Origin of the sequence: Blautia sp. AF19-13LB, assembly GCF_003479105.1 — a bacterium.
GTDB classification, from domain to species: domain Bacteria; phylum Bacillota; class Clostridia; order Lachnospirales; family Lachnospiraceae; genus Fusicatenibacter; species Fusicatenibacter saccharivorans.
On the sequence record NZ_QUGO01000012.1, the window covers coordinates 1 to 111,214 of the forward strand.

Annotated in this window: 131 protein-coding genes, 2 tRNA genes and 4 pseudogenes; 17 read left to right on the top strand and 120 right to left on the bottom strand. The window is 49.7% G+C overall.

Annotated features, from left to right (window positions below; all coding sequences use genetic code 11):
• The 6 genes and pseudogenes from DWX32_RS12820 to DWX32_RS12845 all read right to left on the bottom strand — a co-directional run.
• A pseudogene (locus DWX32_RS12820) lies at positions 1-490 on the bottom strand (CHC2 zinc finger domain-containing protein); the annotation flags it as partial.
• A 65-nt stretch (positions 491-555) separates the two neighbouring features.
• Positions 556-2,136: a MobQ family relaxase gene (mobQ, locus tag DWX32_RS12825; protein WP_118660293.1), complete on the bottom strand. Its 1,581-nt coding sequence runs from the start codon at positions 2,134-2,136 to the stop codon at positions 556-558.
• A gap of 181 nt (positions 2,137-2,317) precedes the next feature.
• Positions 2,318-2,497: a hypothetical protein gene (locus DWX32_RS12830; RefSeq protein ID WP_036744758.1), complete on the bottom strand. Its 180-nt coding sequence runs from the start codon at positions 2,495-2,497 to the stop codon at positions 2,318-2,320.
• A gap of 307 nt (positions 2,498-2,804) precedes the next feature.
• On the bottom strand, positions 2,805-3,101 hold the full coding sequence (locus DWX32_RS12835) for a DUF3847 domain-containing protein (protein ID WP_002594808.1): 297 nt from the start codon (positions 3,099-3,101) through the stop codon (positions 2,805-2,807).
• Entirely contained in the window at positions 3,094-3,435 is a 342-nt protein-coding gene (locus DWX32_RS12840) for a DeoR family transcriptional regulator (protein WP_073929947.1), read from the bottom strand. Before DWX32_RS12840 ends, DWX32_RS12835 begins: the two co-directional genes overlap by 8 nt.
• Entirely contained in the window at positions 3,432-3,620 is a 189-nt protein-coding gene (locus DWX32_RS12845) for a hypothetical protein (protein ID WP_025544156.1), read from the bottom strand. The genes DWX32_RS12840 and DWX32_RS12845 overlap by 4 nt, the downstream gene beginning before the upstream one ends.
• A gap of 484 nt (positions 3,621-4,104) precedes the next feature.
• On the opposite strand from DWX32_RS12845, the gene DWX32_RS12855 reads away from it, so the two are divergent.
• Positions 4,105-4,911 carry a helix-turn-helix transcriptional regulator gene (locus DWX32_RS12855; protein ID WP_006573790.1) on the top strand — a complete coding sequence of 269 codons (807 nt, stop codon included), beginning with the start codon at positions 4,105-4,107 and terminating at the stop codon, positions 4,909-4,911.
• A gap of 97 nt (positions 4,912-5,008) precedes the next feature.
• Here the strand turns inward: DWX32_RS12855 and DWX32_RS12860 are convergent, their stop codons facing one another.
• The 30 genes and pseudogenes from DWX32_RS12860 to DWX32_RS13000 form a co-directional block, all read right to left on the bottom strand.
• Positions 5,009-5,443: a hypothetical protein gene (locus DWX32_RS12860; RefSeq protein ID WP_233509629.1), complete on the bottom strand. Its 435-nt coding sequence runs from the start codon at positions 5,441-5,443 to the stop codon at positions 5,009-5,011.
• A gap of 161 nt (positions 5,444-5,604) precedes the next feature.
• Positions 5,605-6,051, bottom strand: a pseudogene (locus DWX32_RS12865) (aminoglycoside phosphotransferase family protein); the annotation flags it as partial.
• 29 nt (positions 6,052-6,080) lie between these two features.
• Complete coding sequence (locus DWX32_RS12870) at positions 6,081-6,395, bottom strand: hypothetical protein (protein ID WP_118046867.1); 315 nt, start codon at positions 6,393-6,395, stop codon at positions 6,081-6,083.
• Positions 6,396-6,730: 335 nt separating this feature from the next.
• The gene (locus DWX32_RS12875) at positions 6,731-6,928 is read right to left on the bottom strand and encodes a hypothetical protein (protein ID WP_181980003.1); all 198 of its coding nucleotides are present in this window, start codon (positions 6,926-6,928) and stop codon (positions 6,731-6,733) included.
• 109 nt (positions 6,929-7,037) lie between these two features.
• A complete protein-coding gene (locus DWX32_RS19670) occupies positions 7,038-7,178 on the bottom strand; it encodes a hypothetical protein (RefSeq protein WP_158553888.1) in 141 nt (46 codons plus the stop codon).
• Between the two features lie 120 nt (positions 7,179-7,298).
• Complete coding sequence (locus tag DWX32_RS12880; RefSeq protein ID WP_118046870.1) at positions 7,299-7,679, bottom strand: hypothetical protein; 381 nt, start codon at positions 7,677-7,679, stop codon at positions 7,299-7,301.
• The gene (locus tag DWX32_RS12885) at positions 7,676-8,182 is read right to left on the bottom strand and encodes a hypothetical protein (protein WP_118046872.1); all 507 of its coding nucleotides are present in this window, start codon (positions 8,180-8,182) and stop codon (positions 7,676-7,678) included. Before DWX32_RS12885 ends, DWX32_RS12880 begins: the two co-directional genes overlap by 4 nt.
• The gene (locus DWX32_RS12890) at positions 8,179-8,892 is read right to left on the bottom strand and encodes a DUF2786 domain-containing protein (protein ID WP_118046874.1); all 714 of its coding nucleotides are present in this window, start codon (positions 8,890-8,892) and stop codon (positions 8,179-8,181) included. Before DWX32_RS12890 ends, DWX32_RS12885 begins: the two co-directional genes overlap by 4 nt.
• Positions 8,858-9,427: a hypothetical protein gene (locus DWX32_RS19895; protein ID WP_181980004.1), complete on the bottom strand. Its 570-nt coding sequence runs from the start codon at positions 9,425-9,427 to the stop codon at positions 8,858-8,860. The genes DWX32_RS12890 and DWX32_RS19895 overlap by 35 nt, the downstream gene beginning before the upstream one ends.
• A 3-nt stretch (positions 9,428-9,430) precedes the next feature.
• Positions 9,431-10,354 carry a hypothetical protein gene (locus DWX32_RS12900; protein ID WP_117685429.1) on the bottom strand — a complete coding sequence of 308 codons (924 nt, stop codon included), beginning with the start codon at positions 10,352-10,354 and terminating at the stop codon, positions 9,431-9,433.
• Between the two features lie 44 nt (positions 10,355-10,398).
• Positions 10,399-11,049, bottom strand: a complete 651-nt coding sequence (locus DWX32_RS19675; RefSeq protein WP_158579590.1) for a hypothetical protein — start codon at positions 11,047-11,049, stop codon at positions 10,399-10,401.
• A gap of 10 nt (positions 11,050-11,059) precedes the next feature.
• Positions 11,060-11,266 carry a hypothetical protein gene (locus DWX32_RS12910; protein ID WP_118046875.1) on the bottom strand — a complete coding sequence of 69 codons (207 nt, stop codon included), beginning with the start codon at positions 11,264-11,266 and terminating at the stop codon, positions 11,060-11,062.
• Positions 11,267-11,341: 75 nt separating this feature from the next.
• Positions 11,342-11,830 carry a hypothetical protein gene (locus DWX32_RS12915; protein WP_118046877.1) on the bottom strand — a complete coding sequence of 163 codons (489 nt, stop codon included), beginning with the start codon at positions 11,828-11,830 and terminating at the stop codon, positions 11,342-11,344.
• Between the two features lie 311 nt (positions 11,831-12,141).
• The gene (locus DWX32_RS12920; RefSeq protein ID WP_118046878.1) at positions 12,142-12,675 is read right to left on the bottom strand and encodes a hypothetical protein; all 534 of its coding nucleotides are present in this window, start codon (positions 12,673-12,675) and stop codon (positions 12,142-12,144) included.
• Positions 12,676-12,692: 17 nt separating this feature from the next.
• On the bottom strand, positions 12,693-14,210 hold the full coding sequence (locus DWX32_RS12925; RefSeq protein WP_118046880.1) for a phage tail tip lysozyme: 1,518 nt from the start codon (positions 14,208-14,210) through the stop codon (positions 12,693-12,695).
• 9 nt (positions 14,211-14,219) lie between these two features.
• Entirely contained in the window at positions 14,220-14,555 is a 336-nt protein-coding gene (locus DWX32_RS12930) for a hypothetical protein (RefSeq protein ID WP_118046882.1), read from the bottom strand.
• 12 nt (positions 14,556-14,567) lie between these two features.
• Positions 14,568-14,873, bottom strand: a complete 306-nt coding sequence (locus DWX32_RS12935) for a branched-chain amino acid ABC transporter permease (protein WP_118046883.1) — start codon at positions 14,871-14,873, stop codon at positions 14,568-14,570.
• A gap of 18 nt (positions 14,874-14,891) precedes the next feature.
• Positions 14,892-16,307, bottom strand: a complete 1,416-nt coding sequence (locus DWX32_RS12940) for a reverse transcriptase domain-containing protein (protein WP_243037588.1) — start codon at positions 16,305-16,307, stop codon at positions 14,892-14,894.
• Between the two features lie 258 nt (positions 16,308-16,565).
• On the bottom strand, positions 16,566-16,955 hold the full coding sequence (gene avd / locus DWX32_RS12945) for a diversity-generating retroelement protein Avd (protein WP_118046884.1): 390 nt from the start codon (positions 16,953-16,955) through the stop codon (positions 16,566-16,568).
• 78 nt (positions 16,956-17,033) lie between these two features.
• Complete coding sequence (locus DWX32_RS12950) at positions 17,034-18,104, bottom strand: SUMF1/EgtB/PvdO family nonheme iron enzyme (RefSeq protein ID WP_118660297.1); 1,071 nt, start codon at positions 18,102-18,104, stop codon at positions 17,034-17,036.
• Positions 18,105-18,119: 15 nt separating this feature from the next.
• Complete coding sequence (locus tag DWX32_RS12955; RefSeq protein WP_118046887.1) at positions 18,120-18,488, bottom strand: hypothetical protein; 369 nt, start codon at positions 18,486-18,488, stop codon at positions 18,120-18,122.
• Complete coding sequence (locus DWX32_RS12960; protein ID WP_118046889.1) at positions 18,485-19,021, bottom strand: hypothetical protein; 537 nt, start codon at positions 19,019-19,021, stop codon at positions 18,485-18,487. Before DWX32_RS12960 ends, DWX32_RS12955 begins: the two co-directional genes overlap by 4 nt.
• Before the next feature lie 15 nt (positions 19,022-19,036).
• On the bottom strand, positions 19,037-19,348 hold the full coding sequence (locus DWX32_RS12965; RefSeq protein WP_118046891.1) for a hypothetical protein: 312 nt from the start codon (positions 19,346-19,348) through the stop codon (positions 19,037-19,039).
• Between the two features lie 12 nt (positions 19,349-19,360).
• Entirely contained in the window at positions 19,361-20,170 is an 810-nt protein-coding gene (locus tag DWX32_RS12970; protein WP_118046892.1) for a putative phage tail protein, read from the bottom strand.
• Entirely contained in the window at positions 20,167-21,276 is a 1,110-nt protein-coding gene (locus DWX32_RS12975) for a baseplate J/gp47 family protein (RefSeq protein ID WP_118046894.1), read from the bottom strand. Before DWX32_RS12975 ends, DWX32_RS12970 begins: the two co-directional genes overlap by 4 nt.
• A gap of 1 nt (position 21,277) precedes the next feature.
• Positions 21,278-21,685, bottom strand: a complete 408-nt coding sequence (locus DWX32_RS12980) for a DUF2634 domain-containing protein (protein ID WP_118046895.1) — start codon at positions 21,683-21,685, stop codon at positions 21,278-21,280.
• Between the two features lies 1 nt (position 21,686).
• Positions 21,687-22,058 (bottom strand): DUF2577 domain-containing protein, encoded by a 372-nt coding sequence (locus DWX32_RS12985; protein ID WP_118046897.1) that lies wholly within the window; start codon positions 22,056-22,058, stop codon positions 21,687-21,689.
• 11 nt (positions 22,059-22,069) lie between these two features.
• Positions 22,070-23,293 carry an XkdQ/YqbQ family protein gene (locus tag DWX32_RS12990; protein ID WP_118046899.1) on the bottom strand — a complete coding sequence of 408 codons (1,224 nt, stop codon included), beginning with the start codon at positions 23,291-23,293 and terminating at the stop codon, positions 22,070-22,072.
• A gap of 12 nt (positions 23,294-23,305) precedes the next feature.
• The gene (locus DWX32_RS12995) at positions 23,306-23,965 is read right to left on the bottom strand and encodes a LysM peptidoglycan-binding domain-containing protein (protein ID WP_118046900.1); all 660 of its coding nucleotides are present in this window, start codon (positions 23,963-23,965) and stop codon (positions 23,306-23,308) included.
• Positions 23,955-28,361 (bottom strand): phage tail tape measure protein, encoded by a 4,407-nt coding sequence (locus DWX32_RS13000; RefSeq protein WP_118046902.1) that lies wholly within the window; start codon positions 28,359-28,361, stop codon positions 23,955-23,957. Before DWX32_RS13000 ends, DWX32_RS12995 begins: the two co-directional genes overlap by 11 nt.
• 132 nt (positions 28,362-28,493) lie before the next feature.
• On the opposite strand from DWX32_RS13000, the gene DWX32_RS20165 reads away from it, so the two are divergent.
• Both DWX32_RS20165 and DWX32_RS20170 read left to right on the top strand, forming a co-directional pair.
• Positions 28,494-29,069, top strand: coding sequence for a restriction endonuclease (locus tag DWX32_RS20165; RefSeq protein WP_243037589.1), 576 nt, complete (start codon positions 28,494-28,496; stop codon positions 29,067-29,069).
• Entirely contained in the window at positions 29,069-29,506 is a 438-nt protein-coding gene (locus tag DWX32_RS20170; protein WP_330421830.1) for a restriction endonuclease, read from the top strand. The genes DWX32_RS20165 and DWX32_RS20170 overlap by 1 nt, the downstream gene beginning before the upstream one ends.
• 162 nt (positions 29,507-29,668) lie before the next feature.
• On the opposite strand, the gene DWX32_RS13010 is transcribed toward DWX32_RS20170, so the two are convergent.
• The 46 genes and pseudogenes from DWX32_RS13010 to DWX32_RS13225 all read right to left on the bottom strand — a co-directional run bounded on the left by DWX32_RS13010 (position 29,669) and on the right by DWX32_RS13225 (position 60,674).
• A complete protein-coding gene (locus tag DWX32_RS13010; RefSeq protein ID WP_118046906.1) occupies positions 29,669-30,136 on the bottom strand; it encodes a phage tail assembly chaperone in 468 nt (155 codons plus the stop codon).
• Positions 30,137-30,221: 85 nt separating this feature from the next.
• Positions 30,222-30,650 carry a phage tail tube protein gene (locus DWX32_RS13015; protein ID WP_118046908.1) on the bottom strand — a complete coding sequence of 143 codons (429 nt, stop codon included), beginning with the start codon at positions 30,648-30,650 and terminating at the stop codon, positions 30,222-30,224.
• Positions 30,651-30,665: 15 nt separating this feature from the next.
• Positions 30,666-32,003: a phage tail sheath family protein gene (locus tag DWX32_RS13020; RefSeq protein ID WP_118046910.1), complete on the bottom strand. Its 1,338-nt coding sequence runs from the start codon at positions 32,001-32,003 to the stop codon at positions 30,666-30,668.
• On the bottom strand, positions 32,004-32,225 hold the full coding sequence (locus DWX32_RS13025; protein WP_118046912.1) for a hypothetical protein: 222 nt from the start codon (positions 32,223-32,225) through the stop codon (positions 32,004-32,006).
• 12 nt (positions 32,226-32,237) lie between these two features.
• Positions 32,238-32,798, bottom strand: a complete 561-nt coding sequence (locus tag DWX32_RS13030) for a hypothetical protein (protein ID WP_118046914.1) — start codon at positions 32,796-32,798, stop codon at positions 32,238-32,240.
• Positions 32,799-32,812: 14 nt separating this feature from the next.
• On the bottom strand, positions 32,813-33,328 hold the full coding sequence (locus DWX32_RS13035; protein WP_199671278.1) for an HK97 gp10 family phage protein: 516 nt from the start codon (positions 33,326-33,328) through the stop codon (positions 32,813-32,815).
• Positions 33,325-33,690: a DUF3599 family protein gene (locus DWX32_RS13040; protein ID WP_118046915.1), complete on the bottom strand. Its 366-nt coding sequence runs from the start codon at positions 33,688-33,690 to the stop codon at positions 33,325-33,327. The genes DWX32_RS13035 and DWX32_RS13040 overlap by 4 nt, the downstream gene beginning before the upstream one ends.
• A gap of 11 nt (positions 33,691-33,701) precedes the next feature.
• Positions 33,702-34,085: a DUF3199 family protein gene (locus tag DWX32_RS13045; protein WP_118046917.1), complete on the bottom strand. Its 384-nt coding sequence runs from the start codon at positions 34,083-34,085 to the stop codon at positions 33,702-33,704.
• 14 nt (positions 34,086-34,099) lie between these two features.
• Positions 34,100-34,495: a hypothetical protein gene (locus DWX32_RS13050; RefSeq protein WP_118046919.1), complete on the bottom strand. Its 396-nt coding sequence runs from the start codon at positions 34,493-34,495 to the stop codon at positions 34,100-34,102.
• A gap of 13 nt (positions 34,496-34,508) precedes the next feature.
• The gene (locus DWX32_RS19900) at positions 34,509-35,555 is read right to left on the bottom strand and encodes a carbohydrate-binding protein (protein ID WP_118046920.1); all 1,047 of its coding nucleotides are present in this window, start codon (positions 35,553-35,555) and stop codon (positions 34,509-34,511) included.
• 26 nt (positions 35,556-35,581) lie between these two features.
• Positions 35,582-36,979: an XkdF-like putative serine protease domain-containing protein gene (locus tag DWX32_RS13060; protein WP_118046922.1), complete on the bottom strand. Its 1,398-nt coding sequence runs from the start codon at positions 36,977-36,979 to the stop codon at positions 35,582-35,584.
• A gap of 170 nt (positions 36,980-37,149) precedes the next feature.
• Positions 37,150-38,118, bottom strand: coding sequence for a phage minor head protein (locus DWX32_RS13065; protein WP_118046923.1), 969 nt, complete (start codon positions 38,116-38,118; stop codon positions 37,150-37,152).
• 1 nt (position 38,119) lies between these two features.
• Entirely contained in the window at positions 38,120-39,700 is a 1,581-nt protein-coding gene (locus tag DWX32_RS13070) for a phage portal protein (RefSeq protein WP_118046925.1), read from the bottom strand.
• Entirely contained in the window at positions 39,693-41,099 is a 1,407-nt protein-coding gene (locus DWX32_RS13075) for a terminase B (protein WP_181980005.1), read from the bottom strand. Before DWX32_RS13075 ends, DWX32_RS13070 begins: the two co-directional genes overlap by 8 nt.
• A complete protein-coding gene (locus DWX32_RS13080) occupies positions 41,092-41,589 on the bottom strand; it encodes a hypothetical protein (RefSeq protein WP_118046927.1) in 498 nt (165 codons plus the stop codon). Before DWX32_RS13080 ends, DWX32_RS13075 begins: the two co-directional genes overlap by 8 nt.
• A gap of 25 nt (positions 41,590-41,614) precedes the next feature.
• Positions 41,615-42,634 (bottom strand): radical SAM protein, encoded by a 1,020-nt coding sequence (locus tag DWX32_RS13085; protein ID WP_118046929.1) that lies wholly within the window; start codon positions 42,632-42,634, stop codon positions 41,615-41,617.
• Position 42,635: 1 nt separating this feature from the next.
• Positions 42,636-43,205, bottom strand: a complete 570-nt coding sequence (locus DWX32_RS13090; protein ID WP_118046930.1) for a ParB N-terminal domain-containing protein — start codon at positions 43,203-43,205, stop codon at positions 42,636-42,638.
• Positions 43,205-43,795 carry a ParB N-terminal domain-containing protein gene (locus DWX32_RS13095; RefSeq protein WP_118046932.1) on the bottom strand — a complete coding sequence of 197 codons (591 nt, stop codon included), beginning with the start codon at positions 43,793-43,795 and terminating at the stop codon, positions 43,205-43,207. Before DWX32_RS13095 ends, DWX32_RS13090 begins: the two co-directional genes overlap by 1 nt.
• A 165-nt stretch (positions 43,796-43,960) precedes the next feature.
• On the bottom strand, positions 43,961-44,614 hold the full coding sequence (locus DWX32_RS13100) for an HTH domain-containing protein (protein WP_118046933.1): 654 nt from the start codon (positions 44,612-44,614) through the stop codon (positions 43,961-43,963).
• 51 nt (positions 44,615-44,665) lie between these two features.
• Complete coding sequence (locus DWX32_RS13105) at positions 44,666-45,172, bottom strand: Holliday junction resolvase RecU (protein WP_118046935.1); 507 nt, start codon at positions 45,170-45,172, stop codon at positions 44,666-44,668.
• Positions 45,172-45,468 carry a hypothetical protein gene (locus DWX32_RS13110; RefSeq protein ID WP_118046937.1) on the bottom strand — a complete coding sequence of 99 codons (297 nt, stop codon included), beginning with the start codon at positions 45,466-45,468 and terminating at the stop codon, positions 45,172-45,174. Before DWX32_RS13110 ends, DWX32_RS13105 begins: the two co-directional genes overlap by 1 nt.
• 5 nt (positions 45,469-45,473) lie before the next feature.
• Positions 45,474-45,707, bottom strand: coding sequence for a hypothetical protein (locus DWX32_RS13115; RefSeq protein WP_118046938.1), 234 nt, complete (start codon positions 45,705-45,707; stop codon positions 45,474-45,476).
• The gene (locus tag DWX32_RS13120) at positions 45,707-46,084 is read right to left on the bottom strand and encodes a beta barrel domain-containing protein (RefSeq protein WP_118046940.1); all 378 of its coding nucleotides are present in this window, start codon (positions 46,082-46,084) and stop codon (positions 45,707-45,709) included. The genes DWX32_RS13115 and DWX32_RS13120 overlap by 1 nt, the downstream gene beginning before the upstream one ends.
• Before the next feature lie 11 nt (positions 46,085-46,095).
• A complete protein-coding gene (locus tag DWX32_RS13125; protein ID WP_118046941.1) occupies positions 46,096-46,452 on the bottom strand; it encodes a hypothetical protein in 357 nt (118 codons plus the stop codon).
• 9 nt (positions 46,453-46,461) lie between these two features.
• Positions 46,462-46,785, bottom strand: a complete 324-nt coding sequence (locus tag DWX32_RS13130; protein WP_118046943.1) for a single-stranded DNA-binding protein — start codon at positions 46,783-46,785, stop codon at positions 46,462-46,464.
• Positions 46,782-46,964 carry a hypothetical protein gene (locus DWX32_RS13135; RefSeq protein WP_118046945.1) on the bottom strand — a complete coding sequence of 61 codons (183 nt, stop codon included), beginning with the start codon at positions 46,962-46,964 and terminating at the stop codon, positions 46,782-46,784. Before DWX32_RS13135 ends, DWX32_RS13130 begins: the two co-directional genes overlap by 4 nt.
• Entirely contained in the window at positions 46,964-47,425 is a 462-nt protein-coding gene (locus tag DWX32_RS13140) for a hypothetical protein (RefSeq protein ID WP_242988845.1), read from the bottom strand. Before DWX32_RS13140 ends, DWX32_RS13135 begins: the two co-directional genes overlap by 1 nt.
• Positions 47,426-47,436: 11 nt before the next feature.
• Complete coding sequence (locus tag DWX32_RS13145) at positions 47,437-47,661, bottom strand: hypothetical protein (protein WP_242988846.1); 225 nt, start codon at positions 47,659-47,661, stop codon at positions 47,437-47,439.
• Positions 47,662-47,736: 75 nt separating this feature from the next.
• Positions 47,737-47,877, bottom strand: coding sequence for a hypothetical protein (locus DWX32_RS19690; RefSeq protein ID WP_158579591.1), 141 nt, complete (start codon positions 47,875-47,877; stop codon positions 47,737-47,739).
• Positions 47,878-47,889: 12 nt separating this feature from the next.
• Positions 47,890-48,570: a hypothetical protein gene (locus tag DWX32_RS13150; protein ID WP_118046946.1), complete on the bottom strand. Its 681-nt coding sequence runs from the start codon at positions 48,568-48,570 to the stop codon at positions 47,890-47,892.
• A 13-nt stretch (positions 48,571-48,583) separates the two neighbouring features.
• Complete coding sequence (locus DWX32_RS20175; protein ID WP_243037590.1) at positions 48,584-49,132, bottom strand: hypothetical protein; 549 nt, start codon at positions 49,130-49,132, stop codon at positions 48,584-48,586.
• A gap of 90 nt (positions 49,133-49,222) precedes the next feature.
• Positions 49,223-49,537: pseudogene (locus DWX32_RS20895) on the bottom strand (type II toxin-antitoxin system PemK/MazF family toxin); the annotation flags it as partial.
• Positions 49,538-49,540: 3 nt separating this feature from the next.
• Positions 49,541-50,677 carry a hypothetical protein gene (locus DWX32_RS13160; RefSeq protein ID WP_118660299.1) on the bottom strand — a complete coding sequence of 379 codons (1,137 nt, stop codon included), beginning with the start codon at positions 50,675-50,677 and terminating at the stop codon, positions 49,541-49,543.
• A gap of 13 nt (positions 50,678-50,690) precedes the next feature.
• Positions 50,691-51,134, bottom strand: coding sequence for an XF1762 family protein (locus DWX32_RS13165; RefSeq protein ID WP_118046951.1), 444 nt, complete (start codon positions 51,132-51,134; stop codon positions 50,691-50,693).
• On the bottom strand, positions 51,127-51,495 hold the full coding sequence (locus DWX32_RS13170) for a hypothetical protein (protein WP_118046952.1): 369 nt from the start codon (positions 51,493-51,495) through the stop codon (positions 51,127-51,129). Before DWX32_RS13170 ends, DWX32_RS13165 begins: the two co-directional genes overlap by 8 nt.
• A 2-nt stretch (positions 51,496-51,497) precedes the next feature.
• A complete protein-coding gene (locus DWX32_RS13175; protein WP_117685449.1) occupies positions 51,498-51,689 on the bottom strand; it encodes a DUF6011 domain-containing protein in 192 nt (63 codons plus the stop codon).
• Between the two features lie 9 nt (positions 51,690-51,698).
• Complete coding sequence (locus DWX32_RS13180; protein ID WP_118046954.1) at positions 51,699-52,643, bottom strand: ATP-binding protein; 945 nt, start codon at positions 52,641-52,643, stop codon at positions 51,699-51,701.
• On the bottom strand, positions 52,555-53,397 hold the full coding sequence (locus DWX32_RS13185; protein WP_118046955.1) for a DUF4373 domain-containing protein: 843 nt from the start codon (positions 53,395-53,397) through the stop codon (positions 52,555-52,557). The genes DWX32_RS13180 and DWX32_RS13185 overlap by 89 nt, the downstream gene beginning before the upstream one ends.
• Before the next feature lie 58 nt (positions 53,398-53,455).
• Positions 53,456-57,319 carry an exonuclease subunit SbcD gene (gene sbcD, locus DWX32_RS13190; RefSeq protein WP_118046957.1) on the bottom strand — a complete coding sequence of 1,288 codons (3,864 nt, stop codon included), beginning with the start codon at positions 57,317-57,319 and terminating at the stop codon, positions 53,456-53,458.
• Positions 57,319-58,305 (bottom strand): hypothetical protein, encoded by a 987-nt coding sequence (locus DWX32_RS13195; RefSeq protein ID WP_117685453.1) that lies wholly within the window; start codon positions 58,303-58,305, stop codon positions 57,319-57,321. The genes sbcD and DWX32_RS13195 overlap by 1 nt, the downstream gene beginning before the upstream one ends.
• A 69-nt stretch (positions 58,306-58,374) precedes the next feature.
• Positions 58,375-58,653 carry a hypothetical protein gene (locus DWX32_RS13200; RefSeq protein WP_117685454.1) on the bottom strand — a complete coding sequence of 93 codons (279 nt, stop codon included), beginning with the start codon at positions 58,651-58,653 and terminating at the stop codon, positions 58,375-58,377.
• Positions 58,654-58,762: 109 nt separating this feature from the next.
• Positions 58,763-59,026: a hypothetical protein gene (locus DWX32_RS13205; protein ID WP_118046959.1), complete on the bottom strand. Its 264-nt coding sequence runs from the start codon at positions 59,024-59,026 to the stop codon at positions 58,763-58,765.
• A gap of 13 nt (positions 59,027-59,039) precedes the next feature.
• On the bottom strand, positions 59,040-59,609 hold the full coding sequence (locus DWX32_RS13210; protein ID WP_158579592.1) for a cell wall hydrolase: 570 nt from the start codon (positions 59,607-59,609) through the stop codon (positions 59,040-59,042).
• Complete coding sequence (locus tag DWX32_RS13215; protein ID WP_117685459.1) at positions 59,599-59,802, bottom strand: hypothetical protein; 204 nt, start codon at positions 59,800-59,802, stop codon at positions 59,599-59,601. The genes DWX32_RS13210 and DWX32_RS13215 overlap by 11 nt, the downstream gene beginning before the upstream one ends.
• A 17-nt stretch (positions 59,803-59,819) precedes the next feature.
• The gene (locus tag DWX32_RS13220; protein ID WP_117685461.1) at positions 59,820-60,314 is read right to left on the bottom strand and encodes a hypothetical protein; all 495 of its coding nucleotides are present in this window, start codon (positions 60,312-60,314) and stop codon (positions 59,820-59,822) included.
• A 129-nt stretch (positions 60,315-60,443) separates the two neighbouring features.
• Complete coding sequence (locus DWX32_RS13225; protein WP_158579593.1) at positions 60,444-60,674, bottom strand: helix-turn-helix transcriptional regulator; 231 nt, start codon at positions 60,672-60,674, stop codon at positions 60,444-60,446.
• Between the two features lie 172 nt (positions 60,675-60,846).
• On the opposite strand from DWX32_RS13225, the gene DWX32_RS13230 reads away from it, so the two are divergent.
• Positions 60,847-61,452 carry a helix-turn-helix domain-containing protein gene (locus tag DWX32_RS13230; protein ID WP_117685465.1) on the top strand — a complete coding sequence of 202 codons (606 nt, stop codon included), beginning with the start codon at positions 60,847-60,849 and terminating at the stop codon, positions 61,450-61,452.
• Between the two features lie 58 nt (positions 61,453-61,510).
• Entirely contained in the window at positions 61,511-63,094 is a 1,584-nt protein-coding gene (locus DWX32_RS13235) for a recombinase family protein (RefSeq protein ID WP_181980008.1), read from the top strand.
• 52 nt (positions 63,095-63,146) lie between these two features.
• On the opposite strand, the pseudogene aac(6')-Ie reads toward DWX32_RS13235, so the two are convergent.
• The 18 genes and pseudogenes from aac(6')-Ie to DWX32_RS13325 all read right to left on the bottom strand — a co-directional run.
• A pseudogene (gene aac(6')-Ie, locus DWX32_RS13240) lies at positions 63,147-64,148 on the bottom strand (aminoglycoside N-acetyltransferase AAC(6')-Ie); the annotation flags it as partial.
• Positions 64,149-64,541 (bottom strand): GNAT family N-acetyltransferase, encoded by a 393-nt coding sequence (locus DWX32_RS13245; RefSeq protein ID WP_000393259.1) that lies wholly within the window; start codon positions 64,539-64,541, stop codon positions 64,149-64,151.
• 63 nt (positions 64,542-64,604) lie between these two features.
• Entirely contained in the window at positions 64,605-64,937 is a 333-nt protein-coding gene (locus DWX32_RS13250) for a TnpV protein (RefSeq protein ID WP_243037595.1), read from the bottom strand.
• A gap of 4 nt (positions 64,938-64,941) precedes the next feature.
• Complete coding sequence (locus DWX32_RS13255) at positions 64,942-65,214, bottom strand: helix-turn-helix domain-containing protein (RefSeq protein WP_118660301.1); 273 nt, start codon at positions 65,212-65,214, stop codon at positions 64,942-64,944.
• A 155-nt stretch (positions 65,215-65,369) separates the two neighbouring features.
• A complete protein-coding gene (locus DWX32_RS13260) occupies positions 65,370-65,528 on the bottom strand; it encodes a Maff2 family mobile element protein (RefSeq protein ID WP_055156893.1) in 159 nt (52 codons plus the stop codon).
• A 245-nt stretch (positions 65,529-65,773) separates the two neighbouring features.
• The gene (locus DWX32_RS13265) at positions 65,774-67,618 is read right to left on the bottom strand and encodes a VirD4-like conjugal transfer protein, CD1115 family (protein WP_117552645.1); all 1,845 of its coding nucleotides are present in this window, start codon (positions 67,616-67,618) and stop codon (positions 65,774-65,776) included.
• The gene (locus DWX32_RS13270) at positions 67,615-68,085 is read right to left on the bottom strand and encodes a PcfB family protein (RefSeq protein ID WP_029731785.1); all 471 of its coding nucleotides are present in this window, start codon (positions 68,083-68,085) and stop codon (positions 67,615-67,617) included. The genes DWX32_RS13265 and DWX32_RS13270 overlap by 4 nt, the downstream gene beginning before the upstream one ends.
• A gap of 51 nt (positions 68,086-68,136) precedes the next feature.
• Positions 68,137-68,952, bottom strand: a complete 816-nt coding sequence (locus tag DWX32_RS13275; protein WP_117442480.1) for a hypothetical protein — start codon at positions 68,950-68,952, stop codon at positions 68,137-68,139.
• A gap of 17 nt (positions 68,953-68,969) precedes the next feature.
• The gene (locus DWX32_RS13280; protein ID WP_064786913.1) at positions 68,970-69,386 is read right to left on the bottom strand and encodes a DUF3846 domain-containing protein; all 417 of its coding nucleotides are present in this window, start codon (positions 69,384-69,386) and stop codon (positions 68,970-68,972) included.
• Positions 69,383-70,213: a hypothetical protein gene (locus DWX32_RS13285; protein ID WP_118427274.1), complete on the bottom strand. Its 831-nt coding sequence runs from the start codon at positions 70,211-70,213 to the stop codon at positions 69,383-69,385. Before DWX32_RS13285 ends, DWX32_RS13280 begins: the two co-directional genes overlap by 4 nt.
• An 18-nt stretch (positions 70,214-70,231) precedes the next feature.
• A complete protein-coding gene (locus DWX32_RS13290; RefSeq protein ID WP_223387514.1) occupies positions 70,232-72,160 on the bottom strand; it encodes an LPD1 domain-containing protein in 1,929 nt (642 codons plus the stop codon).
• A gap of 126 nt (positions 72,161-72,286) precedes the next feature.
• Positions 72,287-73,189 (bottom strand): hypothetical protein, encoded by a 903-nt coding sequence (locus DWX32_RS13295; protein WP_118427270.1) that lies wholly within the window; start codon positions 73,187-73,189, stop codon positions 72,287-72,289.
• A 31-nt stretch (positions 73,190-73,220) separates the two neighbouring features.
• On the bottom strand, positions 73,221-73,991 hold the full coding sequence (locus tag DWX32_RS13300; protein ID WP_117514319.1) for a DUF6674 family protein: 771 nt from the start codon (positions 73,989-73,991) through the stop codon (positions 73,221-73,223).
• Between the two features lie 3 nt (positions 73,992-73,994).
• Positions 73,995-74,276 carry a helix-turn-helix domain-containing protein gene (locus DWX32_RS13305; RefSeq protein ID WP_117514321.1) on the bottom strand — a complete coding sequence of 94 codons (282 nt, stop codon included), beginning with the start codon at positions 74,274-74,276 and terminating at the stop codon, positions 73,995-73,997.
• 32 nt (positions 74,277-74,308) lie between these two features.
• The gene (locus DWX32_RS13310; protein ID WP_117514323.1) at positions 74,309-74,533 is read right to left on the bottom strand and encodes a hypothetical protein; all 225 of its coding nucleotides are present in this window, start codon (positions 74,531-74,533) and stop codon (positions 74,309-74,311) included.
• 13 nt (positions 74,534-74,546) lie between these two features.
• Complete coding sequence (locus DWX32_RS13315) at positions 74,547-75,527, bottom strand: DUF3991 domain-containing protein (RefSeq protein WP_117514325.1); 981 nt, start codon at positions 75,525-75,527, stop codon at positions 74,547-74,549.
• Between the two features lie 77 nt (positions 75,528-75,604).
• Entirely contained in the window at positions 75,605-76,477 is an 873-nt protein-coding gene (locus DWX32_RS13320; RefSeq protein ID WP_117514327.1) for a DUF6017 domain-containing protein, read from the bottom strand.
• Positions 76,478-76,506: 29 nt separating this feature from the next.
• On the bottom strand, positions 76,507-77,028 hold the full coding sequence (locus DWX32_RS13325; RefSeq protein ID WP_117514329.1) for a DUF5720 family protein: 522 nt from the start codon (positions 77,026-77,028) through the stop codon (positions 76,507-76,509).
• Positions 77,029-77,306: 278 nt separating this feature from the next.
• Between DWX32_RS13325 and DWX32_RS13330 the strand changes: the two genes are divergently transcribed.
• From DWX32_RS13330 to DWX32_RS13365, 8 genes are all read left to right on the top strand, one after another.
• Positions 77,307-77,570, top strand: a complete 264-nt coding sequence (locus DWX32_RS13330) for a hypothetical protein (RefSeq protein WP_243037592.1) — start codon at positions 77,307-77,309, stop codon at positions 77,568-77,570.
• Positions 77,571-77,918: 348 nt separating this feature from the next.
• Complete coding sequence (gene purF / locus DWX32_RS13335; RefSeq protein WP_118640095.1) at positions 77,919-79,355, top strand: amidophosphoribosyltransferase; 1,437 nt, start codon at positions 77,919-77,921, stop codon at positions 79,353-79,355.
• A 118-nt stretch (positions 79,356-79,473) separates the two neighbouring features.
• The gene (locus tag DWX32_RS13340; RefSeq protein ID WP_118640094.1) at positions 79,474-81,174 is read left to right on the top strand and encodes a S8 family peptidase; all 1,701 of its coding nucleotides are present in this window, start codon (positions 79,474-79,476) and stop codon (positions 81,172-81,174) included.
• A gap of 146 nt (positions 81,175-81,320) precedes the next feature.
• On the top strand, positions 81,321-81,563 hold the full coding sequence (locus DWX32_RS13345) for a helix-turn-helix transcriptional regulator (RefSeq protein ID WP_022462361.1): 243 nt from the start codon (positions 81,321-81,323) through the stop codon (positions 81,561-81,563).
• A 92-nt stretch (positions 81,564-81,655) separates the two neighbouring features.
• A complete protein-coding gene (locus DWX32_RS13350; RefSeq protein ID WP_055228247.1) occupies positions 81,656-81,940 on the top strand; it encodes a hypothetical protein in 285 nt (94 codons plus the stop codon).
• A complete protein-coding gene (locus DWX32_RS19695; protein ID WP_158576382.1) occupies positions 81,900-82,262 on the top strand; it encodes a hypothetical protein in 363 nt (120 codons plus the stop codon). The genes DWX32_RS13350 and DWX32_RS19695 overlap by 41 nt, the downstream gene beginning before the upstream one ends.
• A 54-nt stretch (positions 82,263-82,316) precedes the next feature.
• Entirely contained in the window at positions 82,317-82,679 is a 363-nt protein-coding gene (locus DWX32_RS13360; protein ID WP_055217741.1) for a hypothetical protein, read from the top strand.
• The gene (locus DWX32_RS13365) at positions 82,676-82,975 is read left to right on the top strand and encodes a hypothetical protein (RefSeq protein WP_022461427.1); all 300 of its coding nucleotides are present in this window, start codon (positions 82,676-82,678) and stop codon (positions 82,973-82,975) included. Before DWX32_RS13360 ends, DWX32_RS13365 begins: the two co-directional genes overlap by 4 nt.
• 76 nt (positions 82,976-83,051) lie before the next feature.
• Here DWX32_RS13365 and pgsA read toward each other — a convergent pair whose 3' ends face one another.
• The 5 genes from pgsA to DWX32_RS13390 are packed head-to-tail and all read right to left on the bottom strand — an operon-like array spanning position 83,052 to position 86,091.
• The gene (gene pgsA, locus DWX32_RS13370) at positions 83,052-83,588 is read right to left on the bottom strand and encodes a CDP-diacylglycerol--glycerol-3-phosphate 3-phosphatidyltransferase (protein ID WP_055228244.1); all 537 of its coding nucleotides are present in this window, start codon (positions 83,586-83,588) and stop codon (positions 83,052-83,054) included.
• Positions 83,585-84,910 (bottom strand): 30S ribosomal protein S12 methylthiotransferase RimO, encoded by a 1,326-nt coding sequence (rimO, locus tag DWX32_RS13375; protein ID WP_055217739.1) that lies wholly within the window; start codon positions 84,908-84,910, stop codon positions 83,585-83,587. Before rimO ends, pgsA begins: the two co-directional genes overlap by 4 nt.
• Before the next feature lies 1 nt (position 84,911).
• On the bottom strand, positions 84,912-85,190 hold the full coding sequence (gene rpoZ, locus DWX32_RS13380) for a DNA-directed RNA polymerase subunit omega (protein WP_022461424.1): 279 nt from the start codon (positions 85,188-85,190) through the stop codon (positions 84,912-84,914).
• A 15-nt stretch (positions 85,191-85,205) separates the two neighbouring features.
• On the bottom strand, positions 85,206-85,820 hold the full coding sequence (gene gmk / locus DWX32_RS13385) for a guanylate kinase (RefSeq protein WP_022461423.1): 615 nt from the start codon (positions 85,818-85,820) through the stop codon (positions 85,206-85,208).
• On the bottom strand, positions 85,813-86,091 hold the full coding sequence (locus tag DWX32_RS13390; RefSeq protein ID WP_055218332.1) for a DUF370 domain-containing protein: 279 nt from the start codon (positions 86,089-86,091) through the stop codon (positions 85,813-85,815). Before DWX32_RS13390 ends, gmk begins: the two co-directional genes overlap by 8 nt.
• Positions 86,092-86,242: 151 nt before the next feature.
• Between DWX32_RS13390 and DWX32_RS13395 the strand changes: the two genes are divergently transcribed.
• Both DWX32_RS13395 and DWX32_RS13400 read left to right on the top strand, forming a co-directional pair.
• Positions 86,243-87,985 (top strand): Rqc2 family fibronectin-binding protein, encoded by a 1,743-nt coding sequence (locus tag DWX32_RS13395; protein ID WP_117761560.1) that lies wholly within the window; start codon positions 86,243-86,245, stop codon positions 87,983-87,985.
• Positions 87,986-88,200: 215 nt separating this feature from the next.
• Entirely contained in the window at positions 88,201-90,669 is a 2,469-nt protein-coding gene (locus DWX32_RS13400) for a cation-translocating P-type ATPase (RefSeq protein ID WP_118594498.1), read from the top strand.
• Between the two features lie 90 nt (positions 90,670-90,759).
• Here DWX32_RS13400 and DWX32_RS13405 read toward each other — a convergent pair whose 3' ends face one another.
• From DWX32_RS13405 to DWX32_RS13415, 3 genes are all read right to left on the bottom strand, one after another.
• Positions 90,760-91,323 (bottom strand): TIGR01440 family protein, encoded by a 564-nt coding sequence (locus DWX32_RS13405; RefSeq protein ID WP_117761562.1) that lies wholly within the window; start codon positions 91,321-91,323, stop codon positions 90,760-90,762.
• Positions 91,324-91,417: 94 nt separating this feature from the next.
• Positions 91,418-93,823 carry a leucine--tRNA ligase gene (gene leuS / locus DWX32_RS13410; RefSeq protein ID WP_022461418.1) on the bottom strand — a complete coding sequence of 802 codons (2,406 nt, stop codon included), beginning with the start codon at positions 93,821-93,823 and terminating at the stop codon, positions 91,418-91,420.
• A 233-nt stretch (positions 93,824-94,056) separates the two neighbouring features.
• Positions 94,057-96,147: an elongation factor G gene (locus tag DWX32_RS13415; RefSeq protein ID WP_022461417.1), complete on the bottom strand. Its 2,091-nt coding sequence runs from the start codon at positions 96,145-96,147 to the stop codon at positions 94,057-94,059.
• A 398-nt stretch (positions 96,148-96,545) separates the two neighbouring features.
• Here DWX32_RS13415 and DWX32_RS13420 point away from each other — a divergent pair, with 398 nt between their 5' ends.
• Positions 96,546-97,658, top strand: coding sequence for a prephenate dehydrogenase (locus DWX32_RS13420; RefSeq protein WP_055265977.1), 1,113 nt, complete (start codon positions 96,546-96,548; stop codon positions 97,656-97,658).
• A 34-nt stretch (positions 97,659-97,692) separates the two neighbouring features.
• The gene (gene aroA / locus DWX32_RS13425; protein ID WP_118594499.1) at positions 97,693-98,976 is read left to right on the top strand and encodes a 3-phosphoshikimate 1-carboxyvinyltransferase; all 1,284 of its coding nucleotides are present in this window, start codon (positions 97,693-97,695) and stop codon (positions 98,974-98,976) included.
• A gap of 60 nt (positions 98,977-99,036) precedes the next feature.
• Here aroA and DWX32_RS13430 read toward each other — a convergent pair whose 3' ends face one another.
• From DWX32_RS13430 to DWX32_RS13485, 12 genes are all read right to left on the bottom strand, one after another.
• Positions 99,037-99,948: a phosphatidylserine decarboxylase gene (locus DWX32_RS13430; RefSeq protein WP_243037593.1), complete on the bottom strand. Its 912-nt coding sequence runs from the start codon at positions 99,946-99,948 to the stop codon at positions 99,037-99,039.
• On the bottom strand, positions 99,945-100,580 hold the full coding sequence (locus DWX32_RS13435; RefSeq protein WP_022461413.1) for a CDP-alcohol phosphatidyltransferase family protein: 636 nt from the start codon (positions 100,578-100,580) through the stop codon (positions 99,945-99,947). The genes DWX32_RS13430 and DWX32_RS13435 overlap by 4 nt, the downstream gene beginning before the upstream one ends.
• Positions 100,564-101,625 (bottom strand): lysylphosphatidylglycerol synthase transmembrane domain-containing protein, encoded by a 1,062-nt coding sequence (locus DWX32_RS13440; RefSeq protein WP_118594500.1) that lies wholly within the window; start codon positions 101,623-101,625, stop codon positions 100,564-100,566. Before DWX32_RS13440 ends, DWX32_RS13435 begins: the two co-directional genes overlap by 17 nt.
• Positions 101,615-102,289, bottom strand: a complete 675-nt coding sequence (locus tag DWX32_RS13445; protein WP_022461411.1) for a phosphatase PAP2 family protein — start codon at positions 102,287-102,289, stop codon at positions 101,615-101,617. Before DWX32_RS13445 ends, DWX32_RS13440 begins: the two co-directional genes overlap by 11 nt.
• Positions 102,290-102,517: 228 nt before the next feature.
• Positions 102,518-103,543, bottom strand: coding sequence for a tRNA preQ1(34) S-adenosylmethionine ribosyltransferase-isomerase QueA (gene queA, locus DWX32_RS13450; protein ID WP_118594501.1), 1,026 nt, complete (start codon positions 103,541-103,543; stop codon positions 102,518-102,520).
• Positions 103,544-103,696: 153 nt separating this feature from the next.
• Positions 103,697-106,990, bottom strand: a complete 3,294-nt coding sequence (locus tag DWX32_RS13455; protein WP_118594502.1) for an AAA family ATPase — start codon at positions 106,988-106,990, stop codon at positions 103,697-103,699.
• Positions 106,987-108,120 (bottom strand): exonuclease SbcCD subunit D, encoded by a 1,134-nt coding sequence (locus DWX32_RS13460; RefSeq protein WP_118594503.1) that lies wholly within the window; start codon positions 108,118-108,120, stop codon positions 106,987-106,989. The genes DWX32_RS13455 and DWX32_RS13460 overlap by 4 nt, the downstream gene beginning before the upstream one ends.
• Positions 108,121-108,258: 138 nt before the next feature.
• Positions 108,259-108,332: transfer RNA gene (locus DWX32_RS13465), tRNA-Met, on the bottom strand.
• A 21-nt stretch (positions 108,333-108,353) separates the two neighbouring features.
• A tRNA-Val gene (locus tag DWX32_RS13470) sits at positions 108,354-108,426 on the bottom strand.
• Positions 108,427-108,628: 202 nt separating this feature from the next.
• Complete coding sequence (locus DWX32_RS13475) at positions 108,629-108,880, bottom strand: helix-turn-helix domain-containing protein (protein ID WP_158578725.1); 252 nt, start codon at positions 108,878-108,880, stop codon at positions 108,629-108,631.
• A gap of 242 nt (positions 108,881-109,122) precedes the next feature.
• Positions 109,123-109,950, bottom strand: coding sequence for a helix-turn-helix transcriptional regulator (locus DWX32_RS13480; RefSeq protein ID WP_118594505.1), 828 nt, complete (start codon positions 109,948-109,950; stop codon positions 109,123-109,125).
• Between the two features lie 312 nt (positions 109,951-110,262).
• Positions 110,263-111,213: an RNA ligase family protein gene (locus tag DWX32_RS13485; protein WP_118594506.1), complete on the bottom strand. Its 951-nt coding sequence runs from the start codon at positions 111,211-111,213 to the stop codon at positions 110,263-110,265.
• Position 111,214: the final 1 nt, after the last annotated feature.

The following is a 111,214-nucleotide window of genomic DNA, read 5'->3' on the forward strand; positions in this document are numbered from 1 at the left end:
AGCAGCACATCCAGCAGATATTCCACTTGGTCTTGCTTCTGTAAGGCTTCCACAAACCGGGGATGAAAGGCTTCCTCCGGGGAGTGCGGGGCATATTCCTTTCTCCATGCCCGGAGCAGGTGGAGATAGTCGGCAAGAATACGGAAGCAGCGTTTCTTTGCTTCCTGAAACTGTTCCTCCGGGGATTTCTGCCGGGGCTTGGGCTTTTTTGCCTTTCCCGGCGGCTTCCAGTCCTCATAGGAAAGCCCAAAGTCCTGTGCCAGTTGTACAGCGGCTTCTTTCCCAGCCCATACAGGGCGGCGGCAAAATCAATCACATCCCCATCCGCACCGCAGCCGAAGCAGTGGTAACGCCGATCCAGCTTCATGCTTGGGGTTTTATCGTTATGGAACGGGCAACAAGCCATCCCGTTCCGGCCTACACGGATTCCATAATGCTCCGCAGCCTGTCTTGTTGTGACGGACTGCTTCACAGCTTCAAATACATTCAAATCTATCCCTCCTTGAAAATAAGAAAAGCACCTGACATTCTCTGATTAAAAATGGCAAGTGCCTGTTAAAGTTCCATATCCTGTTGTCGGTGTTTCGCCTGTGCCGGGGCGGTTCTTTGTGCTTTTTTCTCGTCTGCCTTATCCTGTAAGACTTCCTTGATGGGCTGCTTCTTGGGCGGCTCTTTGCTTTCCTCTGTGCCGGGTGTGGCTTTCCGTACCCAGTAGCGGATGTCCCGCAGCTTCTTCAAATCCTCCTGTACCTCGGTCAGTGGTACTTTCAGCTCTGCGATTTCGCTGAGAAGCGTTTCCTGCTCCTCTTGCAGCTCCTTTTGGGTACTGTCCTTATCATCTGGGTGCTTGGCAAGGTAGGCAGCGGCTTTCGCATACCGGGCAACCTCCGGGTGTTCCTGTTTGAATTTCTCCTTTGTTTTCTTAAAAAATATCTTCTGGTACTTCTCATAGACAGGCTTACATTCCTTGCAGTCTGTCCGGCTGGCAAGAATCCCGTCAATCACTTTGCTGCGGGCTTCCTTTGGCTTCATCTGATTGCGGTAATCTGCGGCTGATTTCCCGGAAGATTCCAGAAATGCTTCTAAGTCCTCCACAGTGGAAAGCCCCTTTTGCCGGAGATAGGACAGGGATTCGCTGACTGCCTTTAAGTCCTGTGAAGTCCCCCGGTTTTGTCCAGCCCTTGTCCAGTCCTTCCGTTCTTCCTTGCGTATCTCCATATACTTCATCAGCAGATTGGGAAGAAGTGTCGCTTCCTCCGCCGCTTTTTGTGCAAGCAGCTCTTTCCGTTTTTCGCCCAGCTCGGTAATCCAGCCTTTGAGGTTTTGGATAAGCTGCCGGATGGACTTCATCAGACTGTTGGCGGCTCTGATTTCCCGGTTCAGGTTGCCGATATTCGTCTGGATACCACGCTTTTCCATCTGCCGGACAGCAGCCCCCTCATGGACAGTAGGGACAACATCAAGCCCCTGTCTGGCATAGGAACACAAGTCCACACGCTCCGGGCGGTTATTAGCTTCCAGATAGCGGTTCTGGATAACCTCCCATTCATGCCGCCAGATTTCACAATACTTCTGGTCGTTCCAGTCAACCGTATCCTCCTTGTGACTTTTCCACCTGCCGGACGGCAGCTTTATCCGTTCCCCGTTTTCATCAAGGTCATAAACCTTGCGGCTCTTGGGAAGCCATTTTCCATGTTCGTCCATTGCCCTCATAGTGAGCAGGACATGGGCGTGGGGGTTGTGTCCCGGCGGATGGGGGTCATGGATGGCAAAGTCAGCAATCATGCCTTTGGAAACAAACTGCTGTTCACAAAACTCCCTGACAAGGACAGCGTACTGGTCGGGCGGTATTTCTCTGGGGATGGTAAGCACCCACCGCCTTGCAAGCTGAGAGTTCCATTGCTTCTCCACCGCTTCGGCGGCGTTCCATAAGGTATTGCGGTCTGCATATTCCTGTGGGGCATTTGCCGGGAGCAGGATTTCATTGTGGACGATACCACGCTTTTCTGGGTAGTGCTTCACTTGCTGGTCGTATTCACAGAACAGCTTTTCGCCACTCTGGTAAGCAGCGGCGGCAACCGCAGACTGCCGCTGGCTGCGCTGAACAATCGTGATTTCGTTGTGTGGACAGGGCATTTCGTGTCCCTCCTTTCAGTAATTGGTGGATGGGGTGGCGTTTTACCACCTCATTTGGGGCAGAAAAAAAGCAGGAGACCTTTTCAGATTTCCTGCTCGGTGTGCCGCTGTGTGGGCGGCGGGTATTTAGTTATAAAAGTTCGGGGCAAGTTAACCCGATGTGAAGTTGACAAACTGAAATTTACTTATTCCGTCTAAAATACATTTCAAATAATAATCCAAGTCCGGAAACAATAGATAATATTATTCCTGCTGTGTACCAGTTTATCTCATTCGCTAAAAATCTGCTAAATTCCGAAGCTCCTAAAATCATGACTATGCCAATAATGAATAAAATAATCCATATTTTTCTTTTAGTCATTCTGAAACCCTCCTTTGATTTTTCTAAATTCATATTTGTTGTCATCTTCATTATACTTCACTGCCTATCAAAAAGATAGCATATTTTATGAAACTTGTCGGCTGGGAACAGCTTGCAACGCAAGATGTCCCCAGATGGCAAGTCCACAAAAGGGTAGCTGGCGGCAGCCAGCGCAGGGGAAGCGTAGCGTCCCCTGTTTGATTTGAAGCAGACCATGACTGCGGAAAATCACAGCCCTCCGGCGAGGAGCCTTCGGAGAACGCAATGCACCAACCTCTGGGTGGTGTATAATTGCGCCCTTAGTAAACTAAGGGGTTTCCGGCTTCTCCCGTTCCAGCAGTTTTTTCAATAGTTCCTGCGTGTCCTGCCTGTGAAAAATGAGTTTCAACAACAGCATGACATCATCATCTGTCAGGCGTTCCGGCTCTTGCAGAAAACTTTCCAGCATACCGCCACGGGTACAGAGCCGGTGCGTCCGTTCCTTTCGGGTAAGCTGCTTTAACTGGTGCTGCAATGCCTTTTCATCATTGATGGCTTTCCGCAGTTTCTTTTCGCTTTTCTCCAACTCCCGGTTGAGCTTTTCCAGCTTTGAGGTATCAGGCAAGGGCAGCGTCCTCCTTTCCCGGTATCAGCACATAAATTCTATTCGGTTCTCCCACGCCCTGACGCACCCGCATGATAAGTCCGGCGGTTTCCAGTTCATTCAGAGAACGCTTGACCGTCATGGGACTGCGGGACAGGACTGCGGCAATGGCTGTGACAGGGAAGCAGACAAACAGGATTCCGTTCTCGTCCTCCTGCCCTTTGGATAGCATAGCGTCCAGCATCCGGCAGTACATGACCTTTGCGGTGCTGCTGACTGGAAATCCTGTCAACGCTCTGGGAAAGGGCATACAGGGCGGCAATGATGTGTCTATCGTCATAAATTCAAAATTCATTCTGTGTGTTCCTCCTTTTTCTTTGCTCGTTTGGATAAATAACGGGGGCAGTCAACCACAACCGCCCGGAAGCTCTGCTTGCACCCATGCTGGCATTTCCGGCATAATTCGTTGTAAGTGACACGCCCCCGGTCATTGAGGTAAAAGGAAAGCTCATGCTTCCTCTTTTTGCTCATTCTCGGCATATTGCGCTTCCTCCCGTTTTAGTGTATGGTTTCGGGGCGATTTTCGGTAAAATTACAGCCATAGAGCCGCTTAAAATCTCCCGAAGTATCAGCGATAGGGTAGACTGTCCCCCTATCAGATTGTTGTGTTTCGGTATCATTTCGGTGTCAGTTCGCCAGTTCTCCCCGGTGTCGTTCCTCCCCAGAATCTCACAGAGGCGCATCGCTCCCTTTGGTACGCTCGTTTTGGTCAGGGTTCCTCCATATCCCTGCCAAAAGTCATGACGCTACATCGCCGGGGAAGCATATCCCACACAGGCTGGTCATTCGATTGGAATAATCCATCGATGAACTACCTGTATCATAGAACATTTTTGTGCCCTGTGCCGTATGTCCACAAAGTAGGAATTCGGGGTAAAAATCAGAAATTTCCACGATTGCGGAATTGATATGGTATAATCAATTCAACGGTTATAAATGTCGTTAGAAAGGGGGAACTGCTTCAATGAACGGAGCTACTACAATACAGGAACGGCTAAAAGATTTACGATTAAACAAAGGATTAAAACTGGAAGAACTGGCTGAGCAAACGGGTATTTCAAAATCGGCTCTTGGCAGTTATGAAAAAGACGACTATAAGGAAATCAATCATGGCAACCTTATCCTGCTGGCAGATTTTTATGGGGTGTCCCTCGATTATCTCTTTTGCCGGACAGAGAACCGGGCGGAGATCAACACGCCATTAAGGGAGCTGCATTTGAGTGATGAGATGGTAGCACTTCTGAAAAGCGGTCGGATTAACAACCGTCTGCTGTGCGAACTTGCCACCCATAAGGACTTTATCAAGTTTCTTGCGGACATTGAGATTTATGTGGATGGGATTGCCACCATGCAGATTCAAAACCTCAACGCCCTTGTCGATACCGTCCGGCATGAAATCATTGAACGGTATCGCCCCGGCGAAGATGACCCCCATTTGAAAGTGTTGCAAGCCGCCCATATCAGTGATGATGAATATTTCAGTCACATGGTACGGGATGACCTCAACCTGATTATCCGGGATATTCGGGAAGCCCATAAAAAGGACAGCGAGAGTGCACCTCAGACCACCGTTGCCGATGAACTGAAAGAAAATCTGGAAGCGGTTGAAAATTTCAAGGGCAGCCGTGATGAAAAGCTGGTTGTCCTTTACTGTAAGCAGCTTGGTATCAACTATAAAAATCTGTCAGATGAAGAATTTCGCTGGCTGATTCGGATTCTCAAAAAATCAAAGAAAATGGGAACGCCTATCAGCCAGAGGAAAAAACGATAAAGAAAAACCGCTGTTGCATGGTTTGTTGGCTTCCATGTAGCAGCGGTTTTTGCTGGGATTATTCAGTTGAATTTTTAGCACGACAAACTGGAATTTGTCAAAGAGGATTATTCCAATATTCCACAGTATTTCTATTTACATCATAAAAAGTAATATTACCCGCATTTATAGGCAAGACAATCGCAAAAGGTTTATTGCGGTCAATATCAACCACTTGAATTGTGTTGCCATCATCTATTTCAAGTTGTTGCACCTGCTGTTGATTCATAGAAATAAATGCTCGTTCATTATATCCCTCTACAGTAAACTCCACAATTCCTCTTTGAATCCCCGAAAGAGTTCCACCTCCACGGAAAAAATATCCGAAGGAAAGTCCTGGACGATTGACATAGACGGAAAAAGAATGGTCACTCAAATCCTGAGGGTAAGAAATATATGCAGCCATCGTGCTGGAAACGCTTCCATCGACCGTCCAATCATCCTTAATCTTCTGCGACGAACGAATATCTGCCTCCAGCTTAGATGAAGTCACGCCGATCTCATTGTTCGTATAAAGAAAACAAACAAATAAAATACAAGCAAGAACAACCCCTATCACAATTTTAAGAAATATTTTTTTCCTTTATTATTTTTCATTTTTTTAAACTATTTAATACTAATGTCTTTTATAATAGCTTTTCATATATTATATAATCAATCTTTATAAGTCCTTTTATAAATTTCTTTTCTACCATTTTCGATAAATTCCTGTTTAATATTTTTAATTCCATAAACAATAGTTTCAATAGGATAATATTCTTCAACTATATCTTGATATTCTTTTGCTTTCTCAATATCTATATTTCCATACATTCTTAATATATCTTCTCCAAAATTTGTTCCTATTTCTTCTTCACTATCTTCAAGTAAGTATATAAAATCACAATATTCATCTATAATTCCAGAATCTCCAAAATCAATTATTCCAGTTAATCTATTATTGCCATCTAACAATAGATGATTACAACTAAAATCATTATGGCATAAACACTTTTTACCCTCAAAAACTGTTGTTGCATTTAGTCTTTCCATAAAACTTTCTATATAATCTTTTTCTATATCAGTTAAATCATTATAAATAGTTTCACGCAACAATATATGTGATACTTCTAAGGTTATCACTAATAAGCCTAAAAAAATGCGGCCCGCCTCCTACTGTCCTGTGCAAAATGTCCAGCACAAAATCCTAATATTTCATAGGCGTATGAGATTTTTCCCGTCGCCATGTCAAGCGTGTTTCTCAGCTCCGGGTCTGAAATCTGCCGCAAGGCTTCCTTGAACGCCTTTTCGGCTTCCTCCACCTCCGGGACGTTGAAACGATTCTTGCAATACTCTCCAAACTGTGAGGTGGCAAGTGCACGGAGCTGTGTGGTTTCTCTCTCCCACTTTTCCTCTGCCGTAAGGTGATTGTGACGCTTTGCGGTGTTATTAAATCTACGAGCCATAGTGTAACCTCCCTTCCGAATTATCGCATAAATATTATTTACTTTACTTTCCTTTACTTTACTATACTTTACTTTGTGGTGTTTTCGTCGTCGAATGGTCGATTATGTAACTATTACACTTCCGAAATGCCGGAATAGTTCTGTTTTCTCCCCGGAAACTCTCGAATACAGGTGTTTCTTCCCTCTGTTACTCGTTAATTAAATTAACCGTTAAATGATTTATTTTTGGAAATTCCATGCCCGTTCCAAGTGTTTCCGAAAATATTCTGAACCATTCCGGCGGTATTCGGTCTTTTCCGTGTCGGAAATAATCTGCGGCTTTCTGCCTGCCTTTTTCACTCTGCCTTGTCCTCCCAGTGGGGTACTCCTGCCGTATCGAGGAACGCTCTCAGTGCCTCTCTGATAACTGCGGCTTTCTCATGGTTCTTCCCGCAGTAAATGAGTAATCTGTCGTGGGTCTCGTCGTCAAGACGGACTTTTACATTATGTGATAACACGGTCTTTTCCTTGAGTGGCCGCCCTGTTTTTGCCAAACTTCTGTACCTCCTATCTCTTGCCATTCCGCTGAATGCGTGATATAATATTTTAAGAGTGGGGAGCGGTGGCAAGCCCGCCCTCCCTTACTCGTGCCTTGCCGACTATTTAGTCGGCTTTTTTGTTGTCGTTCGGAAATTCGATACCAAGAATCTCCATCAAGTTTCTGTATGCTTCCAATTCCGTGCTACCTCTCTGCGCTTCCTTGATGAGGTATCTCTGCATTTCTTCCTTTGTCATTTCCTCCATGAAGTCCTCCTTTCCGACCCTTGCCTGTCTTACTCGTCTTGGTTTCCCTTGACTGTAATTATATTATACTCTTTTGGGTTCCGAAACCCAACCATTTCCGAGAATTTTTTTCAACTTTTTTCAGTCAAAAATCGTATTCATGTCAATGTGTTGTCTCCGCAGTACAAAGGCTCTGGCGACAAGCTCCACGGTATCTGCGTCCAGTTTCTCGATAATGTCCGACGGCTTGTATCCGTCGAAGAAACCGCCGTTGTAAAAGTTCCCGGCCAGCTCGACAATAAGCCTCTCGCCACTGGATAGGTTCATTTCAAGCATTTCCGAATAGTCCGCCCAGCCGTTGTGAATGTGTTCCTTTACCCGGTCATACAGGCCCGGAACCGCCGTGATAAGAAAGAGGCTCGCCCCGAAGTACGGGTTCGCTGTATCGTCGTCCCGGTGTGCGTCTGCCCGGTAGATTGCTGCCGCCCACTCCTCTGCGTGGGTGCCGTTTCTGAAAATCATACTTTGTCCTCCTCCCAAGATATCGGCATGAACATGGTCTCTCCTCTGAGTTGTTCCTTTACATAGACAAAAACGCCTTTCCCCATGTCTCCCAGCAGGCCGTAAACTTTCCAACCACACGCCTTACATTCATAAGGGTTCGGACTTTCTTTTCCGCAGGACGGGCAACGGAACTTCATTTCTCCGATAGCCTCTTTCAACTCAAGTATCGTTCCGAATACCTTCACTTTCCCTGCTTTGATTTCCGGCTGGTTACAGTCCTGATAGTAGTTCATGTACCAATAGTTTCTGTCGGTCTCCCAGCCGTCAAGAACATCCTCCCAGTTCAGCCCGGTAGCCTCCCCATAGGCTTTGGCTCTGTCGATAACCCACTTGAACTTATCGCAATACTTATGGGAGCACTTTCCTCCGCAGGCCACACACCCCTCCGGGTGCATGGTTCCGCCGTCCTTTACACAATCCTTGTCAACCGCTGCTTTCAGCTTGTCATATCCTGCGCTCATACCGTCGCCTCCTCTCCCAGTCTCTTTGTCGGGTCAAACTCCGTCCCCTCCTCAAAACCTCTGTAATACTCGCTGCCCTGTAAATGCTTCTGCGCCCGGCTCTGGAACTGCTCATGTCCCAAATACTGCGAAGCCTCCTCGACCTCTTTCGGCATAGCCAGAACCAATCCCCAGCCCTGCTCATTTTCTTCCTGCTGCTTTCTGAATGCCTCCGAAACTCCGGCGGTAAATCCATAGCCGTAACTGTTGCAGAGCCTCTTTACATAGTCGCTGTAATAGCAGGCGTTCTCTTTCTTGATGTTCTTAATCTCTGATAGGACGCAATCGACGGCGTATTTGAAAACTGCGACGCATATCTCTACGTCGTCCTCAAGGCCGATAAACCCGATACAGTTCGTCTGTTCTCCGTACCTGCGGTGTCTGTACCCTTTGCAGCAATAGTTCTCTCCGATAATCGCCGAGAGGCTTACTATCCACGGGTCTCTCCTCTTGCTGCAGGTGATGTCGGTTCTCACGTCCTTTACCTGCTGTTTCTCAACATCTTTCAGCTCCGCCTCCGTGAGCTTATGCTCCGCCATGAGCTGGCGGGCTTTCAGAAGTGCCGCCCGTGCCTCATGCTCATTCGGGCTTTCTGCCAACGCCAGCAGTTTTCTAATCTTCTCTTTGTAGTCCTTATCAATTTGTCCTTGCCTCCTTAATGCGCCTCTCAAGGCTCGTTTCCACCTCTACCCGGTTAGTTGTCTCCCCGGCGTAACAATACCCGGCAAATCGCCACTGAGAGGACGAGAGACGTACAAACGTCAGATAGGTTGCTCTGTATCTGTTCTTGTCGTCCGGCACATGGTTGTACGCCTCGCCTGCCTGCGCACACGAACTACTCATAGAAACCGGCGGTACGCAGTTCATAAAGTAGTCCACCATTGCCTCGTCCACGGTATCTCCCGGCTTACAGTAGTCCTCGAATGTCGGGAGGCCACTTTCCTGCCAGCCCTCGTAGGTCTTAACAAGGTAGCGGGAGGCGATTGCCTCTCGCTGCTTCTGGATAAACTCAAGCACCTTTACCAGCTCCTCGCCTTTCAGCTCGTAGTCGTCCCCAATCCCGCACGGGAACGCCTTAATACCGCTCGTGAGTGAATATACCCCGATTACGCAGGTGGTGTAATACTGGCCGTGCTTGTGGATTTCTCCCTCTACGGCCTCCTGCATGGCCCGGCTCTCCTTGTAATATTTGAGATTTTGCAGCATACCTTATTCCTCCTCCATTTCCTTTAACTTCTCAATAACTCTGTTGAACGCCCACTTACCGTTTGCGGTAATCTGACGCTGCCATGCTCCCTGCGACGGAGCCCACTTGAACCCGTTGGATTTCAGCAGGGTACGGACATCTGCCTCCGGCTTTCCGTCGAAGATAATCTGGTATCGCATGGCTTCCGTGTTCTCCACCGCCTTAAAGGTCTTGAACTCCTGCTCCGAGGTTCCTCTCTCTTTGGCCGCCTTGAGGCTCTTAATACGCCCCTCGATACGGTGGATATTCGCATTGTTGTTCGTGAGTTCATAGCTCGCATAACCCAATCTGTTGCAGAAATCCGGGGTGCGCAGCTTCTTGATTTCCTCCTCGCTGAAACCAAGCTCTCTCAGTCTGTCGTCGCCCGCCTCTGTATCTTTCAAGCGGATAGCCTTATTCGCCGCTTTCATAAGTTCCTGCAGGTTCTTCAAATCTTCCAGTTTCTCCTCCAACTTCTCGATTGCCCTCTCGTCGTCGGACTTGATGATTTCCTTGCCGTAGAGAATACCCTCAATCTTTCTGAGAATACTCTGAATGTCATTGTAGAACTGGTGGTTACGCTCCCATGCTGCGACCTGTCTCTCTTTCTTTTTGGTCGGGAAGTTACCGGCTCCGCTGATAAGAACCGACGGACACATCATGCCGATACTGCTGTCCTTGTTGTAATACTCCGCCATTTTCTTTGCGTAGCGTTCCGCCAGTCGGTAGGCTCTCTCTGCCTCTGCCGGTCTTTTCTCTGCAACCTTATCCGCCAGCTCATACGCCTTGTCAACCTCGCTGCGGTATGCGCTTGTGGTGCTGCCCTCGGAATAGTCTCTCATAGACATCATGTTGTGCGCTGTTCTTGCGCTGCTCTCATTGATAGGGAAATATTTTCTTTCACTCATTGTTTCTTGTCCTCCATTTTGAAAATTTGTATCTAAGGGAGTGATTACCAGTCCTCCTCGTCCTCGTAATCTTCCTCCTCATATTCTTCCTCGTCGTCCTCGTAGTCGTCGTCTACGTCCTCTGCCTCGTCCTTATAGTCCCACATATCCTCGCTATTCGGCTGTCCTTTCAGCTCCGGGTGTAAATCAAGGAACGCCAAGACTTCCACGTTAAGGGTCTGTAATCGCTTCTCGTAAATGTCATCCGGGAGGAAATCTCCCCACATATCCGATATAGCCCTCTCAACCCTGCTTCCGGCTTTCTCCGCAAGGTATCTCGCTGCCGGGTTGCAGGTCTCTTTCCCATATCCAACGCCGACCATGTCTCCATCATTGAACCAGCGATAGCCAATCCTGCAAACCGCTCTGATAATTTCTCCGGCGACGGTATCTGCTTTCCCGGAGGCCGGTACAAGCTCCTCAAACAGAGCGTCGATTTTATTTGTGATTTCCTCTTTGTCCTCCTTTGCCGGAACCAGCTCATAGTCTGCAGCCTCGCTCTCTGTAAGCTCCTCCGAGTAGTCGATGTAGCCCCATGCCTCCCGACCAATCTCCTCGCAGAATGTTTTCTCGTCGAAGTTCTCAATCTCCTGTGCTGCTGCCTTTTTCGGGTAGCTGCCCGGCATTACCGGGCGCATAATGCTGTAATATCTCATGTTTTGTCTCCTATTCTCCGATGTAGAACCAATCCTCGTAACCGTCCTCATATACTGTCACGTCGTGATACGGTTCTGTTCGTGTGCCAACAATTTTTCCGTGAAGCTGTTCAAGGCGAGACGGCTTACTTGACGGAATGATTTCCTCATTGCAAATACCTAAGAAAATATCAATATCATCGGCTCCCTGCGCTATTGCCTGTTCTTCTGTTATCATTTTGCCTCCTGCCGGGGTATCTGCGCCCCGGCTCGCTTGTTTTGTGACCCATTTTGGGTCATTTAAGGGTAAAATTTAAGCCATAATGTCAAGAACTCTATGGATAAGTGCTTTGCTATCTTCCATGCGTTTCTTGCTGTTTCGGTTATCCTGCACTGCCTGTCTAAACTCCGGGGTGTCCGGGCTGTCGGCAAGCTCTACAATTCTCTGAGCTGATTCGTCAGCCAGTCTTGTGGCCTCTGTCTGGTAATGATAAAGGATTGCCTTGATTGCTCCGCCCTCTGCTGTTGAGAGAACTTTCTGCTCAAGTCCTGCGATAGTTGCCTCTGCTGCCTTGAAATCTGCTGCGGTGTCCTCGTACATTTTCTTGTACTTTCCGGCTTCCATTTCAGCGTGTTCCGCTCTCTGCTTCATGCTGCAAGCAAAGTCATTCTCGATGTTCTCCTCTGCTACCTCGAAACAACCCTCAAAGGCCATTCCGATATAACTATCCTCGCCCAGTTCCTCGACGATTTTCTTAATTCTTGCCAATGCCTTGCGTTCCTGCTCTTTTGTTGCTGCCATATTCCTATACCTCCGTGACCCGTTTTGGGTAATTGTCTTTGTTGTTTCCTTGACTGTGACCTCATTATAGCCCCTATATGGGGCAAAGTCAACCAAATCAGAGAAATAATACCCCAGAATGGGACATTTGTTGACTATGCTGTATTTTAGGTTCCGAAATTGTGGACTTTTAACTGATGTGCTGTAAAAGGGCAAAAAAATAAAGCCCCTCCCACAGATTTCTCCATGAGAGGGGCTTTCCCGACGCTTTGGTGGCATATCACGCCGGAGAACATAAATCATAAATTCACAAATTCCCGATATTTACACCGTCACTCTGCTGCCGGTGCTTTTGCCTCTGCGTCAATCTGACTAATGGCCGTCTGAATGACTGAGGCTGCGGTTGCTGCTGCCGTAGAAGCTGCTACCGCCGTTGTGTCCGTGGTGCTTTCCATAACCGAAGTGATAGGAATGCCGGTTGAGAGCTTCTGCTTGCGTACCTCCGCCTCAATTTTGTTGGAAAGGTATTCTTTGAGGTCTCCGTATGCACTCTCGATAAACTTTGTGGCCGCCGGTGTGAGGTAGGCGATACAAGCGTTTAGGGCTTTCTTTGCTGCCTCTTTCTGTGCCTCCGCCGTAAACTTCCCGGCCTGCTTCAATGCGTCAACATACGTCTGACTGGTGGCCGATACTGCGTCGGCAACCGCCGTCGTAATCTCATTGATGTAGCCCTTTACTTTGATGTCCTCTGTGTCGGCCTCTGCATTTGCTCCTGCCTTTTTAAGGGCGTTGACCGCATAAACGGTAATAACCGGGACGGCGGCTGTAATAACCGCCGTAAGAAGTGCTGTGATAAACTCCTGCATGATTGTTTCCTCCTCTCTTAGTTCGGGAGCTTCAAGACCTGTCCGGCGTTGATTACGTCGCTGGTAAGTCCGTTGAGGCTCTTAATCTCTTTGTATCTGCTGCCGTTGCCGAGCTGCTTTGCTGCGATAGCCCAAAGGCTGTCCCCGGCCTTTACGGTGTATGTGCGGTTGGTCGCCGCTGCGCCCTGTACGGTGCAGTAAGACGGGTTTCCAAGATAAATCCAGCCTGCTCCGCTCTTGAGCTTGCCCCAACCGTCCTTTACCTCCGTGATAGTGAATGTACCCTTGCCAGTATAATGGCCGGTTACTGCGTACCCCATGCCTGCGCCGGTTCTGATATTGAGGTCGTCAATAAGAACCTTTACCGTGAACGGTGTCGCCGGGAAGCTCGTTACTGTATCGGTCTTTGTGGCCGGTTTAGAGGTTCCGCCGGTGTTACTGCCGCTGCCAAGCTCTGCATTAACCGCAGTTGCAAGCTGTCCCATGCGGCTGTAAAGCCAGTTGCCCGGACAACTCTTATTCGCAAACCAACGATGAACGGTCAGAACGCACTCGCCGTCTTTCGGGTTGTAATTGAGGCTCTTGTCCTTGTCTCCGAACCAAAGAACCTTGTTCAGTCCATTTCTCTTGCAGATGTCAACAATAAGTTTCACGAGCTTATTGTAAACTGCGGTGTTCATGGTGTACGGCTCCGCCATATCAGAAGCGCACTCAATCGTTACAGCTCTCTGGTCGTTGGCGTTGCTGGAACTGCACCAGCTTCTGTTTTTCTCGTCTACGCAGAGAACTACTCTGCCGTCCTTGCCGATACCGTAGTTGCAAGAGGCCTGTACGCTCCGCTTTGTGAAGCAGCCGCCAATGCTCTCCGCCGTGAGCTGGCCCACTACACAATGCGGTGTGATACGGTCAATCTTGTGCGTTCTCTGCCCGCTGTGGTTCGGGCTTTTCACTGTGCAATCTACGAGTGAACTGTTTGTATATCCCATAATGTTACCTCCGTTTTCTGCCGCTGCGCCCGTCCCTGCATATTTGTCGTAGTAGGTCTGGCCGTAGCTGGCCCTTTTTGTTTTTACTGCGTCGCTCTGGTCTGCCGGTTTCTCGAACCTCAGTAATACATTGTCGCTCGCTGCTTTTACCGACGTTGCCGTTTTCAATGCTGCAAGGACTGTTTTGTATCCCTCTGAAAGCTCCTTAAATAAAAAATCGAGCTGCATTTCCAAGTCTCCGATAGACTTGCCTGCGGCTCGTGCAAACTCAAGCATATTCTGTTTACGGCTCCAATACGTCCACTGCGCAAGCCCATATCCTGCGCTGTCCTTTACAAAGTTGCTGTATGTGCCGTTATCCACGGCGGCGGTGTAGCTGTCGTCCGTGTGTCCGAGTTTCTTCTCGAAACTGTTCTGTAAATTTTTCGGGTTGAGGCCGCTCTCTGCGAACAAATTCCCAATGAGCCCGGCGGCTCCGGCTTTGCTAAACCCTTTACAAATGAGGAAATTCCATATCTTTTCCTCAACATTCTTTCCAGTAAGTCCCATAGTACCTCCTTACATATTGCCGTCCGGCGACTGTTCCTCCTCCTGCTTGAGGGCTTCCTTTTTCGCCTCCGCTTTGTCCTCTTGTTCCCACTGGTGTTCCTTGTTGCGGTCTTTGGTGGTCTTTATCCACCCCATAATGCCGCACTCTCCTCCGAGGGTTGCAAATACGCAGGTGATAAGGGTGTCCGGGACGGCTCCGTACTCTCTAAAGAGCTTTATCATGGCCGTTGTGAAAAGCAGCAATGAAATTCCGACAATAATCAAAATAATATCCATAACTCCAACGCTGCTCTTTTTCTGGGAGGGCTTCTTTCGCACTTCACGCCTTGTTTCCTTTCTTCTCATGTCCGCCTCCTGTTACTGTCTGTGTGCTTTCTGGTTGAGGTGCTTCTCAAGTTTGTTGTGAGCCTCTGTAACTGCCCCGTTACAATTAAGCTGCTTCAAACCGTCAAGGCAAGCAAGCATAGCGTAACTAATGAGGCACTGTTCGTCTCGCAGTTCCTTTAAGTCCTGCTCCTCTTTCTTTCGCAGCTCCTCGATGTCAACTGTCTGTTTTTCCTGCTTCTGAAACCACTTGATTACAGCATAAGCGGCGGTTCCCAGCGCAATAAGCGCACCGAGAATAGCCGCCGCTCTGATTATCGTATCTCCGTCGATATACACTCCAATACCCTCCTTTTTCTATTCGTTTGGTGTATAGTCCGGGCAAGTCGCCGCTGTTCTGTCCGGGTGTCGTTCCTTTTGGTCTACGTCCAAAGAGCCGTAAATGTCGCACCTGCAAGCTCCATAGCCGCAGAAAAACTCTCTGCGGAAATTCTGGCAAGTGTAGCATTTTCTCTCGGCGCACTCCGACTTCTGTTTGGCTTCCTGCTTCTCCGGCTCCTCTGTAACAACATGGTCGAAATAAATGCTGTTCAGCTTCTTTCTCAGACCATAGCTGTCGCAGTGTAATAAAATGCCTCTGTATGAGGCCACTCTGCGCTCAAACTCCTCTTTACTCATATTGCCTTTCTCTCCCTGTTCGCACATCCAGTCAACCGAATGGATAATCTTGCGAGCCGTCTGCTTCTTGAGTTTCCTATGGGTCGCCCAAATGTGATAGCCCACGAAATCAATACCGAGACTGCAAGGGCGTATAGCCGTCTTGTTATTGAGGTCGAGGTGCAAATAATCGTTGAGAAATTCCTCAATGATTGCCTTTACTCTTGCCAGTTCTTTCTTGTCCGGCAAAAGGATAATTACATCGTCCATATAGCGAATGTAATAGTGTAAATGCAGTTCGTGTTTACAGAGCTGGTCTAACTCATTGAGGTAAATGTTCGCAAATAGTTGTGATGTGAGGTTGCCAATCGGCATTCCTACATCACTCAGCCAGTCCTCCTCTGGGCATTCGTCCGGGCTCACCCCGGCTGGCAGCCCGAAACGGGTGTCCTCGCTGTTAATAATCTCCCTAAGAAGCTGAAAGAGCCGAGGGTCTTTTATCCTCCGGCTCAAAATCTCAAGTAATACAAGGTGGTCTACCCTGTAAAAATACTTGCTTATATCCAGCTTCAAGTAATACCATTTTCCGGGTTTCCTGCTGACCTGTCGCAGCCAGTATTGAAGTTTGTCCGCCGCCTTATGGGAGCCTTTCCCCCTCCTGCAGGCGTAGGAATCCTCAATAAACATTTTGTCGTAGAACGGGTAAAGCTGTCTGTAAATCGCCCACTGCACAATCCTGTCACGGTATTGCAACGCCATTACGAGGCGCAGCTTCGGTTCCCGAACATAAAACTGCCTGTACTTGCCGACTTTGTAGGTCTGCCAAATAAGTTCGTTTTGCAGCTCAATAAGGTTTTCTTCCAGCCTGTCCGTAAACACCAAAACGTCGTCACGGTATCTCTTACCCTTTCTGGCCTCAAGGTGTGATTGGTACAGGCCCTCATAGCTGCAAATTTCATCGTATATATCATCGAGCGTCACCATGCCCGGTATCTTTTCTGGTGAAATCTCCGTTGTCATATTCAACTTTTCTCCATTTCCGCCGTGTGAGACGTTTCCGCCTCGTCCGTAGCTGTTATTCTCGCCTCCTCCTGCGCCATATTCGGGCGTTTTCACGGCAATTTAATCTTTTCCCACGGTCTGTACTGTCCGGGGAGGGAAGCAAACCCCTTTGGCTCTATGCTCCGTGCGCAATCCCGTAAGATTTACGCCCAACCGTCCGGCATAGAGGCAGAGCGGAGCGGAAACCGATGTTCCAGTTGGAATTGGAGCGAGGGTTGTTCAAGTTCGTGTAGAACAGACCCGCATTCGCACCGTTGTTCCAGTTGCCACCACGAATCGCGAAACGCTATCCGGCTTACTCCCCAAAACTTTTTATTGCTTTGCGTATTTCATATATCCGCCAATGATACGGCCTATCTCGTTGAGAAGCCCGCTCCAAACCTCGTATTTATGGAATGATAACGGCGGTGCCATATTCTGGTCGTAGTAGTCTTTGTCCTGCGCCAACCGTATAAGGTGTCGCAGCACGTCCAATTCAATATCGAGGTCTTGTAGAGTGGTTTTCTTGTAATATTTCTTTTCGATAGTGATTGATAGCCGGTACATGTTGAGCATTGTCCGGCGTATCTCGTCTGCCGTCTGGCGTTCTCGCCGAGGAAAATTCGCCACAGCCTTTTTGCCGTACTTTATCATGTCGGCAATCTTTTCTTTCAGCAGGAAACTCGTTGTTTCCTTGCTGTACTGCTTTTCTGCTTCTGCCATGAACTCTGCTCCTCTGCTTACAAAAATATAGGGAGGACTACCGTCCTCCCAGTCAGTTAATCAGTAATCAGTTTGCAGTTATTCATAAAAAGCGGAGCGGAAACCGATGTACCAGTAGGAATTGGAGCGAGGGTAGGCCAAGTGCGTGCAGAACAGACCCGCATACGCACCGTAGTTCCAGCCGCCACCACGAATCGCGAAACGCTCGGCGTTGCCGTTGTTAAACCAGAAGTAGTCGCCCTCGTAGTCAAATGTGGTGCTGTCCGGCAGCATAGCCAGCGCATACAAAATCGCTTTTGCCTTGTCGCAAACATTGGTATCTGCGGTCACGCTTGCGAAGCTGCAGCCTCGTCCCTCGTCTTTCTTGTCGGACAGTGTGCCGGTAATCCATTTACCCTTGCTGCTTACCATGTCAAGTTTGAGGGAGTTGGTCGTTGTGCCGTTCCCGTCCGGCGTGATAAGTTCTCCTGTCGTGCCGTCAATCGCTTTCCATGCTGCGGAGCTGGCCGCCTTGCTGTTGGAGCTGTCTGCTGCGTTGTTGTTCTCAAGCACCTGCAGCTCACCGTAAACAAGTCTCATGCCGTCGCTCCACTCCCATACGTTACCGTTAAGGTCGTAGATACCGTCGAGCTGCTTGTTGTGGGAATACTCCACCGGACCAGTGCCTGTAAGGATAGTAGCGGTTCTGCCATCGCTCTCATACTTGGCCGGTACGCCTTTCTTCATGGTCTCTCTGGTGTCCTTGCCGTAGTTGTTATTACCCCAAGGCATCCAGCCGTTTTTCTTGCACCATAAAGCAAGTGCGCCCCATTCCATAGCGGACATCATGTGCCAGCCTGCACCCTTGTCCTCGCAGTATTTACGAGCGGTGTCTGCCGTGATACTTACTTTCGGGTCTTCACCTGGCAGAGAGTAGGCTCTGTTGTTGTATGCGACGTTCTGGTACTTGGAAATGTAAATGCCGTTCTTCTCAACGCCATTTACGATAAAAGCCGGGTGAGTGCTGTCCCCGGCTCCGTCGATAACGTCTGACATCTTAAATTTCGGAATGTAAACCATGACGGACGGCAGACCTTTGTCGTCTGTCAGAATTTTGTTCGTAGGGAACGCAGAAGCGAGCGCAAGGCTCGATAAATCAAAATTACTCATTGTCTCTTTTCCTCCTTATGCCTCGTAATTTACCAACGCCCAAAGTGTGAGCGTAACCTTTTCCATATCCAGCGGTAACGGCTCCGGCTGTGGAGTGTCGGTTGTACCCGCCTGCTCTCCACCCTCCTCGACGGTTGCTGCCTCCTCTGTTGCCTCCGGCTCTTTATATTCCCTTGCCGGAATGTCAATCTGCGCAACATAGTAGTTGCCACTCTCTGCGCCGGTTACAAGAACGCCGTCCCCGTCGGTGAGAATGTCGATGTGTACCGGCCAGTCCTCCTGTCTCTTTGCAAGGTTGATTGTGAGGTCGTCGTCAAAACAAATCTTTGTCTTGCTCACTTCATAAGGGATTTTTGAACCCTCGTTAATCTCAATTACTTTCATGCGATAATTCCTCCTCTGATTTTCAGTTTTACGGTTACGGTCTTTGCGCTGCCGGTGAACGCCATAGAGAAGCCATTGAGAGCCTTGCTGCCTACAACAATTTCTCCAACGTTGCCGTCAGAGCTGCTTACCTCATATTCCACCGTGTAGTTTTTGGTCTTGCGGTTCGCCTTGAGGCTCACACTCTTGCTGCTGCTGTTGAACGGGTATCTCGCCCCATTTGTCAGTGTTACGGTCTGCTCCTCCGGCGTAACCTCTGCCAGAATATCCGCTGCCAGCTCGTCGATGTCTGCCTCACCGTCCGTCGTGCGGCTCTCAATCTGTCTAAGGGCCATAATACAAATCTTCACGGCGAGGTCATGGTCGGTCAGCCCCATTTCCATGTTGTTGAAGTTGGCCGCACTCATGTTCGTTCCCTGCTGGATAACTTTGCCCGCCGGTGTGAGTGTCACCGTTCCGTCGCTGTTGGTCTGCATTTTGAATGTGCGGTCTGGTGTCACTGCATGGTCGAGCCACTGTAAATTGCTATACATCTGTTCTTCACCTCCTTACTGTGTGCTGGTAATCTCGTAGAGTGGAAACTCCCAAAGGGTGATAACACCCTGCGTATCAAGTTTCGTGATACTCTCCGAAATCTGCCCGGCTACGTCTCCGCCCGTGTCAATCAGCCTTACGCTGGTTACAACAAGGGCTTTGCTGTCTGTTGTCTGGCTTGTGATTTTCAGCGTGTCGCCCTCAATGGTCTTATTGGTAATCATTGCGTCATACCAGACCCCTCCGGCGTAATACTGGATTTTCACAATCCTCTTGAGCCAGTCCTGTCGAACTTTGTTCAAGAAAACATCTGTCCAAAATGCCATTGCGCTGCCTCCTTACTGTGATGTGTAAATAGTCCCACACGGGATATAATCAACGCCGCAGGAGGTCACTGCTGCCTCTGTTGCGGCGTTAATTGCGTCATTGTGTGCAAGGGTGGAAATGTTCGGCGTAGTTCCTGCCTCCGGCGTTACGCCGCCCTCGCTGCTGTTCTTATAGGTCATAACTGCATTGGTGACTCCGGGTGCTGTGACCGTCTCAATGCCATGTGCAGAAGCAACCAGAACCGGCTCCGGCTTTGTTCCGCAAAACTCATAGGAACACGGGTAGTGCGTCCTGCGCTTCCCAATGCCAATAGGAAAACGGTATGTGACCGCCGCCCTCCACTTGATATGGGCCGGTATTTTCTTCGAGAGAAGCAGGTTGATGTCACTCATGTAGAGCGTCGGTTCCTTGCCTCTCTGGAAATTGAGGTAGAGCATATTGTTTCCGGCCTCGTCGAATGGTTCAAATTTGCACTCAACCTCTGCGCCGGTGTAGCTCTGTATCATTTCCTTGAGCATGGTGGCGGAGACTTTTCCGAAGCCAATAAAATAAGACTTAACGAGCCTCCTGCGCTCCTCAAGCGTCCTGCTCTTGTTAAGTCTTATATCAAGAAAATCTTCCAGTTTTTTGATTGTCTCCTCGTCGGCGTACTCGATAAAACAGTTGAGGTACGTCTGCTCGATGTCTCCCTCCATTCGGTCAAATACCCTGCCGTTTGCCTTTAGGATTTCCACCATTTCGTACACGTCCCGGTAAAATCGTGGGTAGTAGGTTATCAGCTCCTCGAAGTTGTTCTCGAACTGCTTCTCATAGAACCTCATTCAATAACCACCTCCCCAACGATAGGTACGTCGTCCTCTCCGGGAATGATATTGTGTGCGCTGCCGTTCAGCTTCAAATCGCTGTAATCAAGTAGGGTGGTAAGGCTGCTCAAAATAGCTCCGATATTGGAAACACGCACAACAATGTCCGCCGCCTCCGTGGTCTTTAATACCAGCTCTTTGAAATACTCTGCAATGGCCGTTGTTGCCTCCTGCCGTACTGCGTCTTTCGTTGCTCCGCTGGCAATCTCCGCCGAAAAGGAAATTGAAACGGTAAGAGGCGTGGCCGCTGCTGCCGTGAAATGCGCTCCGAGGTTTGCAACACCCTCTCCCAGCCCGTCGCCCACAACATAGCTTTTCCCGTCAACAACTGCCGTGTAGCCCATTGTCGCCGGGTCGATGTAGTGCTGAACCTCAGCCACCTTTGCCTTTCCACACGGCTTCCCGGTGGTATCAATAAGAACACCCTTGACCGTGTTCGGCCCGTTCCATAGCGGAAATATTCTCGCCCTGCCGACACCCTCCCGGCTCTCGCACCATGTCTTGTAATGCTGCTTATTGCCGTTCTCTGCCGGGCCTGCGATTTTCTCCTGCACACGGCTTCTGAGGCTTTCGTCGTCCTCACTGTCGCTGCCTCGCTCGTAAATCTCTCCAAACGTTGCAGCCTCAAGCCCCTCAATGCTGTTGACCGGGACTGCCGGGGTTCCGCTGTAAATCTTGTTGCCGTCCTCTCCGACGTTCTCTGCCTCAAGGTAGAACACACTCGCTTCTGCGTCCTCTCTCAGAACGAAATATTTGCCGTCGCTGTAAAATCTCTCTCCTAACTCCGGCTGCGTTCCCTCGAATGATACCCTGTACTTTGCTTTCGTGGCCGCCAGTCTCGTAACGCCGTATTCACCGGCCTTTACGTCCAATGCGTCCCCGACTGCCGTTGAAACGCTCGTCATTTCAACAATGAGGTCAAGGTCGGTGTAGAGCTTTGCGATTTTCATTACCGGCCCGGAAACTGCGTCGTAAAATACGCTGCCCTGTCTCGTGTCAATTCCCTCCGGGGCATTGTTGAGAACATCTTCCATAAGCAGCTCGTATGTGTAATCTTCAAACACTCTAAATCACCTCCTCTATCTCTGTTTTTCCGTAAATGGTGTCCGCCTTAAAATACACATAGGCTTTATCCTCTTGGAACTCAAACTCAAAGTCGTAAATCTCCAATATCCGGGTGTCCGGCGCAAGAGCGTCTTTGATAAATCCCTCTGTTACTGCCTCAATGTATTCCGGGCTTGCGTCCTTTGTGATAATTGCCTCCTCCACTTCACTGCCGTACTGGTCGTCGTAGATAAGGCACTTGAAACGGGGTGTGATGATTGCTTTCCGTATAGCTTGGTTTACTGCTTCCAGCCCGTCCACTTTCCCCACAATCCTGCCGTTATCGAGGTCAAGGCGGTATGTCAATGACGGCTGCTCCTCCGCCTCTGTTACCTCGTCGATAGGGATAGGAATAAAAACCTCGTCCACGTCAGCTTATCCTATCCAGTACATAGTATTGTTTGCCGTGGTTGAATGACAGAATGTGTACTGTCTCCCCGGCTTGCAGCGCATTATATACCATAATGCTGCCGCTGAAATTGAAGTCCGTGAGCCTGCTGCCGTCAGATGTAGGCCCGTTCACGCTCCCCCTTGCCCCTTTGGAAAGAGAGCAGGTCGTCGTGTAGTTTGTTAAGTGCCTCGGTACATAGGTGATGTTCGGCCCGATAACCAACTTTTCGTCGTTGACAATCTGAATTTTCAGAGGGCTTGCGGACTTTACAATGCCCTGTAATACCTGCACATCACCGCCGCACATACCTTGAAAAAGCCCCTTGAGGCTCGTCTGTTCGCTTTCTTCCATATCCGCACCTCCTAACTGAATGTTCCGTCGTCAACCCAGCCGTAGACCCTTGAACTGCTGTCTTGGTGTATCAAATGCCACGGGTGTTTTGCTCCCTTTGCAACCAGTGTGATTTTCGCTTTACCGGCTGCACACTTGCTTCCTGTCGGGCTTCCTGCTGTGCTGCTTACATAGTGGTATCCGCCGTTGAACTGAACAATATCGCCTACCTTATGCTCGCCTCCGCCGGTCTGCGCTCCGCTGGCCTTTCCCGGTTTGGAAAGGTCGTTTGCATAGTTCAGTTTCAGCGTCATGGTGTGCTTGTTGTCCTCGAATATGTGGGTGTCCTCGTCCACATAGAACGTCCGGGACAGCCCTAATTCTTTGATGATGATATAAACCCCGATACCCGATATAACATCTGGTATCCCAACCGCCTCAACATCGAGAGTGCGCTCCGGCGTACTCTGTTCATCGAGCATACTGTCAATAAGGTCATTTATCTGCGCCTTTGTGAGGCTTTCGTCCGGCTGGTCGATGTTCTGGAATACGCCTATCTTGCTTTCGAGGGAGCTGTTCTTCCTCTCTGCAATGGTCGTCCCCTCTTTCGATACCAGCTTTATGCGGGTTTTGATGTCCTCAATGCTGCGGGTATAGGTGTAGGTTGAAAGGTTCTGGCCTACCTCGATAACCCACTGCATGATGTTCTCTCGCCTCGTGAGAAGCTTGATTTTGCCCTTTTCGCTGGCAACGTAGTGTCTTATACCTGTTGCGTCGAAATCAAGGCTGAGAGCGTCTGCGATAGCGTCAAACGCCGTTGTCTTACTCTTGGTAAGCTCCGGGATTTTATAAGTGCAGTTCGCAACTTCTCCCATTGGCAGGCCGAACCTCGTGCAGCAATCCTTGAACACGTCGCTGGCCGTCTTATTCTCATAGGTGAATGTGTCCTTGTTATTCGCAAGGTAAATTCCGTTGTCATAGGCTGTAAACGTGAGCCACTTCTTGCTGTTCTGCACCTGCTTCATAATAATTCCACGGAAAAGCTCTTTCCCGTTGTAATTGAATAGGCACTGCTGCCCCTGCTCTACATCAATCCCGCTTCGGGCGTGTTTGTAACCGTCGTCGTCAATCAGCTTTACCGTAAGGGTTCGGGAGCTGCTTCCTTTTCTGCCTCTCCACTTAATCTGCTCAACGAGTTCGGTCACATCGTAGCCCTGTGTTCCTTTGACAACAATAAGGCTAACCCCTTGTGCCATGTCCTCGCCTCCTTACGGTATTGTCAAAACCTGTCCGGGGTAAATGAGGTTCGGGTTCCCGCCTATTACCCCTTTGTTTGCATTGTAAATCTTGGTGTATTGCGCCCCATTGCCGTAAAACTTCTTGGCAATGTTCCAGAGACAATCGCCGCTCTTTACCGTATAGGTCTTTGGCTGCGCCGAGTTGTTGACCCTCGGTGTCTCTTTCTTCACAGTTGCCGTCGCCTTTGGAATATTCACCTTAACCTGTCGGACGGTAATCTCCCGGTACTCTTTCAGCTTTATGCTGTACTGATACGTTCCGGGGTCTCCGCCCTCCTCTGAGTAGGTAAACTCCTCGATTGTGGCGTAAACATCTACGCCGCAGGCCGTTACAATAAGATGTACCGGCTTCTTGCTGGCTTTCCATGTGTTGATTTTCTTGACAAGCGTGAGGGGCTTTGTAATCTTGCTGACCTGCAGCCCCGGAAACTTGGTCGCCGGGAAAAAGCAAGACCAGCTAAATTGCAGGGCCGGGCGGCTCTGCATGATAACAATTTCGCCCAGCCCCGTGATGTTCATACTTTCGTTGTTGCTGCCGTTGTTTACCTCAAAGCTCTCCGGGAGGACGGGGAGCTGAATCTTCTCTTTTTCTGCGTTGTATGTCAACCACATCTGGTACTTAGTACTCATAAGACAACTCTCCCTCCTCGTAAATTTCGCTCTGGATAATGTTCATAAGAACCGGCTTCAAATGGTCGCACAGAACCTCAAGAATGGTCTCCTTATCGGCTCCGCCGCTTCCTCCGACTTCGATTGCGCCGCTGCCTGCGATTTCAAGGAGAATACGCTTCACATCTTCCGACGTTTTCTCTTTGCCGGTACTGCTTCCCGATGTCTCCCTTACCTGCAATGGCTTCTCTCTGTCGTTCAGTGCGCCTATCAGCCTGTCCGTCTCCTCCGTCGGGAATACGGTGCTGCCCTGCTCACCGATGATAAGCTCCGGCCCATTTTCGCCAGCGATAAAGTAGTCCGTGCTGTCTGTCGTGCCGTTTGCGTATGCTGCCGCCGGTCTCGCTACAAGCTCCGGCCCGTTCTCACCTGCGAGGAACAAACTCTCCGCATTCGTCGTACCGTTTGCATGACCCGGTACGCTTCCAGAGGTTGTAATATTGTAGGTGAGCGTCGCCGTCTTGTCTGGTGGTCGCCAGTTGTCAACCGCAAGCGAATTGACATCGTAAATAGCGTCCGCCTCTTTGTCCTCCGGCGTGTAATTGTCAACAATCGTGGAGTTGAGCTTGTACTCTGCCTCCGCCGATGTGTCGGGCATGGTGTAAGCGTCAATTTGACTGGTGTTAATCTCATACTCTGCCTCTGCTGTCTTGTCTGGCAACGTAAGGTTATCCAGACTTTCCGTGTTCGGCTTGTACTCTACATCTACCTCGACCTTTGCCTCGCTCTCCGTCTTGAGAGCTGTCTGAATGGCTTCCGCAACGCTCTTGGCCGCCTCCGAAGCCTCCCCAGCACTCGAACTAATCTGCTCGATATATGCCGAAATGGTCTCCTTTGCGCTGGCCTGCGCCTCCTCTGACAGGTTCATGCCCTCGATTGCCGTTGTCATTTCCTGCTGAATATCTCCGAGGGTGGAGGTGAAATCTGTCTGCCAGTCTGCGACTGCCTGTGAAGCCTCCTCCTGCTTTGCCTGTACCTCTCCAACGGTATTTGCCAGAGCTGCAACAGCCTCGGCGTTTCCGTTGTTGATAGCGTCTGCCATGCTGGCTGCCAGTCCTGCGGCCTCCTCGCTGCCGGACTGTGCGTAGGCCATTAACGCCTCGTAGTTCTCCTGCGTAACGCCCAAATCCTCCGCCGAAACGGATTTCAATGTCTCTACGTTTGCAAGATAGGTGTCCCAGTATGCGAGCTGGCTATCCATTGCCTTTTGAGCATTGGCAACCGTCGCATTGAGGTATTCGTCTGACTTCGTGCTGGCTTCATCAAACAATCCGAACTGGCCTTGAAAGCTCTCAAGAGCCGCTTGGTAGGCTTCATCGTATGCGGTGCATAATTCCTCAACCTTAGTGCGAACTCCCTCGTATGCGTCGGATACGGCCTCTTGGTAACTGATTGTACCGTCGGACGCTTCCTCTGCTGCTTCCTTAACGCCGCCCCATTCGTCCTCAATGGCCTTGATTTTGCTCTGGGTTTCATCAAGGGCTGACTGCAGTTCCTCCTGCTTGCCGGTGACTTCCTCAAGAGCGTCCTGCGCTGCGTCATTGGCCGCCTGTTCGTCGCTCGTCCACGACCAGAACATTTTCCAGCCAGAATAATCGCCGTTTGATTTCTTCCACGATTCGTTAAGCTCATGTTGAGCGGTGCTGGCTCTCTCCTGCGCTGCTGCTACCTCGTCGGTAACTTCTGCGAGCTTGGCCTGTTCCTCTGCCTCCTGCTGTATCAGCTTCACATACTCGTTGTACTGCTCCTGTTGCTTCTGCTGTTTGGCCTGTTCCTTCGCCATAGTACGGATAGAGGCAATCGTCGAATCTTGGTTCTCAATCAAATCTGAGTAGGAAACATTCAGCCCGTCAATGCTGTCGTTAAGACCGCTGATAATGGCCTCCATTTCCTGCTGCTTCCCAGCGGTGTTGTCCGTAGAGGCTGCCAGTTCGGTAAGTCTTGTGATAAGAGCGAGGTTCCCCAGCTCGTTATCCTTTACTGCCTGCGTCCCGTCGTCGATTTCCTGCATGAGTGAGTTGTGCTTTTCAATAAGGGAATCGCACTCTGAAACAAGCTGCTCCACCGACTTTCCGTTTGCCTCAAGAGAGGCTGAAAGTGTATCAATCTGATACTTGAGGCTCGAAGCCTCTGCTGACGTTTCGCCGTATGTTGCGCAAGCCTCCTCGTACTGGGCCTGCAAACTTTCCAGCTCTGCCGTCTGCTGCGCCGTTACCGCTGTCATTGACATGGTTTCGTCGTATGCGTCGTCGTAATTGCCTTTAAGGATAAGAACCGCCGCCGTGACTGCTGCTATTGCTGCCGCAACTGCTGTAATAGGCCAAATGGCTGCGCTGAGTGCCGTTCCGAATGCTGTTGTTGCCACTGTCGCCGCTGCTGTGGCTGCGGAAACTCCTGCAAGGCCAATCGCTGCGGCTCCAAGTCCTACGCCTACCGCTGAAATCGCCCTTGTTACTGCCGGGTGTTCGTTCAAGAAATCTCCAACGGAATTTGCAATGTCCGCAAGCCCGCTTGAAGCCTTGTCGAGTGTCGGCTGCAACGTCGTTGTAAATGCGGTGCTGATGTTTCGGTTTGCCTGCTCCCATTTCTGGTCGAGGGTCTGCGCCGTCTCCGCTGTGCTGCTCAAGGTTCCCTTTGCGACATCAAGAGTACCTGTTAAGGTCTCCACGCTGATTGCGCCGCTTCGGATAGCATTTGCCATATCAACTCCGGCTCTGCTGCCGAAAGTATCAATAGCCAGTGCCGTAGCGTCTGCTGCGTCCTCCATGTTGGCAATCTCTGTTATGGTGTCTCGCAATGCTGTCTGAGCGTCGAGGCCGTCTGACGAGAAGTTCTTAACCGCCGTTCTCATAGCTGTAACAACTGTCGTGCTGTTCATGCCGTAAAGCTCCAAACTTGCAAGCAAGCTGATAGCGTTATCGAGGGATAAGCCCATTTCCTGTAAAGAGGCCGAACCTGTAATAAGGGTGCTGCTCAAACTGTCTACGGAAATTCCCGAAATCTGTCCGGCGTATGCCAGCTTATCAAGAACGCTCTCCACGTCAGACGCTTCGACGTTCCACTTGTTCATAATCTTGGTGACGTTCTGAACCGAGCCGACAACATTCGTGCCGGTAATCTCTGCATAGTCAAGGAACTGCCCTGTAACCTTTGTAAGCTCCTCTCCCGTCAGTGCCATTCGGGTGTTGATTTCTCCGATAGCTCCGGCGGTGTCGTCCAGTGAACCAGATTTAGAAGCCGCATAAGCGTTCATCATACTTGTGGTAAGACCGTCCAGTGCTTCTCCACTTGCGCCGGTTGCCTTTACAACGGTACTCTCTGCGTCGCTGAAAGCCTCTGCAAGGTCGTAAACCGAGTTGGCTATATCTTTTACCGTCGCCGTAATTCCAGCTGCTGCGAGAGCGTTTGCAACGCCGCTGATAGCCTCTGTCCCGGACTTCTCTGCGGACTGTGCTTCCTCCGACGCTTTTTCAGTCGCCTTTGAAAGTTCCTCCGTAGCGTCGCTGGCCCTGCCATTCGCCGCCGCAAGGTTCTCCGCTGCAATTCCGGCCCGTTCCGCTGCACTTTCCAGCTCTCCGAGGTCGGTTGTGCCGGAGGCCATAACTGCGTCATACTCCGCCATAGCTGTTTCCGCTTCCTGCTGCGCTGCATTCAGCTCCGACATGGCCTCTGCCGCTTCCTCCGCTGCCTTTGCCAGCTCCGCTTTCGTCTCTGCCGAAACATTCTCGCTGTCGGCAACACTCGTCATAACGTCCGCCGCCTGCTCCATAGCCGAGTTTAGTTCGGCCTGTATGTCCGTGGTGGCCTCCATGCTCTTACTGAGGTTGCTTGCTGACTGGTCGCAGAGTTCAAACATTCGCTCCTGTTCTTCCAGTGCGTCCGCTGACTTGAAGCCCATTTCGACAAGCTCCTCCGTAGAGTAAACCGCCTCCAATGCGCTCTTATCGTAGTTTCCGACTGCCTCCGTCCAGTAATCGGTCTGTGAGGCTGCCTGCTCTGCTGCATTTCCGTAGCCGTCCGCTGCGTCTGTAAACGATTCCGCCGCCTCTGCTGCGCTTTCCGCTGAGTTCGCCAGTGCGTCCGCCTGTCCTGCCGCCCCGGTTGCAGCGTTTCCGTAATCGTCCATAGCGGCTGCTGCACTGTCTGTCGCCTCCTGCACATTACCGATAGAGGTTGCAACGCCGTCTACTGAGCCTGCCGCTGTCGCAACGCCGCTCTCGATACCGTCAAAAGCGTCTCCGGCTGCGCTGCCTGCGTCCTCGAACTGCTCAACCATTTGCATACCGGCCTCTGCAATTCGTTCTATCTGTGCGCTCATGTCGTCCAGCAGACTAAATCTGGCTTTTAATTCTTGCATTATCCTCACCTCCTCTGTTCTGTTTCGGGGCTAAATTTTTTATTTTGATTTCTTTTGCCGCTTTTTGGGTACTTGACCCTTTTTCGCTTCCTCCCGTGGTAATATTTAAGAAAAAATGGGAGGTCTGTGCCTATGTCTATATGGTTGTGCCGTGCCGGACGCTTTGGGGAGCATGAAGCACGGTTCCTTGAAAACAATAAAATCTACTTCACGTTTGAAGAAATAGATAAACCACTAAATTCCTTTTCCGGGAGAGCTGCAATCCAGCAGTATTTCCTCGAAAAAGCCCCAACCCTCAAGGAGCGGGCGGCCTTAAATTTTGCAAGCCAAGCTCACATTTTCAGTAGCCGGATGTCCGTCGATGATTGGGTTATCACTCCGAGTAAAAATCTGCCCGGAATACTACATTTCGGAAAAATCGTGGGCGAATATGCCTTTGATACAGAGGTCGAGGACTGTTACCGTCACTCCCGCTCTGTCGAATGGTTCTCTGACGTTCCGAAAAGTGTTTTTGAGCAGGATATTCAATACTCACTTGGTGCTGCTATTACCACCTGCCAAATAAAACAGGAGGCCAGAATAAAGAAAGCTGTTTCCCTGTTCCATCCTGCCCCAAATAGTGAACAAGTGTTTTCCCCCCCCCCCCGGAAAATTCCCCGTTTCGGGACATCGAGACCGAATCGCTTGACGCTATCTCCGATTTCATAATTCAGAACTTCAAGGGTGACGGCCTTGCTCACATCGTTGCCGCAATCCTCCGGGCGAAAGGTTTCGTTACCTACGTCAGTCCAAAAGGCCCCGACCACGGCGTTGACATTCTTGCTTCTGCCGGTAGTCTTGGGTTCTCCTCTCCGAAAATCTGCGTACAGGTGAAATCCACGAATGACGCTATTGACCGTATCGTTTTAGACCAGCTCATAGGCACTATGGCGAATGTCGGTGCTGAATACGGCCTCTTGGTTTCGTGGAGTGGTTTCCGCTCCTCTGTCGAGCGTGAACGTGCTATGCAATTCTTCAAGGTTCGCTTATGGTCGAAAAAGGAAATTATCGAAGAACTGCTCGCCTGCTACTCCTCTCTCGATGATGAAATAAAACAAAAAATCCCGCTGAAAAGAATATGGACGCTCGACATCGGGGACGAATAAATCACTGCTTTGTATCTCGCCTCGTAGGGTTTCTGTCCTCCTCAAGCTCAGACGCAATATACAAGAGCTGCAATCTCCGTGGCATGGCATAAAATTCCTCCATGCGGAGGTTATGCCGCTGCCACAAGATACTCGCCCAATATCCGTCTCCGCCGGGAGTGTTTATGAGTTTTTTGCTGCTTCTACGTCCTCGTCGTCAGTAACCTTGCTCATAAGGCCGAGGGCCTGCATAACGATACGGGAAACGTGCTGGTACTCGTCCGGCTTCGGGAATACCTTGAGAGGCATATCGGTTACGTCAACGCAGCCGTAATACTTCATCAGCTCCGGGTCTTTGAGGTCTGGGTACTGCAATGCCTCAACAATCATGTGACGGCTGGCCTTTGCGCTGTCCCTCTCAGTTTTCCAAACAATCTCGCCACCGTTTACAAGCGGATTGCCTTTCTTGTCGGTTGCCATGCTGTGGCGGCGGTAGTTGTCGTTGATACGGTTGATTTCCTCCTGCGAAAGAACCTTGATTTCAAACTGGATAACATTGCCGTCCTCGTCCTTGAAACTCTCCGGGCCGGGAGCGGTAACAACTTCTGCCTCAGTGCTGCGCATAAAATATTTCAAATCTTTCTTAGCCATGATGAATTTTCTCCTTTACAATGAATAAAGCCCCTCCCGGTTTCTGGCCGTCGAGGGGCTGTTTTGTTGGTTCTGGTTTCAGACCTTATACGAGGTCTTTGCCGTTGAAGTTGATAGCGTCGTCTACGACCTGTCCCTCGCTGTCAAGCGCAGTAAGAGGCAAATCGCCGGTAAGTACGCAGCCGACAACGGTTGTCACGTCGGAGCCGTGAGCTGCGTAGTAGTCGCTGTTGGCATCGTTCATAATGCCCTGAATAGTAAGCTCCGGGGTCGCTCCGCTGGCTGCGTATTCCTTAATCTTGGTCTTGAGCCAGTTGTTGGAGCGACGGCGGGTGATAGTGCCGGTAATGGCAAAGCCCAGCCAACGGCTGCTGTTGGAACGCTCGCCCAACTGCTTGCCCGTCCAAACGTCCGGCGTAAATTTGATAGTGCAGTTGACACTATCAAGGCACTCTACGCCGTCAATGAATACCTTTCCCTCTCTAAGGGAAATCGGATTTTTGTTATATTCCATATCCGCTTATCCTCCTTATCGTGTAGTGACCGTGAAGTAGATTTTCTCGGAGCTGTCAACGGGTTCGAGGCCGACATTGAAGTAGGTCTCGTCTCCCTCAGAAAGCTCTCTGTCAACAAGAAAGTCGTTGTCGAGGTCTACGTTCTTGATAGCCCCTGCGTCTCTGAATTTCTTCAAGAGCGAGCGGCCAATGCCCTCCATGATGTCCCAGCCGTCCGGGTCATTGTCATATTTGTTCGGAGGGAAGTTGAGCTGCAAAGCCTCTCCGAAAGTATCAAACACACGGATAACTCTGTTCTTACGGTAGGACTTGTCCTTGCCGTCCTTGAAGCTCACAAGGCTGTTGATGTCGTACTCAACAACAACTTTGCTCTCCTCGCTTACGGAGAAGAAAAACTCACCGTTCTTGATAGCCGCTACCGCTTCCTCGTGAGTTTTTGCGCCTACAACGGCGGTTGCACCGTCGTACTCGACGTAGGTGTTACTCTGCGTGTTCTTTGCTGCTGCCGTCGCTGCCGCAACCCAAGCGCAAGCCTCCTCCGCTGTGAGGTCAACGCCGTCAACCGTTACGCCGTTGGTAACATTGATAACTCCCTCATAATCGCCAGAGGCCGTATTCGGCATAGCAATCTGAACACCCTTTCCGATGTTCTCACGAATGTACTTGATTTTGGTCTTTGCTGCCGCCTGCAGAGCCGCCTCCGTGAACGGGAAGCACATACAGTTGAACTTCACGCCCTCGCTTGCGTCGAGCAGTGCTGTTACATCGGCGTTCTGCATGGTTACATCAGTTCCGCCGGTAAGGTTTGCCCCGGCGTTCTTAACCAGTGCGCCGGTACCGCTGAATGTGATATACTCGCAATCCTGCGCTACCAGTTCCTCTACGGTCTTGAGACCGGTGTACTCCGCTACCTTGCTGCCTGCGAGGTTTACCTGTACGTCAAAGCCCTCTACCGGGTTCTCAGAAACAGTAAAGCTGAACTGATTGCCTCTCGTGCCGGGATATTTTGCTTTCGCAGTAACCGGCGCAGCGGTTACTTTCGCTTCGGTTCCTCCGTTCACACGGTAAACAATGACCGTTGCGGCTTTCTTGAACGCCTCACGAATAAGCAACATCTGGCGATTGTCGTCGCTGTCGTAAATGCTGTAACCCAGCTTTGCATACGCAGCGTCCGGGGCTGCTGCTGTAAGGGTGATAAACTCCCCTTTGGGGCCGTAGTTGTGGTTCTTGAGCGGGATAATGACGATACCACGGTCGCTGCCGCCTACGGTGTCGTGCTTGCCGCTCTGGAAGTTGATATAAGTACCCGGACGGTCTTTACCAACCTGCTTGTCGAATGTTCCTCCTGCCATTTACTTAACCTCCTGTCCGCACCATTTCTTGATGTGCGCTTTCATTTCTTCGACGGTGTACTCTCCCGTCATGCCCTGCGTCGCCCCTGCAAAGGTGCAAGAGGAAACGCCAAAAAGCTGTCTGCAATGCGCAGCCAGTTTCTCCACCGGGAACTTCGGAGCCGCTGCTTTTTCGGCGGTTTTCTCCTCGGTTACTCCGGCTGCCGTGTCTTTCTGTGCCATAAAAGCTCCTCCTTATGGTTTACCGGGTATTGTCCCGGCGTTTTGTGGCGGTGTCGGGTACATGGTCTTGCAATGCGTGATAGCCTCTGCAAAGGCCGCCGGTATCACTCTTTCGATGTAAATATCCGGGTTTTTCCAGCCCTCCACCTCAAACGTCTGCATTTTCGTCACCTCGGTCATGTCATACGGCCTGCGGCTCCTCCAATTCAGCGTAAGTTGTGCGGCCCCGTCGTCCAAAATCTTGAGTGAGGGGTCGTCTATTCGCAGTTTCCCTCCTGCTGGCTCTCCCGTTTCCGTTATGAGCGGTATGAGGTTCCTGCTGCCCTTAATCGCCGTAAGAACTGAAAGCCCAAGAGCATACGCCTCCTGCGCCGTATGGTGGAAAAACATGATATACCATGCGTAGTCCATAGAATACGTCCGTAGCGTTTCTCCTCCTGTCATAATCTCCGGCGTAGGGAAATAAGCCGCTGGTACGCAGAAGTTCTCCTGCACGTTCCAGTAGTACGGCGACGGGTTTCCTGCTCTGTCGAGCGTGAATTTGATAATGCTGGCTAATTCCTGCTCAAGCACTTTCCCGCCTCCTATCAGCCGCCAAGATACTTGTCGAGCCATTCTTCCAGCTTGACCTCAAGGCTGGCTTGAAAAATTTTGTTGTAGATACGGATTGCGCTGTCAAAGTACGGGTTGCCTTTTACCCATTTCTGTTTCAGCAACATGCCCGTCTTTGCCGCCGGGTCGTATATGAAGCGGTCTCCCTCCCAGTAACCGGGAACCCACCGCTGCGCTACGCCCTTGCTGTTCGTCCAGTGTCCGTCGTGAACATACGTCGCATACTCCACATTGGTTCCGACTTCCAGCGTCAGCCCTCCGTCGGCAATCTCCCAAATGTTGCCTGCACTGCCTTTTTCAAAGCTGGCGAGCAACAATCTTGTGTCGATAACCTTGCGGCGCACGATTTCGTCCTGCACAACCCGCAAAAAATCAAAGCCTATCGTATCTACATACTCGATAAGCTCCTCTTTGAATTGCCCTTTCGCAAACTGCTCCATTTTTCCGAAAAACTCTTTGAACTCTGTCATGTCGATGTCTAACCTGCTCATAACATCTTCTCCTCCCCAATCTTCTTGATATAGGCAAATAGGTGATGTCCTCTTACATCGACGGGCTGCTCTGCCGTGTACTCAAGTCCGGTTTTGCAGTCCACAATCTTGTCGTTTAGGCGAATGTCTGCCCCGATTGGAAGTGTGAGCTTTATCTTTGCGTCCATGATGTTTACCGGCTGCGTCTGCGTGATAGTGACGCTCTGCGAGCGCACTCCGAAGTGGCACTCCTGCTCCGCAACGTCCGGCTCCTCCGGGTAATAAAAAGAGGGAGAGGCAGGCAACCCATAACCGGGTGATTTCTGCTCCTCCCTTGCGTGATAAATATTGCAGGTGTGGTTCAAAAGGTTCTCTAAACTCATTCAGCACCTCCCTACAATTTCCTCATGCGAAGTGTTACGCCGTTTCTCGGCTCCGTGATAACAAAGCCGTCAAGCAGGGCGGCGAGGTCTAATGCCTCTACGCTTATCTGCGTTGACTCTGCGGTGTAACTGTAATCGTCGAATGTCTCCGACTTTACCTCTTTGGCTGCGACAATTGCATTGTGAGCGTAAGCCTCCGCCAGTATAAGAACTGCCGTCTTGACCGCCTGCGGAACCTCCTCCATATCTTTGAATGAATTGTGCGTATATGTGATGATATACTGCTCCGCTCTCGCAATATCCACCGTGAGCCTTGCGTCGCTGCGCTTCTGAACCGCCGGTATCTCGGAATACTCCCTTACCTCGTCTGGTGTAACCCACGGTCTGTCTGCCATGTCTGCACCTCCTGTTACTGCTCCTGCAGCTCAATCATTGTCGGGCTGCCTGCGTCCTCGCCGTAGTCAACCTCGTTTTCATCGTCCACCGGCTCTCCCGGTTCAACCTCAACGGCTGCGATAGCGTCCACGAGGTCGGCCTTTTTCTTAATGCCGGTGATGTCGATACCCATGTCAGCCGCAAGTTTCTTGAGGTCGTCGAACTTCATTTCGTCGAGCTGCGCCTTATCGAGGTGGTACTTGGCTTCCTGCTGCTCCTCCTCTGCCTCGTCCTCAATCAGTGTGAAATAGCCGGAGGCTACTGCGTCGTCCGCAATAGCCTTATCCTCCGTAAAGGTGTCCGGGTTCTTCTGTGTTGCGCTTACGAGGCCGGTATAAGAGAGGGCTTTAATCAGTCTCAAATGATACATAGGCCAGCCCTCCTTATTTCAGCTTAATCATGGCAGTAGCGTCCAGCTCCTCGATAATCGGGTCGTAGTCCAAATGGGTAACGTAGAAACGCTTATCCTGCATGATTGCTTCCTTGCCCTCTGTGGTCTTGCGAATCTTCACATCGTAAGTGTTTACGACGATAAGGTTCTTCGGGTCGGTAAGCAGAATGCGGTCGTCAGAAAGAGACGGGCATTCAACAGTAGGAATACGAGCCGGGCTGCTGTAAACGCTCTCCGGCACTGCGCCGCCTGCATTTACAACCTTGTTAAGCAGGAACAGTTCCCACTCCTGCGCTCTCTTAGGAGACATGAGCCAGCGGAGCTTGCCGTTGTTGTACTTGTTCGGAATAGAGCCGAGTGCCTTGTAGAACATATCGAGGCTCATATCGCTCTGAGTGGAAACGTCGAGTACATGGCCGCCGTTGCCAATCTGCTTGAGCCAGCCGTCGTTGATTTTAAGGAAATCAACATCACCGGCCTCACCGATTTCTCTCACATCGCTGTCATTCCATGCGCCTGCTGCGTGTGCTTTCTGGAACTCGTAGACGCTGCCGTTGTAGGTTACGGTATCACCGGCCTTGTAAGTCTCCGTAGCGGAGAACGCCTTTGCAGTACCGGCACCCTCGTTACCGTTGAGGTACAAGTCCTCAAGGTCAACACCGAGCTGTGCGGTCATAAGGTCGGTGATAATCTTTTCGAGGTTCTGACCCTCGATGTTCTCACGCAGGCTCTCCTCAGTGATTTCCCACGGAAGTCGAATAGCGGTAGTCGCATATTCAATCTGGGAAGTGTTTACGCCTGCACGATAGCCGTCGTCTGCGTTCTCTGTCTTTTTACGGACAATACGGCTGGCAATACCAATCTTGTCGATTTCGCCAGTCTTTGCGGTACGCTGCTCATGGCGGATAAGGCCGCCGAGGTTGGTAGCGTCGAAAGTCTGCTGAATGAACTTTCGGGCCTGTTCCGGGTTAAGCAGCCCGGAAGTGAGCGAACCAGTGGAAATGGCCGCTTTTCTGATGATTGTGCTGTTGCTGTTCATATTCTGTTTTTCCTCCTTATGTTGTATTAGAGAATGCCGTGCAGGTAATGTTCCTCACCTGCTGACTTCTGTACGCTTCCGTCGCCGTTGAAATTGCTCGGAAGCCCTCTGCTTTTCAGAACAGAGGCGGTAGCGTTCTCAACCGCTTTGGTAATCATGTTCTGCACCTGTTCGGTAGTAACATGAGGCTCCTCCTGCGGCTTGAGAGCCTTTTCTACTGCCGCCTGTACCATTGCGTCGATACTCTCCGGGGTAAGCTCCTCGGACTTCTCAACGCCTGCTGCCTGCGCCTGTGCTGCGGCCTCGCCCTTGTCGTCCGCCTCGCCTGCGCCCATAGCCTTTGCGATAGAAGCCTCAAGGGACTTTGTAACAATCGCTTCAACTTCCTGTTTAGTCACTTCTTTTTCCTCCTCGTCTTTCTTTTTGGTTTTGTCGTCCTCCACCCCGGTCTCGTCCTCTTTGGATTTATTCTTTTCATCGTCCGGGTTCTCCTCCGGGTCGTCGAACTCTTTAAGGAATGTGCCGAGACTTTCATAAATGCCCGACAGGGTATCCTTGTTCTTGGTGCTCATTTTCTTACCGGCCTTTTCAATCCCATCCGGGCGGTCAGCTTCAATGGCTTTCGTGATACTTTCTTTCCCGGTCAAAATGCTGGTGATGATAGAAACAAAGTCCTCAAGGCACTCACGCACCTTGTCCTCATTCGCTTCATACTGCCAGCGTCCCGTAATCGGGTCATACTTGTATAAAATCTCCTCAAGGGAGTTAAAGGCGTTCCAAAAAAGACTGCCTTTGCTGCGCTCCTCGTAAAGCTCCGCCATAGCACCCTTTTCCACGACATTGACACCCAATGCCGCCGCCAACTGTTTCAGCAACCCTTTCTTTGAGCTGCCCGCTGCCTGCTTTGTCACTTCGTCCAACTCTACGTCCTCCTCACTGTAATTTCCAACTCCGCCCATGCTAAAGCCTGTGATGTCGCCCTTTTCAATGGCTTCCCACACGCTCTCGTCCGTTACCTCAACGGTCATAAGCCATGTTCCCTTTCGGATTGTCTCGCCGTCGATTTCAAAATCTGCTTTCGCAATCCAGTTTTCCACGACGGTTGCTCCGTCCAGAACATCAAAACTGTGCTGCAAGTCCACCTTGTCGCCATTCTTCGCAAACCAGTACGCCGCTTTGGTGATTTCCTCCTCGGTCATGTAGTTGCCGTGGCTGTCCTCCTCCATAGGTTCGTACACAATACCGGTAACATAGTGGCTCTCTGCGTCCGCCTTGATAATTCTGCCGTAGGTCGTAAACGACGCTTTTCCGTCGTCCGCTTTCTTCAAAAGGAACTGACGCTTATTGGCTGCCTTGTCTACCAGTGAAACAAAACTGATTTTAGCGTCCGTGATTTCGTAGGCTTTCTTTAAGCCCTTTCTCATGCCCTTTTCACCTCCTTTCAAAGGCTCTGAAAATATAAAAAGCAGCGTCACCGCTGCCTCTTATCGTGTAAAGCTCTGAACGGCTCTGAAACACCGTTATTTGTTCAGACGGTAATTTCCCCGCCCGTATCGTTTTGGAAGCTCCTGCGCCGTCTGAGAAAGAAAGAGGGCTATTCCTCCTCTATTCCGGCTTTCGCCTTGTTTCTCTCGTCCAGCTCTCGCTCCCATTCATCGTCCATTTCGTCAATGGCTTCCTGCTGCAATGCCTGTCGTTCCTCAAGGGAAAGGCCGAGGATTTCCTCACTCACTACCGGCTGACAAATGCAATGGCAGTTGATACTCTCCTCCGGCGGTAATGACGGGTCACGAGGGTACATACACTCGTATGTGCCTCCGTCTGCGCCTACCAGCTCGAAAGGCTCATTTACAGGAACCCTCTGGCCGTCCATGTCAACATGGTTCTGTCGGGGTTCGTTCCTGTATTCCCCGGTGTGCTTCCACATCTTCTCCTCAACCGCCGGGGACTGCATGAATGCTTCCTGCTGCGCTACGCTGTGCGCCCTCAAAACCTCCGTGACTGACACCCTGCGGGCCTTGTAATACTCGTCCCGTATTCCGCTGTCGAGGATAGCACGGGTAAAGGCCGAAATACTGTCACCGTTCTCAAGTCCCTTTTTGAGTATGTTCTCAATTTCCTTGTGGCTGTTGAGCTTCATAATCTCTCCGAGGTCGCTGCTCCAACGCTCTATCCATGCCGTTGTGCGCTTCGATACCTGCGTCAGCTTCAATCCTCTGTCCGTCTGCTTGATGTACGCCTCGACAAATTCCGGCATGGACTTGTCGAACTGTTCTTTGAACACTGTAACGAGCTTTGCCTTTACTCCGTCGTTCAGCTTCACTTTCGGCCAGATGTCCGCTGCAAAGGCTTCGAGGTCTACCGCCTTTTCAACCTCCCCGACGATATAATCAGTCTCGTCCAGAAGTGCCTCCGAAACACCGTCCTCCATGTCCTTAATGTACTTGACGGTTTTTTTCGCTTTGGTGTAGCCCTCCTCCTTGAGAGTGTCGGAGAGGTCGCCGTCTGCCTTTTCGATGTATGCGTCAATGGCTTTAATCAGCGGGCCGCATTTCAAACACATATCAGCTCGCCTCCTTATCCATTTGCTTCAAAAGGCTCTTAACCTCTTTCATCACGGCAACAACAGCGTCGTCGTGGTTCCCAGCTGCTTTCTCAATCTGCTTTTGCAGGCTCATGGTAAGCTGTCCGAGGTCGAATCCCATGCCGCTGCTCTGCGACTTGTTATAAGACAACGGAATATCGCCCCATGCTGCCTCGTCCGGGTTCTCTGGGTAGTCCTCGCTGTCCTCTCCCAATGCCTTGTAAATAATTCTCTTTGCAAGGTTCGGTGTAAGACCTCCGGCGTTGTTGCCGACGGTAAGCAACTTGTAGAGGTCGTCCGGGTTGCTGATGTCCGGCTCAAGGAAATAAGCCTCAACGTACTGGAACCTGTAACCGTTCAGTAGGCGGTTGTTAATCGCCCATGCGAGGCTCTTGCGCTCTGGCTGGAACACCTGCTCCTCCGTGACCTCCTGCGCCGTCTGTGCTGTCGCTCTGTTGAAGTCCGTCGTATAGCCAACATAAAGGTCTGGCAACTGGAAAGAGGACTGCACCTTGCGTCGGTTGTTATCGAGGTAATCTTGGAAAAGCTCGTCTTTCTGCAAGATATTCGCAAGGTCTTTGACTTCGATTTCCGGCTTTTCCTGCTGGTCGAAATCTGTTCGCCCGTCGCTGCTCTCCGTCTCAAGGATAATAAAGGCGTGTTGACCGGCCTCTCCCTTGATGTCATTCATATACTGCTGCAGTTTGTCGAAACTCTCGTCCGTCAGCGTTCCGCCCTTAATCATAATCATAAGAGGCGTGTGCCTGCCGTTCTCGAAGTAATTGTTATTGAGGTTTTCCGCTTTCCTGCTGCCGTCTACGCCAAGCGTCTGGCCTATCCAGCGCACCTCGCCGTATGGCTCCGTGCCAATGGTAAACTCCATAATCTCGTTGGCCTGATATTGCAGGTCAAGCGTTTCGTCCTCCTCAAGGTACTTGCCGTTTCTCCTATCCATAATTCGAGGGTCGCCAAGCTCCTTGAAGTAGACCGTTTTGCCTCCGACCTCCTGCTTGAATTTGCAAAAGCGTTTCTTACGCTCAAGCTCTTTCCCGTGGTGGTAGTACATCGAACCGATGTACGGCTCAAGAGGCTTTGTCTTATAAACAGAGGGCGTGTCCTTGATGAACTCAATCTGAACCACGTCCCCGGCAACGTCCCGGATAACCTCAATGTAAGCAGCTCCGTAGGTCTCCCTCGCCTCGATGATGTCCTCGAACACCTCTTTGGTGTCCTGCTCAATGTTCAGCAGCTCGATAATCTCCTCCGCCCTGCTGTACTCTGCTGCCATTTCCGGGGTTTCCTCTACGTCGTCAACGTATCTCACGCCGATACCAAAACCAGCGATATTGTTCTTGTACGCTCTGATACACTGAGGGAGAATGGTGCTGTGCTTCACAAGGGTTTTCATCCCTATGCGGTCATTCATCGGCATTATCCAGTCTCCGGCGTTGAATGCGTCCTCCGGCGTAACCTGTACTGATACGTCCGCCTTTGTGACCGGGGCCTGCTGCTTATGCTCCTTGATAATGCGGGCCTCCATTCTCTGTTTGCTCTTAGCCATTCTTTCTCACCTCCCTGTGCTTTTTTGGTGGCTTCACTGGTAAACATAAAAGAAGAACGCAGTCGGCCTCGTCCGGGCTTGGCTGCCCTCGCTTCTTAACTGCGTCCTTACTCTCAATTTTTATCTTGCTGGCCTCTGTCAGCTCATACTTCCTGCCGGAAAGCTGCGCTACGAGGTCGTTGTCGTCCGGCAATATCAGTTCTACCGGCTTCCTGCTGCCGTCGTCGTCATAGGACTGCAACAGTTTCTTTACAACCGACATCATAAATGTGGTGCTGTCGTGGAAATACTTGTGCTTTATCCTCTGGCCGAACTTGACCGGGTAAACCTCAAGCCACCAGAACCGCTCCGGGTTGTGCCTCTTTATCTGGCGCAAGCGGTCTACCACGCCGCCACCAACGCCGCCGTCGTCTATCTTTACCGGGATAGGGTCTGTCAGCTTGTATCGCTGTACTAGCTCCTCCCCCAGCATAACAATGTCGTCCGCCGTTTTCATGGTGTCCTGTCCCTGCCGTTTCTTGTAGAACGTGACTTTTTCATCGACCTTGTAGCCGATTACCGTCTTATCGTCTCCGAAACGGGCAACGTCACACCCGATATGAACCAAATCCGGGTGTTTTCGGGGAGAAAACTCCGTCATAATGGAATTTTCTACGAGTGAAAGTGGAATATAAATGTCGTCCTCCTGCAATGGGAACTCTCCGGCCACTCGTACACGGAATACGTCGCTGTCCTCCCCGTACATATTGATGATTGTCTGAACAAAATCCTGCGATACCCTGCTGCTGTTCCGCCCGTCGATGTGGAACGCTGCGTAGCTCGCTCTATTCTTGGTGTGGCTCTCATAAAAAAAGCCCGACAACTGCGTCGGATTCCCACACATTAAAAGCCTTGCGCCCGGTGTCGATAACGCACCAAGTACCGGCTCAAATATACTGTCGTCTACACCGCTGGCCTCGTCTATGATATACAGAACGTCGTCCGCATGAAATCCTTGCAGAGCGTCCGGCTTGCTGGCTGTTCTGGCTACTGCGAACCATTCCTCCGGGTAGCCTCTCATGTAGACCTTTTCCTTTGTCCATATCAGCTCATTGGAGAGGGCTTTGTTGTGCCTCAACCACTTGCTGACCTCCGCCCAAAGAATATCAAATAACTGGTGCTGCGTCGGTGCTGTGCATGGTATCTTCGGGAATGGCCTCGTAACCATAAACCAAATAACCACCCACGCCTCAACCGTACTTTTTCCTACGCCGTGGCCGCTTCTTACGGTTGTGAGCTGGTTCTTTCCAACGCTGCGGAGTATCTTTGCTTGTTGTGCGTCGGGTTTCGCCCCGATAACGTCCTCGACAAACTCTACCGGGTGGTCGGCATAATACAAAATAGCCTCGCTGTCAAGCATCGTCCTCCGCCTCCCTTCGCTTCTTGTATGCCGCTATGATACTGTCAGCAAGCGTGTCGGAGTTGCTGCTCTCCTGTGTGCTGTCCTCCTCCAATGTTCTGTTGAGCCTTTCAAGTTCTGTCGACATTTTGATAAATTCCTTGATGTCTTTGGCGGACATTTCCTCGGCTGATAAGTGTCCCAACGCTTCAAGGGCTTTCTTTTGGAGTTGCATTGCTATCCCGATATGGCGGTCTACCATTGCTTTGCGGTCTTTTACGGCTTTGGTGTGAGCCTCTTTTTCCAGCTCATTGTCATAGGCTCGGACACGCTCAGCCCAATCCCATGTGCTTTTCCAACGTCGAATTAAAGTACCACTTTTTTGCAACTTTTCCGCAACGGCTGTCAGCGTCCGCTTTTCTCCCATATCCCGGTAAGTAACGAATGCCTCAAATGCCTTTTCGCTTTCGCCCTTTTGACGTTCCCACGGCTTATCAGTCCATTTTGGCATTGTCCTCCTCTCCTTTACTGGCAGCCTATTCTTCTAAGCCAAAGAGCCGTTTATAATAGTCCGTCTTGTTTCCAAGCTCCTCCTGCATGAGGCCGTAGAAAGACTGGCTATTGATTTTCTTGTTGATACCGGCAATCTGGTTAAGGCTCTGGAAGCACCCGCCTGTCCCGATTTGTTTCATAGTCTCGGTTGGCTCCGGGTTCTTCCCGTTCAGAAGCATACAGAGGTTGTAGTCGTTGCCCTTAAATCCCTCAAGGCCGTCAATGCCGCAGCAACACATACTGTCGCCCATTGCTCTGAGGCGGTTCTCTCCGGCGTAAAACTTCATGCCGTGTCGGTGTGCCTCTGCCCGAATACTCTCGAACTGCGGTCTGAGTACGCTCAACGGATAACAGTTGTCGCCGCCGATTTTCACCATGCCTTTCTTGCCTTTGTAGAACTTCATTCCCTCGACTACGATACCGTAAACGCCTGCGGCTGCCAGTCTCGGAATGTTCTTCATAACGTCTCTGAAAACTTCCGGCATATACGGCTGTATTCTGACAATAACCCTCTGCACCCGTCCAGCAAGGGTCTCGACCATTTTTAGTCGCTCCTCATACGGTGGGGTTCCGGGTTCCAGTTGGTCGTATTTGCTGCATACCATAGAAACCTGCACAACGCAGTTGCATTTTTCCAGCAGGTCAAGGTATTCCGGCTCCGCTGCGAGCCTGCCCTTTGTGCTTACGACGAATGGGTACTGCGTTTCTGCCAGCAGCTTCAAACACTCGTAGCTGGCTCTGATATTCTTTTCAATCGGCTGGAATGGGTCGCTCATTCCGCCCCAATGGATAGGAATATTCCAGTCGCACCACGCCGTCTCTCGACCTCTCTTACCCTCTATGAAAGAGCGTAGGGCCTCTACGGTCTCGTCCCTCTGGATTTTGGCGATATTCGCCTTTTTCTGCACGAAGCAGTATTTACACCCGTGGCTGCACCCTTTGTAGGTGTCGAAGCGTATCGGGAGATTGCATAAAATAACCTGTGTTCCGCATTTACAACCCATGCTAAATTTCCCCCTTTGCTTTCTGAATAATCAGCTCCACAAGTGCCTCTTTGCCGAAGTCTTTCACATAGGCTTTGAGGTCTGCTTGGTCTGCCTTGTCAAATGTGAGGCTGATGTTGAACAGCTCCTCAATGCTTTTCAGTTCCTCGTCCACGGTGTCTCCGTCGATAAGACCGTCAATGTCATTTGTGAGGCTGTCGATTTCCTGCTGCGTAAATCCCGTGAGGGTTGCGTCCTCTCCCAGTTGCGTAAGCAGCTCCGCCAGTTTATCGTTATCCCAGCCGCCCTCTACTTTGTTCAGAGCGACGTTGAGCTGGCGTTCCTGCGTCTCATCGAGGTCAACCACAGATACGTATACCTCTGTTTCTCCCTCATTCTCAAGCACGGTTAATCGCTGGTGGCCGCCTACTACCCGGTTCGTCCTCTCATTCCATACTACTGGGATAATCATGCCGTAGGTCTTAATACTCCTGCGCAGGTTCTCATACTCCATGTCTCCGGGGATAAGGTCGATACGAGGGTTGTAGGTTGCTCTTTCCATGTCAGAAATCTTTTTTCTTACAATCTGCATTACAAGCCCTCCTTTACCTTGTTGATAATCGCCGTCGCAAGCTCCTCTTTCGCATTGGCGGTGTTCTTCACATAGTTTTCTACGGTTTCCCTTGCGCCTGCCGGGAGGCTGAACGTCATAACAAAGGTGCTGCGCTCTTTATCGTCCCCGTAGTCTGAAAAATCCTCCTCCATGAGGTCTTTAATGTGGTCGTACTGCATGAGTAGCCCCTGTAACTCCCAGTCCTCATAGCCGGTCAGCTCTAAGTCCCCGGTTTCCTCAAGCTCCTGCAAAAGGTCGGTCAGCTTTCCAATGTCCCAACGTCCCTTTACCTTGTTGAGCAGCACATTGAGGATTTTCTCGTCCTTTTCTTCGAGGTCTACCACTACGCACTCGATTTCCTCTGCTCCCTGTTCGAGCAGAACTTTGAGCCTCTGGTGGCCTCCGACGACAGTTCCTGTTCTTTCGTTCCAGATAATAGGCTCTACATAGCCGAACTCCTCAATGGAACGGCGGAGCTTCTGGTACTCTGCGTCCTCCGGCTGCAAATCCTTTCTTGGATTGTACGCTGCTGCCCTTAATTCCGTTGCTTTTAGCGTCCTTATATTCACGCTCTCACTCCTTTCCGTCCCGTTTTGGGTCATTTATCCACAAAAAAATACACAGCTTGTGGATAACTCCGCCAAACTGTGTATCTCTCTTTTTCGCACTTTACCGCCTACCATTTTATCAGCTCCATAGTGGAAATGCAATGGCGGCTTTGTGACATTCGCCTCTCAAAAGCGGTCTATACCGCCAATTCCAAACAAAAGAGCTGTCATATCCGCTGCGCAAATATCCACGTCACGGTACACGGTTCTCCTGTCGATTTTCTCCTGCTTCGCAATTTCCTCCGCTGTGGTGTAGTCCTCTGCGATATAAAGGCACTCCAATACTCGCCAATGTCTTGCGTCGTCAGCCCTGCTGGAACGCTCGCACATAATCTTGTAACATTCCAGCATTTTATTTACATGGGTCATAATAATTCTGGTGGCGATGTAGTTCTTCTGAATACTCTCTACGAATATCTCCTCGTCTGCCGGGCGGCCCATGTTCTGCATGATTTCCTCAAAATTCTCATCCGCCTCCTCTGCGCCGTCGGTACTAAATACGGCGTTTTTGTAATACTCATTTAGGCGGCGGTAATTTCTCAACAGCAGTTTCGTGTTGTGGTACTTATAATCGTACTGCTGCTTCTTGAATTTCTGTCTTTCTCTCTCCACGGCCTTTACTGCCGCTGCTGCTCCGACCTCTGCTCCGGCTGCGGCCCCGATTGTCACTCCGAGGTTTACCGCTGCCTGCAGTTTCTCGTCAATGCCTTTCATGCAGGCTTCCGTTGCCGCCATTACAGCGGCTTCAATGAGTGCCTGTATCTCTGTTTTCTTCTTCATGGATAGCTCCCTCCTTTTATTTTCTCCGGGAGTTCGCCTCCCTGTTTTCTGTTACAAAAATTGAAGCACACCGCCCACATAGCGGATTTTGTACTCCTGTACGTCCTCCGGCGTTATGTACTTCCTGCCGTAGTTGTCTTTCATGTCTCTAAAAATCGCCCAAGGTATCTTGAAATACTGCTCAAATCCAAAGGAAACCATAACGAAGCACTCCGCTCCCAGCTTCTCATGTCGGTTGAGCTGCTTTTCCTGCTCCTCGCTTATCACGCTGCGCTGCATTCTGTCGCTGTCCGTGTGCTTGGCCTCAAATACGATAGCTTTTCCGCCCTTGAGGGTTCCTTTGTAGTCTGGCTGCGCCTGTTTGGTGTAGCAGGCGAGGAACTGGCCTCTGCTGTTCGGTCTGCCTAATGGCTTCATCGGTTCCGGGGTTTTTGTGATTTCTGCCTGTTCGTGGAGGCGGTAGTGTCTGCAAGCCGCTTCCAGCATATTCTCCCAATATTCCCCAGCTACTCTGCTTCTCCTGCCGGTCATAACCGCCTTGTAGTGTCTCTCGTCCATTAAATCAGCCCCTTTTCTGTCGCAAACTGCGTAATCTTGTAGGCTGTCGCTCCCTTAATACCCTTACACTCACCGTCTGAAAGCGCAGAGAGCAGCTTTTCTATTGCCGATGTATTCTCGTTAGGGTCTGCCGCTTCTGCCTCGTCCTGCGCCTCGTGAGAGGACGAGAGGCTTACTTCCGGCTCCGCCGCTCTATGAAACTCCTCCACGAGCTGTCGGTCTGTCATTTTTCTAAGGCGCACCGCTTCCTCGTGGATTGCCTTTTCCTCTGCTGTTCTATTTCTCTTTTTACTCATGTTTTCTATTCCTCCATTTTTTTGAACTTAATGTCAAGCGAAAGCGTACTCGAAAGCCCGTCGTTCAAAATTTTCTTTTCGATTACTACGCAATACGGTGTACCGTACTCCATGCTGTCCGCAAGTTCCTCAAAGAGCTGCCGCTTTCCCTGCTTTTCGATAAGTTCGCAAATATCAACGCCGTGAACTGATAATTTTTCTCTGGCCGATATGCGTCGTTCTGTCTTGTAATGTTCCATTATGCGCCACCCTCCAAAATCTCCTTAACCTTTCTGAGCTGCTGTACCGTATATGAATCTATTCTTGAATAGTCGGTTGCTTTTGAAATCCAGCTTTTCAGCATATCTCTTTCAATATCCTCAAGAGCTGCCTGCTGCGTCGGGAACAGTTTACGCCCGGTGTTGCAGTAATCGACCTCGCAGAGGTAATCGTCGTCGCCTCTCGCATTGTAAAAGTCTGATGTGCGAATGTCGCTTTCCTGCTTGGCTGTCTTTACATACTTTCTTCCAACCGATACGACAACGCACTGTGAAACAAAATGCTCCTGCGTTCTGCCTCTCTTTCTGGTTAAGATGTAGGCTGTCTGGCCCGGCTTGAAATCCTTTACTGATACCATGTCTCTCCTCCCTACTTTCCGATGTATGCCTGCCATTTCAGTTTGATTTTATGAAACGGGCTATCCAGTCGTCGGTTAAATTCCTCCGCTATCTCCGTGTCGGAAAATTCGCTGAGTTTTGCCCCGTACTTCATGGTGTGAAATTCATCGTCACTAAGTCCCTCGAAATACGGTATGCTCCCCTCGGAAATTATCTTGCTTTCCGGGTAGCTCCTGCGCTGCTTGAACCTCTCCCAGTCATTCTTGAAAAATGCGCCGGTCACTCTGGCTGTCTGTCCCCAGCAATCCGTGTCGATTGTCACACGCACAACTCGGTTGAGTTCCTCCTCTGAAACAATCCCGGTTATGCAAACATCTAATATATCCATACTGCCTCCTTATGCGAACGGCCCTTGATTTTTGCTGTCCGCAAATTCCACCCTATCTGCAACAACTTCCGTTACTTTTCGGTTCTTTCCGTCATTGTCAGTGTAGTTTCTGGTTCTGATTTCGCCTCTTACAACAATCTTGCTACCCTTGCTCATGTACTTCTGTAAAAACTCCGCCGTCTTATCCCACGCAACGATCGTCGGAAAATCTGCCGTGTCGTCCTTGCTTGCCCGGTCTACCGCCAAATTGAATGAGGTGCAGGGCGTTCCCTGCTGGGTGTAGCGCAGCTCCGGGTCTGCTGTGAGCCTGCCTGTTAAAATTACTACGTTCATATTATCCTCCTGTGAAGTTTTTCTTTTATCGCCTCGTCGAATTTTCTATACATTTTCTCAACTTCTTTTTCGAGGCGTCTTTTTTCTCTCTTTGGCAAACTATCAAAAAAGCGTTTGCCGTAGATTTTCCTTGCGTCAATCCGGGCGTAATAAGGCTTGTCGGCTCCAGCGTTCTTCATCAATCGCCCCGTCTCCTTTCTCTTGCTGCCGATCGGAACATCATTAAAAGCATTTCCGAAACAGGTCGTTCCCGGTCTTTCCTTTTGGCTTTCTTGACCGAGCGCAGTTCTGCCCCGTCCGGGCAATATACTCCAACCGCATAAGGGATTTCCAAACTCACTGCCGCATAAACTTCCTCCGGCATGATATAGTAGTTGAAATCGCCTATAAAGTTATGGCCGTTCTTGGAGTGGAAATCCTCTACTGAGGACTTTACCTCGTAACAGTAAAAGTCGCCCTTTTCAATGCCCGATACTGTGTTGTTGACGGGCTTGAATTTCATGTAGTCCACCCTTACGGCGTGGGCGGTGGAATAATCGAACGTGACTTCTTTCGCCCAATATATCCGTGGGTCGTTGTATGGGTTTATGAGCCTTTCCACAAGCTCGGAAAGAGATTTTGTTATTTCTCCTCTCGTCAAGTCGTCACCTCCTATCTGTACTCTTTCCCTGTCGCTTTGTCTTTGAGGGTTACCCTGCCTATAATCTCGAATCCTGCTAATTCCGCCGTCTGTTTCAAAATTGGAATGAGATTGCTTATGACTGCCATTCGTGCTGCTTCTTTCCGGCGTTCCTTTTCTCTTATGCTGTTCCACGCTCCTCCGGCGGTCGGGTCGGCGTAACCCTCTCCGTTTTTATCCATTCTATCGGTTGCCAATCTTCTCCGCCTCCTCTAAAATCGGGCACCCGTTGCAAGTGCCTCTTTCTACCGTGAAAATGCAATGCTCATTCGTCAAGCGCATATCCACTGTTTCTCGTGCGTTTCTTTTTCATCCGGGTCGTCCATTGAACAAATCGCAAGCAAGAAAACCATTGCTACAACCCCAAGAAGTGAAATTGCTCCTATGACAGCAAGAATATAAATTATTATCATGTCGCACCTCCCTTATGTCGCTGGCTGCAATACCTCCTGCGCTACTTCCGAGCCGGTTTCTCCCTCGGTATTCGCAAGTCTCTTTATCTGTCGGTCTACTTTGTTTTCTATGGTCTCCTGCACAAGGTCTCTGCCTCCGTAAATCATAATAAGCTGGGTAAGCATGATGATAACGTCCGCTACCTCCTCAAGAATGTTCTCTCTTGCTGCTTCGAGGTCTTTGCTGCCCTGTGCTGCTTTGCGGCGGTATTTGAGCAACGCCTTTGTCAGCTCGCTCATTTCCTCTACCGCCATATCCACTTGCGCCTCTGCTCCATAGGTGTCTACGCACTCCTGCAATACCTCCGGGCGGTTCGTGGTCGGCAGGCCCGTGGTCTCATATCTTTCCAGCCACGCTCTCACATCTGTCATTCCGTAAAGAGCCATATACAATATTGCAAATACGCCCTCAAGGTCGTCTGTGCCAAACTGCAGGTTATCGTAAAGAATTTCGTCCAGCTCCTCGTCCGTGAGTTCGTCTGTGTCCGCCGGTGCTGCGTGTTTCGCACAAATCTCTCTCATAAGGTCTCTTACAGGGATTTCACGGTCAAAATCCCTGTACCACGCTTCCCTGTTCTTCACGAAAACAAAATTATGGGCCAGCTCGGTTGCGCTCATGGTACTGGTGTCGTTGCAAATCTTTCTGAATATCATTCCGCCGCCCTCCTTACTCGATTGTGACGTATGTGTTTCTGCGGTTGTTCAACTGCATACTTACCGGGTTTCCGCAGTTCAAACAGTTGTAGTCAAATGTTTCGTCGGTGATGTTGGTCTTGTACTTCCAGTAACTCCCGCATTTGCAATGTAAATGGGCCATTTTAAGGCCATGCAGCGGCGTAACCTTTCCACAGCCCTCACAGGTGTACTTTGACATCGGGGTTTTGCTGCAAAATCCTTTGACCTTTCCACAATGCTGGCACTTAATAAGCAAAAACCCTCTGTACTCCTCCGGCTCCGCCGGTTCTTCCTTTTCTTCCTGTGCTACGCCTGCGCCTCTGAAATCCCCGAAAAGGCTCTCAACTCTGCTGCGTGGCTTATCCTTTGGCTTGATAGTTTTCGGCGGCTCCTGCGGTACGCTGGCAGGTCTGGCGGGTGTTTCCTCTTTCTCCTCCTGCCCGGCTGCGTAGTCCAGTGCTTTCTTCATAAGGTCATTGGCCTTGTCCTGCGTCATATTAAAGCTCATTTCCCCGAATGGGGTTTTGATTGTTACCTGCATATTCTCTCCTCCTGTTTTCTGTATTCCGAGACTTGTCTGCAAAGCCCGGTCAATTTTTCTCATTTCCGCCACGCTTACGCTCCCGATATGTTCCTTGAGCCTGCTTTTGCATACCGTTACAATCTGCTCGCAGAGGGCTATTGACGGCCTCCGGGCTGAATTTATATAAACATGCGTCGGAATGGTGGTCTTTCTCTTTGTTGTAAGGTAAACGACTTCTACTACCGGCGCATGGTGGTTCCCGGTGTTGTTGCTCACGATTACTGCCGGTCTGTTTCCGCCCTGCTCGCTGCCTGTCGTCTCTGTCCCTCTGATGTAGTAAATATCTCCTCGCTTGGCCGTTTCCTCCGCCTCCTTTCTGTATGGGGCGACTATCGCCGCCCCTGTCAGTTGCTCAGTAAGCAGTTATCAGTGTTTCTTGAAATAAGCGGAGCGGAAACCGAGGTCCCAGCCGGAATAGGAGCGAGGGCTGCCCAAGTTCGTGCAGAACAGACCCGCAACCGCACCGACGTACCAGTAGCCACCACGAAGCGCGAAATATTCTCCGCTGGTGCTGTCGATATAGAGGTATGCTTTTGGCTCCCCTGCGAACAATGCAAGTTCTTTGAGCTGTTCGCTCTCGCATTCAACCTCTACATCTTCCCAACAATCCCCGGTATAATCCTGTTCAATGTCCGGGTATGTGGTGATCTTGATACTGCCGTCTACCGACGCCTTTACGACATTGCCGGAATTATCCTTAATTCTGTGCCAGTCGTCTCCCTCCTGCGTGAGGTCGATGTTGAGTGCTGCGTCGTTGTCCTTTGCTGCATACAGTACGCCGTCTTTGATGCGAAGTCCTCTAAGCATTTCCCATACGTTTCCGCATAAATCGTGTACGCCCTCCGGGGTGTGATTGTGTGTCCATGTGGCCGGGCCGCTGCCGGTAAGGGTTCTGCCGTCGCCTCCGTCGTACTTCACGCCCTTTTCGCTTGCGTCTGCGTGATACTGGCCGTTGCTGGTGTTTCCGTGAGGGAGGGTTCCGTTCTTGAGGCTGATATTTGCAATCAGTCCCCACTCTGCTGCGGTCATAAGGTGCCAGCCCTCGCCCTTGTTGAAGCAAGCCTCTGACGCTTCATCGTTGGTAAGGTTCGTCCACAGCTTCTGATATGGCAAGCTGTAAGGCTTCCCGTTAATTTCGCAGTTCGGGTAGACCGAAATATAAATCTCGTCGTAAATCTCTCCGCCGATAACAAATGCCGGGTGAGGCTTATCGCTGCCGCCGAACAGCTCCTTATTGCTTACACGGGTAAATTTATACATGAATGAGGGAATACCGGCGTTGTCGTAAATTGCTACGACATTCCCCTCCACTCCCGGCTGCTTGGTCTCTACCGCTGCGAGCTTGACCTCTTTCTTTCCCTCCGGGGCCGGTGCTACATTCTTTGCCCCGAACAAAGTCTTGAGCAAATCCTCGTGGATAAATTCAAGGTCTTTTCCCTCGAATACTGTCTCGGAGCTGTAATCTCCTGCGGTTTCCGTGTGTCTGATTTTCATTTCTGCCATTGTGTTTTCCTCCTTATTTTTCCTTAACCCACCTTGTTTTCATTTCATGTGGGTATTGTTCTTCGTTCTTCGGTTTGCTTCTCCCGTTCCACTCAATCCCACCAGCTCGGCCCTCGCACTTATATCCAGCGGCTTTCAAGCTGGTTCCCGGTTCGCTTTCAAGAATGTATGTAATCACTCTTTTGTAGCCCATTGCTATTGCCGCCCTGTAAGCTGCTGCATACAAAATACTGCAAGCATTGTACGTTCCATCTGTGCAAAGGCGGTTGACCTCAAGCGTTTTGTTATCGTCAAGGTATCTACTGACAGGGCGGCCACAAATGCAAACTCCTACAAGTTTCTCGCCGTCACAAACTCCGATTGAAAATTTATGTCCCCGGCTCGCCTTGTGGTGTCTGTGGTACTTTGTTACAAACTCATTTGCCTGCCGGAGTGTTACCGGGACTATCTCAAGCATTGCCCTCGTCCTCCTCGCAAGGCAAATCAACATTTACGACTATTGCCTTTATCCACGGGAGTTTTCTGTACGCCTCAAGTTCCTGCTTTTCTGTTTTTATATCCTCTCTCGAATGGCAGTCGAGAACGTCTCTCACTGCGTACTCTACTGCGGAGGGGTCGTCCTCCTCTCGAAAATGGATACAGGTTAAGCCTATAACATACTCTGCGATATACACATATCCAAAAACTCCCGTCCAGCGGCCATATCCCGTGTCGGCAACAACCTCGCTGTCAACCATAGCCACAACTGGCAGCTCCGGGTTTTCCCGCATGAGCCGGAACAACTTCTCCCGGTTTTCCTTTTCCTTTTCGCTTACCATGCCTATTCCTCCTCGTCCTGCAAATAATCGAATATGTTCCGCTGCCCCGGAATTGGCTTCTGTGCTTCCTCCTCTTTCCGGGCGTTCTTTGCGCACTGGCAGCCATATCCACGCTCGACGGCTTCTTTACTTGTAAGCAGCCGTCCACACCTCTTGCATTTGCGAACCTGTATCGTAAATATGCCGTCGTCCATGTGTCCTCCTTACTTGCCCCTGCAATCTTCCCAAGCCATAGTCATTACGGTGCTGGTTTCTCGCAAGCGGCTGATAATTGCCACGATTTTTGTGTTGTCAAATCCCTTTGGGGTAAGGGCGTTTATAAGACCGTCGGTGTTGTAATTGGTCGTTACAATGGTCGGCTTCATGTCCTCGTAGCGGTCATTCAGAATGGAGTAGAGGGTACTCATGCTCCAATCGCTGCATTGCTCTTTTCCGAGGTCGTCAATGATAAGCAAGTCTACCTTTTTGTATGCGTCCAACACCTGCGCCTCCGTCACTCCCTCGTTGTCAAACGCCTTTTTCACGTCCAGAAGCAGGTCGCTCGAAGTCTTGCATATTACGGGTATTCCCTCGCTGATAAGCTGCAAGGCAATCGCCGCCGCAAGATGTGTCTTGCCGGTTCCGTTGGTTCCCTCTATGTAGAGGCCGTCGCCCTTTGCCTTGTGGTATGCAAAATTGTCCGCATACTCTTTGGCAACTCTGTAATTTTTCTGACGGCCCGGCGTGTCTGTTCGGAAGTTCGGGAATGTCCTCTGCTGGAAACGCTTCTTAATGCCGCTGTTTCCGAGTAGACGGTCTATCCTGCTCTGCATGGCCCTCCTGCGTTCCTCGTCCTCTTTTCGGGCCTTTTCCTCCGCCTGCTTGCGGTCGTATTCCTGCCAGTAGGCAACCGCCTTTTCACAGGTGCAACGCACGTTTGGTCTCCAAAGGAAAACCATGTTTTGTAACACAATGCCCTGCGGCTGTATTGGCTGGCCGCAAAACTGGCATACCTGCGGCTCCGGCGGTGCTACACGCCACGTAATACCTCTCTCTTTCGCTTCCTGCGGCGTAACCATGTTATTCGCTGCCTTTGAATCCTCCCGACGGCGTAAATCCTCCGGGGTCTGTCGCTGGCCCGCTGCTTCTCCTATTCTGGTAAGCTCCATAGCTGCTTCCTCCCTCCTGTGCAAATTCGTTCAAATAGCCTTTGGCGTTCAGCCATGAGGCCGGTAACGGCGTGTACTGTCTCTCTCTGAAACGGTTATCAAATTTCTTTGACAGTTCAACCGCCTGTATAATCTTCTCCGTCATTGCCTCGTCCGGCTCCGGCTCAATCTTCGCCCACGCCTTTTCTGCTGATGCTCTGTCCTGTTTTTTCGGGTATGCCGCATAGAATTTCTCAAACAATTCCTGCTGCTTTACCTTGAGGACGGACTTTCTTTTTGTAGGTCTGCCTCTCTTTTTCGGCTTCTCCTCCGCCTCCGGCTCTGGCTCCTCTTTCTTCTGAGGCGGCTCTGCCGGTGCAGGTGTAGGGGCTGCCGGTTCCGTGAACGGTTTGCACGGTATCTGTACTGTTCTCTTTGCGTAAACCTGCTGCAGGTTGTCAACGAGCCTCTGGCACCAAATGAGCTTGTGTGTGTCCCACAATTCCTTGTCAATCTTCCCAAGCTCCGCCAGCGTCTCTAAGATGTCGTCCGCCGTCTCCTCGCTTACCCTTGCCAGCGAGACGAGGTACATCTTGTTTGCACTTACTGAACAGTCGTAACAATGGCCGTCGCTGCGGCCAAGAAGCTCCAATAACTTGAACCAAAAAGCATAGCCGTCGTTCCCCCACTTATTTTCCAGTATAAATTTTGTCTTGCTGTCGGCTCCTACAAAATGTGGGAAGTAGTCTACCGTTTGTTTTCGTGGTCGTCCCAACGATTACACCTCCTTTTCGGGTTTTTCCGGGGAGAAAACTCCCCGGAAGTGATGTTTTCTATTCATAAATTACCTTGCTGCCCTCTGCCGTCTTTACCACATCGACACTCTGCGGAAATCTCGACTTCATGGCCGGGTCGTGGGTGATTGCCATAACCTTGAGGTTGCTGTATCTGTTCTGAATTGCTTCCAGTGCGTCGCAATATGCCTGTACGCCCGGAGCGTCGAGGAATGGTGGCTCGTCGATGAACAGGAACCCAAGCTGTACGCCTGCCTTGCTGCTCTTAATCTCCGAAAGGGCAAGGATAACGGACAGTGCTGCTTTTACCCTCTCGCCTCCGCTCCTGCTCATGTAAGGAAGTCGCCCGGTGTCTACGTCGTTGATGATGATGTCGAGGGTCGTTACCTCTTTCTTGCTGTTGGATTTCAGAACCTTTTCGGTCACGAACTCAACGCTCATGCGGCCCTGTGACATCTGGCCGAGGATATTCGTTGCCGTGGCCTCAAATACCGGGATAATGCTGCGGATAATATTGTGCGGAATGCCGTCCTGCGAAAATGCCTTTTTCAATTCCTCATATCCGGCTGCCTTGCCTCCGAGTACGTTTACACGGTTCTGCAGCTCTGCCGCCTGCTGTAACTTCTCTGTCAGTTCCTCCGCCTGTTTCTTCAAGCCTCCGAGTTTCAGAGTGGCCGCCTGTGCTGCGTCCTGCATGGCCTTGATTTCCGCCTCTGCTGCCGCTACCTGTGCCTGCAGCTCTGCCGTTCCTACGGTCTTGCTCTGCTCCTCCTCAAGCTCTGTGCGGGTTTCTTCGAGTTCCTTTTCGAGTTCTTCAATCTCTCCACTCAATTCCAGAACACGCAGGCTTGCCGCCTCTTTCTGCTGTCTCGCTACTGGGAGCTGTTTCTCCTTATCCAGCCATGTTCTGGCTGTAAAAATGTCCTGCTGTAACTTCTCATACTCTCTGTTGGCTGCCTCTACCGCCTCAAGCTCCGCTGTCACCTTTTCCAGTTCGGCTTTTCCTTTTGTGACCGTCTCCTCTGCGCTTGCCTGCGCCTTTGCCAGCTCCTCCGAGCGTTCCTGCATGAGTTTCAGCTCGTTTCTCTGTGTCTCAAGGCTGCTGTACTCTTTCTCCGCTGCCTCAAGCACTCTCAAATCGCCTCTAAGAGCCTCGATTTCCTCCGGGAGGTGCATTTTATCGCCGAACACGGTTTCCGCCTGTCTGAGCGTATCTGAAAGGCTCTGACGGTTTGCTGCGTACTCCGCCTCAAGTGAAGCGAGTGCCGCCTCTGCCTCCGGCAATGCTTTCTTGGCTTCCAGTGCGTCCGTAAGGAACTTACAACTTGCCTTTTCTACGTCCGGGCAACCGCTGTTGTCCAGAAGCTCAACTTTGCCTTTGAGGGTCGTAATGCGGTATGACAGCTTCTCTTTCGCTTTCTCATAGTCCGCTTCCAGTCGTTCCAGCTCCGCCTCTGCGTCGAGTACCGCCTGTCTCTGCTCCGTGTACTCCGGCAATCCCTTTTCCAGTTCCGCAATCTTTCCGGCAGTGCTTTCGTGCTGCTGGTGCTTTTCTTCTAGCTCCGCAGCACGGGAAATGGCTGCCTCAAGTGGCCCAATCTTCACGAGCGTAATCGCTGCTTTTTTCTGCGCCAGTTCCTTTGCAGATTTCTCCGCAAGGTCAATGGCGGATTCGAGCTGCTTCTTTCTCTGCTCGATGTTGTCGTATGTAGCCTTACCCTTAATCAGCTCTTTTTCCTTTTCTAGCAATCCGTTGTAGGCTGCCACGCCCGCCGTGATTTCCTCCTCTTTGGCAAGAATAGTGTTTGCCGATGTCACAATGCCTACCTGTGAGGTCTTTGCTGCCTCTTTGGTGGCTTTCTGCGTTCCGAGTGTGGAAATCTTACCGTTGAGCTTGATAACACGGCTCGCTGCCTCCAACTGCGTGTTGAGCTTCACCTTGAGACCGTCAATCTCCGTTGCCTTTACCGCTGCCGCCTGCTCGTAGGTCGCTTTGGTTTCCTCCTCCGCTGCAATCTGCGCCTCAAGCTCCGCTCTGTCCGGCAGGCCCGACAAGATAACGTCCGTCTTATCCTGCAACTGTCTTATCTGTCTGTTGGTCTCTGTCGCCTTGTCCGCTGCCAGTTCCTCCATTCCGGTGTAAATGCCGAGGCCGAGGATATTTCCGAGGATATTCATGCGGGCTTCCTTGTCCGCCTGTAAAAAGAGGCCGTACTGGTCTTGCATGATAAGGGCGCAGGCTTTCAGCGTGAGGCTATCCATGCCAATGATGTTGATGATTTCCTGCTGGGTGTCCTTAAACTTCTCTTTGGAGCGGTCTACCCATTCTCCCTCAACAAATTCTGAAATATTCAGTGTCGCCTTGCCGGACTTCTGACGGGTTCTGGTTACTCTGTAAAGGCTCTCGCCCAGCTTAAATGTGAATTTGATTGCGCCGCTTCGAGCGTCCGGGTCGTTGCAAATCCAGCCGGTGAGTTCGCCCTCTCTGGTCTCCTCAAAAAGAGCGTCCGCCATTGCGTCCATGAACAAACTGCTCTTTCCTACGCCGTTGCTACCGTTAATGGTGCAAAAGCGAATATCCTCGAATGAGAATGTCTCCTCACGGTAGTTGCGGTAGTTCTTGACCTCAATCTCAACCGGGACAAACAGCCCTGTATGTCTCTCTGTCGTGGCTTTCTCCGTTGCCTCTGCTATAATCGGTCTTGCCAGCTCGATAATCTCTCCGAGGCGTTCCGGCGTAAACTCTTTCTCTGTAAGGTATTCCGCAAGGTTGCTTTCCGGGGTTCCGTCTGCGTCCATGTTCTTCTTATCCACCGTGATACTGATTTTCTGTGGTGTAATCTCCTGTACCCAAAAGGCTCCGCCCACGTTGTAGAGTGCTGCCTCATACACCGTATGGTTAAATGCCTTGTTATGCTCGTCCGTGCAGTCGTAAAGCACTCTCACGATGTCTCCCTTTACGTCCGGCACCGGGAACGGGAACTTATCCTTCGCCCTGTCTGCATTGATAATCTCCGCTACATTCTCGTCCTTGAGGCGGATTGTTCTATACTGCCTTGTCGGAAGCTGCTGGAATGTGGAGTGTACCGTTCCGTCGTCCTCTACATCATGCAGCCAGTAGCCTCTCTCCTGTCCCTCGTCGTTGAAGTTGAGGGCTGAAATCGCTCCGCAGTAGAATGTGTTCTTGCAGCCGTCGAGCTGCTGCGGTCTGTGAATGTGTCCGAAGCAAACGAGGTCAAAATCCGCCGCCTGCAGCGTGTCCGGGTAAACCACCGGCTCAAACTGGCTAAAGAATGCCGTCTGCCCGCTCTCCATATTGCACCCGGTAATGGTGTAGTGTGATACCAGTACCGTCGGGCTACCTGCGTCGCACTGTGCCTTGAGGCCCACAATCAAATCTGCGATTGACTGTGTGAATACCTCGTTTTCCTCCTCTTTGGAGAGGCCGGGGTGCTTTGCTCTGTAAAAGCCTCTGTCAAATCCCGGCAGGCACGCAATCTGTACCGCCTTGCCGTCGTAGCTGTGGTATGTGCCTACGTCTGGCTCCGTTATGATGTGTACGCTGTCGTCGCCGTAAAAGGTGCTGTCAAGCGTCTTGAACTGCTCCTCGCTATCGTGGTTCGGGGTTCCTCTCATAACCACTACCGGGCAAATTTTTTCCAGCTCACGCAGGAAGCGTACCGCCGTCTGCTGCTCTTTCAATCCTCTGTCGCTCCAAACTCTGGCCTGATGAAAGATGTCGCCTGCGATTACCGCAATGTCCGGCTTCTGTTCCTTTGCGCCTGCCACAAGTGCGTCAAGGCACTTGCAGATGTCCTTAAATCTCACGTTCTCCCCGTTTTCCTCCGGGCCAGGGAAATTCCCGATATGTAAATCGCCTGTATGTAAAATTCTGATTGCCATTACTGATTACCTCCCTGTTTTCTCTGACAAGCCATGCAGAGGGTTCTTCCATACTGCTGCTGGCTGTATCTCACAACGCCGTTGCTGACCTTTACTCCACACTCTACGCACAAATTCGGGTCAAAGTCCGGGGCCGCCTCTGCTGCCGCCTGCTGGCGTTCCTGTGTGGCTCTTGGTGGCTCTGCCGGGGCTTCCTTGTAAGCTGCACTCTCCGGCTGCTCAATCGGCTTTCCCGGTGTCTCGTACTCCATTCCCTCCTCTACGTCGTCCTCAACGAAGATTGCACGTCTGGCCTCTGTATTGTGTCCGCCGTAAAGCTCCTGCGCCGATGTGAAGAAGTGTCTTACTGCCTCCGCTTTGACTGCCTCGTTATCAAGGTTCGGTACGAGGTACGCCACAACAAACGGTTTCGACAGCTCTGCAAGGCTGTAAGTGCCTTTGATGTGCATAGCCGCTCTCAAGGCTCTGTTGATTGCTTTGGTCTCGCACATTTCCGAGCGGAACTTCAAAAATTCCTTTTTCTGAAATTCCGTCATGCCTACCGAAACATCGTCAACGATGATTTCCTTGTGGGCCACAATCTCGATGTTTTCCCCGGTAAGCTGCGGTACGGAAATCCTTGCCTCAAACTTCACATCTTTGTTACCGCAGGTTCCGCAGTTGACTGGCCTGCCAATGCTCTTGTTGACCTCTGCACACTTCTGACAGGTGGACGGGATAATCGGGCGTGTTCCCAAAATCTTAATGCCTGCGGCTCGCATGAGCTTGTTGAGGCCCTTTTTGGTTAAAGCCCAGCCGTCGGCTTTCGCCTTGCTTCTGTCCTGTAAGTAAATTTCCTTGTCGGCCTCATTCGTGGAAATCTGTACGGCGTTCATTACCGGCTTGTGGATTTCCGCAATCTCCGCTACGGTCTGCATAGGCACCAGCAGGTTGTATCTCTCTGCCGGGTACTGGGCCGTAATCTGTAATGTGTTTTTGTTGTCCATAATATTCCTCCTTGTAATCCGAAAAATTCCGTGATACAATGGAGATATAGCGTAGTGGACGGTTCGTGTTTATGACACGGGCTGTCCTTTTTTTATCTCCATGTCTGCGTATCGGTTAAGCTCCATGAGTTCAATCGTGAACCGAGAGAATCTATTCTGCTGAACCGTTTCAGCTATGAGCTGGGCTAAATACCAAGGCTCCCGTCTTATTCCTCCCTCGTCTCCAAATCTCTCGATAATGCCTTTGAGCTTGCGTTCTGCGTAGCTCTTTGTCTTATCCCACTCTGAGCTCTCTATCTCTGTTCCGAGCCTCTGCTCTGCTTCCTGTTTCAAATCTGCCTCTGACATCTTCTGTCCCTCCTGTCTGGAACTGCTGTCGTATCCTGCACTCGCAGGTCTCTCCGGGGTCAAGATTGCTTCCGCAATCCGGGCAAGTGTTGTAATATGCCATTCCTGTTTATTCCTCCTCGAAAATCCAGTCACAAATGCGCTCATGCACTGCCTTGAATACCAAGCAGAATACAAGCATAATCGCAATCCACTCTCCCCCAATTCCGGGATAATGTCTGCTGGCATTTGCCATTGGAATTAAAAATGCTGCTGTAATCGCTGCCGGTGCTGCCGACACGATAAATTCAAATACAAATATCAGCGTCCAGCCTAATGCTCTCTGCATTTTCGCCTTACGTCTTTTCTTGCGTCTCGCCTGCGCTCTTGTCATTGTCCTGTGCCTCCTACCTGTAAAATCTGTGTCCGCCGTGCTGGAATAGCAGCTCAAGGTTCTGACTGTGCCAACTGCTGTTTTCGCAGCTCTCAAAGTACAGCGCACCCTCGCTTTCGTCCCAGCCGTTCACAACCATTTCCAACGCCGCTCTGCAATCTGTGTCCGCCTCTGTCGTGTAATATCTGCCGCCCTCGCATACCGGGCTAAACTGTTTCGGTTGGAAGATTACCTCCTCGATACTGTCCGGGAAGCCCTCACTCCATACACGGTTAAGCACTACGCACATTACCAGTGCTTTTCCCTCCGTGTCCTCTCCCTCTGCCTCCGCCATTGCAATTTGCATTAACATCTGGCTTTCGTCTGCGTCCCAATCCCGGCTCTTGACTAAGCTCTGGTATGTAGGGGCCGGTGACTGCGTGTAGGCGAGTTCGCTCGAACTGATTTCCACCGTCGGGCTTTCTTCCTGCGTCGATACGATTGTCCGATGTTCCGTGTTCTGCAACTGCATTGTGGCACTGCCTTTGATTGCGTACACTCCGGCGGTGAAGAACACCACACCAGCCGCTATGCTAACCACCATTGGCGGCACTGTTCGCATTTTCCTCTTGTCCATAACGCTTGATTGAAGCTGCTGCTATCAACTGCCGTTGAGCCTGTACCGCTATGTCTCTCAATATCTGCTCGGCTTCCCCGGCTGTTCTGCAATAATCGTCAGCAATCTTTATCCGGGTGTTGCCTATGGTAAAATCTCTGACGATATTTGCCTCAACCATTCCGCACCTCCTTTCGGCTATGTAAATATTCCCTGTTTCACGGCTTTTTCGAGAACCGCAAGGGTTTCATCGGCTCTGCGCCGGAACTCTAACAACTGCTCTCTAATGCCCGGAACTGCCAGTTTTTCTCCCTCCGAGAGTTTCCCGTCCTCCATGAGCTTTCCAATCTGCCGTGTAACCTCCTGCATTTCGTAAACTGAGTTCTGCAGCCTTATCAATGCCCTTTCTGCTGGCATTTCGGGTATCTCTCTGCAATCCCTACCGAGCGGACACTCGTTGGCGCAATACCAACTCCGCAACTCCGGCTCGTTATAGGCATCTGCCATGAGAGCTACAACGATGTTCGGCGGCCGGTTAATATCCAGCTCGTATTTCTTGAGGCTGTCCTCTGTCACTCCCGGTAGGCTTTCTACTGCCCCGGCTCGTGTCAAGAACTTCTCGTTGTACATTGCTGCTCTCATTCGTGCCTCGTAGTACCTGTTGCCACAGGCTTTTGTTGCCTGCCTCGCCATTTATTTTCGCCTCCTCCCGGTGTAAAATTTTCATAGATTGAAACAAGGGGTTCGACTCTTACAGCGTCATATATTTGCTCTTTCTATGTCTTGAATGTCCCATTTTGGGTCATTCGATGGTAAAAAAATTTATCGCTTTCTTACTGGCGGCATTGTGTTATCGAAAATGTCGTCACCGTAGTAGTTCAAAGCTCGCTTAATGCGGAGTGCCAGTTTCAGCGACGGTTGTTTGTCTCCGCTCTCGACCTGTGAATAGTGGCTACGGCTCATTCCGATAGCGTCACTTAATGTCTGTTGGGTGTAGCCGTTGGCTTCCCGCAACGCTTTCAGCTTTGCTCTCATTTCTTGCTCCTTTCTCAATCGTTTTGCCCCCGTTTGGGTTGCTGTGATTATAGTATAGTTCCTGTTTGGGGCAAAGTCAACCATTTTCCCAGAAATATTCGGTTGTTTTTTATATTTTGCCGATTTTCGGGGCAATCGCTACACAAAACGGGGCAAACCCGATATAATCAAACTTTGGAGGTGCATTACTATGTCAAAATTCGCAAACCGCCTCATATCCCTGCGTAAAGAGCGTAATCTCACGCAAGAGGATATAGCAAAAATCATTTACAAAAAGCGTTCCACCGTCTCTGGCTACGAGACCGAGGGTAAACAACCAGACCTCGATACCGTCTGCCTGCTGGCGAAGTATTTCGGTGTTTCTACCGACTACCTGCTTGGATATACAGACCGTCCAAATCATAGCGAGGACGTGTTTTACAACGATACCGTAAACTTCCAGAAGCATTTTAACAGTCTGCCTGCCGAACTGCGTCCGGCTGTCTCAAAATGCTTTGACGATTTCTACCGGCTCCTCAACCGGGATATGAAATGCGCTCGCCCGGAGCGTATCGCTCTCTACGAGGAACTGCTGCGTACCTTGCAGTCGCTCCGCTCTGAAATCCAAAAGAAGATTGAAGCTACTGGCGGTGCGGTTACAGACCCCGTTGTGCTGTCTGACCTCATGGCCTTGCAGTCCCAGCTCAAAAACGAGATTGCCTCTCTGCTTGACCGGCTCATGCAAGCCGATATGGAAATTGCTTTTAACGTCAAGAACGGCGTAACAGGCGAGTTCTCCGGCAAGACAGCAATGTAATCGTTGTTGATTTCCGCCCCTCTGTATGAGGGGCTTTTTTACTGAGGAGGTGTTTATTTTGGCTTACTGCCTTTACTTGCGTAAATCCCGTGCCGACATCGAGGCGGAGGCTCACGGCGAGGGTGAAACTCTGGCCCGTCACGAAAAACTCCTGCTCGAAGTTGCAAAACGAGGGCATTATAATATCACGCAAATCTACCGTGAAATCGTCTCTGGCGAAACAATAGCCGCCCGCCCCGTCGTCCAAAAGCTCCTGCAAGAGGTCGAGGACGGAAAGTGGGAGGGTGTTCTCGTCGTTGAGGTCGAGCGTCTTGCCCGTGGTGACACAATCGACCAAGGTGTTATGGCGCAGGCTTTCAAATACTCCGGTACTAAAATCATTACGCCGTTGAAAGTGTACGACCCAGCGAACGAATTTGACGAAGAATATTTCGAGTTCGGCCTGTTCATGTCCCGCCGAGAATATAAAACAATAAAACGCCGCTTAGTCCGTGGTCGGAACGCCTCTGCAAAAGAGGGCAAATGGGTGTCCGGGCTTGCACCTTACGGGTATGAGCGTGTCCGCATTAAGGGCGATAAGGGCTGGACGCTCCGCCCTGTTGAAGAACAGGCTGATATCGTCCGCTTTATTTTCAAACTCTATACCTCTGGCGAGGAGGACGATAACGGCGAAGTCCGGCGGCTCGGAACATACACTATCTCGAAGCGGCTCGACAGTTTGGGTGTAGCTCCGCCCTCCTCTGCTCAATATTGGAATGACAGGACTGTGCAGTGCATTTTACAAAATCCTGCATACATTGGCAAAGTCCGCTGGGGTGTGAACAAATCCAAGAAAAGGATTGTCAACAACTCCATTGAGGTTGAGCGGTACAAGGCTCCTGCCGAAGAGGTAATCTACGTTGACGGTCTGCACTCTGCGATAGTTGACGAAGCCATTTTCCAGAAAGCTCAAGACCTGCTCCAACGCTCCGGCCCGCCGCCGGTTCCGAAACGAAATTCCGTGGTAAATCCTCTGGCCGGTATTCTGGTCTGTGGGAAATGCGGCCGCAGTATCGTCCTGCGGAGAGGCCGAATTGATATTCTTATCTGTCACAACCGTATCTGCGACAATGTAGGCTCAAAGTATGAATACGTCGAAGAACGGTTACTGCAGGCTCTCTCCTCATGGCTGGACGGTTATCGCCTCGAATGGTCTGATAAACTCCCAGCGGACGAGCAAGCCATCCTCGACCTCAAACAAAAAGCTCTGCGCAAAACTGTGGCCGAACTCGAAACGCTGCACAAGCAACTCGACCGTACCCACGACCTTTTGGAACAGGGTGTTTACGATACCGACACTTTCCTTGTGCGCTCCCGCTCTCTTACCGAGCGTATTGCTGCTGCCGAGGAAGATATTTCTACCCTTACCGCCGAAGTGCAGGCGGATAAGGAACGTGCAGCAAGTCGCCTTAACGTAATACCAAAGGTCGAAAAGCTCCTCGAAGTGTACCCCGTTCTCCCCTCTGCTCAAGCAAAAAACGAAATGCTCAAAGAGGTTCTTGAAAAGGTCGAGTACACAAAGAATGAACGTTCCGGGCGAAATGGCCCATTTGATAATTTCGAGCTGGTGCTTTATCCGAAGTTGCCGCCCAAAATCGAGTAATACAAAAGCCGTCCCTTTGCGGGGCGGCTTATTTTGCTTGCAACCTTAGAAATATTATATACTCTTCTAATACATTTTGTTTATTATCAATAGTACATTCACTAATATCTGTATAATCTAAACCGTGCATTTGTCTTAAAAAACTGGCAATATCTCGTTTTAACAAATTTTGTTCTTCTTCTGACATAGTAGAATAAATTTCTGGTGTTAAAAAAGTTCCTTTAATTTCTTTATAACCTAGTATAGATAATTCATCACTAATATACGAATATTCAATATTAGGAATTTTTACATTAGTTTCTAAATTTGTATTTAAAAAATTATATATTGCTTTTTCTTTTGCATAACCTTTTTTCTTATTAGTACTAAATTTTGTTTTAAAAATGTATTCATTATTAACTAAATATGCCACACTATCATAACCACTACCGATTATTTCAATACTATCTACTTTGAAATTATCAAAGTAATGCTCAATTAAATATTTCATTGCCTTAACATTTGTGGCATTATCATCATATCTATATTCCATTAAATAACAATCTTCTTTTTTGCCCTCGTGTAATTCATGTTCTGGCAAATCTTCAATAATTCTAAAACCAGATTTTTGGTATGCCCTTATTGCTCTTGGATTATTTTTATGAGGGTCTAAAATAACTGCATTAGCATTTCTTTCTTTTTTCAAAAATTCAAAAATCAATTTAATATATCTTGTACCAATTCCTTTACTCCAATAATTTGGCTCTCCTATAAATTGATCCATACCATAGACTATCTCATCAGTTTTTGGATAATGATAATCAGTATATAACTCATCATACATTTTATATATTTGTCCATATCCAATAGGAACATTGTTATATTCAATAATTACTCTAAAAACTTCATCTTCCCAAGGCTCTGTATAATGTTTTTTTAATGATTCTAATGTATATTTTTTATCTCTACCACCATAAAATTCTAATACTCTTTCATCAGTTAACCATTTTAACATCAAAGGAAAATCATCATCTATTAAAGTTCTTATACATATTTCATTTTCAACTATATTCATTTATTTATCACCTTTTTCATAATCATATACATATACTATTTCATCTTTATAATCATTTTTACCACCTAATTTTTCATATACATGGCAAGCTCTAGGATTACCTTTATCAGTTATTAAAAACATTTCAGAACAACCAATCTCTTTAGAATATTCCTTAATAAAAGATAATAATTTTGAACCATAACCTTTGTCTTGATAGTTAGGTAACATTCCTATTGAGTGTAAATAAAACATTGTTTTTCCATCAGGTCTTAAAAGTGTATAGCAATATGCAAATCCTATAATTTTATTATTTTCTTTAGCTATAAACCCAAATGAACTGGTATCATTAAGAAATCCTTTTAAATTATCAATATCAAAAACCATATTATCATCAATTAAAACTTCTTCCATTTTTTTCACGCTATCAAAACTCCTTGTCAACTTTCGATTTGTCATAATCATTCTACCATACCGTTATGAATAAATCATCTCTTGCAAAATAATTTCTTCTGCCCGGTTGTGAATGTTATTGCAACGCTGCACCCATTCCATTTGATGGGTACGCTTCAATTCCTCGGTCACACCATCGGCAGCCTTCATCTGCTCCATGATGGTGTCTAACCGTTCCTGTGCCTGTTCGTTCAGGTCTGCAAGATATGTCCATAACTCCCCGGTCAGTGTCAATGTGTTCAATCTGGCTGGGTGGGCTTCTCTTAAATATTCCCGGTGCATCCGTCCGTACTTTCCGATAGGGCGGTGTTCCTCCGGCAGCTTCAAATCTGGGATATAGTAATCTCCGACAAGGATCTAATCAATTCCGTTTTCCGTTATTCTTGGTTTCAATTCGCTCATGTTCCTTCCCTCCTGTGGAAGCAGGCTCGTCTGGTACTAACTCAATCACATCGGTAATCTCACAATTCAGCGTTTCGCAGATACGGGCCAATGTATCCATGCTGATGTGCTTTCCCTCTTTGCTCATGTTGGCAATCATATTCGTTGTCATACCGGCGGCAAGGCTTAAATATTCTTTTCTCATATCACGCTCTAACAGTGTATGCCAGAGTGGTTTATAGCTGATGTGCATATTGTTTTCCTGCCTTTTTATCCATACCACCGGGGCGGCTGCCCCGGCAGGAACTTTTCTCTTATTATAACACCAATCTTGTGTAATCACAATTTATTCTTGTATCCTGCCGCTGATACCGTCTGGATTGTGCTTTTCCTTTCTTTTTGTTCCCTTTAATTAGCCATAAACTGCTTGATCCCCTGGGATTTTGCACCTGGGTTATCATTTCCGTAACCTTCGAGAAGGTTTACAACACCCCATGCGCCCAGACCTGCGCCCAGGGCGATCACAAGGATCTTCAAAGTATCAATCGCGCTTGCAAAAAATGCCATAATGTTCCTCCTTTAATTTCAGAAATTTTAATTTGTGATATGGCCGTATCAGGCCGGAAACAAAAAAAGCCGCCGCACTGTTTTTAGAAAAAAATCTGTTTCAAACAGCACGGCGGCATGGGGCAGGAAAAATCCTGCGGTTATTTACTTTTCAGGGAGAATCACGAATCCTCAAAATATCCTCCTTTCATCGTGACAAAAACAAAGCCTGCCAGGGCGTCATGCTTTGACAGGCAGGAACAACTCTATAAAGTCTGGGAAGCCAGATCTTCGGCTGTGACTTCATAATTACGGTATCGTTCACCGGGACGCATCGGCATCCGGGTAGAAAGAAACTTTTCGATATTAAAAGCGTTCTTCTCATTAAAATCGGAAAGCAGTTTGTAATTTGGGTGTTTGGTTATATCGTATTTCCGGGAGAGGAACGGCCGCACACCCCTGATCTGCAGCAGACATTTGCCCCCGTCCATAACTGCCAGTTCATCCACCGACATCAGGTCCTTTCCCAGCTTTTGAAAATTTTGTCCGTGGGATTCCTGATTTCCCTTTGTGACACTGGTGTTATACAGATCAATAGTCTCTTTCCCTAATAGGGAGTTCCAGCTTTTTAAGGTAGTTTCTTCTTTGCCTCCTAAGAAAAGAGAGGCGTCACAGTTACCGATGATGGTGTCCATGTTGTCTTTATACAGGGCTTTGAGCTGGCTTTGCGCCTGCAGCACCAAGCAGGCAGAGATCTCACGGCTTCGGATGGTCGCCATAAGACGCTCCAGGTTCGGGATCTGCCCGATATTTGCCGCCTCGTCGATCAGGCAGCGCACATGGATGGGAAGCCTGCCCCCATATACATCATCCGCCCGCTCGCATAAGCGGTTAAACAAAATGGAATAGATCAGACTGATCAAAAATGCAAAGGTTCCGTCCGTATCACTCATAATAAGGAAAAGAGCGGTCCGTTCATCCCCCAGCATATCCAGATCCAGCTCGTCATACATGGTAATTTCCCTGACTTCTTTAATGTCAAAAGGAGCCAGTCTGGAAGCACAGGAAATAAGGATCGACTTCGCTGTTTTTCCGGCAGCGAGCTTATATTTTTTATATTGACGCAGGGCAAAATGATCCGGGTCTTTCTGTTCCAGAGCGTCAAAGAGAAGGTCAACGGCATTTTTGAATGACTCGTCATCCTCACGGACCTCCATTGCGTTCAGCATTTCTACCAGTGTGGCAAAATTCTGTTCGTTTACCGGAGCTTCATAGTAGATATATCCGATCAGTGCCGTATAAAGCAAGGTTTCTGCTTTGACCCAGAAATCGTCTCCGGCTTTTCCTTCGCCTTTGGTATTGGCGATCAGGGTAGTGACGATCTTCAGAATATCTTTCTCGGAATGAATGTAGGCGAATGGGTTAAAGTGCATACTTTTCTGAAAATTGATCGTATTGAATACCCGTATTTTATAGGGCTCATAGATAATCTTTCCTTTTTCATTACGCATAGGCTTTCCGTCCTTGTCCAGCTTTGGTGTGCCTCGCTGCAACATCTTTCCGCATTCCACAAGGACTGTACCTTTCGGATCGGTGACGACGTAGGAACTGTGCATTTGCATCAGATTGGGCTTGATGAAAAAGCGCGTTTTTCCCGAACCTGATCCTCCGACTACCAGTACATTTTTATTTCTTGCATTGGCCGGATTTTTGGGCCGTCCGTTTAACATCAGTCCTTCACTTTGGGTAAGAATGATATTGTTTTCCGGCTTTGGGTCCATAAATGGGGCAATATCGGCTTTATTTCCCCATCTTGCAGAACCATATTCCACATTTTTGCGGTATTTCTTAGCGTCTTTCCCTCTAAGATAGACTGCCAGCCGCATAATGGCTGCACCGCATAAACCAATCAGCCAGTCCATTGCCGCTCCCGGCCACATACTCTGAAACGCAAGGGCAAAGCCTTCGGACAGTCCTAACAGCTTTTGGGAAGCGTCTGCTCCGGGAGCCAGACGCACCGCCTCGCCCAGCTTGGCAAATACCAGAAGGAACAGAATATAAGGCAGATGGAGAATGACCTGTTTTTTCAGTGTTTCTGCATCAATCTTCATCGTTCCGGTCCTCCGTGTTCTTTGTTCTTTACACGGTCACGGCCAAGCGACTGCGCCAGTTCTTTGAACTTATGAAGCTGTGTAAGCAGCGACGGTCTGGTGCTGCGTGTAAGGTCTTTCTTCGTATATTCCTTAAAAGCTGCCGTCAGTGCATCCGCCTGGTTTGCCTTGAAATATACCGTCCATTTTGGGGGATCGGTCCCAAGTTCCTTTTCTATATGGTAGCGTACCTGATGTTTCCTGGCATACCGTTCAAAAGAGCGGATTCGCCCTGAAACTTCAATGGTATTGGCTCCGGGGTCTTTATAAGTCAGCCGCTTCATGCTGTTGCGCCCGACTTTTGGCATTGTGCGTTCCTGTTCCATCTTTTGGAGTACCGCAGCAATAGCCGCACGCAGTACCCGCCCTGACAGTTTTGCTGCCTGTATAGAAACAGAAACCGTTCGTTGTTCGAGATCTTCCTGCAAGGGCATCCTCCTTTCTGATAAAATCGGTATTTATAATATGGAAATAACTTTTTACCGGCTTTCCCCAAGAACCTGCTGTCGGGAAGCGTGTTCAAAGGCTTTTGCTGCCTGATCGACCTGAATTTTAGCATGTTTCAAAAGCGTCTTGATGATCGTAGCCGGGCGTTCCTGTTCCTCCAGATGATCGACCATCCCTTTGCACTCATCCGGGAGGTATTCCGCCATATCTTTCAACACATCGGAAAAGTTACCCATAAAGCCCCAGCAGCTATCCGACAGCTCCCCGTTTTTATAAAGCTCAAACCCATAACATTCGCCATGCAGATAGGAATCGTAAGCGGCGACTTCACTGCGCATCAGTGCGTCCGCTTTCTGCCGGATGGCGCCGGTCATCTTGTCAGCGTCAAATTCCTTTAGGGCATCTTCTTTGGAAACATAGATCCAGCCGACCTGTCCGCTGTCCCATTCTGCATGAGGGGCCCTGCCTGAGAAACTTTCTGTACTCATGGCAAGACCTGAGTGGTCGTAGAGATAGAGGGGGAGCATCAGATACTTTTCCGAAATTACTTTCTGCATTGCTTCATCGATCGCCCGTTCCTCTGTCTTTGGTCCATGCCGGAAACGGCTGCTTACAATGTTTACCATCCGTTCATAGCGTTTCATGCCGGCTTCATCATGTCCTACGGTATCTAAATACATTTCCCGCAGGAAGTCGTCTTTGTCCATATAGTTGTGATGGTCGCCCAGCGCATAGCGGGGATGGAAGCATACCATCGTCCCAAAATGTTCATCTACCTCACGGGGAGAGATCAGAATATCGTCCGGCTGCACCATAAGGGCATAAGGTTCATTTACTGCCATTAACATAATTGGCTCCTTTCTTTCTACAAATCCGGGCCGGAATGGTGCATCATCGGTTTTTCCCGGTGTTCATTGGTTGCAGGCTGCTTGACTGCAATGATCTCGCCGGCAATCCTTGCAAATTTTTCAGGGTACTTGAACTGCTCCCCGTATTTCTCCATCAAGTCCGGGGAAAGGTCTGTAAAATCTTCCTCGCCAAGACCAACGATCAGAAAATTCCCGGACACAATATCATAAACGTGGCCGTCATCATCAAAGAGAGCCCGGTTCAGAGGCAGTCCCATCAGCTTGCCTTCATCATTGCAGATCAGAGCCACCGGGTCCTCATACGGATAGACCGCCTGAATGTCTCCACCCACTGCCGCCTGCAAAGATTTCAGACCGCTTTCAATCTCCGCAGCATAAGGGGACTTGCCCGGCTCTACCATTAACACTTTCATAACTGTATATCCTCCTTCTTTTTCATTGCCATACCGGGAGCGGCTGGCGTTTTTTCCTGGGTTTTTGCCACAGAGAGCTTCCCCAGGACGGAAGGCTTCTCCTGGTTTTGGGGCGTAAAAATACCGCCCTCCGAAACCTCGGCGGCGGCATGTTCCGTTTTGGTCTGTTCCAGTCCTTCAACCGTATAACCAGGTAAGAGAGTGCCATGAACCATAAAATGACGCTCATATTCTTTCGGAATTGGCGGGGAAATTTCCGTGAATAAATGGGAATAGGCTTTCTTCCGCCCGTCCAGGTATTTTATGGCTGCATTCTTATCTGTATATCGTTTCTGGTTTTGTCCGGCAATCTTTTCTCCATATCCCTGCTTCGGGGAATGAATACGGACTTCCCATGTCACATACCAGGCAACCGGAATACTCTGTTTTGTTTCCCTGTCATATTTCGTATCTTCCCAAATACTGCAGGTCATCTGATAGACCCGGTTGCTGATTTTCTGATCCGCCCTCCAGTTATCGGTGTCTTTCCACTGATTGCCGGTATGTTCAATCTCAGGTGTACGAAGATATTCCAAAGCCCGGTTGATCGTCTGTGTTGCCGCTGCCTGCTGTTCCCACTGTTTTGCGGCAGCCACCACGATTTCATAGGCTTTCTGCTCCCCGTCGATACTTCCCTGGCGCATGGCTTCCAGGCTATCTGTTCCCATTGTGATCAGTGTAGAAATATCCACATTTTCACAAACTACGCTGTGCTCAATTTTAAGCTCCAATCCCGGCGTCAAGTGGTCGCCATACCGGTAGGCATGATAATCTTTATTTTCTTCCAAAATGCTGTTCACCTCCTGCTATATTTCCGGCTCGTGGTTTTTTCTGGAAAACGTCTGTGCCGGTGATTTTTTATCTGCCGGCCTGTTTGCCGCAAGCTGATCCATCACGGAAGGACGGCCGACGCCGAACATGGATAGCTGCCCGTCCGCCGCCTCACGAAGTTCAGAAACAGAGAGGGGAAGCGTTACATCGGCATGGGTCAATAGCTGTTCCCGTTTCAAATCCTGAATGATCTCGTCAAAAACAGCGTTGATTGCACGGCGTTCTTCCCCCACAGGGAAGGCTTTCAATACCTCCATTTCTCCGTCTTTACCGGAAACCAGGGTAAGGGCACAGTCGGCATGGCCTGCCAGATAATCCGATGTGTAGGGCAGTTTGTCCTTGATATAACAGGCAAAGGCTCTGGCTGTCATTTCCACATTGCTGTCCCAATAACCGCCGTCTTTTTCACATTCTTTTCCCATGCGTACCGAATTACGGTAAAAATCAGTTTCCGTCCGTCCAATCTGCGGAGCTTCCTGCGCCTGCATCCCGGAAAGCATACGCTCAAAAATTTCCAGCCGTTCCCGTTCACTTTTGGGAATTACCCGGCCGGTAACATTCTTCTTAAATGCGCTGATCTGTTCCACAGAGCCGGGTTCGCCGGACAAAAATGCTTCCCGCAAGACTGCGTAGGTTTCCATCTGTTCCTCATTGCCATACCGTTTCAGGGAGGCAAGAACCGAGGAATCCAGCCAGCTTGCCGCATTTTTCCGGGTGCGTTCTGTTTGTGCTTCCGTGCGCTTTGCTGCCTGTTCCGGTGTTTCCGGTTTATACTTCATGGTGTCAATGAGTTTTTGGAACGGCGCATAGAGGTGGGGCTGTTCTGACAGCATCCCTTTTGCTCCCATCTTTGTACCAAGATAATCGTCAAGTCCATGCCACCATTCATGTGCCAGGGAACCGGCCCCGTGCATTTTTGTAAGATTGATGACTGTACGCAAAGGTTCATAATGAGCTGCAGCATTGCCACTGCCTCTTGCACCAAAAGCGATAGCAAGTGTTCCCTGATAAGCAATATCTTTATCGCTGATCTTAAGGGCTGACGCCAGATCCTTTAGTGCTTCAAATCCCATGTTAAGGGAGGTCTGCCGGTCGTTCTGGTTCATCCAGTTTCCAAACTCACCGCCGCGGAACCCAAAGGTATCAAGATAATGCTGTCCGGTGATCTCCACGCCATTCCGATAATCCGGTCCGGTACGTTTGACATGGGCAAGCTGTGGAGGGACAAAACGGATCTTTCCGTTTTTGTTCCTGCCTTTGGCAAGTTCCTGCACCCATTTCAGGGCAGCTTCTTTGGTCTCAAAATTGGTCCGCAGGATCGAATAGCCTTTTGTCACATAGTAGGTACCGGGTTTCCAGTCCCCATTTTTAGAATAGGTCTGTTTCCCGTCGTTGAAGTGGATCGCATAACCTTTCGGTATTTTCTGCTCTTTGGAAACACAAAACTGTTCCTTTTTTGCTTTCTGAGCAAAGTTGCGCTCAAAATATTCAGCCGAGCGGATCAGCATGGTATTGGACAATTTGTTTGTGATCACGGGATTGTCCTGTCCCTTTTTCGTTGCCCGGTAATGGATTCCGCTTCCCCAGCCCTGTACCTTTTCTAAGTATCCATTGTCAGCGAAAAAGCGGTCATAGGCTCTTATGGCATCCTCCACAGTACGGACATCTGAAAGCACTGTCTGCAATTCCCGGACTGTTTTTATATATTCCTTTTGTCTCGCGGTCCGTTTTTCCGGGGTGTCATCCGTGCGGTAATACTGAGGGGAAGCGTTTAAGCCGTCCCTCGCTTTTTTGATAAAATAGACCACGCCAAGAGGAATCCCTTCCTCCAGCATGGCTGCATAGTCCGGCTTTTTCCAGACATTATCCTTTTTCACAAATTTTTCGGCTTCGCGCTCATTCATGGCTTCCAGATCATCCGCATACAGCCCGCGGTCTTTCCACAGGTCTTTTTTCGCACCGCCGATCTTTTCGCCGAAATCTTCATGCACTCCTGCCAATCTTCATCACCTCCAGTCTGTGTAGAATTCTTATCGCTCCGGGGCAGGGCGGCGTTCTTCGTTTTTGAGAAGTTGTGGGAGGTTTCCTGTGAGCCGGTCAGTTTCCCTGCGGATCAGTTTGTCCAGAGCGCCTAAATCCTCCGGTGCAATGGCAAACTCCCGGTAATTTTCATACCACAGGCCCGTAGAGACTGCCGCAATGGGCGCAATTTTCTCCGAACCGGATGGAAGAAGGCGATACACAGGGGCTTCGTCATAAAGAAGCATCTGTTTTGCCGTTCCCTGTGGTATGCGGTACTTATCCATATCCGGGTTCTGGGCTGCCTCCATATATTGCATATTCAGGCGTTCTTCTAAATCCTGGGGCATATAACGAAATGCCTGATCCATCCACTGTCTGAACATCGTGGAATAGTGGTACTGCCATTCCGTAACTTGATTCGGGGCATAAGAAAATCCCCAACTTTTCAGAGCATCTTTTTCGTAAAGCTCCATTTCAGTCCATTCTTTCAGGCTGACCGTAGCCGCTGAACCATCTTTGCGTTCGACATTGACGCCGCAGGGATAGAGGATATTTCTTTTTATATCCTGCCGCAGCGTGTCTAAATCCATCATCAGGACATCTCCGTACAAGTGACCGCCCTCTCTGCGATCCGTATGAAACAGGAAAACCCTCGCTCCGATAAACTCCGTTGTTGAGATCATTTGATGAAGATCCGCCGTAGAACAATAAGCAAACAAAGCGTCGGAAAGCCACATGTGATTTTTCTCCATGATGGCAATGGAATCAGCCCCGGTATTTGTCGCCAGAGAACGCATATTAAATTCGCATTCCCTAAGAAAATCTCCGGCAAAAATATGGAGCTCATACGCAAAGATGGATAAGTCTGTATCACGGATCAAATGAATCTGCGGTAGTGGTTCCTGATTCAATCAAATTCCTCCTTTCATGTGAACCTGACAATTACCGGCTTTCCTTATCATGGGAAGATGCCGGCTGCTTTTTTGCCGGTTCCGTTTTTGCTGCCTGTTCCCGCATTGCTTCCAAAACAGAAGGGCGCCTTTCCGCAGTCTGTTCCAACCGGGCAAGGGTATTAAGTGCCCACTCCGCATTACGGTTAATGGAGGATATAAGAGCGCCCTCCACTTTGAAAGCACCTTTGAACACCCTGGCAATCTTTCCATTTTCTTTTGCGTCTGTCTCCGCAGGTTTTCCTTGAATAGCACGGCCCATATTTTTGAGATGCCGCTCCATTTCGTGATATTCCGTACTGAAAGCGTCAATTCTGGCAACAGCCCTGTTGTTGGCCTGCATACTTTTTTCTGCTGCACTTTGAATGGACTCCAACACCGGTCTGACATGTAAAAACTGTGTGATCCCATTCAAAGCAACAGTACCTCGTTCCCTGAAATCGGCAAGGATATTCCTGCACCCGTTTATGATCTGGCCTTTGAGTTCGGAAAGACGGTGACGCATAACGGAAATATTCATCTCCATAGCTTTACAGCTCTTTTGGAGAGTATCTTTCAGGGAATGGTTCTGTAATCCCTGCATTTCCTGACGCACTGCCTTTAGTTCCTCGGTTGCCTCCAAAAGACGCTGCTCCATCCCGGTCACATGCTCGATTAGCTTGGCAAATTCTTCATATCCCGGTGTATTGTTGTCTTTTAGGAGAGCAAGCAGCTCTTTGACCTGCTCATTTTCCGCAATCGGCTGGCTATCTGTCTCCGTCATTCATCAATCCCTCCCATCTGCCGGTAGCTGCCCTCTGGCAATCTTGCCAACAATCTCCGGACCGGTTTCATAAATCTGCATGAGGCGTTTTGCTGTGCCGCAGGGCTGTGCAGCTCCGCTGGTCCAAAGACGCACTGTGGATGGGGCAACATTCATCAAAAGCGCAAAGCCCTTTTCGTTCATGTCCAGCTTTTTCATCAGCGATTTAACCATATCGGGGCCGTAGTCTGGACACCGGGAAGCCTCGGCAATCATCTGCAAAGCGGTATTTTCAATTTTTTTCATTTTCAAATCCTCCTGTTATTTGTTTTCCAGCCCTATGCCGGGGCAAAGCCGATCTGGTTGTGTTTCATCCTTTTGGCAAAGTCCGGCATCGAATAATTTACCCCGTCAATTTCTGCATGGGTGTCATCCAGACGATGGCAAACAGCAAAATGCCTGTCCCCGTTTCCATAGAACAGGCAAAGTAAACCATTGTCAGGAATAGAAAACAGCGCTTTTCCGGCGCTGTCTGTAAAGCAGATCTGTTGAGATCCATTCATGTTGAAATCCTCCCTAAATTGAAACAGCCGCCTCTTTTGGGCGGCGTTGGTGCTGGCTGGTTTGCAGTTGTTCCCGAACCTCCAGCAATTTTTCATTGTAATCTTTTCCCATCCGGGGAGGGTTGACACTTACCCGGATATGACGGAAACGTTTATCCTCGTGGAGCATGGTCTTGATTTTCCGGGCATTGACAAATCCGGCAAGATCGTGGTCCATATAAAGGGTAACACGCCGGATCTCCGGGTGGCGTTCCAGAAAAGAAGTCAGCGCCACATGGGAAGTACCTCCCAAAGACAAGCGGTAACCATTCCATTTCCATCCCTCCAGCTCTTGAAGCGTTGCATGGGAAAGCGCATCAATAGGAGCTTCAAAGACTGCCACATGCCGGCTACCCGGACTTTGCGGGGGATAACAAAAGTTATATCCTTTGTCGCTGCCATAGACATCCTTTTTGAGATTGCCGCCGATACTGCGCATACAGGCGAACTTCGCTTTCCCGGAATCATCTTTCCCTACAAATACACAAACCGGTTCTCCATGATACCGGGCTTCGTAAAAAATCCCGGCTTGTAAACACTGGCGAATGACTTCTGAGCTGATTCCCCGTTTCTGCAAATAGGAGACCGCAGCGGTCGCGCAACGTCTGGCCCAGGGGAGAGAGAATGCTTTCTTTTCCGGTTCTTTTGATACCTGTATTTCTGCCGTACTTCGGTAAGCCGGTGTATGTCGGATTTCGCCACCTACCAGAGCATGAACCGCATCCACAAGACCATATCCCCGAATCTGGATCAGGTAGTCCAGCGCATTGATACTCCGTCCACGGCTGTTCCAGTACCAGTACCTTTTCCCGGTCACATATACCAGACTGTCATGTTCCTTATGCCGGAAATTAGGTCCATCCCGTTTCAGCACACCGGGTTCATGGAACTGCAGGTAAGTAAACAGATCAGCTTCCCGCGCTGCCTGAATCTGTTCTTTGGTTACGCCGGGCATTGTACCGGCACAGTGATTCTTTTCATCGTGCTTTGCCTCCTTCCTGTGATGGAATGAAAAAAGACACCCAAAGGTGCCTAACAGCCGTACAGATCGTGATTGACCTCGGCACGGTAATAGCTGTCCATTGTAGCCGGGGCATTATACAGCGCCGCCAGCAGATATGCTTTGATATTTCCGACCTTCGTCGTGTTCTTGTCGATACAGTCAAAGACATACTCTAAGTGACCGGAATTGATCTTCAGGAACCGGCTCTTGACGATCTCCCGCGGAAAATCATCTCCGGCGATGCGTATGTAAGGGCGTTTCGACAAAATCACTTCAAGCATAAGTTCAAGGGTTTCGTCCAGACGTTCCCTGCCATACCGTAAGACCAGTAAGTCATATTCGATATTTTCTTTGATGATTTCACGATAGGCTTCTATCAGCTCTATCCGATCCATCCCATCCGTGCGGCTTGCCGCTTCCGGCTCTGCCGGATAGATTGATGGATAAGTTATTGATTTATCTTTTTTTGATTTTTTTGTTTTTAATGGATTAGTATTTAATTGTACCGGATTTGCCTGTTCAGGTTCCGCCTGTTTAGGTTTTGCCTGTTCAGGTTTTACCTGTCTTGGATTTTCCCGTTTAGGTGAAAGCCCTGTGTTTTCGGTGCTTACAGGCTGCTCATGGATCGTATATTCAATGTCTCCCAACTGCCCGTTATCATAGCGGAGGCGCTGCCTGGTGAGATAACCATGCCGCTCCAGTTCCTTCAGGGCAGTAGTGATAGAATCCACACCGTCCTTGCAGATATGGGCGAGTCCTTTCGTGGTATAATCCCAATCTTCCGGCAGCGACAACATAAGTGATAAAAGCCCCTTTGCCTTTAAGGACAACTCCGTATTGCGCAGATGGTGATTGCTCATTATCGTAAAGTCCTTTGTTTTCTCTACACGGAATACTGCCATTGTATCGCCTCCTTTCTTCGACTATTCCGTTACAAGGCATGATCCCTGTGGTCATAATGGAGATGACCGCCAGAGACCTTCGCATGGTTTTTCAGTTTCACTTCGCCCCGTTCCTGGCTCTCTAAAAATTTCTGATAGCCGGCATCTGTAAGGAACAAGCGCATCTTATCGCCTTTGTCGCCAACAGGGGAATCGTAAGACAATACATCAAAAATGATCATGTGCCTTACCTCCGGGTCAAAACGTTCAAGCGCCATGATGTCATGCCCCTTCAATTTTTCTGCACCTGATTGTTGTCTGGCCTCGGCGATCTTTTCTCCAATCGTCCGGGCTGGATAGGGCAGACGGTAATTCTTCTGAATATCTTTTACCAAGTCCATGCACTCTGCATTTGACAGAACACGAAGTTTTGCCATAAGACCTTCTGCCGCCTCCCGCTGTTCGGAATTATTTGAATACCGCACGGTCATATAAAGTTCATTCAGGATCTTTGTCTGATAATCGCCCTCAACCTGAAAGAGCAGCTTTTTTTCCATTTCGTTTAATTCCATGGGGATCTCCTTTCTCTCGAAAATGAGTATGAAAAAAGGGCGTCCACCTATAAAAGTGAAACGCCCACGGCAACCAGCGGTCAGACATAAAGCCGGACCGCTGGCACTATTAAATTTTGTCGTTAATAAAACAGCCTCCTTTTTTCTTTATAGTTTTCGTCAATTTTCAACTTGGAAAAGGAATTGAATAAAAGACGACAAACGCTCAAACCCCTTGAAAATAAAGGCTTTTTCTGTTTGTCGTTATTATACCGTAACGGCATACAGCAGCTACGAATATGCACCAACTGACAGGCGACTTCTATACCGTGGGCGAAGTCTTGGGACATACGCTTGCGGGTATCGGCGCGTCGCTTGGCTTATCCATGAACTTTGAAGCAGTAACCGCCCGATATGTTGATGTGCGCCTGGAGCGAAAAAAGGAGGTGTTGGACGCCTACCACGGCGCAGTAGAAAAAGCAGCCCCGGCACAGGCAAAGGAAGCAGGCGCAAAAACAGAAAAAGGAACGACAAAGAAAAAACACAAGGAAATGGAGCTTTGACCGACTTATCTTTTTACCGCTTCTTATAGCCTTTTATATCACCCCGTCGAGTTAGGGCGGCAAAAAAGCGTCAAACGGCATTTTTTGACCGCTGACGCAGGAACGCGAAAAGCCGCAAAAACATAGTGTTTATGCGGCTTTTCAGCGTTTTACCTATCAAATTTTATTGTGTGGAACGGCAGAAAATTCTACTATTTTTTATTATTTTCGACATTTTCCACGAAATCCTAAATTTCTGCACCATATTTTATACATATCACGATTTTCTTGACATCATCCGCAAAAATGAGTATGATAATCAATGTTTTTAAAACATGCAGGTCTACAACTGAAAAAAGGAGAATACCTATGCAGCCATCGTCAAACAATTGTTATGATACCGGTCTCCGGGAGGAATGTGGTGTTTTCGGCATTTACGATCTGGATGGTGCCGACGTCAGTCCTTCGATCTACTATGGCCTTTCCGCCCTGCAGCACAGAGGACAGGAGTCCTGCGGAATTGCCGTCTCTGACACCAGCGGTCCAAAGGGCCATGTGAAATCCTACAAAGGCCTTGGCCTTGTCAACGAAGTTTTCAAAGAATCCAAATTAGAAGAGCTGTCCGGCAATATCGGCATCGGCCATGTCCGGTACTCTACCACCGGTTCCACTACCGTAGAGAATGCACAGCCGCTCGTTCTGAATTATCTGAAAGGCTCCCTCGCCCTTGCGCACAACGGAAATCTGGTCAACGCTATGGAACTGCGCGAGCAGATGGAAAACACCGGCGCAATTTTTCACACTTCGATTGACTCTGAAATCATCGCCTACGGTATTGCGCGGGAACGCGTTCATTCCAAAACGGTAGAAGAAGCGATTCTACGCACGGTAAAAGAAATCCGCGGCGCCTATGCCCTTGTCATCATGAGCCCGAGAAAACTCATCGGCGTGCGCGACCCATATGGCTTAAAACCGCTCTGCATCGGAAAGCGGGACAACGCCTGGGTTCTCGCCTCGGAAAGCTGCGCCCTCACTTCGATCGGCGCCGAATTCGTCCGCGATGTCGCTCCGGGAGAAATTGTAACGTTTGACAAAACCGGAAATCTGAAATCCGAATTTATGCCGGTTGACGTAAAAAAAGCGCATTGTATTTTTGAATATATTTATTTTGCCCGCCTCGACAGCAAAATAGACAATATCAGTGTCTACGAAGCCAGAATCCGCGGCGGTGCAACTCTCGCAAAGACCTACCCGGTTGATGCAGACCTCGTCTGTGGTGTCCCGGACTCCGGACTTGCCTCCGCAAAGGGCTATTCCGAAGAATCCGGCATCCCGTTCGGTCTTGCGTTCCACAAAAACAGCTATGTCGGCCGTACCTTCATCAAGCCGACCCAGAAGGAACGGGAATCCAGCGTCAAAATCAAGCTGAGCGTTCTCGAATCTGTTGTAAAAGGAAAACGGATCGTGCTCGTCGACGACTCCATTGTCCGTGGAACAACGATTTCCAACCTGATCACGATGCTTCGCAAAGCCGGCGCGACCGAAGTCCATGTCCGTATCAGCTCTCCGCCGTTCCTGTATCCGTGCTATTTCGGCACCGATGTTCCTTCGAACAAACAGCTGATCGCAAGCTCTCACTCCACGGAGGAGATCCGTCAGCAGATCGGAGCCGACTCTCTTGGCTACATGCCGATCGATGAACTCCAGAACATGGTCGGCGATCTGCCGATCTGCCGTGCATGCTTCGACAGCCATTACCCAATGGAAGTACCGAAACAGGATATCAGCGCTCTTCTCGAAAGCTGATTCTATTTCGTCCCCTTTACCGCGCAGACACTGCGTCAGGTAAGGGGGGCTTTTTTGTTTCATGCATACTTTGACGTAATGTTTGCATACAATAGCATCAAAAACAAAGGATCTCTTTATGGATCTTACAGACATCATTTATTCCAACGATTACATCAACATTCTGATCCAGAATTACGTGGCACAGTCCGAGCGGTACCAGATGCTGTTTCCGGAGTCAAGTGCTCTTCTTACGCTGAACCCACAGTATTCCGTTCTCTTTCTCGAGCGGAGTCTGCTGCCGGAAAATCTCTTCGGCGCAGTTCCCTTTACCGGGCTTCCAAAACTTTTTACGCCGCTCTCCACGCTCTCACTGGAAGTCTCCGGGATTGTCCAGACGCAGAATCTCTACGGTGGCGGATATACAGGCAAAAATGTAATCTTCGGTTTTCTGGACACCGGCATTGATTACCGCCACCCCGCATTTCTGCATGCCAACGGACAGAGCCGGATTCTCGCCGTCTGGGATCAGACGGACCGGACGGGAACGCCGCCGGCGCAGTTTCCTTACGGCAGTCTCTATACCAAGTCCAATCTCGACGCGGCACTTGAAAGCGGCAATCCACTCTCCCTTGTTCCCGTCACCGATCCCGACGGGCACGGCACGTATGTCGCAGGCGTGGCCGGCGGTACTCCGGATGCCTCCGCCGGATTTCTCGGCGCCGCACCGGAGGCAGATTTTGCCGTTGTTAAATTAAAACCCGCCAAACAGAATCTGAAAGATTTTTATCTTGTGTCCTCCAATGCTCCCGTCTTCGAGGAAGATGACCTGCTCTCCGCCATGCACTTTCTGAATGAAACCGCAGCTGCGGAAGGAAAACCGCTCGTCCTCTGTCTGGCACTCGGGACGAATCAGGGCAGCCACTCCGGCACGCTCCCCGTTTCTCTGACCTTGGCGCGCTACGGCAACACGCCTGGTGTGATCCCCGTCTGCGCGACCGGCAACGAAGGAAATGCAGCACACCATTATTATGGCTCTGTATCCGAAACTTACACCCCGAAAAATGTAGAGTTTCTCGTTTCTGAAGGAAACCGCGGTTTCACCCTGGAACTCTGGGGACAGGCTCCACAGCTTTTTTCTGTCGGTTTCCGCTCTCCCGGCGGCGAGACGATTCCGCGGATTCCCGTCTCTTTGAATCAGGAACAGCGGATCACCTTCGTTCTGGAGCGCACCGTGATCTACGTCAACTACGAAGTGGTCCAGGCCACGACCGGCAGCCAGCTCATTCTGATCCGCATGCTGGATCCGACCCCCGGTATCTGGACGCTTCAGGTTTACCGCGCTTTTCCATCGCCGCCGGATTTCCACATCTGGCTCCCGATCACCGGATTTTCCACCTCCGATGTGACATTTCTGGAACCGGATCCGTACACGACACTGACGACACCTTCTGCCACGGTTCCTGTTCTTTCTCCCTCCACGTATCAGGCAGCAAACAACAGTTTTTCCCCGGAATCCGGCCGCGGCTTTACCCGGCTTGGTGAAATCAAGCCCGACTTTGCCGCTCCCGGCGTCTCCGTTACCGGACCGGGACCGGCCGGCTCCTATGTAAGCTTCAGCGGTTCGAGTGCGTCCGCCGCCATTACATCCGGCGCCGCTGCTCTTTTTCTGCAATGGGGCATCCAGCGCACTCCCGCCCGCTATTTCACGGCACAGGAGGTAAAAAACTACCTGATCCGCGGTGCAGACCGAACTGATACTATTACGTATCCGAGCAGAGAATGGGGATATGGCCGATTACAGTTATATCAAAGCTTCACAAGCCTTATGACAAACTGATTTTCCCGCTCACAGGTTTGCTTCTATGGTATATCCGTTTGTTGATGCAAACTTTTAATGTGCAAGTGCCTTGTTTTTGATTGTTTTCCGTTGTATCATTACGTATTATCATTATATTTATAAAACTAAAAGGGGGATTCCTGACTATGAATTACGAACGCTTGAACGATCTTCGCCTTCTTGGACTTACGATTGCCTACTACCGAAGAGCAAAAGGAATGACGCAGGCCGAACTTGCCGAGGCGGTACATATCAGTCGTACCCATATGAGCAACATCGAAGCGCCAAATACAAAAACCTCTATTTCGTTGAATCTTCTGTTCGATATCGCTGAGGCACTTGACATTCCGGTGAAAGAGCTTTTTGATTTTCAGGGACGCAGTCTGTAGGGTCTTTGAATTTTTCTCTTTAAGAGTAACCCCGCCCGGCAGTTTTTCATATCATGAATTGTAAGCAAAATGATTCCTTTGGAGGAACAAACATGAGTGATTTAGCTGCTACAAACTGTGGATGCGGATGTGACAACGGCTGTGGCTGCGATAATGGATGCGGTGTTTCCAACAACAACCTGTTCGGAAACAATGGCTGCAGTATTATCTGGATTCTGCTTCTCCTCTCCTGCTGCGGCGGATGTGGATGTGGAAACAACAACAATGGCTGCAATTCCGACTGCTGGCTCGTTCTGATTCTTCTGTTCTGCTGCGGCGGATGGAACAACAACGGCTGTGGATGCGGCAACAGCAATAACTGTGGATGCGGCTGCTGACCTTTTTTCAGTCTTCCCAGATGTTCGGGCAGAAAAAGCCCCGGGTGCGGATCAACCGCCCCGGGGCTTTTTTTCACCAGAATTCTCTTTCAGCGAAACCGTTTCGGTTTCCGTGCTTCTCTTTCCCGCTTTTCCATCTCTTCTCTTTTTTCTTTTTTTCTCATACATTCCAGATCTATTTCATAAAAGGCATTCCCTTCGAGTACCTGTTTTCTTTTTGCTGTTTCTTTTCCATCCATTTTCCGGCGGTCTCCTTTTTCTTTCTTCCTCTTATCATATGTTTTTTCCCGCCTTCTGTCATTTTTTCCGGCCTGGAACATAAGATAAAGAGAAATAAAAAGACAAATGCAGGAATGCTGCCAGGAAGGATCTTAATTTGAATCAGGAACAGGAACAAAATGTGGAACAGATGACACCGCTGGACCAGATGATCGCACAGGATCAGCTTCAGATGCTGAAGGCTGCCATTCCCTACGCCTCCTTCGGCCTGCAGCCCTCCCTTGCGATTTTGAGCAAATGGCTCGAGCTCCAGCGGACCATTCAGCTTTTTTCCCGTCCGGCCGACCTTTCCATGATGTCTGTTGATGCCCCGCACGTCTCTCCGCTTGAGATGCTGCAGGATATTTCCCGTTTTGCCGCCGGTCCGCAGCGGGATCTTCTCTCCCAGATGTTTCAGACCATGCAGATGGTCCAGATGCTTCAGAATATAAATCCCGGAAATGAGGAGGATCTGCTATGAGTTCAGATGATAAGCAAAACGACTGGTCGCAGGACCCCTCTCTTTCCGGAATTGACTTCGCCCGGCTTCAGGCACTGCAGCAGATGGCCTCTCAGAGCCGCGGAAAATCCCAGGCGGAAATGATGCCGTTTCTTCTCTCCCTGATGCAGGGAAATCAGGGCGGCGCACAGTTTTCCGCCTCCGAGGCGGACCTGATCATCTCTGCCATCAAAGCCGGAAAATCCAAACAGGAAGCGGCAAAAATTGACCAGATGGTACGCCTCTTCCGCTCCGCTGCTTCCGGGAAAAAACGCTGAAAAACTACAAACCAAAAAACGCTGCCGGTCTGGAATCCCAAACCGGTCAGCGTTTTTATTCTGTGCTTTTTCCTGCCTAGTTCTGCATGGAAAGCACGTTTTTATTTTTTACCAGGTAATCAATCAGAGAAACAACGGTCAGAATCAATGCAACCCAGATCAGCACGGTATTCAGCACGGAAAGTGCCGGAATGTCGGCGATCAGAAGAATGATCATAATCATCTGGCTGATTGTTTTCGATTTTCCCCACCAGCTTGCTGCGATGACAATTCCATTGTCCGAAGCAACCAGGCGGAAACCGCTGATGATAAATTCTCTTGCGATGATAATAATAACCATCCACGCCGGAAGCTTGTCCAGCTCTACAAAGCAGATCAGTGCAGAGCATACCAGCAGCTTATCTGCCAGCGGATCCATAAACTTTCCGAAATCGGTAATCAGATTGTCACGTCTTGCAATGTAGCCGTCCAGAGTATCCGTGATGCTGGCAGCGGCAAAGATTACCAGTGCAATCCATTTGGACGCGCTTCCGCCCACGCCAGACAGCAGGAAGAACACGAAAAACGGAATCATAATTACCCGCAGAATCGTTAATTTGTTTGGTAAATTCATTGGCTTATCTCTCCTATCAGATCATATTCCAGAGCACCGGTAATTTTCACTCTTACGAAGTCGCCGGATACGAGTGTTTCCGGTGTATTGACAAATACATAGCCGTCTACACCCGGTGCGTCCGCCTGGCTTCTGCCCACATAGGCATCCTCATCCGCCACTTTGCCCTCGATCATAACAAGAAGCTCCTGGCCGATCCTGCGCTCGCCGAGTTCTGCAGAGATATCCTGCTGCAGCTCCATCAGTTCTGCCTGACGGTCCAGTTTTACCTCCTCGTCGATCTGATGCTCCATCGCAGCAGCCGGTGTTCCCTCCTCCGGAGAGTAGGTGAATACGCCGAGACGGTCGAACTCCATGTCGTTGATAAACTCGAGGAGTTCTTTGTGCTGCTCTTTTGTCTCTCCCGGGAATCCTGTGATCAGCGTGGTGCGCAGTGTGATATCCGGCATCTCGCTTCTCAGGAAATCAATTTTGTCGATCAGCTCCTGTTTGGATGTTCTGCGACCCATGCGGCGCAGGATCTCATCGTTGGCATGCTGAATCGGCAGATCCAGGTAGTGACAGACTTTCGGCTCTTCCTTCATCGTCTGAACGAGTTCCGGATAGATGTCCTCCGGATAGCAGTACAGAATCCGAATCCAGTAGAGCTCCTGAATTTTGCAGAGCTCTTTTAACAGAAGGTGGAGAGACGGCTTTCCGTACAGATCGATACCATAAATGGTTGTCTCCTGCGCAACGAGAACGAGCTCTTTGACACCCTGTTCTGCCATCGTCTTCGCTTCTGCTATCAGTTCCTCCATCGGAACGGAGCGGTACGGTCCGCGCAGCTTCGGAATGATGCAGTAGGTACAGTGCTTGTCACAGCCCTCTGCAATTTTCAGATATTCGTAATGGCCGCCTGTCGTTACAACGCGCTGTGCGTCAATTTTCGGCAGTCCTTTCAGATCGGCATACTCCTGGAAGCGGTCGCCGCCGAGGACATCCTGAATGGCATCCAGGATTTTGTCATAGCTGTTCGTTCCAAGTACGGCGTCAACCTCCGGAATCTCCTCAATGATTTCATCGCGGTAGCGCTCTGCCATACAGCCCGTTACCAGAAGAACCTTACAGCTTCCCGCTGTACGGTACTTCGCCATTTCAAGAATATTTTGAATGCTTTCTTCTTTGGCGTCGTGGATAAAGCAGCATGTGTTTATCACGATAACCTCTGCATCTTCCTCGGAATCGGTGATCTCGAAGCCATGCTCTACCAGAAGACCCAGCATATGCTCGGAATCTACCAGGTTTTTATCGCATCCAAGGGAAATAAACAGAATTTTCATATTATTCAATTACTGGCTCCTCTTTTGTTTCCTCTTCCGCTTCAACTTCAGATTCCGGAAGGATTGTAACCTCTCCTTTGTACATCTCCTCTACGGCGATGGAAAGCGGTTTCATGCCTTTTTTCACTTTTACAAGCGGTTCAGCTCCGCCGATGATCTGTCTTGCACGTTTGCTTGTTGCAAGTACCAGAGAGTAACGGCTGCTGACAACCGGTGCCTCGTCCAGATCCTGGCCCTCGTTAATAGTTGCAATCAGTTCCTGATAAGATGGATGAATCATAATAAATGCTCCTTTCTATTTTTCCAGACTTTTTTTCATCTGTTCGATAAAGTCTTTCTGGTTGCTGCTCATGAAATGCTGGCTCTGAATGGTCTCATGCATCTGTTTTACGCAGGTTTCGAGGTCGTCGTTGATCAGGACATAATCGTACTGGTCCATGCCCTGTGCTTCCTCTTTTGCACGCTCCATTCTGCCTTTGATGACTTCTTCTGTTTCCGTTCCGCGTCCCCGGAGGCGTCGTTCCAGCTCCTCGGCGGTCGGCGGTGTGATGAACACAAGAAGGGTGTCCGGACGTTTTTCCTTGACCTGAAGTGCTCCCTGGATTTCAATCTCAAGCAGAACATCTTTTCCGGCATCCAGCTGCTCCTCTACGTATGCCTTCGGCGTTCCGTAGGAATGTTTTACGTAACGCGCATACTCGAGGAAGGCATCCTCTTCTACCATGCGGTCAAACTCTTCTTCTGTACGGAAAAAGTACGATACGCCGTCTTCCTCGCCCGGACGCGGGTCTCTTGTGGTGACGGAGATGGACAGCGCATAGTTGTCGTACTCCTCCATCAGGCGTTTCATCAGTGTTCCTTTTCCTGCTCCGGAAAAACCGGATACTACAGTAAGTATTCCTCTACTCATTTTCAGATTCCCCTCGCTCTTTTTCTGTTTCCCAGCCGCCGTTGAATCTGCGGCTGATCGTTTCCGGCTGCAAAGCCGAAAGGATGATAAATTCTTCTCCGGTGATGAGCACTGCTTTCGTGCGTCTTCCCTGCGTCGCATCGATGATGCGGTTGCTTTCCTTTGCACGCTGCACCATACGCTTGACGGGTGCCGCCTCGGGACTCACCACTGCTATTATTTTATCCGAATTTACGACATTGCCGAATCCGATGTTGATCAGTTTTGCCACAATCCGTCCTTTCCTGTACCTTCTGAAGTCTTTTTCAGAAAATACATCTACCCATACAGATTTATTATAATTCATTCAGAAAGCCTAGTCAAATCTTTTTTTCTGTATTATAATGAAAATACCAGAATTTCAAACAAAGGAGATATTTTCTATGGCTTTTGATGGAATTACCATTGCAAATATTGCACAGGAACTGAATCAGACCATCGTCGGCGGAAAGATCAACAAGATCGCACAGCCGGAAAACGACGAGCTGATGATTACAATAAAAAACAACCGTACCGTTTACCGTCTTCTCCTCTCGGCAAGTGCTTCGCTTCCGCTGATCTACCTGACGGACAACAATAAGCCCGGCCCGATGACCGCACCGAATTTCTGTATGCTGCTCCGCAAACACATCGGCAGCGCCCGCATTCTCTCCGTTACCCAGCCGGGACTCGAGCGTATTCTTATTTTTGAGCTCGAGCATTTGAACGAACTCGGCGATATCTGCCGCAAGAAGCTGATTGTGGAGATCATGGGAAAACACAGCAACCTGATCTTCTGTCAGGAGGACAATACGATCCTTGACAGTATCAAACATATTTCCGCCAACATGAGTTCTGTCCGTGAGGTTCTTCCGGGCCGCACCTGGTTCATTCCGCACACGCAGGATAAGAAAGATCCGCTCACGATCACAGAAGAAGAATTTTTCGATTTCGTCTGCACGAAACCGATGGCTGCCGCAAAGGCAATCTACACTTCCCTTACCGGCTTCAGCCCGCTGATGGCGGAGGAAGTCTGCTGCCGCGCCGGCATCGACGGCGGATTTGCGGTCAATGCACTCGAAGAAAATGCGAAGCTTCATCTGTTCCGCACCTTCTCTTATCTGATTGAGGATATCAAAAACGGCGCATTTACGCCGAACATCGTATACCAGGGCGATGAGCCGAAAGAATTTTCCGCACTGAAACTGACGCAGTATCAGGATTTGCGGGAGGAAACATACGATTCGATCTCCGGTGTACTGGAAACATACTATGCCATGAAAAACCGCATCACCCGCATCCGTCAGAAATCTTCCGATCTGCGCCGTGTCGTCAATACCGCACTCGAACGGAATGTCAAAAAATACGACCTGCAGCAGAAACAGTTAAAAGACACCGACAAGCGGGAAAAATACCGGATTTACGGTGAGCTTTTAAATACGTACGGCTACAGCTGCCAGCCGGGCGATACTTCGCTGAACGCCGTCAATTACTATAACGGCGAGGAAATCACGATTCCACTCGACGGAACGCTCTCTGCCGGCGAAAATGCAAAAAAATACTTCGACCGCTACGGAAAGCTGAAGCGGACCCGTGAGGCACTCGAGGAACTTCTTGTCGAGACGAAAGAGGAAATCGACCATCTCGAATCCATCAGCACGGCGCTTGATATTGCGCTCGATGAGGCGGATCTGGTGCAGTTAAAAGAAGAGCTGATCGAGTACGGCTACATCCGCCGCAAGGGACCGACAGGGAAAAAGCAGAAAATCACCTCCCATCCGTTCCACTACCGCTCTTCCGAGGGCTTTGACATTTATGTCGGCAAGAACAACTTCCAGAACGAGGAACTTTCGTTTAAATTCGCCTCCGGCAACGACTGGTGGTTCCACGCGAAAGGCCAGCCGGGCAGCCATGTCATCGTAAAGACGAACGGTAAAGAGCTGCCGGATTCCGTCTACGAAGAGGCCGCTGCTCTCGCCGCCTATTACTCGAAAGGCAGACAGGCACCGAAGGTGGAAATCGACTACACCTTAAAGAAAAACCTGCGCAAACCAAACGGAAGCAAACCGGGCTTCGTTGTTTATTACACCAATTACTCCATGATGGCGGAGCCGAACATCCGCAATCTTCAGGAAGTACAGGACTAAATTCAGAATACAAAAGACTTTTCGCACATTCCTATCTGTTCCTCTTTGCGAAAAGTCTTTTTTTCGTAAAATTTAATACTTCCTTCATTTCTTTTTCGATGCTCTATGGTATACTTCTTAGTATGGAAAAAGATTCCAGACGTGATCTTTTTCAAACAAACCACAGTGAGGCTGTCTCTTCTTTATCAGGACGGCCGGAGAGGAATATAACTGTTATGAACAAAACAATTCCCGAAATCATTCACCGCCGTGTTCCAACGACGCGTTATGAGGCAGACCCTTCCGAAGGCCTTTCCGCCGAGCAGGTTGCCGAGTACCGCGAGAACGGCTGGACCAACCGTGCGGTGGAACCTCCGTCCAAGACAACGGCCGAGATCGTAAAGAGCAATGTCTGTACGTATTTCAACCTGATTTTTCTGATTATTGCCATCTTTCTGATCCTTGCCGGTTCGTTCCGGGATCTTACGTTTCTGCCGGTCATCATCGCGAACACGCTGATCGGTATTGTACAGGAGATCAAGGCGAAAAAGACGCTGGAAAAGCTGTCTGTTTTAAACGCGCCGAAGGCTACTGCGATCCGTGACGGGGCTGAGGTAACACTCGCCGCGGAAGATCTCGTACTCGATGATATTGTTGTATTTACCGCAGGAAAACAGATCTGCGCTGATGCCGTCGTGCTTGAAGGTGAGGTACAGGTCAACGAATCGCTGCTTACCGGTGAATCCGATGAGATTACCAAGCGCCCGGGCGACGAGCTGATGTCCGGAAGTTTTATCGTCTCCGGAAGCTGCAAGAGCCGTCTGACCCAGGTCGGTGAAGATTCCTACATTTCCCGTCTGACCCTCGAGGCAAAGGCCATGAAAGAGGGCGAACAGTCCGAGATGATCCGCTCCCTCAACAAGCTGGTAAAGGTTGTCGGCATTCTGATCATTCCGATCGGTCTTCTGCTCTTCGGCCAGCAGTTTTTCGTCTCCCACGAAACGTTCCGTGAGAGCATTACCTCGATGGTGGCCGCCGTGCTCGGCATGATCCCAGAAGGTCTTTACCTGCTTGCAAGCGTTGCCCTTGCCGTCAGCGTTATGCGGCTGGCTTCGCAGAAGGTTCTCGTGCATGATATGAAATGTATCGAGACGCTGGCTCGCGTCAACGTGCTCTGTGTCGATAAGACGGGAACCATCACCGAGACAAATATGAAAGTACATGATCTGATTCTGGTCGGCTCCAGTTCAGTCCCTGATACAGAATCCGGCAAAAATGCTCCCGCACTGCAGAAAGAAGAGCTTTCCCTTGCGGTCGGTGATTTCGCATCTGCCATGTCAAACGACAACATTACTATGGCGGCACTGAAAGAATATTTTAAAGACAGCAACGGCAAAACTGCCGTTTCGATGACTTCGTTCTCCTCGGAATTCAAGTATTCCAGTGTGACATTTTCGGATGTCTCCTACGTGCTCGGTGCCCCGGAGTTCGTTCTCCGCGATGATTTTGCACGCTATCAGAGTGAAATTGAAGCGTATACCTCAAAGGGATTCCGTCTCCTCGTCTTCGGCACATCCGAAACTGTACCGAATGGAAAAGCACTCTCCGGCCGTGTCACGCCGCTTGGCTACGTGCTTCTCTCCAATCCGATCCGAAAAGAAGCACCGGAAACGTTCCGCTACTTCGAAGATCAGGGTGTCCATGTCAAGGTCATCTCCGGTGATACTCCGGTAACGGTATCTGAGGTTGCCCGCCAGGCAGGGATTGCACACGCAGAGGATTATATTGATGCTTCCACTCTAAAGACACCGGAAGAGCTCGAAGAAGCAATCCTGAAATACACCGTGTTCGGCCGTGTCACACCAGACCAAAAACGCCAGTTTGTCCAGGCTTTAAAGAAAAACGGCAAGACCGTTGCGATGACCGGCGATGGTGTCAACGATGTGCTCGCATTAAAGGATGCCGACTGCTCCGTTGCGATGGCATCCGGAAGTGACGCTGCCGCACAGGCTGCACAGCTCGTTCTGCTGGACAACGACTTTTCGAAGATGCCTTCTGTCGTACTGGAAGGCCGCCGCGTTGTCAACAACCTGCAGCGCTCGGGAACGCTGTTCCTGGTAAAGAACATTTTCTCGTTCCTGCTGTCCATCTTCTCACTGATCTCGATGGTGACGTATCCGCTGGAGCCGTCCCAGATCTCGCTGATCAGTATGTTTACGATCGGTATTCCAGGCTTCCTGCTCTCGCTGATGCCGAACAAAAACCGGATCGCGGGCCACTTTATCACGAACATTCTGACACGGGCCCTGCCTGCGGCGCTGACCGACTTTTTGATGGTCGCAACACTCGTCGTCTTCGGCCAGGAATTTGCGGTCGGCTCGGAAGATATTTCGACCGCTTCCACCGTACTGCTCGCCATTGTCGGTTTTATGATTCTCTACCGGATCAGCAAGCCGCTCAACTGGATGCGCTGGACGATCCTGATCGGCTCGATTATTGCCTTCATTTTCTGCAGTACCTATCTGAACCAACTGTTCGCCATTTCTGATATGTCCAGAAAATGTATCATGCTGCTGGTCGTATTCTCTGTCGCAACAGAGCCGGTTCTGCGATATTTGAGCATCCTCGTGGATTCCATTTCCTCTTTTTACCGGAAGCAGAAAATTTTCTTCCTGCGAAAACGGGAAGCGAGAAAAGCGAAATAAAACGTAAAACCAACCATCAAAAATGCCGTACAGCGTTGGAAATTTTTCTTCCGCCTGTACGGCATTTTTTGATTTACAAATCACAGTTTCTTACTTTCTCATCTCCGGATCTTCCGCGTAATGCGTCCGCTCGCCGCCGATGTATTTCGGTCTTGTCCGCGCGCAGACAACGTGCGCATCTCCGATCGTTTTCTGCGATACCCGGACCGGAACGGCTACTGCCTTCAGCTGCATGCCGATCAGCACATCACCGATATCAATACCTGCATGCGCCTGCACACGCTCTACGGTGACAGCGTCCTCCAATCCATAGTATGCCGCCATCGCAAACGATCCGCCGCCATGCAGCCACGGTACCGCGCAGACCGGCTCGTAACCGTATTTTTCTGCCGCCGCACGCTCCAGAACAACCGCGCGGTTCAGATGCTCACAGCACTGCGCCGCCAGATACAGCCCATGCTCCTTCGTACACGCATACAGCGCCTCAAACACCGCCTGCCCGATCTCCTGGCTGGAATCCGTTCCAAGCTTACTGTTGTGAATTTCACTCGAAGAACATCCCACTACCAGAGTCTGTCCCGGTTTCATCTGCGCCGTCGTAATCAGCTCCTCTGCGACGGCACGCGCTTCCTGTCTGATTGTTTTAAGATCCATTTTGTATCCCTCCTTGCTAAACAGCAATATTTATGCAAAAGGAGACTGACTCTTTTTCCAAGAATCAGCCTCCTTTCTTCAGCTTACATAATTATTATTTCTGAACGATATTCACAATTCTTCCCGGTACGTAAATTTCTTTTACGATGTTTCCGGTCAGTTTGTCTGCAACTGCCTCTTTTGCAGCGGCGATTGCGGTCTCTTTATCTGCATCTTTGGCGATTTTGATCGTTCCGCGCATTTTACCGTTGATCTGAACAGCGATCTCGGCTACTGCCTCTACCGTCTTCTCCTCGTCAAACTCCGGCCATGCGGTCTGATACAGACGGCCTTCGTATCCAAGGTCTGCCCACAGTTCCTCGGTCATATGCGGTGCAACCGGATTCAGCAGGATCAGAAGGGTTTCGAACTCTTTTCTCGTTACTTTTCCGGCTTTGTAGAACTCGTTGACCAGGGTCATCATGGCTGCGATCGCTGTGTTGTATTTCAGGGACTCATAGTCGCTGGATACTTTCTTGATGGTCTGGTGCATTTTGGACTCCAGCTCTTTGGAGTAGGAATCTCCGTCTACCAGGCTGTCCTGCAGTTTCCATACACGCTCGAGGAAACGACGGCATCCTTTTACGCCTTCCTGAGACCAGGATGCACTTAAGTCGAAGGCACCGATGAACATCTCGTACGTACGCAGGGTATCTGCACCGAACTCAGCTACGATATCATCCGGGTTGACAACGTTTCCACGGGATTTACTCATCTTCTCGCCGTTCTCGCCGAGGATCATTCCGTGGGAAGTACGTTTCTGATACGGTTCCGGGCAGGTAACTACGCCCTGATCGTACAGGAATTTATGCCAGAAACGGGAATACAGAAGGTGAAGGGTGGTGTGCTCCATTCCTCCGTTGTACCAGTCAACCGGCAGCCAGTATTTCATAGCTTCTTTGCTTGCCAGAGCCTCTTTGTTCTTCGGATCGGTATAGCGGATGTAATACCAGGAAGAACCAGCCCACTGCGGCATGGTATCGGTCTCACGTTTTGCAGGTCCTCCGCAGCACGGGCAGGTGGTGTTGACCCAGTCTGTCATGGCAGCCAGCGGAGACTCGCCGTTATCGGTCGGCATGTAGCTCTCTACATCCGGCAGCTCCAGCGGAAGGGATTCTTCCGGAACCGGAACGTAACCGCATTTGTCGCAGTGTACGATCGGAATCGGCTCACCCCAGTAACGCTGACGGGAGAATACCCAGTCACGCAGCTTATAGTTTGTTTTTGCTTTTCCAACGTGGTTCTCTTCGAGCCACTCAAGAATTTTCTTTTTTGCTTCCGCAACGGAAAGTCCGTTCAGGAAACCGGAGTTGACAAGAGTTCCCTCTGCAACGTCGGTGTAAACTTCGTTCTGTACGTCGCCGCCTGCAACAACCTCGATGATCGGCATGTTGAATTTCTTTGCGAACTCCCAGTCACGCTCATCGTGTGCCGGTACTGCCATGATGGCGCCGGTGCCGTAGCTCATCAGTACATAATCGGAAATCCAGATCGGGATCTCTTTTCCATTAACCGGGTTGACTGCGGAAAGTCCGTCGATCATGACACCGGTCTTGTCTTTTGCAAGCTCGGAACGCTCGAAATCGGATTTTCTGGCTGCCATCTCACGGTATGCGCAGACCTCATCCCAGTTCTTGATCTCATCTTTGTACTGGTCGATGTACGGATGCTCCGGGGAGAGTACCATGTACGTAACACCGAACAGGGTATCCGGGCGTGTGGTATAGATAGTCAGCTTCTCCGGTTTATCTTTCAGGGAGAAATCAACCTCTGCTCCGTGGGAACGTCCGATCCAGTTTTTCTGGGAAGTTTTGACACGCTCAATATAGTCAACGCCGTCCAGACCGTCGATCAGCTTGTCTGCATACTCGGTGATCTTCAGCATCCACTCGCTCTTTACTTTGCGGACAACCGGGCTTCCGCAGCGCTCGCACACGCCGTTTACAACTTCCTCGTTTGCAAGACCTACCTTACAGGAAGTACACCAGTTGATCGGCATTTCTTTTTTATATGCCAGTCCGGCTTTGAAAAGTTTCAGGAAAATCCACTGGGTCCAGTGATAGTATTCCGGATCCGTCGTGTTGATCTCTCTGTCCCAGTCGAAGGAATATCCAAGAGACTGAAGCTGGTCTTTGAAGTGATGTACGTTGTTTTTGGTAACGATCTTCGGATGAATGTGGTTTTTGATCGCATAGTTCTCCGTTGGAAGACCAAATGCATCCCAGCCCATCGGATACAGAACGTTGTAACCCTGCATTCTGCGCTTTCTGGCTACGATGTCCAGTGCAGTGTACGGACGCGGATGGCCTACGTGAAGTCCCTGTCCTGACGGATACGGAAACTCAACGAGTGCGTAGTATTTCGGTTTTGTATAATCATCTGTGGCGGCAAAGGCTTTTTCATCCTGCCAGATCTTCTGCCACTTTTTTTCAATGTCCTGTGGCTCATATCTTTTACTCATAGGTAACCTCCTGCATGTTCAAGTTCAAAGTTCTTTTTTCTCACACCGCCGCATAGGACAGCATGCGCATTTGAACATATAGCTGTATTCTATCACTCTTTCCCTGTTTTTACAATTTATTTTTTCCTATATCCTCCGTTTTTCTTCAAAAACCGCAGAAAAATCCGGTTTCCGGGCGAATTCTGCTCCCGAAACCGGATTTTCTCTGTTTTATCACACTATTTTATAAAGCTTTATTCTTCTGCTTTTTCAACCTTCGAAGCTCTTGCCTCAATCTCTTTTGCCTGGATATCGGACGGAGCCTGCTCATATCTCGCAAACTCATAGGAGAAATCACCGCTTCCGCCTGTCATGGAGCGGAGTGTTGTGCCGTATCCGTAGATCTCAAGTTCCGGAACATCAGCCTCGATAATCGTATGGCCCTTGTGATCCGGGTTCATGCCGAGCACACGGCCACGGCGTTTGTTGAGATCGCCCATGATATCGCCGGTGTATTTATCGTCTACCGTGATCTTCATCGAAACGATCGGCTCAAGGAGAACCGGGGATGCTTCCATAAAGCCTTTCTTGAACGCCTGGATCGCTGCGGTCTTGAATGCCATCTCGGAGGAGTCTACCGGATGATAAGAACCATCATACAGAACGGCTTTGACGCCGACTACCGGATAAGCAGCCAGAGGGCCTTTCTGTACGGCTTCCTGGATACCTTTTTCAACAGCCGGGAAGTAGTTCTTCGGAACGGCGCCGCCGACAACTTCCTGCTCGAAAACGTATGGTTTCTCGAGATCTCCGGAAGCGGAGAAGCGCATTTTTACATGACCGTACTGGCCGTGGCCGCCGGACTGTTTTTTGTATTTTGCTTCTACATCCGAATTTTTGCGGATCGTCTCGCGGAAGGCTACCTTCGGACGGGACAGCTCTACTTCTACTTTGTAGCGCTCCAGCAGCTTGCTGACGATAATATCGATGTGCTGGTCGCCCATGCCGTACAGCAATGTCTGATGGTTTGCAGAATCATTGACTGCCTTCATAGTCAGGTCTTCCTGCATCATCTTGGCAAAGGCCTGGGAGATCTTATCTACATCGGCTTTGTTCTTCGGTTTATATCGTTTTGCGGTGTACGGAGTCGAAACATCCGGTTTTCCGTAGCGGACCTGATTGTTCTTTGTCGCAAGGGAATCGCCGGTTCTTGCATCGCCGAGTTTTGCGATGGCACCGATATCTCCTGCATGAAGCTCCGGTACTTCGATCGGCTTGGAGCCTTCGAGCACGTACAGCTTGCTCAGTTTTTCTTCGGATTCCTGATCTACATTATAGAGCACATCATCGCTTTTAATAACGCCGGAGCAAACCTTAATCATTGAATATTTTCCAAGGAACGGATCCACGATCGTCTTGAAAATGGTCGCGCTCTTCGGTTTCGCAAAGTCGTAATTTGCCTCGAAAATTTCGTTCGTATTGAGATTGATGCCGGCACACGGACGGGTGGACGGATCCGGGAAGTATCCGCAGATATCATCCAGAAGGTTCGATACGCCCTGCAGGTTCACCGGAGATCCCATGCATACCGGAACGATGGTGCCGTCTCCTACGTTCATGGCAAGCGCTGCGGAAATCTCTGCTACCGAGAACTCTTCTCCGCCAAAGTAGCGGTCCATAAACTCTTCACTTGTTTCTGCCACGGATTCCATCAGGGTTTCACGGTACTTCTCCAGATATTCTACGGAGTAATCCGGAATCGGGCATTCTTCTTTTTTATCTTTTTCGATATATCTGCGGCCTTTGTTCTTTACAATATTGATATATCCTACAAATTTACCGTTTTCACGCAGAGGCATATGAAGCGGTGCGATTCGTTTTCCGTACAGTTCGGTGAGCTGCTCAACGACTTCTCGGTAGCTGACATCGTCCTGATCCATTTCCGTTACAAAGATCATACGCGGAAGATTGTATTTCTCGCAGAGTTCCCATGCTTTCTGGGTTCCGACCTGCACGCCGGCCTTTCCGGATACCACGATTACAGCGGCATCTGCTGCGGAAGCGGCTTCCTGTGCTTCTCCTACGAAATCAAACATTCCAGGAGTATCCAGAACATTGATCTTATTTTTTCCCCATACGACCGGGACAAGCGTTGTGGAAATAGAGCATTTGCGCTTGATTTCTTCTTTGTCAAAATCGCTGACGGTATTTCCGTCTGTCACTTTTCCGAGACGGTTTGTCATACCGGAAAGATAAGCCATAGCTTCGGTCAGACTTGTCTTTCCGGAGCCGCTGTGCCCCAGCAGCACCACATTTCTGATTCGGTCAGTTCTAAAAACGTCCATATGTAATACCTCCCATGTAAGTAAATTTGCAGATTGCAAGGCCGCTCTTATTCGCCTTTCTGCTTTTTATCAAGATTCACGTCTTCCGTTCCTCTTATCATAGTCACTATTCTACTAAAGTTTTTGCTTTTTTGCAAGTATATTATTCATATTTCACAATATATTTCTGAATTTTTAAATTTTATATGTATTTTAGCTGGTTATTCTGTCTTTCTTCCGCTTTTCTGTCTGGCTTTTCTGTGGAATCTGCCGGATTTTGCAAAACAAGCAAAATTGCTGCCTTTCAAAAATGCTTTGTCGCTTTAAAGCAAGAAATCTTTGACATTTGATTTCAGATGCTTTACAATGTCTTTTATACGATTTACCTACGAAAATTGTCAGAAAGGACTACTTGAATTATGTGTGATACATCCGAAAAAATCTGTATCGGCTTTATCGGCCTTGGCCTCATCGGCGGCTCCATTGCAAAAACCCTCAGAAAGGTTCACCCGGAGTATAAACTGATGGCCTACTGCCGCACCAAAGCGACGATCGAAGAGGCAATTCAGGAAGGCGTGATTGATATCGCGCTGGAAGAACGGGACGACCGCTTTGCCGACTGTGACTATATCTTCTTATGTGCTCCTGTCAGCACCAACATCTCCTATCTTCCGTTCGTGAAAGGCATCGCAAAACCGGGCTGTATCATCACAGACGTCGGAAGTGTAAAAGGAGAAATCCATCAGGCGGTTGAGACCCTCGGCATGACGCACCAGTTTATCGGCGGCCATCCGATGGCAGGCTCCGAAAAGACGGGATATTCCAGCGCCACCGATTACCTGCTGGAAAATGCTTACTATATGATTACACCCGGACCAGATGTTGAGATCGCGACAGTTTCCGCTTTCGTTGATCTTGTCCAGTCCTTAAAGGCGATCCCGATGGTTTTAACATACGAAGAGCACGACTACATCACCGCAGGTGTCAGTCATCTGCCGCATATCGTTGCCGCTACCCTGGTCAATGCACTCGCATCCCTGGACACACCGGAAGAGCAGATGAAAACCGTTGCTGCAGGCGGCTTCAAGGACATCACCCGCATCGCTTCCTCCTCCCCGGAGGTATGGCAGCAGATCTGTCTCTCAAACCAGAAGCAGCTCTCGAATGTGCTGGATTCCTATATCCGCCTTCTCGTCCAGGCAAAATACCTGGTTGACAACAAAAAAGGCCACGAGCTCTACAATATGTTTGAGAGTTCCCGCGAATACCGGAATTCCATGGAAGATTCTTCCTATGGACCGACAAAGAAAGAATACGTCGTTTACTGCGACCTGCTCGATGAAGCCGGCGGAATCGCAGCCGTTACAACAATTCTTGCCATCAACCAGATCAGTATTAAAAATATCGGCATTACGCATAACCGCGAGTTCGAAGAGGGTGCTCTCCGCATTGAATTTTATGAAGAGCAGGCAGGCATTCTTGCCCGGAAGGTCTTAAAAGACCATGGCTATACCATTCATATCCGCAATTAAAAGCGCGTATATCTTGACAGGAGGAAGTTACGTTATGCAGTTCCAGAAAGCAGTACGTCCTCTGCGCGGAGAAATCTCCGTGCCGGGCGATAAATCCATTTCCCACCGCGCCGTCATGTTCGGTGCCATTTCAGAGGGAACCACAGAAGTCACAAACTTTTTACAGGGTGCCGACTGTCTCTCCACCATCTCCTGCTTCCGCAGTATGGGCATTGAGATCAAGAACACGCCGGAGCGCATCCTCGTTCATGGAAAAGGTCTGCACGGGCTTTCGGCTCCGTCCGCCGTTCTCGACTGCGGAAACAGCGGAACAACGACACGCCTGATCTCCGGCATTCTTGCCGGCCAGAACTTTTCCAGTACACTGACCGGTGACGCCTCTATTCAAAAACGGCCGATGGGACGCATCATCAATCCGCTGACCCAGATGAGCGCTTCCATCCGCAGTATTCCGGAAAACGGCTGTGCGCCGCTTGCGATCAACGGCCATCCGCTCCACGCCATCTCCTATCTTTCGCCGGTCGCATCCGCACAGGTCAAATCGTGTGTCCTGCTTGCCGGACTGTATGCTGACGGAAAAACAAGCGTTACCGAACCGGCTCTTTCCAGAAACCATACGGAGCTGATGCTGAAATTCTTCGGCGCCGACGTTGCCTCCGAAGGGCTGACCGCATCGGTTCTGCCGGACCCGGATCTCCATGGAAATCTCGTCCGTGTGCCGGGAGATATTTCCTCCGCCGCCTACTTCATCGCCGCCGCGCTGATAGTTCCAGGCTCTGAGGTGCTCCTGAAAAATGTCGGCATCAACCCGACCCGCGACGGTATGCTCCGCGTCTGCCGCGCCATGGGTGCTGACATCACACTTCTGAATGAGCAGAACTCCGGCGGAGAACCGGTTGCAGACCTTCTCGTGCGCTATACGCCGTCTCTTTCCGGCACTGTCATCGAGGGCGAACTGATCCCGACCCTGATCGATGAAATCCCGATCATCGCGGTTCTTGCCGCCACAGCGAACGGTACAACCGTGATCCGGAATGCGGAGGAGCTGAAAGTCAAAGAATCGAACCGTCTTGATATCATGGTAAACGAACTCACCGCGATGGGTGTTTCCCTGGAAGGCACGGACGACGGCATGATCATTGAGGGCGGAAAACCGTTCCACGGCGCCCAAATCGACAGCCGCCTCGACCACCGCATTGCGATGTCGTTTGCAATCGCTTCGCTTGCCGCAGAGACACCGACGGAAATCCTGCGCGCCGGCTGTGTGGATATCTCGTATCCGACATTCTACCAGGATCTGGCACGGCTGCAGGCATAAAAAACGTTTAAACAAAAATGGATTGTGAAGATCATTTCCTCACAATCCATTTTTTTGCTTTTACCCTGTTCTTCCGGCCGTTCCAACCGTTTCTCCCTGCCGTACCCGCGTTTCGATTCCAAGCCGCGAATAATTCCAGATCCGTTTTTCCGGCACTGCGCTTCCCTTCTGTGCCAGAACGATCACTGTCGAACCACCGAAGGCAAAATAGCCTTTCTCTTCGCCGCGCTGTACACGTCTCGCCGCTCCGGCATTTTCATTGACAATCTTTCCGACCATCATCGCGCCGACCTCCATCTGCAGCAGTGTGCCGAAATTTGCGGACTGCAGCAGCGTGTAGGTTCTCGTATTTTCTTTATAGATCGGGCAAAAATCATTCGCCGCCGGATTGACCGTGTGGAGCACACCCTCAATCCGCCGTTCCGTCGAACAGACGCCGTCATCCACAAAGAGATACCGGTGATAATCGTCCACGGAAAGCCGAAACAGAAATAACGTTCCGCCCTCATACCGTTTTGCCAGCTTCCTGTCGCGCAGAAGCTGTTCCAGCGTATATTCTGTGTTCTTGATCTCAAACTTCCCGTTCTCATGAATCGGATAAACCGTAAGCCGCGCATCACACGGGCTGATAAAATCCTGCGGCGCATTGGAAAACGGACGTGCATCCATTTTCAGCTTCCGCACAAAGAAATCATTGAACGAGATAAACTGCTTTGCGGTACATTCCTTCAGTGAAATATGATTTTTCTTTACAAACAGTGCAACCAGCGGCACCGATAAGCGGCTGTCCAGAAAGCAGCCTGCCGCACGAGATACAAATGACTGAACCAGCGGCTGCATCGCGGCTCTTCCGGCGGCATGGCTGTACATCATGTGTAGAAAACGGTCCTGCAGATCATTTTCCTCGCGGATCAGATCAAGCTTTGGATAATTTTTCCCCTGTTTTCGGTAAGGATAAGCGCAGAGTCTCAAATCGTTCTTCCTCCCTTCCAGATCAGAAGTCCGCGGAGCACAGCCACTCCAACGACCGCTACCAGCACAGCAAGCTCTTTATTCGTCGGCTTGCGGAAGCGGAAATCCGTGATAAACAGAACACCGACCGCCAGCACCAGCAGATGCAGCCAGATTAGAAAGTATCCGCGGCAGAGCGGCGCAAAGACGAACAGCAGCGGCAGAGCCACTGACATCGAGGTAATCGGCAGTCCCTGGTAATATTTCCGGTTCTCCGAAGTTTCATTCTGACGCTTCTCTTCCATTACGTTAAAATATCCCAGACGGATCACGCCCGCAAGACCGTAGAAAATAAGAATCGGAATGCTGTAAAAATGTGTCATGCCAAGCTCATAGCAGAGCACGATCGGAAAGACACCGAAACAGACCACATCGCAGAGCGAATCGATCTGAATGCCGAACCGCTTTTCATCTTCTGTCCTGTTTTTCTTCGTCCGCGCAATTTTTCCATCGAACATATCGCACAGTCCGGAAAAAGCAAGACAAAAAATCGCCCAGTTAAAGTGCCCCCGCGTTGCAAGAAAAATGCCGCTGATGGACGATGCAAAGCTGATATATGTTAATATTACGGTATAATCATAGAACCCTATCATATGTAGTTCCCCCTCTTTTTTCTCTTTTCGTATTCCCGATCGTAAGCTGTGCGACGATGGTAAAGACTGCACTCACCAGCAGTTCCCCGTAGTAGCCGAGCCCTCTGGAAAGCACCATTGCCGGAAGAAGCAGCGTGCTTCCAAAGACCGGCGGGAAAATTTTCAGGAACAGTGTCTCGCTGATTCCCATTCCTCCCGGAAGCGGCAGCATGTCAACCGATACGGAAATGACCGCCTGCAGCAGCACAATGGCAATAAAGGAAACGCCTGATAAATGGAAGGCGCGGTATACAAACCATGTTGCTGCAAACAAAGCAAACCTCTGTGCAAAGGTAATCGCAAGGACATTGACCAGCACCATTTTGTGGGTGCCAAGATACGCTGCCGTATTCTGGTAGACTTCCATGGAAGCTTCCAGTTTTTTCAGGCGGCTTTCTTTTCGTTTCATCAAATGCAGTTTTTCCACGATTTTCAGTCCCAAAACCAGAATTGTCCGCGCAAGCGCCGGATGAAAAACCAGAATGAGCATGGCTGTGACACAGAAGACATTCAGACCGATTCCCAGATAGAAAACCGGAAGGATTTCCGTCAGATACCGGTGCAGGAAGCCCTGTCCGAACAGAACAAGCCCAAGTCCCACCACGACCAGCACCGCTTTGTAAGTGATCGTGACGATCATCAGAATTACCGTTGATACCGGAAGAGATATTTTCTCCTTTTTCATATAGTAGAGCTGCATCGGCTGGCCGCCGCTTGCGGACGGTGTGATACAGCTGAAAAAGAATCCGACGGAAGAAAACAGAAAACATGTCCGCCTCTTCACCGGAATCTGGAAGGAATGCATCATGTACCAGATGATGATCGATTCTCCCCAGATAAAAAACACGACACAGAACAGTCCCGGCAACAGCCACCGCACATCTGCTCGCCGCATTGCTTCCATCATTGCGCCAAGGTCTTCGCCGTGGAAAACACCGTATATCGTCAACGCAAAAATCACAACGAGAAAAACAGTATTCACGATCATTTTTTTCTTACTCTGCACGGCGTTTCCACCTCCTTCGTTCCAATATCATGCCATACCATGCACCAAGATGCGTGCGTCCCGCGATCTGCCACGTCACTTCTGCCAGAAGCGCTCCGCCAATCACATCTGCAATCACATGCTGCTTTGTTGTCAGCGTAGAGACAAACACGGCAAGTGCCGCCCAGAAAGAGAACCGCTGATACCAGCGCGGAATCTCCCGTCTTCCGCGGACTGCGATATAGCAGAACCAGCTGTTCAGGCAGTGAATCGATGGGAACAAATTGTCCGCCGCATCCATCTGGTAGAGCAAGGCAAGCATCTGATTCCAGAATCCCTGTTCCGGGATCGACGGCCTTACGTTCGTTGTCGGCAGCAGCAGATAAAATGCCATACAGACAAGCCGCGCCAGAACATCTGCTGCAAAGAACCGCCAGACAAATTCTTTCTCTCTGCTTGCGGCAATCAGATAATTTACAATCCAGACCAGATAACAGCCAAAATAAATCACGATCGTCCACGGGATCACCGGGATCTGCTGATCCAGCACCGTTTCTATATTGTAATGTTTCCACGAACTGGTGAACGGCCGCGTTCCAAAATAAGCGATAAAATTCGCTGTCAGCGTCAGAATTAGCGGCAGGATACCATAGTATGGAAACTTTCTTCTCTCGTCTCTCTTCAAAATCCGTCCTCCCTTGTCTCAAACACGTATCAGTATACGCAAAAACATTCCCTGACACAACCCAGTTCCGCTCGTTTTCAGAAACCTTAATAAAATCTTCTGTTTTTCGGCAGGGAAAAAGAAAGATTTAGAAGATTCGCAGAGAAAAAAACGACCATATAGGGCTTCACGGGTGTTCCTATATGGTCGTTTTCTTTCAGCATCGTATTTTTGTCATAAACGAATTTTTTATTCAATCATCATGGCATCGCCGAAGGAGAAAAAGCGGTATTTTTCTCTTACAGCCTCTTCATAAGCTGCCATAATATGCTCTTTTCCAGCCAGTGCCGATACCAGCATCACCAGTGTGGACTCCGGCAGATGGAAATTGGTGATCAGTCCGTCGATCATCTTGAAGCGGTAACCCGGATAGATAAAGATCTCGGTCCAGCCGCTTCCGGCTTTTAAAATGCCGTCCTCGCCGGTTGCCGACTCCAGAGTACGGCAGCTCGTTGTTCCGACTGCGATCACACGGCCGCCTGCTGCTTTCGTATCGTTGATCAGTTTTGCCTGATCTTCTTCTACCACATAGAACTCAGAGTGCATGTGATGCTGGGTGACATCCTCCACTTTCACCGGACGGAAGGTGCCAAGGCCGACATGCAGGGTTACATGGGCGATCTTTACACCGGCATCCTGTACCTGCTGCAGAAGCTCTTTTGTAAAGTGCAGTCCTGCGGTCGGAGCGGCTGCGCTTCCCTCGTGTTTCGCGTATACCGTCTGGTAGCGGTTCTTGTCCTGCAGTTTGTGTGTGATATACGGCGGCAGCGGCATCTCGCCAAGCTGGTCGAGGATCTCCTCGAAAATGCCGTCGTAATGGAACTGGATCAGACGGTTTCCCTCATCGACAATATCTACAACCTCTCCGGTCAGAATGCCGTCGCCGAAGGAGATCACCGTGCCGACCTTACATTTTTTGCCCGGTTTTACGAGGGTCTCCCAGATATCATTTTCTCTTCTTTTTAACAGAAGGATTTCGATTGCTGCATCGGTGCCGACTTTCGAACCGTAGAGACGCGCCGGAATTACTTTGGTATCGTTGATCACAAGGCAGTCGCCCGGTTTTAAATATTTCAGAATATCGCGGAAATGACCATGCTCATATTCACCGGTTTCTTTATTCAGATGCATCAGGCGGGAGGCGCTGCGATCTTCGAGCGGATCCTGCGCAATCAGTTCTTTTGGCAGATCATAGTAAAAATCTGAAGTTTTCATTGGTTTCCTCCATTCTATTGCAAATCGGCACAAAAGGCCGATGTCAGGTAAAATACTGTGCTGCGCCCGTTCTTTCGGGCTCAACGAACCTTATTATACCATTGCATCCGCCTTCTGACAAGAAATTTAAAAACTCATTTCCTGGATTTTCACTTATTCAATAACCGCCATGCTTCCTACGCGGTCGCCGCTTCTGCTTTTCATTACGACAATCTTTCTCTCAATTCGCTCTTTCAGTTCCGGCACATGGGAGATAATTCCAACCATACAGTTTCCACCGGCCAGTCCCTCCAGTGCTTTCACAGCCTGATTCAGGGATTCCTCGTCAAGAGAGCCAAACCCCTCGTCCACAAACATCGCATCGAGCTGGATTCCGCCTGCGTGCGACTGAATCTCATCGGAAAGGCCAAGGGCCAGAGAGAGGGAGGCCTGAAATGCTTCGCCGCCGGAGAGGGTACGCACGCTGCGCTCCGTTCCATTATAATGATCAATGACATTCAGATCCAGACCAGTTTTGACCTTCAGATTTTTTCCTGAGGCTTCCTGACGCTTCAATTCATACTGACCATCACTCATCGTCATGAAACGCAGGTTGGCTTTTCGCAGAATCTGGTCGAAATACGTCATTTGAACGTACGTTTCCAGTTCGATTTTCAATTTCTGACTCATGCCGCCGCACGCCGTATCCGAAAGCGCCCGCACCCATTTGTATTCTTCCTCCAATGCCTGCATCTGGTTCTGCTGATTCTGTACATTTTCGTACGTCTTACGGTTTGTATTTGCCGCATGATACTGTTCGTTGTATTTCTGTTCCAGCTGCTGTTTCTGTTCTGTCAGCTCCGCTATTTTTTCCTGCAGCTCTGTTTCGGAAGGAAGTGTCCGATCTGTCTCCTCATTTTCTTCCAGAGAGCGGATCGTCTCTAGTGCCGCGCGCACTTCGGTAAGCCGTTCTTTCACTGTTTCATATGCTTCTTTTGCTTTCTTCTGCGCCTGTTCCAGCTGCTCTTTTTTTGCACTCCATACGGAAATATTTGTTCGGAGCTGTGTTTCGTCTTTTCCTTCCAGCTTTTCTTTTTTTTCTCCGATCTTTTCCAGCAGCGCTTTTTCCGCCTCTTTTCCTTTCGCCTCCAGCAGTTCCTTCGCATGGATTGCTTTTTCCCGCTGCTCTGCCCGCTCAGTTTCTGCTGGAATCATCTGTTTCAGAGCTTTCCATTCGCTCTGTCTTTCCAGCATTCGTTCCTTATAGAGAATGATTCTGTTCTTTTTCTCTTCCAGACGCTTTTCACAGTAAGCTGCTGCCACAGCAGCTGGCTGTTCTTCCATGTCCACTTCCTCACAGATCGCTTTTTGTGCGTCTTCCATTTTCTGTTTCAGCTGATCCAGAAGTGTCTGCTTTTCTCCGCCCAGCCGTCCAAGCTCTGCCTGTTTTTCTGCCATCACCTGTTTCAGTTTTTCCCGCTGCTTCTGTTCCTGCTGCTGACGTTTCTCATATGCCGCATATTCTTCCCGTCGTGTTTTCTGACGCTTTTCTTCTGCCGCAAGCTGCTTTTCTGTTTCATCCGCAGCCTGTGCAAACTGCTCTTCCGAAAGCTGTGTCAGACGTTCCTGCTCTTTTTTGCATTCCTGATCTGCTGTTTCTGCCGGAGCAGCGGTTCCCCGGGCAATCCGCTGCGTCAGCTCTTCCCTTGCCGTTTCAGCCTGTCTTTTACAGTTTCCTGCCGCTTCGCTTAATGCCGCAGTCACTTCGTTCTGCTTCTGCAGTTTTTCTTTTTGCTGATCCAGTGTTTCTTTATCCGGCACATGTTCCGCCTTTCTCGCCAGCACTGGATGATGCACGGATCCGCAGACCGGACATGGGATTCCCTCTGTCAGATTTTCTGCCAGGATTCCCGCCTGCGCATCCAGAAACAGCTGTTCCAGTTCCTGACACGTTTCCCGCACATCATTTCTGATTTCCAGACTTTTTCGATACGCTTCCTGCTTTTCTTTCCATTCCTTCTGCGCTGCCGTCCATTTTCGCAGCAGCTGCGAAAATTCGGTCCGCGCCCGGCGATATTCTTCCTCCGCAAATGCAGCATCCTGTCTTTCTTTCAGAAATACCGTCGTTGCTTCCATCCGGGATGCCAGCTCGGTGTCCTGCTGTGTCAGGCCTTCCAGTTCTGCTGCCAGAAGCCCCGTCTTCTTCTCGGACTCCTGAACTTTTTCGCGGCATCCCCGGATTGCCATGATCTGCTCCTGCGCCCGCGTTTCGTTCTGCTGTACCCTCGCCAAAACCGCATCCACGCCGGAAAGATCTTCTTCCCGTTTTCTTTTCTCAAGCAGCTGCGCTTTTGCCTGTTCCTGCTCTGCTTTCAGTCTGTCCTTCTCTTCCGCTGCCGTCTGCAGTTCTTTCTGCTTTTCCAAAAGCTCTGCCTGTTCCTGCTTCATCTTCTTCAGCAGTTCCAGGCTTTCCTGTTCTGCGCGGATCTGCTCCTCCAGTTCTTTGCAGATGGAAGCCTCCCGTTCTGCCCGTTCGCTTTTCTGCTGTTTTTCCGCTTCCTCTGGAACCAGTCCCGCCAGTTTCTTTTCCTTCTGTGCTTTTTCCTCCCGCCGCTTCTGGCTCTCTTTTACCTTGCCGAGCAGCTGGGTTTTCTGCTCCATCTCTGTTTCCACCGCTTTCCGCTCCTGCTCAAGATCCGAAAGTCTTTTCTGATCCATCTCGATGCAACGTGCCAGCAGTTCCATCCCCCGCATCACCTGACCGTCGAAATTTGCCTTTTTCAACTGCGCAAATTCCTCTTTGAACACCGCATCCTCCGGGCAGACGATATTGTCGAGATACTGGAGAATACTCCTCCGCTTTTCACTATACGTATTGCTTCGCTCTTTCGCGGCATCCCGCAGACGATTCTGCAGCTCCTGATAAATTTCCGTATGAAACATTTTCCGGAAAATTTCACTTCGATCTGCCGTTTCTGCCAGGAGAAGTTTCTGGAAATCCCCCTGCGCGATCATGGCAATCTGTCGAAACTGCTTCTGATCCAGTCCGAGAAGTTCCGTTACAGTTTTTGTCACTTCCGTACTTTTCGTCACCGGCTGTCTCCCATCCGGAAAAATCAGTTCTGCATTTGCTCTTTCTCTCGTCATTCCCTGACCGCGCTCCTTCGGCCGATCATACTCCGGATTCCGCTTTACCATATAATCTTTTCCCTGATGCGCAAAGGTAAGCTCCACAAAAGTGCGCACTTCCGGCGCGGCATACTTGCTGCGGAACATCTCCCCCGTCCGGATTTCACCGCTTGCCTCGCCGTAGAGCGCAAAGGTAATCGCATCAAAAATTGTTGTTTTTCCTGCACCGGTATCACCTGTAATCAGATACAGGCCGCCGCTGCCCAGTTTTGTAAAATCCAGTTCTGTCCGGTCCGCATATGGTCCGAATGCACTGATAATCAATTTCTTTGGCTTCATCTTTTTATCCCCCTAAGCAATGCTTTCACAAATGCTTTCTGCTGTTCCGTCATGCTCTGGTTATTCTGCAGTTCATAAAATTCCTGAAACAGCTCCAGTTCCGATTTTTCCTCGATACGTTCCGCCGCCGTTACCTCCGCATTGGAACGCGTTCTTTTATTGTCATATTCCAAACGCATCAAATTGGGATAAATCGTCCGAAGCTTCGCCATGCCGTCCGGAACATCCTCCTCATCCGTCAGGGTTACCATCAGATAATCCGTACGGTCGCTGTTTTCATAGAACGTTTTTGCTGTCACTTCCAGATACGTTCCACGGATTTTTCGAAGATCGTGGAGCGGTTTCAATGGAATCGTGCGAAGTTCGACAGTTCCTTTTTCTTTCAGCTCTACAATGGTAATCGACTTCTCCTGTCCAGCCTCGGAAAACGAATATTTGAGTGGTGAACCACAGTAGCGCACGGTCTCGCGGCCAACCTTCTGCGGACTATGGATATGGCCGAGCGCCACGTAATCAAACGCATCAAAAAGCTCCACCGGAATCTGATCCACATCACCTACCTGCAGTTCCTCTGCCTCGCACCGCAGCGCGCCTGTCACAAACTGATGCGCTAAAAGGATATTCCGCTCTCCTGGATCTATTTGGGTCTGCTCCAGTGCCGCCCTCACGCCATCTGCCGTGGACTGAATCTCCTCCGCGCGTTCCGGCAGGGCATGGCGTACGGTTGACGGGCGCAGAAACGGAAGAAGATGAATCCACACCGTTCCATATGCATCCTGTAACGCGAACTTTTCTATTCTTCCATCATATACCTTCGACAAATAGATTCCGCTCTTCCCCATCAGATTCGACCCAAATGCCAGCCGCTCCGCCGAGTCATGATTGCCGCTGATGATAAAAACCGGAACTTCCTGCTCCGAAAGGCTGGTTAAAAAGGCATCCAACACCTGCACTGCCTCCGCCGTTGGAATCGTCCGGTCATATACATCTCCGGAAATCAGAACTCCATCCGGTTTTTCCCGCATAACCGCCTGCAGGATCTGTGTCAACATATATTTCTGGTCCTCGATCATGGAAAACTCATGCACGCGTTTTCCAATGTGAAGATCCGATAAATGAAACAACTTCACAAAAACTATCCCCTTTCTGCAGCAAAAACTCTGTTTTTCCTATGTTCTCTGCTCATTATACTATACCCAACCAGAAAAAGAAATCATCCGCCAGGAAAACGAAAAAAAGACTCCTGTTCACACAGGAGCCTCCAACCATAGCGAGAGGGGGATTCGAACCCTCGACACCGCGGGTATGAACCGCGTGCTCTAGCCAACTGAGCTATCTCGCCATATGTAATTTTTGATAAATATGGGACCTATAGGGCTCGAACCTATGACCCTCTGCTTGTAAGGCAGATGCTCTCCCAGCTGAGCTAAGATCCCATATCCTGTTTTTCATCAGCGCTTATGTCCCGCTGACATTTATAGATTTTAGCACTGTTCTTTTAATTTGTCAACGGTAATTTTTAAAATTTTTCAAATTTTTTCTTTTATTCCTACAATAGCGTCGATTATGGTACGAACATGCCCAATTCAGGAAAAAGGCTGCCTGCTTTCTCAGCAGACAGCCTTCTTCTCATCCATGTCAAACTTCCACGATCTCCCGCACACACAGATCATCTACCGTCGTATGTAAGATCTCGGCAAGTGCAAACAGATTTTCAATGTTCGGCATCTTTTTTCCTTTCTCCCAGTTCCAGACACTCTGAACCCCGGCGAGCCCCATCTTCTTCTGAATGTCCGGTCGGTTCATCCCCAATCTTTCACGCCGGCTACGGATATTTTCGCCCGTTTTCTTCATGTTCAAGTTTGCATAGATCTGTTCCGATTCTTTCATATCTTTGCCCTCCCTAATTTCTTTTCTTATACCCATATTTTACACTCCGGGTTAAAATCATAAAAGGTCAGGACAGAAAAAATTTTCGTTCAGGTTAGACCCCCTTCTTTTTTCCTTTTACCCCTTTTTATATACTGTTTCAGGTACTTTTTTATCATTTTAGATTATATGTGTTTTTGGTCTCCCCAACTTTTGCTTTCTTTTCTGGACACATATTTTTTCGGGTTAAATTTTTAAAAATGTCACTTACTTCCGTAAATCGTCCCGAGTTCATACCCTCTTTTTCTGTCAAGGTCGAGGCTCTTCAGGAAAAAGAGCGTATCATGTTCATCGCAGTCCGTCTGGCTTTCCCGGAAGAAGGACAGGTTTTCCTCTATACGTTCATCCAGATTGCTGATGCTCTTTCGCAGTTCCTGATAGAGACTTTTGGTAACCATTTCTTTGTAATGGCCCGGCACCTGGTTCAGCACCCACTCGTGGAGATGGATCATGTTGTGCAGTACAAGTTTTTCGTCTTCCAGCCCTTCCGGTGTTATGACAAAGCATCCTGTGCCAGGGTAAAACTGAGCCTTGTTGCTTCCTTTCTTTTTACAAAGTTTCAGTTTGAACAGATCATATGAAAAATAAGTCAGCTCATCCGGCAGCGGAATCGTCTCCGGTTCCCAGGTTCCGTCCTCACGCTGTGCTTCCGCTGCGACGAATGGCCCGCAGATGCTTTCCCGTTCCATCCGCATATCGTCAAAGAACTCCTCAAACTCACCCATCCGCATGGAAATCGTTATTCTGTCCCGGATTTCCTGATCCACTTTTTCCGGGCTGCCTGTTTTCACCGGACGTGTCTTGTACAACTGGTCAAGTCTGACTCCATAAAGCCGTGCCAGATTCAACGCATTATCAATGCTTGGAAGTTTCGGATGTGTTTTGCTCTCCCAACTGCATACCGTCTGCTCTGCCGAAAGTCCAATCGCGTCTCTCACCTGTTTTAACTTCAAGTTATTCTCAATTCTAAGTTTTTTCAGATTTTTTGCTGTTTCTATGGAATCAATCCCAACATTATTATAAGCATCCATCTAAAATTCTCCTCGTTATTCTCCAAATTATTTCTAAAAAATGTATCCTCGTTACTGTTCATTCAGCAGTGAACCGTAACTGTCCCCCGACAGTTGAATCCTTTTTCTCATCCTGGGCTTGCATTTTTTCTCTGGAAAGTGTAATATCATAGATGTAACTAAAAGGAAACTGAGTGGCTTCTGCCTACGCAAAGCAACTACTACCCTAAGCTACAACCCCCAAAAAAGCTCAGGTCCAGAGTTAACCTTACTTTCATAACTCTGGTTCCCCTGAGCTTTTTCTTTTATCAGATCTCCGCCAGAAAAAATTCCTTATTTCCCGCGTGCTTCATCCATCTTCTTCAGAATACTCTTTGCAAGATTCATCGTCTGCCCACCGCACATTTTACCGAAGAGTTTTCCGCAGGCTTCCACGGCCTCCGCCTCTTCCTTCACGCAGTCCGCATAGATTCTTTTTGCGATCACCGGGGCAATCAGCTTCCATTCTGCCGTTCCAAACTCCTCTGGCAGAATACCTTCATCGCGCATTTTATACAGCTCTTTTTCCACGCGCTCCCGCGTCACCATCCGCTCAACAGTTGCAAACGCCATCTTTTTCGCCGCTTCCTGCTCCGATGTGATCGGTGCTTTCTGTGCTTTCATCTCTGAAAATTTTTCATTCACAATCTTCAGCACAAACGGCGCTCTCGAGTCCGGATTATTCAGTTTCGACATATTCTTGACGATAATGCCTTCCTCGCAGTCCCCATCCGTATACTTCGTAATCCGCATGAAACTCCGACAGTGATCCCAGTCCACGAAAGGTCCGTCATACAGCACATGTATATACGGAACTCCTACCTCAGCCGCCAGCGCCTTTACCTGCTTCTGCGGCAGATAACCGTCCGCTTTCAGATCGTAGACATCGTACATGATCCAGATATTCAGATATTTCTCCGGATACGGTACACGATGACGCGTCATCCATTCCCCGAAAAATACATAATCGGGATACTTCTGAAACTTCTCCGCGTCCAGTGTATCCACATAGTCGAGAAATTTTGATGTCGCGTCGACATCCTTTGTCCTCACGATCTGCTGCTTTCTGGAGAACGCCGCAAGCTTTCCTGTTTCCGGGTCATACCGTACGCTGGCATTGCTTCCATCGATTTTAATCTGAATCACAATGTGATCCCCGGGCTCGAAAGCCCAGGTGTTCTTGTTTTTGTGCATCTCATTTTCCTGCACGATTCGCTTGATATCCATAAATTTCTTCTGCTCCATA

Coding starts and splice junctions, on each gene's coding strand:
- DWX32_RS13420 (WP_055265977.1), top strand. CDS start 96,546: ATGTGTGATACATCCGAAAAAATCTGTATCGGCTTTATCGGCCTTGGC.
- DWX32_RS13230 (WP_117685465.1), top strand. CDS start 60,847: ATGTCAAAATTCGCAAACCGCCTCATATCCCTGCGTAAAGAGCGTAAT.
- DWX32_RS12855 (WP_006573790.1), top strand. CDS start 4,105: ATGAACGGAGCTACTACAATACAGGAACGGCTAAAAGATTTACGATTA.
- DWX32_RS13065 (WP_118046923.1), bottom strand. CDS start 38,118: ATGTGTTTGAAATGCGGCCCGCTGATTAAAGCCATTGACGCATACATC.
- DWX32_RS13160 (WP_118660299.1), bottom strand. CDS start 50,677: ATGGCAGAAATGAAAATCAGACACACGGAAACCGCAGGAGATTACAGC.
- DWX32_RS13290 (WP_223387514.1), bottom strand. CDS start 72,160: ATGAATGAGCGCGAAGCCGAAAAATTTGTGAAAAAGGATAATGTCTGG.
- DWX32_RS13125 (WP_118046941.1), bottom strand. CDS start 46,452: ATGGATATATTAGATGTTTGCATAACCGGGATTGTTTCAGAGGAGGAA.
- DWX32_RS19895 (WP_181980004.1), bottom strand. CDS start 9,427: ATGCTGCAAAATCTCAAATATTACAAGGAGAGCCGGGCCATGCAGGAG.
- DWX32_RS12970 (WP_118046892.1), bottom strand. CDS start 20,170: ATGAGGTTCTATGAGAAGCAGTTCGAGAACAACTTCGAGGAGCTGATA.
- DWX32_RS12870 (WP_118046867.1), bottom strand. CDS start 6,395: ATGGCTCGTAGATTTAATAACACCGCAAAGCGTCACAATCACCTTACG.
- DWX32_RS13010 (WP_118046906.1), bottom strand. CDS start 30,136: ATGGCTAAGAAAGATTTGAAATATTTTATGCGCAGCACTGAGGCAGAA.
- DWX32_RS13120 (WP_118046940.1), bottom strand. CDS start 46,084: ATGGTATCAGTAAAGGATTTCAAGCCGGGCCAGACAGCCTACATCTTA.
- DWX32_RS13165 (WP_118046951.1), bottom strand. CDS start 51,134: ATGCTTGAGATAGTCCCGGTAACACTCCGGCAGGCAAATGAGTTTGTA.
- DWX32_RS13330 (WP_243037592.1), top strand. CDS start 77,307: ATGCACCAACTGACAGGCGACTTCTATACCGTGGGCGAAGTCTTGGGA.
- DWX32_RS13215 (WP_117685459.1), bottom strand. CDS start 59,802: ATGGTTGAGGCAAATATCGTCAGAGATTTTACCATAGGCAACACCCGG.
- DWX32_RS13205 (WP_118046959.1), bottom strand. CDS start 59,026: ATGACAAGAGCGCAGGCGAGACGCAAGAAAAGACGTAAGGCGAAAATG.
- DWX32_RS12930 (WP_118046882.1), bottom strand. CDS start 14,555: ATGAGAAGAAAGGAAACAAGGCGTGAAGTGCGAAAGAAGCCCTCCCAG.
- DWX32_RS12830 (WP_036744758.1), bottom strand. CDS start 2,497: ATGACTAAAAGAAAAATATGGATTATTTTATTCATTATTGGCATAGTC.
- DWX32_RS13315 (WP_117514325.1), bottom strand. CDS start 75,527: ATGCCCGGCGTAACCAAAGAACAGATTCAGGCAGCGCGGGAAGCTGAT.
- DWX32_RS13025 (WP_118046912.1), bottom strand. CDS start 32,225: ATGGCACAGAAAGACACGGCAGCCGGAGTAACCGAGGAGAAAACCGCC.
- sbcD (WP_118046957.1), bottom strand. CDS start 57,319: ATGGCAATCAGAATTTTACATACAGGCGATTTACATATCGGGAATTTC.
- gmk (WP_022461423.1), bottom strand. CDS start 85,820: ATGAGTAGAGGAATACTTACTGTAGTATCCGGTTTTTCCGGAGCAGGA.
- DWX32_RS13305 (WP_117514321.1), bottom strand. CDS start 74,276: ATGAAAAAAATTGAAAATACCGCTTTGCAGATGATTGCCGAGGCTTCC.
- DWX32_RS13310 (WP_117514323.1), bottom strand. CDS start 74,533: ATGAATGGATCTCAACAGATCTGCTTTACAGACAGCGCCGGAAAAGCG.
- DWX32_RS13195 (WP_117685453.1), bottom strand. CDS start 58,305: ATGGACAACAAAAACACATTACAGATTACGGCCCAGTACCCGGCAGAG.
- DWX32_RS13280 (WP_064786913.1), bottom strand. CDS start 69,386: ATGAAAGTGTTAATGGTAGAGCCGGGCAAGTCCCCTTATGCTGCGGAG.
- DWX32_RS13060 (WP_118046922.1), bottom strand. CDS start 36,979: ATGAGAAAGGGCTTAAAGAAAGCCTACGAAATCACGGACGCTAAAATC.
- DWX32_RS13075 (WP_181980005.1), bottom strand. CDS start 41,099: ATGCTTGACAGCGAGGCTATTTTGTATTATGCCGACCACCCGGTAGAG.
- DWX32_RS13210 (WP_158579592.1), bottom strand. CDS start 59,609: ATGGTGGTTAGCATAGCGGCTGGTGTGGTGTTCTTCACCGCCGGAGTG.
- DWX32_RS12900 (WP_117685429.1), bottom strand. CDS start 10,354: ATGAGTGAAAGAAAATATTTCCCTATCAATGAGAGCAGCGCAAGAACA.
- DWX32_RS20175 (WP_243037590.1), bottom strand. CDS start 49,132: ATGCAGGTAACAATCAAAACCCCATTCGGGGAAATGAGCTTTAATATG.
- aroA (WP_118594499.1), top strand. CDS start 97,693: ATGCAGTTCCAGAAAGCAGTACGTCCTCTGCGCGGAGAAATCTCCGTG.
- mobQ (WP_118660293.1), bottom strand. CDS start 2,136: ATGCCCTGTCCACACAACGAAATCACGATTGTTCAGCGCAGCCAGCGG.
- DWX32_RS12955 (WP_118046887.1), bottom strand. CDS start 18,488: ATGAAAGTAATTGAGATTAACGAGGGTTCAAAAATCCCTTATGAAGTG.
- DWX32_RS13415 (WP_022461417.1), bottom strand. CDS start 96,147: ATGGACGTTTTTAGAACTGACCGAATCAGAAATGTGGTGCTGCTGGGG.
- DWX32_RS13275 (WP_117442480.1), bottom strand. CDS start 68,952: ATGTTAATGGCAGTAAATGAACCTTATGCCCTTATGGTGCAGCCGGAC.
- DWX32_RS13300 (WP_117514319.1), bottom strand. CDS start 73,991: ATGACGGAGACAGATAGCCAGCCGATTGCGGAAAATGAGCAGGTCAAA.
- DWX32_RS20165 (WP_243037589.1), top strand. CDS start 28,494: ATGTCTATATGGTTGTGCCGTGCCGGACGCTTTGGGGAGCATGAAGCA.
- DWX32_RS13455 (WP_118594502.1), bottom strand. CDS start 106,990: ATGAAGCCAAAGAAATTGATTATCAGTGCATTCGGACCATATGCGGAC.
- DWX32_RS12915 (WP_118046877.1), bottom strand. CDS start 11,830: ATGGCAGCAACAAAAGAGCAGGAACGCAAGGCATTGGCAAGAATTAAG.
- DWX32_RS13365 (WP_022461427.1), top strand. CDS start 82,676: ATGAGTTCAGATGATAAGCAAAACGACTGGTCGCAGGACCCCTCTCTT.
- DWX32_RS13175 (WP_117685449.1), bottom strand. CDS start 51,689: ATGGACGACGGCATATTTACGATACAGGTTCGCAAATGCAAGAGGTGT.
- DWX32_RS13485 (WP_118594506.1), bottom strand. CDS start 111,213: ATGGAGCAGAAGAAATTTATGGATATCAAGCGAATCGTGCAGGAAAAT.
- DWX32_RS13340 (WP_118640094.1), top strand. CDS start 79,474: ATGGATCTTACAGACATCATTTATTCCAACGATTACATCAACATTCTG.
- DWX32_RS13070 (WP_118046925.1), bottom strand. CDS start 39,700: ATGGCTAAGAGCAAACAGAGAATGGAGGCCCGCATTATCAAGGAGCAT.
- DWX32_RS13105 (WP_118046935.1), bottom strand. CDS start 45,172: ATGGACGAGAGACACTACAAGGCGGTTATGACCGGCAGGAGAAGCAGA.
- DWX32_RS12960 (WP_118046889.1), bottom strand. CDS start 19,021: ATGTATAGCAATTTACAGTGGCTCGACCATGCAGTGACACCAGACCGC.
- DWX32_RS13325 (WP_117514329.1), bottom strand. CDS start 77,028: ATGGAATTAAACGAAATGGAAAAAAAGCTGCTCTTTCAGGTTGAGGGC.
- DWX32_RS13135 (WP_118046945.1), bottom strand. CDS start 46,964: ATGAAGAACGCTGGAGCCGACAAGCCTTATTACGCCCGGATTGACGCA.
- DWX32_RS13320 (WP_117514327.1), bottom strand. CDS start 76,477: ATGGCAGTATTCCGTGTAGAGAAAACAAAGGACTTTACGATAATGAGC.
- DWX32_RS13405 (WP_117761562.1), bottom strand. CDS start 91,323: ATGGATCTTAAAACAATCAGACAGGAAGCGCGTGCCGTCGCAGAGGAG.
- DWX32_RS13035 (WP_199671278.1), bottom strand. CDS start 33,328: ATGAGCAGGTTAGACATCGACATGACAGAGTTCAAAGAGTTTTTCGGA.
- DWX32_RS13220 (WP_117685461.1), bottom strand. CDS start 60,314: ATGGCGAGGCAGGCAACAAAAGCCTGTGGCAACAGGTACTACGAGGCA.
- DWX32_RS13480 (WP_118594505.1), bottom strand. CDS start 109,950: ATGGATGCTTATAATAATGTTGGGATTGATTCCATAGAAACAGCAAAA.
- DWX32_RS12985 (WP_118046897.1), bottom strand. CDS start 22,058: ATGGAAGAAAGCGAACAGACGAGCCTCAAGGGGCTTTTTCAAGGTATG.
- DWX32_RS12920 (WP_118046878.1), bottom strand. CDS start 12,675: ATGCAGGAGTTTATCACAGCACTTCTTACGGCGGTTATTACAGCCGCC.
- DWX32_RS12840 (WP_073929947.1), bottom strand. CDS start 3,435: ATGAATTTTGAATTTATGACGATAGACACATCATTGCCGCCCTGTATG.
- DWX32_RS13200 (WP_117685454.1), bottom strand. CDS start 58,653: ATGTCAGAGGCAGATTTGAAACAGGAAGCAGAGCAGAGGCTCGGAACA.
- rimO (WP_055217739.1), bottom strand. CDS start 84,910: ATGAAAATTCTGTTTATTTCCCTTGGATGCGATAAAAACCTGGTAGAT.
- DWX32_RS13115 (WP_118046938.1), bottom strand. CDS start 45,707: ATGGAACATTACAAGACAGAACGACGCATATCGGCCAGAGAAAAATTA.
- DWX32_RS13345 (WP_022462361.1), top strand. CDS start 81,321: ATGAATTACGAACGCTTGAACGATCTTCGCCTTCTTGGACTTACGATT.
- DWX32_RS19900 (WP_118046920.1), bottom strand. CDS start 35,555: ATGAACAGCAACAGCACAATCATCAGAAAAGCGGCCATTTCCACTGGT.
- DWX32_RS13085 (WP_118046929.1), bottom strand. CDS start 42,634: ATGGGTTGTAAATGCGGAACACAGGTTATTTTATGCAATCTCCCGATA.
- DWX32_RS13000 (WP_118046902.1), bottom strand. CDS start 28,361: ATGCAAGAATTAAAAGCCAGATTTAGTCTGCTGGACGACATGAGCGCA.
- DWX32_RS12925 (WP_118046880.1), bottom strand. CDS start 14,210: ATGGGACTTACTGGAAAGAATGTTGAGGAAAAGATATGGAATTTCCTC.
- DWX32_RS13180 (WP_118046954.1), bottom strand. CDS start 52,643: ATGGAGCTTACCAGAATAGGAGAAGCAGCGGGCCAGCGACAGACCCCG.
- DWX32_RS13090 (WP_118046930.1), bottom strand. CDS start 43,205: ATGCAGATTGTAAGAAAAAAGATTTCTGACATGGAAAGAGCAACCTAC.
- DWX32_RS13150 (WP_118046946.1), bottom strand. CDS start 48,570: ATGATATTCAGAAAGATTTGCAACGACACCAGTACCATGAGCGCAACC.
- DWX32_RS12845 (WP_025544156.1), bottom strand. CDS start 3,620: ATGCCGAGAATGAGCAAAAAGAGGAAGCATGAGCTTTCCTTTTACCTC.
- DWX32_RS13255 (WP_118660301.1), bottom strand. CDS start 65,214: ATGCACATCAGCTATAAACCACTCTGGCATACACTGTTAGAGCGTGAT.
- DWX32_RS13080 (WP_118046927.1), bottom strand. CDS start 41,589: ATGCCAAAATGGACTGATAAGCCGTGGGAACGTCAAAAGGGCGAAAGC.
- pgsA (WP_055228244.1), bottom strand. CDS start 83,588: ATGAATTTACCAAACAAATTAACGATTCTGCGGGTAATTATGATTCCG.
- DWX32_RS12995 (WP_118046900.1), bottom strand. CDS start 23,965: ATGAGTACTAAGTACCAGATGTGGTTGACATACAACGCAGAAAAAGAG.
- DWX32_RS12990 (WP_118046899.1), bottom strand. CDS start 23,293: ATGGCACAAGGGGTTAGCCTTATTGTTGTCAAAGGAACACAGGGCTAC.
- DWX32_RS13015 (WP_118046908.1), bottom strand. CDS start 30,650: ATGGAATATAACAAAAATCCGATTTCCCTTAGAGAGGGAAAGGTATTC.
- purF (WP_118640095.1), top strand. CDS start 77,919: ATGCAGCCATCGTCAAACAATTGTTATGATACCGGTCTCCGGGAGGAA.
- DWX32_RS13400 (WP_118594498.1), top strand. CDS start 88,201: ATGAACAAAACAATTCCCGAAATCATTCACCGCCGTGTTCCAACGACG.
- DWX32_RS13260 (WP_055156893.1), bottom strand. CDS start 65,528: ATGGCATTTTTTGCAAGCGCGATTGATACTTTGAAGATCCTTGTGATC.
- DWX32_RS12965 (WP_118046891.1), bottom strand. CDS start 19,348: ATGGCATTTTGGACAGATGTTTTCTTGAACAAAGTTCGACAGGACTGG.
- avd (WP_118046884.1), bottom strand. CDS start 16,955: ATGGCAGAAGCAGAAAAGCAGTACAGCAAGGAAACAACGAGTTTCCTG.
- DWX32_RS13100 (WP_118046933.1), bottom strand. CDS start 44,614: ATGAAGAAGAAAACAGAGATACAGGCACTCATTGAAGCCGCTGTAATG.
- DWX32_RS13020 (WP_118046910.1), bottom strand. CDS start 32,003: ATGGCAGGAGGAACATTCGACAAGCAGGTTGGTAAAGACCGTCCGGGT.
- DWX32_RS13435 (WP_022461413.1), bottom strand. CDS start 100,580: ATGATAGGGTTCTATGATTATACCGTAATATTAACATATATCAGCTTT.
- queA (WP_118594501.1), bottom strand. CDS start 103,543: ATGAAAACTTCAGATTTTTACTATGATCTGCCAAAAGAACTGATTGCG.
- DWX32_RS13265 (WP_117552645.1), bottom strand. CDS start 67,618: ATGAAGATTGATGCAGAAACACTGAAAAAACAGGTCATTCTCCATCTG.
- rpoZ (WP_022461424.1), bottom strand. CDS start 85,190: ATGATTCATCCATCTTATCAGGAACTGATTGCAACTATTAACGAGGGC.
- DWX32_RS12885 (WP_118046872.1), bottom strand. CDS start 8,182: ATGAGCGCAGGATATGACAAGCTGAAAGCAGCGGTTGACAAGGATTGT.
- DWX32_RS13475 (WP_158578725.1), bottom strand. CDS start 108,880: ATGAAAGAATCGGAACAGATCTATGCAAACTTGAACATGAAGAAAACG.
- DWX32_RS13130 (WP_118046943.1), bottom strand. CDS start 46,785: ATGAACGTAGTAATTTTAACAGGCAGGCTCACAGCAGACCCGGAGCTG.
- DWX32_RS12950 (WP_118660297.1), bottom strand. CDS start 18,104: ATGAGTAATTTTGATTTATCGAGCCTTGCGCTCGCTTCTGCGTTCCCT.
- leuS (WP_022461418.1), bottom strand. CDS start 93,823: ATGAGTAAAAGATATGAGCCACAGGACATTGAAAAAAAGTGGCAGAAG.
- DWX32_RS19670 (WP_158553888.1), bottom strand. CDS start 7,178: ATGGAGGAAATGACAAAGGAAGAAATGCAGAGATACCTCATCAAGGAA.
- DWX32_RS19690 (WP_158579591.1), bottom strand. CDS start 47,877: ATGATAATAATTTATATTCTTGCTGTCATAGGAGCAATTTCACTTCTT.
- DWX32_RS13350 (WP_055228247.1), top strand. CDS start 81,656: ATGAGTGATTTAGCTGCTACAAACTGTGGATGCGGATGTGACAACGGC.
- DWX32_RS13040 (WP_118046915.1), bottom strand. CDS start 33,690: ATGAGTTTAGAGAACCTTTTGAACCACACCTGCAATATTTATCACGCA.
- DWX32_RS12910 (WP_118046875.1), bottom strand. CDS start 11,266: ATGATAACAGAAGAACAGGCAATAGCGCAGGGAGCCGATGATATTGAT.
- DWX32_RS13045 (WP_118046917.1), bottom strand. CDS start 34,085: ATGGCAGACAGACCGTGGGTTACACCAGACGAGGTAAGGGAGTATTCC.
- DWX32_RS13395 (WP_117761560.1), top strand. CDS start 86,243: ATGGCTTTTGATGGAATTACCATTGCAAATATTGCACAGGAACTGAAT.
- DWX32_RS13245 (WP_000393259.1), bottom strand. CDS start 64,541: ATGGAAGAAGTTTTAATTGATGATAATATGGTTTTTGATATTGATAAT.
- DWX32_RS19675 (WP_158579590.1), bottom strand. CDS start 11,049: ATGAGATATTACAGCATTATGCGCCCGGTAATGCCGGGCAGCTACCCG.
- DWX32_RS12880 (WP_118046870.1), bottom strand. CDS start 7,679: ATGATTTTCAGAAACGGCACCCACGCAGAGGAGTGGGCGGCAGCAATC.
- DWX32_RS13170 (WP_118046952.1), bottom strand. CDS start 51,495: ATGGTAAGCGAAAAGGAAAAGGAAAACCGGGAGAAGTTGTTCCGGCTC.
- DWX32_RS13110 (WP_118046937.1), bottom strand. CDS start 45,468: ATGAGTAAAAAGAGAAATAGAACAGCAGAGGAAAAGGCAATCCACGAG.
- DWX32_RS13050 (WP_118046919.1), bottom strand. CDS start 34,495: ATGTATCATTTGAGACTGATTAAAGCCCTCTCTTATACCGGCCTCGTA.